The sequence below is a fragment of the Nonomuraea sp. NPDC049421 genome (genome assembly GCF_040677005.1).
In the GTDB taxonomy this organism is placed as follows: domain Bacteria; phylum Actinomycetota; class Actinomycetes; order Streptosporangiales; family Streptosporangiaceae; genus Nonomuraea; species Nonomuraea salmonea.
Map to the genome: position 1 here is coordinate 16,767 of NZ_JBFAQA010000035.1, position 92,798 is coordinate 109,564.

88 protein-coding genes are annotated in these 92,798 nt (G+C 71.2%); 40 read left to right on the forward strand and 48 right to left on the reverse strand.

The window, feature by feature from the left end; all coding sequences use genetic code 11:
• Positions 1 to 613 precede the first annotated feature (613 nt).
• Positions 614 to 820, forward strand: coding sequence for a hypothetical protein (locus tag AB0K18_RS41620; protein ID WP_364926265.1), 207 nt, complete (start codon positions 614 to 616; stop codon positions 818 to 820).
• A gap of 582 nt (positions 821 to 1,402) precedes the next feature.
• Here AB0K18_RS41620 and AB0K18_RS41625 read toward each other — a convergent pair.
• The 5 genes from AB0K18_RS41625 to AB0K18_RS41645 form a co-directional block, all read right to left on the reverse strand.
• Positions 1,403 to 1,567 carry a hypothetical protein gene (locus tag AB0K18_RS41625; RefSeq protein ID WP_345389710.1) on the reverse strand — a complete coding sequence of 55 codons (165 nt, stop codon included), beginning with the start codon at positions 1,565 to 1,567 and terminating at the stop codon, positions 1,403 to 1,405.
• Positions 1,568 to 1,644: 77 nt separating this feature from the next.
• Positions 1,645 to 1,914, reverse strand: coding sequence for a WhiB family transcriptional regulator (locus AB0K18_RS41630; protein ID WP_355426360.1), 270 nt, complete (start codon positions 1,912 to 1,914; stop codon positions 1,645 to 1,647).
• Between the two features lie 129 nt (positions 1,915 to 2,043).
• The gene (locus tag AB0K18_RS41635) at positions 2,044 to 2,307 is read right to left on the reverse strand and encodes a hypothetical protein (protein ID WP_345389716.1); all 264 of its coding nucleotides are present in this window, start codon (positions 2,305 to 2,307) and stop codon (positions 2,044 to 2,046) included.
• 113 nt (positions 2,308 to 2,420) lie between these two features.
• Positions 2,421 to 3,290 carry an acyl-CoA thioesterase II gene (locus tag AB0K18_RS41640; protein WP_364926266.1) on the reverse strand — a complete coding sequence of 290 codons (870 nt, stop codon included), beginning with the start codon at positions 3,288 to 3,290 and terminating at the stop codon, positions 2,421 to 2,423.
• A 126-nt stretch (positions 3,291 to 3,416) separates the two neighbouring features.
• On the reverse strand, positions 3,417 to 5,465 hold the full coding sequence (locus AB0K18_RS41645; RefSeq protein ID WP_364926267.1) for an ATP-dependent DNA helicase UvrD2: 2,049 nt from the start codon (positions 5,463 to 5,465) through the stop codon (positions 3,417 to 3,419).
• A gap of 189 nt (positions 5,466 to 5,654) precedes the next feature.
• On the opposite strand from AB0K18_RS41645, the gene AB0K18_RS41650 reads away from it, so the two are divergent.
• A complete protein-coding gene (locus tag AB0K18_RS41650) occupies positions 5,655 to 6,512 on the forward strand; it encodes an alpha/beta hydrolase (protein ID WP_364926269.1) in 858 nt (285 codons plus the stop codon).
• A 75-nt stretch (positions 6,513 to 6,587) separates the two neighbouring features.
• Entirely contained in the window at positions 6,588 to 6,836 is a 249-nt protein-coding gene (locus AB0K18_RS41655) for a mycoredoxin (protein ID WP_364926271.1), read from the forward strand.
• 3 nt (positions 6,837 to 6,839) lie between these two features.
• On the opposite strand, the gene nudC is transcribed toward AB0K18_RS41655, so the two are convergent.
• Positions 6,840 to 7,811 carry an NAD(+) diphosphatase gene (gene nudC / locus AB0K18_RS41660; protein WP_364926273.1) on the reverse strand — a complete coding sequence of 324 codons (972 nt, stop codon included), beginning with the start codon at positions 7,809 to 7,811 and terminating at the stop codon, positions 6,840 to 6,842.
• Between the two features lie 146 nt (positions 7,812 to 7,957).
• On the opposite strand from nudC, the gene AB0K18_RS41665 reads away from it, so the two are divergent.
• The 4 genes from AB0K18_RS41665 to AB0K18_RS41680 are packed head-to-tail and all read left to right on the forward strand — an operon-like array spanning position 7,958 to position 13,196.
• A complete protein-coding gene (locus AB0K18_RS41665) occupies positions 7,958 to 9,097 on the forward strand; it encodes a siderophore biosynthesis protein (protein ID WP_364926276.1) in 1,140 nt (379 codons plus the stop codon).
• Positions 9,094 to 10,593 (forward strand): IucA/IucC family protein, encoded by a 1,500-nt coding sequence (locus AB0K18_RS41670; RefSeq protein WP_364926278.1) that lies wholly within the window; start codon positions 9,094 to 9,096, stop codon positions 10,591 to 10,593. Before AB0K18_RS41665 ends, AB0K18_RS41670 begins: the two co-directional genes overlap by 4 nt.
• The gene (locus AB0K18_RS41675; protein ID WP_364926280.1) at positions 10,594 to 12,126 is read left to right on the forward strand and encodes an IucA/IucC family protein; all 1,533 of its coding nucleotides are present in this window, start codon (positions 10,594 to 10,596) and stop codon (positions 12,124 to 12,126) included. It abuts the gene before it with no gap.
• Entirely contained in the window at positions 12,123 to 13,196 is a 1,074-nt protein-coding gene (locus AB0K18_RS41680) for a type III PLP-dependent enzyme (RefSeq protein WP_364926282.1), read from the forward strand. Before AB0K18_RS41675 ends, AB0K18_RS41680 begins: the two co-directional genes overlap by 4 nt.
• Here AB0K18_RS41680 and AB0K18_RS41685 read toward each other — a convergent pair.
• The 11 genes from AB0K18_RS41685 to AB0K18_RS41735 form a co-directional block, all read right to left on the reverse strand.
• A complete protein-coding gene (locus tag AB0K18_RS41685) occupies positions 13,156 to 16,437 on the reverse strand; it encodes an ATP-dependent DNA helicase (protein ID WP_364926284.1) in 3,282 nt (1,093 codons plus the stop codon). The two genes, AB0K18_RS41680 and AB0K18_RS41685, sit on opposite strands and share 41 nt — an antisense overlap.
• A complete protein-coding gene (locus AB0K18_RS41690) occupies positions 16,431 to 19,700 on the reverse strand; it encodes an ATP-dependent DNA helicase (protein ID WP_364926287.1) in 3,270 nt (1,089 codons plus the stop codon). Before AB0K18_RS41690 ends, AB0K18_RS41685 begins: the two co-directional genes overlap by 7 nt.
• Positions 19,701 to 19,952: 252 nt before the next feature.
• Positions 19,953 to 22,700: a CDP-glycerol glycerophosphotransferase family protein gene (locus AB0K18_RS41695; protein ID WP_364926290.1), complete on the reverse strand. Its 2,748-nt coding sequence runs from the start codon at positions 22,698 to 22,700 to the stop codon at positions 19,953 to 19,955.
• A gap of 208 nt (positions 22,701 to 22,908) precedes the next feature.
• Positions 22,909 to 23,223, reverse strand: coding sequence for an MGMT family protein (locus AB0K18_RS41700; RefSeq protein ID WP_364926292.1), 315 nt, complete (start codon positions 23,221 to 23,223; stop codon positions 22,909 to 22,911).
• Positions 23,211 to 23,570, reverse strand: a complete 360-nt coding sequence (locus AB0K18_RS41705; RefSeq protein WP_364926295.1) for a hypothetical protein — start codon at positions 23,568 to 23,570, stop codon at positions 23,211 to 23,213. Before AB0K18_RS41705 ends, AB0K18_RS41700 begins: the two co-directional genes overlap by 13 nt.
• Before the next feature lie 57 nt (positions 23,571 to 23,627).
• On the reverse strand, positions 23,628 to 24,791 hold the full coding sequence (locus tag AB0K18_RS41710) for a S8 family serine peptidase (RefSeq protein ID WP_364926297.1): 1,164 nt from the start codon (positions 24,789 to 24,791) through the stop codon (positions 23,628 to 23,630).
• Complete coding sequence (locus AB0K18_RS41715; RefSeq protein WP_364926299.1) at positions 24,785 to 25,687, reverse strand: hypothetical protein; 903 nt, start codon at positions 25,685 to 25,687, stop codon at positions 24,785 to 24,787. Before AB0K18_RS41715 ends, AB0K18_RS41710 begins: the two co-directional genes overlap by 7 nt.
• A gap of 57 nt (positions 25,688 to 25,744) precedes the next feature.
• Positions 25,745 to 26,953 carry a S8 family serine peptidase gene (locus tag AB0K18_RS41720; RefSeq protein WP_364926301.1) on the reverse strand — a complete coding sequence of 403 codons (1,209 nt, stop codon included), beginning with the start codon at positions 26,951 to 26,953 and terminating at the stop codon, positions 25,745 to 25,747.
• Positions 26,947 to 27,669: a hypothetical protein gene (locus AB0K18_RS41725; protein ID WP_364926303.1), complete on the reverse strand. Its 723-nt coding sequence runs from the start codon at positions 27,667 to 27,669 to the stop codon at positions 26,947 to 26,949. The genes AB0K18_RS41720 and AB0K18_RS41725 overlap by 7 nt, the downstream gene beginning before the upstream one ends.
• 38 nt (positions 27,670 to 27,707) lie before the next feature.
• Positions 27,708 to 28,889, reverse strand: coding sequence for an adenylyltransferase/sulfurtransferase MoeZ (gene moeZ / locus AB0K18_RS41730; RefSeq protein WP_364926304.1), 1,182 nt, complete (start codon positions 28,887 to 28,889; stop codon positions 27,708 to 27,710).
• 44 nt (positions 28,890 to 28,933) lie between these two features.
• The gene (locus AB0K18_RS41735; RefSeq protein ID WP_364926306.1) at positions 28,934 to 29,833 is read right to left on the reverse strand and encodes an alpha/beta hydrolase; all 900 of its coding nucleotides are present in this window, start codon (positions 29,831 to 29,833) and stop codon (positions 28,934 to 28,936) included.
• A gap of 145 nt (positions 29,834 to 29,978) precedes the next feature.
• Here AB0K18_RS41735 and AB0K18_RS41740 point away from each other — a divergent pair, with 145 nt between their 5' ends.
• From AB0K18_RS41740 to AB0K18_RS41750, 3 genes are all read left to right on the forward strand, one after another.
• On the forward strand, positions 29,979 to 30,275 hold the full coding sequence (locus AB0K18_RS41740) for a hypothetical protein (protein ID WP_364926308.1): 297 nt from the start codon (positions 29,979 to 29,981) through the stop codon (positions 30,273 to 30,275).
• A gap of 803 nt (positions 30,276 to 31,078) precedes the next feature.
• Positions 31,079 to 31,441 carry a hypothetical protein gene (locus tag AB0K18_RS41745; protein ID WP_364926309.1) on the forward strand — a complete coding sequence of 121 codons (363 nt, stop codon included), beginning with the start codon at positions 31,079 to 31,081 and terminating at the stop codon, positions 31,439 to 31,441.
• A 473-nt stretch (positions 31,442 to 31,914) separates the two neighbouring features.
• Positions 31,915 to 32,217 carry a hypothetical protein gene (locus AB0K18_RS41750; protein ID WP_364926311.1) on the forward strand — a complete coding sequence of 101 codons (303 nt, stop codon included), beginning with the start codon at positions 31,915 to 31,917 and terminating at the stop codon, positions 32,215 to 32,217.
• A gap of 824 nt (positions 32,218 to 33,041) precedes the next feature.
• On the opposite strand, the gene AB0K18_RS41755 is transcribed toward AB0K18_RS41750, so the two are convergent.
• Both AB0K18_RS41755 and AB0K18_RS41760 read right to left on the reverse strand, forming a co-directional pair.
• The gene (locus tag AB0K18_RS41755; RefSeq protein ID WP_364926313.1) at positions 33,042 to 33,371 is read right to left on the reverse strand and encodes a hypothetical protein; all 330 of its coding nucleotides are present in this window, start codon (positions 33,369 to 33,371) and stop codon (positions 33,042 to 33,044) included.
• 863 nt (positions 33,372 to 34,234) lie between these two features.
• On the reverse strand, positions 34,235 to 35,386 hold the full coding sequence (locus AB0K18_RS41760) for a transposase (RefSeq protein WP_364926315.1): 1,152 nt from the start codon (positions 35,384 to 35,386) through the stop codon (positions 34,235 to 34,237).
• A gap of 46 nt (positions 35,387 to 35,432) precedes the next feature.
• On the opposite strand from AB0K18_RS41760, the gene AB0K18_RS41765 reads away from it, so the two are divergent.
• Positions 35,433 to 35,573: an Arc family DNA-binding protein gene (locus tag AB0K18_RS41765; protein ID WP_364926413.1), complete on the forward strand. Its 141-nt coding sequence runs from the start codon at positions 35,433 to 35,435 to the stop codon at positions 35,571 to 35,573.
• A gap of 79 nt (positions 35,574 to 35,652) precedes the next feature.
• Here AB0K18_RS41765 and lepB read toward each other — a convergent pair whose 3' ends face one another.
• Both lepB and AB0K18_RS41775 read right to left on the reverse strand, forming a co-directional pair.
• A complete protein-coding gene (gene lepB / locus AB0K18_RS41770; RefSeq protein WP_364926317.1) occupies positions 35,653 to 36,105 on the reverse strand; it encodes a signal peptidase I in 453 nt (150 codons plus the stop codon).
• A 50-nt stretch (positions 36,106 to 36,155) separates the two neighbouring features.
• Complete coding sequence (locus AB0K18_RS41775; RefSeq protein ID WP_364926319.1) at positions 36,156 to 37,046, reverse strand: Ku protein; 891 nt, start codon at positions 37,044 to 37,046, stop codon at positions 36,156 to 36,158.
• A gap of 59 nt (positions 37,047 to 37,105) precedes the next feature.
• On the opposite strand from AB0K18_RS41775, the gene ligD (AB0K18_RS41780) reads away from it, so the two are divergent.
• From ligD (AB0K18_RS41780) to AB0K18_RS41800, 5 genes are all read left to right on the forward strand, one after another.
• Positions 37,106 to 38,008: a non-homologous end-joining DNA ligase gene (ligD, locus tag AB0K18_RS41780; RefSeq protein ID WP_364926321.1), complete on the forward strand. Its 903-nt coding sequence runs from the start codon at positions 37,106 to 37,108 to the stop codon at positions 38,006 to 38,008.
• On the forward strand, positions 38,005 to 38,877 hold the full coding sequence (gene ligD, locus AB0K18_RS41785) for a non-homologous end-joining DNA ligase (RefSeq protein WP_364926323.1): 873 nt from the start codon (positions 38,005 to 38,007) through the stop codon (positions 38,875 to 38,877). Before ligD (AB0K18_RS41780) ends, ligD (AB0K18_RS41785) begins: the two co-directional genes overlap by 4 nt.
• A 44-nt stretch (positions 38,878 to 38,921) precedes the next feature.
• Entirely contained in the window at positions 38,922 to 39,128 is a 207-nt protein-coding gene (locus AB0K18_RS41790; RefSeq protein WP_364926325.1) for a hypothetical protein, read from the forward strand.
• Between the two features lie 123 nt (positions 39,129 to 39,251).
• Entirely contained in the window at positions 39,252 to 39,872 is a 621-nt protein-coding gene (locus AB0K18_RS41795) for a TetR/AcrR family transcriptional regulator (RefSeq protein WP_355426440.1), read from the forward strand.
• Between the two features lie 88 nt (positions 39,873 to 39,960).
• A complete protein-coding gene (locus AB0K18_RS41800) occupies positions 39,961 to 40,194 on the forward strand; it encodes a DUF3107 domain-containing protein (RefSeq protein WP_345389806.1) in 234 nt (77 codons plus the stop codon).
• Positions 40,195 to 41,175: 981 nt separating this feature from the next.
• On the opposite strand, the gene AB0K18_RS41805 is transcribed toward AB0K18_RS41800, so the two are convergent.
• Entirely contained in the window at positions 41,176 to 41,820 is a 645-nt protein-coding gene (locus tag AB0K18_RS41805; RefSeq protein ID WP_364926327.1) for a ferritin-like fold-containing protein, read from the reverse strand.
• Between the two features lie 351 nt (positions 41,821 to 42,171).
• Here AB0K18_RS41805 and AB0K18_RS41810 point away from each other — a divergent pair, with 351 nt between their 5' ends.
• From AB0K18_RS41810 to AB0K18_RS41820, 3 genes are all read left to right on the forward strand, one after another.
• Positions 42,172 to 44,169 carry a DEAD/DEAH box helicase gene (locus tag AB0K18_RS41810; protein ID WP_364926329.1) on the forward strand — a complete coding sequence of 666 codons (1,998 nt, stop codon included), beginning with the start codon at positions 42,172 to 42,174 and terminating at the stop codon, positions 44,167 to 44,169.
• A gap of 380 nt (positions 44,170 to 44,549) precedes the next feature.
• A complete protein-coding gene (locus AB0K18_RS41815) occupies positions 44,550 to 45,440 on the forward strand; it encodes an alpha/beta hydrolase (RefSeq protein WP_364926331.1) in 891 nt (296 codons plus the stop codon).
• A gap of 13 nt (positions 45,441 to 45,453) precedes the next feature.
• Positions 45,454 to 46,353: an oxygenase MpaB family protein gene (locus AB0K18_RS41820; protein WP_364926333.1), complete on the forward strand. Its 900-nt coding sequence runs from the start codon at positions 45,454 to 45,456 to the stop codon at positions 46,351 to 46,353.
• A gap of 9 nt (positions 46,354 to 46,362) precedes the next feature.
• On the opposite strand, the gene AB0K18_RS41825 is transcribed toward AB0K18_RS41820, so the two are convergent.
• The 3 genes from AB0K18_RS41825 to AB0K18_RS41835 all read right to left on the reverse strand — a co-directional run bounded on the left by AB0K18_RS41825 (position 46,363) and on the right by AB0K18_RS41835 (position 48,718).
• Complete coding sequence (locus AB0K18_RS41825; protein WP_364926335.1) at positions 46,363 to 47,202, reverse strand: PD-(D/E)XK nuclease family protein; 840 nt, start codon at positions 47,200 to 47,202, stop codon at positions 46,363 to 46,365.
• Positions 47,203 to 47,265: 63 nt separating this feature from the next.
• Complete coding sequence (locus AB0K18_RS41830; protein WP_364926337.1) at positions 47,266 to 47,982, reverse strand: MBL fold metallo-hydrolase; 717 nt, start codon at positions 47,980 to 47,982, stop codon at positions 47,266 to 47,268.
• A 52-nt stretch (positions 47,983 to 48,034) separates the two neighbouring features.
• The gene (locus AB0K18_RS41835) at positions 48,035 to 48,718 is read right to left on the reverse strand and encodes a DUF6758 family protein (protein WP_364926339.1); all 684 of its coding nucleotides are present in this window, start codon (positions 48,716 to 48,718) and stop codon (positions 48,035 to 48,037) included.
• Positions 48,719 to 48,735: 17 nt separating this feature from the next.
• On the opposite strand from AB0K18_RS41835, the gene AB0K18_RS41840 reads away from it, so the two are divergent.
• Positions 48,736 to 49,134: an NUDIX domain-containing protein gene (locus tag AB0K18_RS41840; RefSeq protein ID WP_364926340.1), complete on the forward strand. Its 399-nt coding sequence runs from the start codon at positions 48,736 to 48,738 to the stop codon at positions 49,132 to 49,134.
• Between the two features lie 4 nt (positions 49,135 to 49,138).
• Here the strand turns inward: AB0K18_RS41840 and AB0K18_RS41845 are convergent, their stop codons facing one another.
• Together AB0K18_RS41845 and AB0K18_RS41850 are read right to left on the reverse strand one after the other, a co-directional pair.
• A complete protein-coding gene (locus AB0K18_RS41845; RefSeq protein WP_364926342.1) occupies positions 49,139 to 52,186 on the reverse strand; it encodes a hypothetical protein in 3,048 nt (1,015 codons plus the stop codon).
• A gap of 174 nt (positions 52,187 to 52,360) precedes the next feature.
• Positions 52,361 to 53,332: a CPBP family intramembrane glutamic endopeptidase gene (locus AB0K18_RS41850; protein WP_364926344.1), complete on the reverse strand. Its 972-nt coding sequence runs from the start codon at positions 53,330 to 53,332 to the stop codon at positions 52,361 to 52,363.
• A 99-nt stretch (positions 53,333 to 53,431) separates the two neighbouring features.
• Here AB0K18_RS41850 and AB0K18_RS41855 point away from each other — a divergent pair, with 99 nt between their 5' ends.
• Together AB0K18_RS41855 and AB0K18_RS41860 are read left to right on the forward strand one after the other, a co-directional pair.
• The gene (locus AB0K18_RS41855; protein ID WP_364926346.1) at positions 53,432 to 54,148 is read left to right on the forward strand and encodes a hypothetical protein; all 717 of its coding nucleotides are present in this window, start codon (positions 53,432 to 53,434) and stop codon (positions 54,146 to 54,148) included.
• The gene (locus tag AB0K18_RS41860; RefSeq protein WP_364926347.1) at positions 54,145 to 54,690 is read left to right on the forward strand and encodes a DUF6529 family protein; all 546 of its coding nucleotides are present in this window, start codon (positions 54,145 to 54,147) and stop codon (positions 54,688 to 54,690) included. Before AB0K18_RS41855 ends, AB0K18_RS41860 begins: the two co-directional genes overlap by 4 nt.
• Here the strand turns inward: AB0K18_RS41860 and AB0K18_RS41865 are convergent.
• Positions 54,680 to 55,612: a CoA ester lyase gene (locus tag AB0K18_RS41865; RefSeq protein ID WP_364926349.1), complete on the reverse strand. Its 933-nt coding sequence runs from the start codon at positions 55,610 to 55,612 to the stop codon at positions 54,680 to 54,682. The two genes, AB0K18_RS41860 and AB0K18_RS41865, sit on opposite strands and share 11 nt — an antisense overlap.
• A gap of 46 nt (positions 55,613 to 55,658) precedes the next feature.
• On the opposite strand from AB0K18_RS41865, the gene AB0K18_RS41870 reads away from it, so the two are divergent.
• A complete protein-coding gene (locus AB0K18_RS41870; RefSeq protein WP_364926351.1) occupies positions 55,659 to 56,057 on the forward strand; it encodes a hypothetical protein in 399 nt (132 codons plus the stop codon).
• Positions 56,058 to 56,064: 7 nt separating this feature from the next.
• On the opposite strand, the gene AB0K18_RS41875 is transcribed toward AB0K18_RS41870, so the two are convergent.
• Entirely contained in the window at positions 56,065 to 57,012 is a 948-nt protein-coding gene (locus AB0K18_RS41875) for an EamA family transporter (protein ID WP_364926353.1), read from the reverse strand.
• A 96-nt stretch (positions 57,013 to 57,108) separates the two neighbouring features.
• Between AB0K18_RS41875 and AB0K18_RS41880 the strand changes: the two genes are divergently transcribed.
• From AB0K18_RS41880 to AB0K18_RS41890, 3 genes are all read left to right on the forward strand, one after another.
• Positions 57,109 to 58,320 (forward strand): CBS domain-containing protein, encoded by a 1,212-nt coding sequence (locus tag AB0K18_RS41880; RefSeq protein ID WP_364926354.1) that lies wholly within the window; start codon positions 57,109 to 57,111, stop codon positions 58,318 to 58,320.
• Entirely contained in the window at positions 58,310 to 58,834 is a 525-nt protein-coding gene (locus tag AB0K18_RS41885) for a DUF1003 domain-containing protein (RefSeq protein WP_364926356.1), read from the forward strand. The genes AB0K18_RS41880 and AB0K18_RS41885 overlap by 11 nt, the downstream gene beginning before the upstream one ends.
• A 154-nt stretch (positions 58,835 to 58,988) precedes the next feature.
• Positions 58,989 to 60,125 (forward strand): P-loop NTPase, encoded by a 1,137-nt coding sequence (locus AB0K18_RS41890; RefSeq protein WP_364371348.1) that lies wholly within the window; start codon positions 58,989 to 58,991, stop codon positions 60,123 to 60,125.
• Positions 60,126 to 60,194: 69 nt separating this feature from the next.
• Here AB0K18_RS41890 and AB0K18_RS41895 read toward each other — a convergent pair whose 3' ends face one another.
• From AB0K18_RS41895 to sigE, 4 genes are all read right to left on the reverse strand, one after another.
• A complete protein-coding gene (locus AB0K18_RS41895; RefSeq protein WP_364926357.1) occupies positions 60,195 to 60,560 on the reverse strand; it encodes a sec-independent translocase in 366 nt (121 codons plus the stop codon).
• A 336-nt stretch (positions 60,561 to 60,896) separates the two neighbouring features.
• Complete coding sequence (locus AB0K18_RS41900) at positions 60,897 to 62,837, reverse strand: trypsin-like peptidase domain-containing protein (protein ID WP_364926359.1); 1,941 nt, start codon at positions 62,835 to 62,837, stop codon at positions 60,897 to 60,899.
• A 166-nt stretch (positions 62,838 to 63,003) separates the two neighbouring features.
• Entirely contained in the window at positions 63,004 to 63,531 is a 528-nt protein-coding gene (locus AB0K18_RS41905) for a zf-HC2 domain-containing protein (protein WP_364926361.1), read from the reverse strand.
• Position 63,532: 1 nt separating this feature from the next.
• The gene (gene sigE, locus AB0K18_RS41910) at positions 63,533 to 64,165 is read right to left on the reverse strand and encodes an RNA polymerase sigma factor SigE (protein WP_355424401.1); all 633 of its coding nucleotides are present in this window, start codon (positions 64,163 to 64,165) and stop codon (positions 63,533 to 63,535) included.
• A 183-nt stretch (positions 64,166 to 64,348) separates the two neighbouring features.
• Between sigE and AB0K18_RS41915 the strand changes: the two genes are divergently transcribed.
• The gene (locus AB0K18_RS41915) at positions 64,349 to 64,987 is read left to right on the forward strand and encodes an O-methyltransferase (RefSeq protein WP_345389856.1); all 639 of its coding nucleotides are present in this window, start codon (positions 64,349 to 64,351) and stop codon (positions 64,985 to 64,987) included.
• 37 nt (positions 64,988 to 65,024) lie between these two features.
• Here the strand turns inward: AB0K18_RS41915 and AB0K18_RS41920 are convergent, their stop codons facing one another.
• On the reverse strand, positions 65,025 to 66,428 hold the full coding sequence (locus tag AB0K18_RS41920; RefSeq protein ID WP_364926364.1) for a leucyl aminopeptidase: 1,404 nt from the start codon (positions 66,426 to 66,428) through the stop codon (positions 65,025 to 65,027).
• Between the two features lie 79 nt (positions 66,429 to 66,507).
• Complete coding sequence (locus AB0K18_RS41925; protein WP_020545024.1) at positions 66,508 to 66,675, reverse strand: DUF3117 domain-containing protein; 168 nt, start codon at positions 66,673 to 66,675, stop codon at positions 66,508 to 66,510.
• A 159-nt stretch (positions 66,676 to 66,834) separates the two neighbouring features.
• Between AB0K18_RS41925 and AB0K18_RS41930 the strand changes: the two genes are divergently transcribed.
• The 3 genes from AB0K18_RS41930 (at position 66,835) to AB0K18_RS41940 (ending at position 69,197) form a co-directional block, all read left to right on the forward strand.
• Positions 66,835 to 67,632 (forward strand): PaaX family transcriptional regulator C-terminal domain-containing protein, encoded by a 798-nt coding sequence (locus AB0K18_RS41930; protein ID WP_364926365.1) that lies wholly within the window; start codon positions 66,835 to 66,837, stop codon positions 67,630 to 67,632.
• Entirely contained in the window at positions 67,629 to 68,405 is a 777-nt protein-coding gene (locus tag AB0K18_RS41935; RefSeq protein ID WP_364926367.1) for an enoyl-CoA hydratase-related protein, read from the forward strand. The genes AB0K18_RS41930 and AB0K18_RS41935 overlap by 4 nt, the downstream gene beginning before the upstream one ends.
• Positions 68,406 to 68,522: 117 nt before the next feature.
• Positions 68,523 to 69,197 carry a polysaccharide lyase family 8 super-sandwich domain-containing protein gene (locus AB0K18_RS41940; protein ID WP_364926369.1) on the forward strand — a complete coding sequence of 225 codons (675 nt, stop codon included), beginning with the start codon at positions 68,523 to 68,525 and terminating at the stop codon, positions 69,195 to 69,197.
• Here the strand turns inward: AB0K18_RS41940 and AB0K18_RS41945 are convergent.
• The 6 genes from AB0K18_RS41945 to AB0K18_RS41970 form a co-directional block, all read right to left on the reverse strand.
• On the reverse strand, positions 69,157 to 69,675 hold the full coding sequence (locus AB0K18_RS41945; RefSeq protein ID WP_364926415.1) for a DNA-3-methyladenine glycosylase I: 519 nt from the start codon (positions 69,673 to 69,675) through the stop codon (positions 69,157 to 69,159). The genes AB0K18_RS41940 and AB0K18_RS41945 overlap by 41 nt on opposite strands.
• Before the next feature lie 29 nt (positions 69,676 to 69,704).
• Positions 69,705 to 70,364, reverse strand: coding sequence for a hypothetical protein (locus AB0K18_RS41950; protein ID WP_364926371.1), 660 nt, complete (start codon positions 70,362 to 70,364; stop codon positions 69,705 to 69,707).
• 82 nt (positions 70,365 to 70,446) lie between these two features.
• On the reverse strand, positions 70,447 to 71,031 hold the full coding sequence (locus tag AB0K18_RS41955) for a TIGR00730 family Rossman fold protein (protein WP_364926373.1): 585 nt from the start codon (positions 71,029 to 71,031) through the stop codon (positions 70,447 to 70,449).
• 11 nt (positions 71,032 to 71,042) lie between these two features.
• Positions 71,043 to 71,840 carry a TIGR00730 family Rossman fold protein gene (locus AB0K18_RS41960; RefSeq protein WP_364926375.1) on the reverse strand — a complete coding sequence of 266 codons (798 nt, stop codon included), beginning with the start codon at positions 71,838 to 71,840 and terminating at the stop codon, positions 71,043 to 71,045.
• A 259-nt stretch (positions 71,841 to 72,099) separates the two neighbouring features.
• Entirely contained in the window at positions 72,100 to 73,155 is a 1,056-nt protein-coding gene (dapE, locus tag AB0K18_RS41965; RefSeq protein WP_364926377.1) for a succinyl-diaminopimelate desuccinylase, read from the reverse strand.
• The gene (locus tag AB0K18_RS41970; protein WP_364926379.1) at positions 73,155 to 73,988 is read right to left on the reverse strand and encodes a 2,3,4,5-tetrahydropyridine-2,6-dicarboxylate N-succinyltransferase; all 834 of its coding nucleotides are present in this window, start codon (positions 73,986 to 73,988) and stop codon (positions 73,155 to 73,157) included. Before AB0K18_RS41970 ends, dapE begins: the two co-directional genes overlap by 1 nt.
• Before the next feature lie 37 nt (positions 73,989 to 74,025).
• Here AB0K18_RS41970 and AB0K18_RS41975 point away from each other — a divergent pair, with 37 nt between their 5' ends.
• Complete coding sequence (locus AB0K18_RS41975; RefSeq protein WP_364926381.1) at positions 74,026 to 74,844, forward strand: hypothetical protein; 819 nt, start codon at positions 74,026 to 74,028, stop codon at positions 74,842 to 74,844.
• A gap of 4 nt (positions 74,845 to 74,848) precedes the next feature.
• Here the strand turns inward: AB0K18_RS41975 and AB0K18_RS41980 are convergent, their stop codons facing one another.
• The 3 genes from AB0K18_RS41980 to fdxA form a co-directional block, all read right to left on the reverse strand.
• Complete coding sequence (locus tag AB0K18_RS41980) at positions 74,849 to 75,505, reverse strand: DUF4178 domain-containing protein (protein ID WP_364926383.1); 657 nt, start codon at positions 75,503 to 75,505, stop codon at positions 74,849 to 74,851.
• A 94-nt stretch (positions 75,506 to 75,599) separates the two neighbouring features.
• Positions 75,600 to 76,670: a succinyldiaminopimelate transaminase gene (gene dapC, locus AB0K18_RS41985; RefSeq protein ID WP_364926385.1), complete on the reverse strand. Its 1,071-nt coding sequence runs from the start codon at positions 76,668 to 76,670 to the stop codon at positions 75,600 to 75,602.
• Positions 76,671 to 76,761: 91 nt separating this feature from the next.
• Complete coding sequence (gene fdxA, locus AB0K18_RS41990; RefSeq protein ID WP_106240826.1) at positions 76,762 to 77,088, reverse strand: ferredoxin; 327 nt, start codon at positions 77,086 to 77,088, stop codon at positions 76,762 to 76,764.
• Positions 77,089 to 77,441: 353 nt separating this feature from the next.
• Between fdxA and AB0K18_RS41995 the strand changes: the two genes are divergently transcribed.
• From AB0K18_RS41995 to AB0K18_RS42025, 7 genes are all read left to right on the forward strand, one after another.
• A complete protein-coding gene (locus AB0K18_RS41995) occupies positions 77,442 to 78,512 on the forward strand; it encodes an ABC transporter substrate-binding protein (RefSeq protein ID WP_364926387.1) in 1,071 nt (356 codons plus the stop codon).
• Between the two features lie 102 nt (positions 78,513 to 78,614).
• On the forward strand, positions 78,615 to 79,391 hold the full coding sequence (locus AB0K18_RS42000) for a methyltransferase domain-containing protein (protein WP_364926389.1): 777 nt from the start codon (positions 78,615 to 78,617) through the stop codon (positions 79,389 to 79,391).
• A gap of 112 nt (positions 79,392 to 79,503) precedes the next feature.
• Entirely contained in the window at positions 79,504 to 81,807 is a 2,304-nt protein-coding gene (locus AB0K18_RS42005) for a hypothetical protein (RefSeq protein ID WP_364926391.1), read from the forward strand.
• A gap of 4 nt (positions 81,808 to 81,811) precedes the next feature.
• Entirely contained in the window at positions 81,812 to 83,656 is a 1,845-nt protein-coding gene (locus AB0K18_RS42010) for a UvrD-helicase domain-containing protein (RefSeq protein WP_364926393.1), read from the forward strand.
• A gap of 48 nt (positions 83,657 to 83,704) precedes the next feature.
• Positions 83,705 to 85,549, forward strand: a complete 1,845-nt coding sequence (locus tag AB0K18_RS42015; RefSeq protein ID WP_364926395.1) for a sigma factor-like helix-turn-helix DNA-binding protein — start codon at positions 83,705 to 83,707, stop codon at positions 85,547 to 85,549.
• A 20-nt stretch (positions 85,550 to 85,569) separates the two neighbouring features.
• Entirely contained in the window at positions 85,570 to 86,316 is a 747-nt protein-coding gene (locus AB0K18_RS42020) for a hypothetical protein (RefSeq protein WP_364926397.1), read from the forward strand.
• Positions 86,317 to 86,424: 108 nt separating this feature from the next.
• On the forward strand, positions 86,425 to 88,926 hold the full coding sequence (locus tag AB0K18_RS42025; RefSeq protein ID WP_364926417.1) for a penicillin acylase family protein: 2,502 nt from the start codon (positions 86,425 to 86,427) through the stop codon (positions 88,924 to 88,926).
• Between the two features lie 134 nt (positions 88,927 to 89,060).
• On the opposite strand, the gene AB0K18_RS42030 is transcribed toward AB0K18_RS42025, so the two are convergent.
• Entirely contained in the window at positions 89,061 to 89,486 is a 426-nt protein-coding gene (locus AB0K18_RS42030) for a hypothetical protein (protein WP_364926399.1), read from the reverse strand.
• A 75-nt stretch (positions 89,487 to 89,561) separates the two neighbouring features.
• Here AB0K18_RS42030 and AB0K18_RS42035 point away from each other — a divergent pair, with 75 nt between their 5' ends.
• Positions 89,562 to 90,608 (forward strand): hypothetical protein, encoded by a 1,047-nt coding sequence (locus AB0K18_RS42035; protein ID WP_364926401.1) that lies wholly within the window; start codon positions 89,562 to 89,564, stop codon positions 90,606 to 90,608.
• A 99-nt stretch (positions 90,609 to 90,707) separates the two neighbouring features.
• On the opposite strand, the gene AB0K18_RS42040 is transcribed toward AB0K18_RS42035, so the two are convergent.
• The 3 genes from AB0K18_RS42040 to mshB are packed head-to-tail and all read right to left on the reverse strand — an operon-like array spanning position 90,708 to position 92,554.
• Positions 90,708 to 91,202: a flavin reductase family protein gene (locus tag AB0K18_RS42040; protein ID WP_364926403.1), complete on the reverse strand. Its 495-nt coding sequence runs from the start codon at positions 91,200 to 91,202 to the stop codon at positions 90,708 to 90,710.
• A 9-nt stretch (positions 91,203 to 91,211) separates the two neighbouring features.
• Entirely contained in the window at positions 91,212 to 91,637 is a 426-nt protein-coding gene (locus AB0K18_RS42045; RefSeq protein ID WP_364926405.1) for a DUF6113 family protein, read from the reverse strand.
• A gap of 11 nt (positions 91,638 to 91,648) precedes the next feature.
• Positions 91,649 to 92,554 (reverse strand): N-acetyl-1-D-myo-inositol-2-amino-2-deoxy-alpha-D-glucopyranoside deacetylase, encoded by a 906-nt coding sequence (mshB, locus tag AB0K18_RS42050; RefSeq protein ID WP_364926407.1) that lies wholly within the window; start codon positions 92,552 to 92,554, stop codon positions 91,649 to 91,651.
• Between the two features lie 149 nt (positions 92,555 to 92,703).
• Here mshB and AB0K18_RS42055 point away from each other — a divergent pair.
• Positions 92,704 to 92,798 (forward strand): helix-turn-helix domain-containing protein (locus tag AB0K18_RS42055; protein ID WP_364926419.1); only part of this gene is annotated, 95 nt, incomplete at its 3' end.

Below are 92,798 nucleotides of genomic sequence, written 5' to 3' on the forward strand. Positions count from 1 at the left end.
GAACTTGGCGCGGTGAACTTGGCGCGGTGAACTTGGCGCGGTGAACTTGGCGCGGTGAACTTGGCGCGGTGAACTTGGCGCGGTGAACTTGGCGCGGTGAACTTGGCGCGGCAAGCGTGACGCGATGAGCGTGCGCGACGAGCCAGGCGCGGTGAGCGTGGCGGGCTCCCTTCGGTGGCGTCCTCTCAGGCGGCGGCGCCCGCTGCGCTCCGCTCGGGCAGCGCTCCTCGGTCCGCGCCCTTCAGGCGAAGGCCCTCAACCGCATTCTGAGATCGGCGCCCTGACCTCGGCGCCCTGACCTCGCCGCCGGACCTCGCCGCCGGACCTCGGCGCCCGGACCTCGGCGCTGTGAGGGCGCAGTGGAATGGTCGCGCTGGAGTTGGCGTGGGGCGCCCCTTTGGGGTGCCTCTTGGTGGGGGCGCTTCGAGGTCTGTTGGCAAAGAGTCGTGGCTCAGGGCGGGGGGCTGGGGTGGTTGATTGCGGGGACACATCCCGTCATATGGGGCCGGGTTCAATGCCGTGTGCTTGCTGGGGTGAGGTGGGGTGGCTTGAGGAGTCATTACTCTGTGCAATCATACGAGGGCTAAAAGTTACTCTCCGTTGGGAGGCATCAATGCACCGTTCCGTGCGCCTGTTCGGCGCCGCTGTCCTCGCCGGCATGGGGTTGCTCGTGGGCGCTCCTGCTGCGAACGCCGTCGTCGATCCGGTCGCTCTGCTCGATTGCGTGACGGCCGGGGTCGGCGAGGTCACCACCATCGTCGATCCGGCGGCTCCGGGGCTTCCCGCTGAGCTTCCCCTGGTGGGTTGCACTGCTCCTTGAGCTCAGGTGGCCGGGCCGGGAGTTCGGTGAGCGGGCATGGCAGTGAGCGATTAGCGGTTGTAAATCGTCCGTCGTCGTGAGTGGTTGCGGTGGCTGACGGCGACGGCTACTGTGATCGGCCGCCGATCGCTCCTTGCCATGGAGTTCGGGGTCGTGGTTCTGGTGCACGGGTTTCGTGCCGTGGTGATCGGTGGATGTGGTCGCCGATCGCCGTTGGGCTAGCGGTCGGTGGGGGTGCGGCGCTGTTTGGCTGCGGTGGGCGGTTGAGGAATGGCCCTGCCATCGGAGATGCGCATACAGACAGACGCGTGGCGACGGACGCGTGGTGTGCACGGATCGGTCCGCCCTCAGCGGTGGCCCTGGGGGTTCGGCGGCGGTGGCAAGGACTTCGGTGACCGGTGTGGAGCGTGACCGGTGATGGTGGTGGGGTGGGTTGGGGGTCGGGCTCGGTGAATTGAGGGGTTGGGCACGGTGGTGGGGGTGTGGGCGGAAAGGGGAGAGCCGGGCGCTTGGCTGTGCGCCCGGCTCTCTCTATTCACAAGTTCCGGTGGGAGATCCTGCGCCGGCGGCAGGACCTGCCGGTCAGAACTCGCGGCTCAAAACCCTGCGGAGGCGCTCGTTCGCGCGCGTGACGCCGCGTCGCGCGCGCTGCACGCGCTGGGCGCGCAGGATGACGCGCTGCTCAGCGGCCTCACGGTGGAGGGTTTGTATTCGGTCATTCACCAGGTCATGGATGAGATCCGGCACTAGCAGACTCCTCGTCGGCTGGGTCCTCATGATCGTTTCTTCTCTCTTTCTGATGGTGCGGTGTCTCAGGCGGTGTCTCAGGCAGCGACCGGGTGCTTGCGGGGACGCCCGCGCGGACGCTTGCGGGGAACGATCGTTCCCCTGAGGATGAGCTCCCCGCCCCAGACGCCCCAGGGCTCCTCGCGCTCGAGCGCGCGCTCCAGGCAGGCCTTCTGGATCGGGCAGCCGCCGCAGAGTGCCTTGGCGAACTCGACGTCCTCCGGCGACTCGGCGAACCACAGGTCAGGGTCGGTACGACAGGGGATCTTGGCTTCGTCGATCAGGTCCATGATCGTCTTCGCCCCCATCTGCTTCTCCTTTGAATCGATCTTTTTGATCTTGGTCGGGCACCTCGTAGGTGGTCGGAGATCACGGACAAACAAGAAGGCCGCGGATCCTGTCTGTGGATCCGCGGCCTGGGGGCTGCTGTAAGCCGGTCAGGTTATGACCGGAGCATCCCGCCAGGGTTGCGGACCGCACAGTCCACCCTTGGTGAGCTGGTTGGCCGGCAGTTCGATACGTCCCGCATAGACAGGGGCACCTTCCGCGGCCACACCGGAGTGAGCTCGCGCGATGAAGGCGGCGGCCTGACGACGGGCAGACTTCTCCTGCCGGAGCTTGGCGGCACCGGCAAGCAGCACCACCGAGTCACGGCACGCGGAGGCGAACCACGGCGTGGCAGACATCTCGATGCTGATCACTGGGGTTCACCTCCACTCTTGGGATCGTCGGAGCTAGACCGTCCGACTCGCTTGACCAAGACCCTAAACCGGATTGCCGGGAAGGGGCAACATATTTTCTACCTGCGATTTCGTCACTTCGTCCGGCGGATCATGGCCTCTTGTACGACCGAGACCACGAGCTCTCCTGACGCGGTGAACATCTCGCCCCGGGCCAGTCCCCTGGCCCCGGCGGACCAGGGAGACTCCTGAGCATAGAGCAGCCAGTCGTCGGCCCTGAAGGGGGCGTGGAACCACATGGCGTGGTCGAGCGAGGCGCCCATGATGTCGGAGGCGCCCCACGCCATGCCGTGCGCGAGCAGGATGGTGTCGACGAGCGTGAAGTCGGAGGCGTACGCGGCCAGCACGACGTGCAGCAGCGGGTCGTCGGGCAGCTCGGCGTCGTAGCGGAACCACACGTTCGTCTGCGCGCTGCGCAGCGCCGGGTCGAGGTGCGCCTCCCAGGTGAGCGGCGAGGCGTAGCGGGCGTCGACGGGACGCGGGCGGGCTGCCCAGTCGCGCAGTTCGGGGTGGTCGCCGACGAGCTCGAACATGCGGTCCTGGAACGTCGGCAGCGTCTCGGGGTCGGGCACCTCGGGCAGCACCGACGCCTGGTGCGCGACGCCCTCCTCGGCGACGTGGAACGACGCCGACATCGTGAAGATCGCCTTGCCGTGCTGGACGGCGACGATGCGGCGGGTGGTGAACGAGCGTCCGTCGCGCAGCCGCTCGACGTTGTAGACGATCGGGATCGAGGGGTCGCCAGGACGGATGAAGTAGGCGTGCAGGGAGTGCACGTTGCGGTCCTTGGGCACGGTACGTCCGGCCGCCACCAGTGCCTGGGCCGCCACCTGACCGCCGAAGACCCGCTGGATGCGCTCCTCCGGGCTCCTGCCACGGAAGATGTCGAGCTCGATCTGCTCAAGGTCGAGCAGGTCCAGCAGCTCTTTCAGCGCCTCGTTCACGTGTCGTCCCCCTTGGATGTTCCGGTCCTGCGACAAGTGTGACGTGCCGCCCGTACCGGGGTGAAAGCCGGGCCCGGTTCCGCCGGAATGATGTCGTCTTTGCGTTGCGTCCCCGTTACGGCGGTGTCAGGAGGCGCGGCACAGGGCGAGGACGGCCTCGCCGTACCGGTCGATCTTGACCTTGCCGACGCCCGCGATCGCCAGCAGTTCCTGCTCGGTCGCCGGCGCCCGTTCCGCGATGGCCTGCAGCGTGACGTCGGTGAAGATGACGTACGGCGGGACCTTGGTCTCTTTGGCGGTGGCCGTGCGCCACGCCTTGAGGCGTTCGAGCAGCGCCTCGTCGTAGTCGGCGGGGCAGGTGGCGCAGCGGCCGAGCTTCTGCTCGGTCGCGGCGGTCAGCGTCTTGGCGCAGACCCGGCAGCTGACCGGCGCGGCCACCTGGCGGCGCTCGGCGCGGGCGGGCTGCGCCACGCGCGGCGCGGCGGGCGCGCGGCCGGTGAGGCCGTCGAGGAAGCGGGACGGCCGGCGGCTCTTGCGGCCACCCGGCGCCCTGGCCGCCGCCCACGAGATCGACAGGTGCTCCCTGGCGCGGGTGATGCCGACGTAGAGGAGCCGGCGTTCTTCCTCGATCTGCTCGGGACTCTCGGCGTAGATGATCGGCAGCATGCCGTCGGTGACGCCGACGAGGAAGACGGCGTCCCACTCCAGGCCCTTGGCGGCGTGGAGCGAGGCGAGGGTGACGCCCTCGACGGGCGGCGCGTGCTGCTCGGAGGCGCGGCGTTCGAGCTCGGTGACGAACGCCGGCAGGTCGGCGCCTTCGGCCGCCATGTCCTCGGCGAGGTCGGCCAGCGCCTTGAGCGACTCCCACTTCTCCCTGGCCTTGCCGCCGCCGGGCGGCGAGGGGGTCAGGCCGACGCCGCCCAGGATGTGGTGGACCTCGGAGGCCAGCGGCTCGCCCGCGGCGGAGCGGGCCGCGCCGCGCAGCAGCACGACCGCCTGGCGGACCTCGGGACGCTCGAAGAAGCGCTCGGCGCCGCGCAGCACGTAGGGGATCTCGGCCTTGGCCAGCGCCTCCTCGTACGCCTCCGACTGCGAGTTGACCCGGAACAGCACGGCGATCTCGCGCGACGGCACGCCCTTGTCGATGAGCCTCCTGATCGACCTGGCGACGTCGGCGGCCTCGGCCGGCTCGTCGTCGTATTCCTTGAAGGCGGGCTTGGGGCCGTCGGGGCGCTGCGCGACCAGCTCAAGGCGGTGGGGCGACTTGCCCTTGGCGATGACGAGGTTGGCGAGGTCGACGACCTGCGGGGTGGAGCGGTAGTCGCGGACGAGCTTGATGACGGCCGCGCCGGGGTGGTCGACGGAGAAGTTCGTGAGGTAGCGGGGGCTGGCGCCGGTGAAGGAGTAGATGGTCTGGTTGGGGTCGCCGACCACGCACAGGTCGTCGCGCCCGCCGAGCCAGGTGTCGAGCAGCAGCTTCTGCAACGGGTTGACGTCCTGGTACTCGTCGACCACGAAGTAGCGGTATTGCTGGCGGATCTGCGCCGCGACCTCCTGGTGCTCGGTCATCACGGCGGCGGTGAGCTCGAGGATCGTCTCGAAGTCGACCAGGTGGCGCTCGCGCCTGATCTGCTCGTACGCGTCGTAGACGTCGGCCAGCTCGGCCGGCGTGATCGGCGGGGTGCGGTGATATTTCGCCGCGGCCGCGACGTAGTCCTCAGGGCCGATCTGGGTGACCTTGGCCCACTCGACCTCGGAGGCGATGTCGCGCAGCTCGGCGCGCTCGACGTTCCTGCGCAGCCGGCGGCACGCCTCGCCGAGCACCGGCAGCTTCGACTCGATGACCGACGGCGCCGCGCCGCCGATGACGCGCGGCCAGAAGTAGGTGAGCTGGCGCAGCGCCGCGGCGTGGAACGTGCGGGCCTGAACACCGGGCGCGCCGAGCGCGCGCAGCCGCTGGCGCAGCTCGCCGGCCGCCCGAGTGGTGAATGTCACAGCCAGCACGCTCTGCGCGTCGATGACGCCGCTGCGGACCGCGTACGCGATGCGGTGGGTGATCGCCCTGGTCTTACCCGTCCCCGCACCTGCGAGCACGCACACCGGGCCGCGCACCGCCTCGGCGACGGCACGCTGCTCGGGGTCGAGCCCGATCAGTACGTCATCCGCGTTGTTCACCCCTGAATCCTCCCAGCCGCTGGCGGTGCCAGACTTTATTCTGGCAACATGCGCCCCGGCGTATGTTCATCGTCACCGAGATGCAAAAGGATGGTCTCTTCCCCCACAATGGGGCCGACCATGTGCTTGGGGGAAAGGAAGGCCGTGCGAACTGCGGTTTGCGTGAGCGCCCTCGCGCTCGCTGCCGTTGTGCTCACACCTGTCGCCGCGAGCGCCTCTGGCGATCCCACCCCGCTGCCGACGGTGCACAACCCCATCGACGCACAGGGGCTCGGCGGGTTATCGGTCGAGACCGTCCGCTACGGCTCGCATCAGCGCCAGAACATGGACGTGTGGTGGACGCCCGACGGCCAGCAGCGGCCCGGCGTCTTCCTCATCCACGGCGGCTGGTGGTCCAGCGGCGACAAGAAGTACATGAAGGAGATCGTCCGCGGCTACGCCGAGCTGGGCTACACGGTCTTCAACCTCAACTACCGGCTGTCCAGTGACGCGGCGTGGCCGGCGCAGCGCAGCGACGCGCTGGCGGCCATCGCGCTCGCGCGCAAGCACGCCGACAAGTGGGCGTTCGACCCGAAGAACTACGTGCTGGTCGGGTTCTCCGCGGGTGGGCACATCGCGGCGGCGGTCGGCACGTACGGTGACGGCATCAACGGGCTCAAGGGCGTGGTCGGGCTGTCGCCGATCATCTCGCCGCTGCGCGCGTACTCCGACGGGGCCAAGTCGCCCGACCCGAACAAGCGCAGGCTGCGTACGGCGGCGATCAAGCTGGCCGGCGGCTGCGCGCCCAAGGGCAAGTGCTCGCGGGTCTGGGCCAGCATGGAGGTGGCCTGGCACGCCAGCCGCAAGGACGCGCCGATGCTGACCGTCCACTCGAAGGACGAGTTCGTGCCGCCGGTGCAGAGCCAGCTGCTCAGGCAGATGCTCGGCCAGGTGGGCGTGCCCGTGACGGTGCTGACGGCGCCGGGCACCAACCATAGCTCGCCGCTCTATCGGGAGCCGGGCGTGGCGGAGCGGGTGCAGGCATGGATCGCGGAGCGCATCGGGTAGGAATCTGGGATTAAGCGGACGTCGCAGGTTGTTGCACGGATCGCTTGATTTCCTGACCTTGGAGGGATTCCCCAGATGGCGCTCACGGTCTACAGCACTACGTGGTGCGGCCCCTGCAAGCGGCTCAAGGCCCAGCTCACCCGCGAGGGCATCGCTTTCAAGGACGTCGACATCGAACGCGACCAGGCGGCCGCCGAGTTCGTGGAGAGCGTCAACAACGGCAACCAGGTGGTGCCGACCGTGGTCATCGAGACGGCCAAGGGGCGCGTCGTGCGGACGAACCCCTCGGCCATGGAGGTCAAGGCCCTGCTCGGAGCGGCCTGACGGTCACCAGTCGCCGATCAGCTCGCCGCCGTACCAGGTCTCGATCAGGCGGCGGGCGATCGACACGGGCGGCGGGAGGCGCAGCTCGCCGGAGTCGAGGGCGCGGAGCAGCTCTGTCCTCGAATACCAGTGCGCCTCGGCGATCTCGTCGGCGTCGGGGGTGAGCGTGGTCGTGGTGGCCTCGGCGAAGAAGCCGAGCATGAGGCTGCGCGGGAACGGCCAGGGCTGGCTGCCGAGATAGCGCGGGTTGGCGACGGTGATGCCGACCTCTTCCGCCACCTCGCGGATGACCGCCGCCTCCAGCGACTCCCCCGGCTCGACGAACCCGGCGAGGATCGACAGCCGCCCCTCGGGCCACTGCGGGCCGCGGGCCAGCAGGCAGCGGTCGTCGGGGTCGCGGATCAGCATGATGACGGCGGGATCGACCCGCGGGAAGTGCTGGCTGCCGTCGCTCGGGCAGACCCTGATGTGGCCGCCCGCCTGCATGGTCGTGCGGGTGCCGCAGCGCGGGCAGAACTCGTGGGTGGAGTGCCAGGCCTCCAGCGCCACGGCGTGCACGAGCAGGCCCGCGTCGCGGTCGCCGAGCAGCCCGCCCACCTGGCGCAGCCCGGCCGCGACAGGACGGCCCTCCGGCGTGTCGCGCAGCCCCATCGGGGTGGTGAGCCGGCCGTTGACGTCGCCGGCGGGCAGGCCCGGCAGCGGCGCGGCCACCGCGAAGTAGGCGACCCCCTCGTCGACGCCGAGCAGGTAGCGCGGCCCGGCCGGCGCCTCGGCCGGTGTGAACAGCACCGCGTGCACCTCGTCACCAGTGCGCCGCACCAGCGTGTGGCCGTTGTCGATCACCAGCACCCTGGTCGCCGGGTCGGACCACGCCTGCTCCAGCCACCCCTCGTCGGCACGCAGCAGCGAGGATCTGTCGGTGGTCCCCCGAGCGAGAAGCAGTGGTCCGATGAGCTTTTCTTCCGCGGTCCGCACTGGCCGCCCCCTCCCCAAGTCCTCTGTCATCCTATGACCCCGCAGTTAGCCGGCGATTACACAATCGGCACCCCGTGGTGATCTCTCTCGGGCTAAGATCGACGAGTTAGGTTAGCCTTACCTGATTCCTCGGGGGTGCCTTCGCGTTGCGGCTCTACCTGACCGCGCTCAAACCGACCGACTCCGTGACGGACGGCTTCCTGCCTGCGGCGCGGGCGCTCGGCTGCTCGGTGACGATCCTCACCGACCGCCCCGAGCAGCATCCGGACGCGGTGCGCTGCGACGTACGCGACCCCCGGGCCCTCATCGACGCGATCGAGCACCTGGGCAGGCCTGACGCCGTCTTCTCCAACTCCGACCACCTGCAGACCGAGACCGCGCTCGCCGCCGCCTACTTCGGGCTGCCGGGCAAGGACTGGCGGGCGTGCGCGGCGGCCAAGAACAAGTTCCTGATGCGGCGGGCGCTCGCGGCGGCCGGGGTCGAGGAGGTCTTCTCGCTGCGGCTGGGGCCCGGTGACCCGGTGCCCGAGCCGGTGCCGTACCCGGTGGTGGTGAAGCCGCGCGAGGGGGTGGCCAGCGAGGACGTCATGCTCGTGACGGACGATCTCGCCGCCGCCGTGGCCGGAGTCAGGAGGCGGCGGCCGGGTGAGGCGCTGGTGGTGGAGGAGTACCTCGAAGGGCCGGTGCGCACGCTGGAGACGCTCGGCGACGAGGGCGGGCCGCGCGTGCTCGGTGGGTTCGAGACGACGCTGGGGGCGCTGCCGTACTTCGTGGAGGAGCGGCTCGACTGGGCGGCGCCGGACGACTCCCACGCCCACGTGCTGGCCGCGCTGCGAGCGCTGGGCGTGGGGTTCGGGGCGTGCCACACCGAGTACGTGCTCACCCCCTCGGGCCCGCGGATCATCGAGGTGAACTACCGGCTGATCGGCGACCACTGTGACTTCCTGCTCGCCGACGTGCTCGGGGTGCCGCTGTTCGAGTGGATCCTGCGGGTGCACCTCGGCGAGCGCGTGCCCGGCGTCCCGGCCACCTCGGCGCACGCGAGCGCGGTCAGCGTCGTCGCCGACCGGCCGGGCGTGGTCAAGCAGGCGCCCGGCCACGAGTCCGTGACCGATGGCGGCGTACGCCTCTGGCACCGGCCGCTGCGCTCCGTCGGCGACGTCGTCACCCTCACCCGCACCAACCGCGACTACCTGGGCGTCGTACGGGCCGTCGGGCCCTCCAGGCAGGCGGTGGACGCGGCCGTCGCCGGGTTCCGCGCGGCCCGGCCGTGGGTGGTGGAATGAGCTCCAGGGAGGCGTACCTGGCCGCCCGCGTGCTCAACGCCCTGCTGCGCGAGGACTACGGCGGGCTCGCCGCCCGCGTCACCAGGACCAGGGACGGCGTCGGGCTGACGCTGGCCGACGGGCGGTGGGTGCGGCTGCGGCCGGGGCTGCTGTTCCAGGACTTCGAGGTGGCACAGGACGAGTCGCTGGGCCTTGAGCAGGTGCTGGAGACGCTGGCGGAGGTCGCCGATCCGGCCGACGCGGGTGGGGTGGCGGCGTTCTTCGAGGAGTGCCTGGCGGCGCTGGGTGCGCTGGAGCTGCACGACGAAGTCGCCCATGAGGTGCTGCGGTCGGGGCCGTCCTACGAGACGCTGGCCGCGTTCCTCGATCATCCGGTCTATCCGACGTCGCGGGCGCGGGTGGGGCTGTCGGAGGCGGAGCTGCGGGCGTACGCGCCGGAGTTCGGGCCCTCGTTCGAGCTGCGGTGGGCGGTGGTGCCGCGTGAGCTGCTCGCGCCCGGCTCGGCCGAGCCGCCCGCCGAGCTGCCCGCCGAGCTGCCCGCTGAGGTGGCGCCTTTCGCGGGCGAGGTACTGTTTCCCGTGCATCCGCTGGCGGTGCCCAAGGTGCGGCGGATCGACGGGGTACGGGTGCTGGACGCGGCGGCCGTCACCGTACGTCCCACCTTGTCCATGCGGACGGTCGAGGTCTCTCCCCGCCTGCACCTCAAGCTGCCCATCCCCGTCAGCACCCTCGGCGTCAGGAACCGGCGCTCGCTCAAGCCCGGCACGCTGGCCGACGGCGCCAGGGCGGAGCTGCTGCTGCGCGAGCTGGCCGGGCCGGACGTCGTCCTGGCCGACGAGCAGACCTACGCCGAGACCGGGGACGAGTACCTGGCCTGGATGGTCAGGCGGCTGCCCGAGGGGAAGATCGTGCCGGTGGCGGCGCTCAACGCGCCGGGCGTGCTCGCCGAGCTGGGCGACGTGCTGCCCGCCTACCTGCGGCTGCTGCTGCGCTGGAACGTCCGGCTGTTCGTACGGCACGGCGTCGCCTTGGAGGCGCACCAGCAGAACCTCGCCCTGCTCTTCGCCCCCGACGGCCGGATGCGGCTGCTGGTCAAGGACAACGACGGCCTGCTCGTCTCGCCGTCCCGGCTGCGGGCGAGCGGCGTCGAGGTGCCGGGCTTCGCCGACGAGCGCCTGCTGAACGACGACCCCCACGCGCTCGCCGACGTGTTCGTCACGATCACGCTGCACCTGGCCGCCGCGTCGGTGGTCTTCGGCGCGCTGCCGCACGCGGCGGCGGCGGCGCTGCTGCGCGACACGCTGGCCGAGGCGCTCGACGAGTACGGCGACGACCCCATGGCCAGGCTGCTGCGCGCGCGGACGCTCGACGCGGCCAGGCTGACCGGCAAGTCCATGGTCACCGCGGGGACGCTCGTGGCCAAGGAGCGGTCGGGCGCGCGCGACATCAACAAGTTCTACGGCACCAGCGGGCCCAACTACCTGAGGAGAGCTTGAATGCACGGACCGGCCATCGAGGCGCCCTGCGGCCCGGCCGAGGAGGCGACGCTGGCGGCCCTGCTGCGCTGCTGCGTGCGGGAGGTGGCCGGGCCGCGCGGGCTGGTCTGGCCGGCGCCGCCGTACGTGCTGCTGCGGGTGGCGGGGGTGCTGCTGCGGACGCGCACGCACGGGGGCGCGGCGCTGCGCTTCGACGGCCCGCCCGAGCGGCTGGAGTCCGGCGCCTGGCGGCCGCTGTCGAGCGACGAGCTGGTGACGCTGGTGGAGACCGAGCTCGGGGGCAGGAACGCCGAGTTCGCGGGCCAGGTGGCGGCCAGCAGGGCCGCGATGGAGACGATCCTGCGGGCCAGGGTCGAGGCGGTGCCGCCGGCCGACCCTTGGCTGGCCTCGGAGCAGGCCCTGGTGTACGGGCACCCGTTCCACCCCAGCCCCAAGGCGCGCGGCGGCGACGGCTGGCTGCGCTACGCGCCCGAGACGCACGCCGAGTTCCCCGTCAGGCTCCTGGGGGTGCGCGACGACGTGCTGGACGAGGGCGGCGACCCCTCGGTGCTGGACGCGCTGGGCGAGGCGCCGCCCGGTTACCGGGTGCTGCCCGCGCATCCGTGGCAGCTCGCATTGCTGCGTCCCGCGCTCGGTGACGAGCTGGTCGACCTCGGTCCCGGTCCCGTGGTGGCGCCCACGTCGTCGGTACGGACGGTGTACGCCCCTTCGCGCGAGGTCTGCCTGAAGTTCTCCCTGGATGTCAGGATCACCAACTGCGTGCGCAAGAACGCCTGGTACGAGCTGGCCGGCGCGGTCGAGCTCACCAGGCGGCTCGCGCCGATCTTCGACGCGGTGTCGGCGCGGCACCCGGGCACCCGCTGGCTGCCGGAGCCCGGCTACCGTTCCGCCGCGCTCGGCACCCGGCTGCGGGAGGGTCTCGGCGTGATCGTGCGGCACAGCCCGTGGGCGGCCTGCTCCCCCGGCGTCACCCCGGTCCTGGCCGCCTCCCTGGCCCTCGGCAAGCAGCCGCCCGATCCGCTGGGCTGGTGGCGGGCGTACGTGGGGGTGGTCGCGCCGCCCGTACTCGACCTGTACTTCACGCACGGCGTGGTGCTGGAACCCCACCTGCAGAACGTGCTGGTCGGCCTGGACGCGGACGGCACCCCCGTCGAGGCCGTCTTCCGCGACCTGGAGGGCGCCAAGCTCGTCGAGGGCCGCCACGACCTGGCCGGGCCGCACCCCGAGGTGGCCCGCGCGCTCACCTACGACGCCGAGCGCGGCTGGGCCCGCGTGGTCTACTGCCTGCTCGTCAACCACCTGACCGAGATCGCCGCGACGGTCGCCGGGCCCGACGACACCTTGCTGCGCGCGTTGTGGCGGGAGGCCCGCGACCTGTTCGCCCGGCAGGCGGACGCGCTGGGCCGGCCGCTCGGATTGTCGGACCTGCTCGCGGGCGCGCCGCTGCCGGCCAAGGCGAACCTGGGCGTGCGCTGGGCCAGGGCCGCCGACAGGACGGCCGGCTACGTGCCGATCGCGAACCCGCTCGCATGATCGCCCCGCGCGTCCAGGAGGCCGTCGTACGCCTCCCCGGGCTTCCCGCCTACGTCTATGACCTGCCGGCCCTGGACGCGCACGTCGCGGCCGTACGGCGGGCCCTGGGGGCCACTGAGCTGTACTACGCGGTCAAGGCCAACCCCGACGCCGGGCTGCTGCGGGTGCTGGCCGGCCACGTGAACGGGTTCGAGGTGTCGTCGGCCGGTGAGCACGCGCACGTCACCGGCCTGTTCCCGGGCATGCCGGTGGCGCTGGGCGGGCCCGGCAAGACCGACGCCGAGCTGCGGCTGCCGCACCACCGGCTGCACGTCGAGTCGCCGTACGAGCTGCGCCGCCTGCTGGACACGGGGCTGGAGGCCGACGTGCTGCTCAGGCTCAATCCCGGGCTGCCGGTCGAGGGGGCGGCGCTGACGATGAGCGGGCCGTTCGGGATGGACGCGGCGGGCGTGGCCGAGTGCCTGCCGCTGTTCACCGGCCGCGTACGGCTGCGCGGCCTGCACGCCCACCTGGCCAGCGGCCTCTCCGCGCCGCAGCTGCTCGGGCTGGCGGGGGCGCTGCTGGGCGACGGGGCGTACGAGGAGGTCAATCTCGGCGGCGGGATGGCGGTGTCGTACGCCTCGCCGGGCGAGCGGTTCGACTGGGCCGCGTACGGGGCGGGGCTGGACGCGCTGCGCCGGGGGCGGCTGCTGCGGGTCGAGCCGGGGCGGGCGCTGACCGCGTACTGCGGCTATTACGTGACCAGGGTGGTTGACGTGAAGCGGGTGCACGGGCAGGCGTACGCGGTGGTGCTGGGCGGCACCCACCACCTGCGGACGCCGGTCACGAAGGGGCACGACCAGCCGTTCGCGGTGCTGCCGACGGGCGCGGGGCCGGGGGTGACGGACGAGCCGGTCACGGTCGTCGGCCAGCTCTGCACCCCGAAAGACGTTTTCGCCCGAAATATCAGGACTTCAGTGCGGGTGGGAGACACCGTCATCTTCGCCATGGCGGGCGCCTACGCCTGGAACATCTCCCACCACGACTTCCTCATGCACCCGAAGCCCGCTTTCCACCATCTGACGTCCTGACCTTCTCGATGAGCGCGACCAGGCCGTCGGCGTCGAGCAGGTCGATCGGGCGTACGGTGCGGTTGTCGCGGACGTAGTGGAAGGCCGCGCCCACCTCATCGAGCGGCACCTCCGCGAGGTGCGCCCAGGCCAGCCGGTACGCCGCGAGCTGCACCGACGCCGCCCGCTGCGCCTTCTTGCCCCGGGGCGGCGCGCCGGTCTTCCAGTCGACGACCTCGTAGCCGCCCCCCGGCCGCTCGAAGACGGCGTCCATGCGCCCGCGCACCAGCCGGTCGGAGATCATCATCTCGAACGGGATCTCCAGGTCGATCGGCCGCCGGTCGGCCCATTCGCTCTCCTCGAAGCGCTCCTGCAGCTCCGCGAGGCGCACGTCGGCCTCCTCCGGCTCCTCGTCGAAGAGCTCGAAGTCGTCGATCAGCCGCTGCTGGTCCCACCGGGTCTCCAGCCACTTGTGGAACGAGGTGCCCCGCCTGGCCAGCGGCGCCGGCTTGACCGGCACGGGCCGGCGGATCCTGCGGGCCAGCTCGCGCGGGTCGGCGGCCAGCGTGACCAGCGACGACACGGTCAGCTTCTCCGGCAGCTCGACCGTGGTCGCGGGGCGGCGGCGATGCAGCTCGCGCTCGCGCAGCAGCAGGTCGGTGTCGCGTTCCCAGGCGCGCAGCCGCTCCTCCTCGTACGGCTTGAGCGCCTCGCCCTCCTCGTCGGCGAGCGTGCCCGCCAGGGCGTCCTCCACCAGGTGGGCGCCGTCGAGCACCGACTCGTAGCGCAGGCCCTCGGGCGTGACCGGCCAGGTGGCCTCGGCCGGCTCGGCGAGCAGCGGGTTGCCCGCGCCCTCGGCCGGCGCACCGGCCCAGACCGCGACCCGGTCGGCGGTATCGCGGATCTCCAGCAGGAAGTCGGACGGCTCCAGCGGCTTGGTGGCGGTGCCCCAGCGGTAGCCGGAGGCGATGAGGTGGTAGTGGGCGCGGGTCACCGCGACGTAGGCGAGCCTGCGCTCCTCCATCAGGTCGCGCTCGCGGCAGTGCTCGTCGAAGGCGGCCAGCTCCTCCTTGCTCAGCCCGCCCAGCCTGGGCAGGTCGGCCGCGTCGCCGCGCAGCGGGTAGGGCAGCTTGCGCGGATTCTCCGTCCAGCGGCTGTTCATCACCGGGGTGGCCGGGAAGATGCTGCCGGTCGCGATCGTGCCCTTCGAGCTGACCAGCTGCGACAGGCCAGGCACCACCACGACCGGCCACTCCAGCCCCTTGGACGCGTGGACGGTCATCAGCTTGACGCTGTTGCTCTCACCGACCCGGCCCGCCTCCAGCCCGAACTCCTCGCTCTCCGCCGCCTGCAGATAGGCCAGGAACGCCCCCAGCGTCGGGTCCTCCGCGTCGCCCGCGAACCTGGAGGCCGCGTCGATGAACGCGTCGAGGTCCGCCCGCGCCGCGAACGCCCCGGCCGTGCCGCTGCGCGCCGCCACCTCGATGTCGAGGCCCAGCCTGCGCTCGACCTCCGTGATGAGGTCGGGCAGCGGCTGCGCGGTGTGCGCCCGCAACTGGCGCAGCTCCTGCGCGAGCGCGACCAGCCTCGTGCGGGCCAGCGGCGAGAACGACTCAAGCCACTCCTCGCGATCGGGCAGCTCGTCGAGCGCGTCGACCAGGCTCCCCCGCTCCTCCGCCAGGTCGGCCACCACCTGGTCGAGCGGGTCGTCGGCGCGCCCGCTCTCACTCAGCTCGCGGGCCAGCGTCCGCGCGTGCTCGCCCAGCACCCGCAGGTCGGCGGGGCCGATGCGCCAGCGGGGGCCGGCCAGCAGCCGGGCCAGCGCGTCGCCGGCGGTGGCGTCGTACAGGACGCGCAGGGTGGCGACGATGTCGCTCACCTCGGGCACGGTCAGCAGGCCGCCGAGACCCACCACCTCGACCGGGATGTCGCGCTCCTCTAGCGCCCTGCGCAGCGCGGGGAACTGCGAGCGCTTGCGGGCGAGGATCGCGACGTCCTGAGGCTGGATCTGCAGCGTCTTCTTGCGCTCCTTCTCGCCCCACGGCAGGCCGTCGGGCGCCACCTCCTGGCCGAGCAGCTTCGCGATGCCGTCGGCGATCCACTTCGCCTCGTCCTCGGCCGTCTCGTGGAAGGCGCACGTGACCCGGCCCCGCTCCACCCGGTTGGGCCCCGGCACCAGCACCGGCACCTCGCGGGCCTCCATGCGCAGCGGCAGCTGCACGCGGGCGGCGACGTCGAGCACCCGGTCGCCGTTGCGGAAGCTCACGCTGAGCCGGCGCAGCTGCGCCTGGTCGCCCGTCGCGGTACGGAAGTCGCGGGGGAAGCGGCGCAGGTTGCCCGACGACGCGCCACGCCAGCCGTAGATCGACTGGCACGGGTCGCCCACGGCCGTCACCGGATGGCCGCCGCCGTAGAGCGAGCGCAGCAGCACGAGCTGGGCGTGGCTGGTGTCCTGGTATTCGTCGAGCAGCACCACCGCGTAGCGGGAGCGCTCGATCTCGCCGACCTCCTTGTGCCGGGAGGCGATCCTGGCCGCCAGCGACATCTGGTCGCCGTAGTCGATCACCTCGCGGGCGCGTTTGAGCCGCTCGTACGCCTCCACCAGCGGCAGCAGCTGCTCCCTCGCCGCCTGGACGCCGACCGGCCTGCGCTGCGCCAGCGTCGTACGGCCCGGGAGCGCGGCCAGCCGCTCGTCCAGCCACCGCCCCATCTCGCGGACCTCGCCGGGCGTGCGCAGATGCTCCGACAGCTCGCCGGCCAGCTCGAGCAGGGCAGCCGTGACCGAGGGCGGGCCCAGCTCGATCTTGTCCATCGGCCCGTCGTACATCGCCACCACCCGCGAGGCGAGCTGCCACGACACGGCCGGGGTGACCAGGCGCATCGTCGGCTCCAGCCCCTCGCGCAGCGCGTGGTCGGTGACCAGGCGGGCGGCGTAGGCGTGGTAGGTGGAGACGGTCGGCTCGTTGTCGAGCGCGCCCGGCTCGACCAGCCCCGCCTCGGCCAGGCCGTTGAGTCGCTCTCTGACGCGCGTGGCCAGCTCGGCGGCGGCCTTGCGGGTGAACGTCAGGCCCAGCACGTGTTCGGGCTTGACCAGGCCGTTGGCGACCAGCCAGACGACCCGGCCGGCCATGGTCTCGCTCTTGCCCGAGCCCGCGCCCGCCATCACCACCATGGGCTCAAGCGGCGCCTCGATGACCTCCGCCTGCTCGGGCGTGGGCGGCAGGATGCCGAGCTTGCCGGCGAGTTCGGCCGGGGTCAGCACACCTGCCCCCCGCCGTCGTTGACCGGGCAGCTCGCCCTGGCCGCGCACGTGCGGCAGCCGTCGTTGACCTTCGCCTGGAAGAACGGGCCCGACATGCCGATCGCGACCGTGTCGACGAGGTCTTTGGCCCAGCCGGGGTCCTTGTCGTCGGACAGCGGCTGCTGCTTCTGCTCGACCGCGTCGTGCTTGCCCGCCGCCTTGCCGAGCTGCACCAGCGCCGCGCCGCCCGGCTCGGTCATGCCGTGCCTGGCGAACGCGCCGAGCAGCGCCGCGAGCTGGTAGACGCCGAGCTGCGGATGGCGGTCGAGGTCGCCGGCCTTGGGCTTGGAGCCGCCGGTCTTGAGGTCGATGATCACCGCGCGGTTGTCGGAGTCGCGCTCGACGCGGTCGACCCTGCCCTTGATCTGCACGCCCTCCGACACCATCGCCGTGAACGCCTCCTCCAGGGCCACCAGCTCGCGCGGGTTCTCCTTGTGCCAGCGCAGGAACTTGCCGATCATCTGCTCGGCGACCTGGCGCTGCTTGCGGTTGTACCAGACGCCGCCGAAGTCGAGCTCGGTCCAGATCTGGTCGAGCCGGTCGCCCAGCAGGTCTTCGCTCGGCAGGTCGGTCGCCGCGAGCACCGCGAGAGCGTGGATGACGTTGCCGAGGCCCTGGGCCGTGCTGGTGCCGGCCGCGCCCACCGCGGTCTCCAGCAGCCAGCGCAGGCCGCACTTGGTGAAGCTCTCCACCGCCGACGGCGAGATGCTGACGACGTCGCCAGGCCAGCTCAGGGGGCGGTCGTCGGAGATGGGGGTGAGCGCGTACCAGTCGTTGGGGTGGGCACCCTGCACGCCCGCCGCGGCCAGCCTGGCGAGCTGCTGGGCGGCCTTGCGGCGCATCGTGCGGGGCTTGGTCGGGTCGGTGACCGCGCTGCGCAGGTCGGCCACCAGGGCCTGCATGTTGAGCCAGCGTGCGCGGTCGTCCATCGTGGCCGGCTCGACCCCGCCCGGCATCAGCTCCGTCAGGAACCTGGACGGCCGCTCGTCGGTGTCCTCGCCGCCCACCGCCGTCACCACCAGCCTGCGCCTCGCCCTGGTGACGGCGACGTAGAACAGCCTGCGCTCCTCCGCCAGCAGCTTCGAGGCCAGCGAGGCGGCGTTGGGCTCGGCCCCCTCGACCACCTCCACGAGGTCCTCCACGCCCAGCATGGAGCCGCGCAGCCGCAGGTCGGGCCAGACGCCCTCCTGGACGCCCGCCACCACCACGACGTCCCACTCCAAGCCCTTGGAGCGGTGGGCGGTCAGCACGCGTACGGCGTCGCCGTCGGGCGCCCGGTCGGCCAGCGTGTCGCCCGGGATCTCCTGGGCCGCGAGGTCGTCGATGAAGACTTCGGGGCCCGCCATCGGCATGCGGTCGACGAACCTCGCCGCGTGGTCGAACAGCGCCACCGCCGCGTCGAGGTCCCGGTCGGCCTGCGCCCCCCTCGCGCCGCCCCCTAGGCTCAGCTCGCTCCAGCGCTCGGCCAGGCCGCTGCCGTGCCAGATCGTCCACAGCAGGTCCTCGGCGGTGCCGCCCTGCGCGGCGGCTTCGCGGGCCGCGGCCAGCAGCTTGCCGACGCGTTCGGCCGGGAGCGCGACGTGGGGCTCCAGCCGGGTCAGCTCGCGCACGTCCTTGACGGCCGCGACCAGCAACTCACCGGACGACCGCGCCTTGAGCGGCCCCTCCGGCTCGGTGTCGTCGTCTGGCGGACCGCCCTGCGCGGTGGGAGCCTGCGCGGCACCCGCCCCCGTGGCAGCGGAGTCGATGGCGGCGGGCTCCGGCGCGGTGCTTTCCGACGGCGGCTCCTCGCCCGCTTCGGGCTCCGTCCCGGTGAGGGCGGTGACGGCCTCGTTCTCGGCGATCTTGAGTGCGCGGCGCAGGCGGCGTACGCCGATCATGTCGGTGCCGCCGAGCGGGCCCGTCAGCAGCTCCTCCGCCACCGCCTCGTCGAGCTGGGACGGATCGAGCGCCACCCGCAGCATCGTGAGCAGCGGCCGCACGCCCGGCTCCTGCGCGATCGGCACCTCGTCGCCGGCGATCATGGTCGGCACGCCGGCGTTGACCAGCGCCCGCCGCAGCAGCGGCACCTGCCGCCTGGCCGAGCGGACGAGCACGGCCATGCGGTGCCACGGCACGCCGTCGATCAGGTGGGCGCGGCGCAGCGTGTCGGCCACGATCGCGGCCTCCTGGCTGGTGCTGTCGGCCAGCAGCACGCGCACGTCGCCCGGGTCGGCGTCGGGCAGCGCCACCAGGTCGCGGTGCCCGTGGCGCTGGTCGTGCTCGGGCGCGGGCGCGACCGGCAGCTTGGCCGCCACCCGCCTGGACGCCTCCAGCAGCTCGGCGCCGCTCCTGCGGCACACCCGCAGCGCCACCACCGGCGCCTCGCGGCCGTCGAGCGACTTGAAGCGCTCGGGGAACTTCATGATGCCCTGGACGTCGGCACCCCTGAACCCGTAGATCGACTGGTCGGGGTCGCCGACCACCACGAGGTCGCGGCCGTCGCCCGCCAGGTGGGCGAGCAGCTGCTCCTGGGCAGGGTCGGTGTCCTGGTATTCGTCCACGAAGACCGCGTCGTGGGCGGCCCGCTCGCGCTCGCGCACCTCGGGCCGGTCGAGCAGCGCGCAGGCGGCGCCGATGAGCTCGGCGTAGTCGTAGGTCTCCTCGGGGGCGAGGTCGAAGCGGTCCTGGTAGCGCTCGGCGAACCGGCCGGCCGCCACCCAGTCGGAGCGCCCGTGGAGCCGGCCGAGCGCGACGAGGTGCTCGGGGTCGAGGCCGCGTTCGTACGCGCGTGCGAGGAAGTCGCGCAGCTCCTCGGCGAAGCCGCGGGTCTTGAGCGCCTCGCGCAGCGAGGCGGGCCAGCCCGGCGCGCCCTGCTCCAGCTCGCCGTGGAGCAGCCGGCGGATCTCCAGCAGCTGCTCGGGGCCGGTGAGCAGGCGCGGCGGCTCCTTGCCCGCCAGCACCGACTCGCGGCGCAGCAGCGCGTAGGCGTAGGAGTGGAAGGTCAGGGCGAGCGGGGTGCGGGTGGTGCGGCGCAGCCGGCCGGTGACGCGCCTGCGCAGCTCTTCCGCGGCCTTGCGGCTGAAGGTGAGGATGAGCACGCGCTCGGGGTCGAGGCCGCGCCGCTCGATGCGGTCGACCACGCTCTCGACGATGGTGGTGGTCTTGCCGGTGCCGGGACCTGCGAGAACGAGCAGCGGCCCGCCCTCGTGGCCGACCACGGAACGCTGGTGCTCATCGAGCACAGGAGGCACATCGGGCCCCCCGCTGCCTCGCCGCACCAACCGCCAGGTCTGAGCACTCACAGCACTAGATTCCACCAGACCACAGGGGTAGATCGTGCCGACTTGCCCGGTCTCCCTCAGCGATCCGCCTACGGTATCGAGGCAAATACCGGTTTTTCTCGTGACACGCCGGACGCGGTGTTCGCCGTCGGCGTCAACGCCACGCGCAAGAAGACGGCCCGGGGCCTGAGCCCCGGGCCGGACGCGGTCACGTCACGAGAAGAGGTGGTCGACCACGCGGGCCGTGGCCTTGCCGTCGTCGCGCGGGGCGAACGTGGCGCGGAAGGCGTCGTAGCGGTCGGCGTTGGCGGCGGCGACCGCGTCGATCGACCGCAGGGCATCCACGACGTCGGCCGAGGTCGACAGCACCGGTCCCGGCGCCTGCTCGGGCAGGTCGATGTAGAGGCCGCGCTTGTTGCCGTACTTGGCCCGGTCGTAGGCGTACAGGACGATCGGCTTGCCGGTGGCGGCGAAGTCGAACATGACCGAGGAGTAGTCGGTCACCAGCACGTCGGCCACCAGCAGCAGATCCGCGATGTCCGGATATGTCGTGACGTCGCGGGCGATGTCAGGGACGGCGGGCATGGCCTGCATCGGGTGGGCGCGTACGAGGATCTCGTGGTCGGCGCCCAGCGCCTCGCGGGCCTTGGCGAGGTCGAGCTTGACCATCGCGTTCTTGCGGTCGTAGTCGCGGTAGGTCGGCGCGTACAGCACCACCCGCTTGCCCTCGGCCAGCCCGAGCCGCGCCCGCACCGCCGCCGCGCGCTCCTCGCGGTCGGGCGAGTTGAGCACGTCGTTGCGCGGCAGCCCGCTCTCCAGGACCTCGCCCTTGTAGCCGAACGCCTTGCGCAGCACCTGGGTGGCCCAGGGCGACTGCGACAGCAGCAGGTCCCAGCCACGCACCTCGGCCGCCTGGCGGAGCCAGATCGGCGGCCTCGGGTCGCGCTTCATGTGGGCCTGGTCGCCGCCGATGAGCTTGGCGGGCGTGCCGTGCCAGGTCTGGACGACCACCTGGTCCTCGCGGGCGCGGAACCAGGCGGGCAGGAACGCGTTGGTGATGATGTGGCGCGACCTCGCCAGCGCCTCGTGGTGCTCGCGGCTGCCGGCCCGGATGACCTTGGCCGGGCCCGGCGGCACGAAAGCGCCGTCCTTGACGATCCAGACGTGCTCGCGGTCGTCGCCCCTGCGCAACCGCTCCTCGTAGATGGCGCGCACGCTGTCGGCGTAGAGGCGGCCGTCGTTGACGACGTAGACGGTGCTCTCGCGCAGCGGCTCGGTGCGCTGGGCGGGGTAGAAGACGCGGCGCAGGACGTGGGTCCCGGCGACGCCGCGCTCTTCCGCCGGCCTGTCCTCCTCGACGGTGATCACCGGCACGTCGAAGCGGGTGGAGATCATCCGGTAGACGTGGCCGCCGAGCGTGCGCGGCTCCTCGTCGAGGCCGGGCAGCGCGGCGTGGTCCATGCGCAGCGGGACGATCTCGCCCGACGGGTGGCGCAGCGACATGTTCCAGGTGCCGGAGGAGAGCGGCACGGCCTCGCCGAACCTGTCCATCGTGTCGGGCTCGACGCGTACGGAGAAGTCGGCGCCGGAGCGCTCCATCGGCAGCAGATAGGACAGCCCCGACCGGTGGCGCAGGGTCAGCGTGCGGGGGCCGGCGGCGTCGGGGTAGTGGCCGCGCAGGACGAGCGCGGGGCCGTCCCAGACCGCCGAGGTGATGACCGGGCGGATGCGGTGGGCGGAGACCACGACGCGGTCGCGGCGGTCGCCCAGCACGGTGATCTCGCGGTCGCCCACGGGCGTGCGGACCTCGGCCGCGTCGGCCAGCATGACGGGGGCCGCGGGGTCGCCCTTGGGCTCGACCCACAGGCGCCGGCCGTCCTTCTCCTGCGTCAGCGCGGGCACCGCGAGCCCGACCACGACCTGCGTGCCGTCGCCGGACGGCGTGAAGTCGGCGGCGATGCGGTGGCCGCCGAGCCTGGCGTGGCCCTTCGTGACCTGGCGGCCGGGCAGGAAGATCTTCAGCTCGAGTCGCTCGCCGTCGAGCCGCACGCCGGTCAGCTCGGCCCTGTTGGGCTGGAGCACGACCTGCAGCGCGCGGTCGGAGGTCCAGACGGGACGCACCCACCAGCCCGGCTTGAGCTTGAGCCCGGCGGGCCGCTCGGGCCGGCCGATGGAGGAGCCGCGCAGCAGGCCGGTGGCCCGCGCGCCACGGCTCCAGAACACGATCTCGGCCCGCCACGTGGTGGCGTCGGGCACGCCGGGACGGTGGCGCATGCGCCGCCGCACCCCGTGGACCATGCCGCGCACGGCTCCGCGCCAGCGCAGCGGCCAGGGGCTCAGCTCGGCGGTGAAGCCGGACCAGTCGTAGTTGCAGCCCGGCTCGCGCGCGCCGTGGGTGGCCTCGGGGGCGAGGACCCTGCGGGTGCGCATGCGGATGGGCGGCAGCCAGCGCGGGCCGCGCAGCACCACGGTCGCCCAGTTGAACCTGCGGCTGCGCACCGACAGGCCGGCCAGGTAGGCGAAGCCGCTGACCCGCAGCTTGCCGTCGGCCCAGACGATGTCGTCGATGTGGGTGACCGGCACCAGGTCGGCGCGGCGCAGGCGGTAGAGGTCGGGGGGCAGCTCGTCGCGGAAGGGCAGGTCGGCGTACCAGCGCAGGCCCTTGCGGATGCGCTTGGACGGCTCGGCCGCCGCGGTGACCACCTTGAGCAGCGTCTCGCCCTCGACGAGCTCGTCGTCGGAACGGGTCTCGATGAGGTGGACGATGACGCGGCGCGCCACCGGCAGGTCGCGTTTGACCTGCGCGTCGACGCCCGCGAGGTAGGGGCGTACGAGGTCGAGCATCTCACGCCGCCGCGCCGCGCCGCGCTTGACCGCGAGGTCGATGCGTCCCCCGAGGGGACCGCTCAGCACCTCGCTGTCGAACGCCGCGTCGCGGCCGCCTGGGCCGGCCGCTCGCATGACCGCTTCGAGAGGCTCGCCACGATCGCAGAGATCCTGGACAGCCTTCAGGCGGTCGGCGAGCGAATCGCCGCCCTGGCTTCGGGCTGTGACGCCGGTGGCCATAGGGGAGGCACCGCCTTTCGGGCCGCCATCACTGTTCAGCCCATGGTAATGGGAGTCACATGTCACGAAATCGCCTGTTCGGCGAAAGTGCAGGTCAGGTGGGTTACTGAAAATCGGCTGAACGCCCGTCCCAGCGGGCCAGGCGCATGTCCACGCGTTCGCCGCGCAGCGGGGTGCCTTCGTCGCGCCAGTGGGCCAGGCAGCGTTGCACGTGGTCAGGGGCCGCGCCGGAGCCGTCGGCGTGGACGACGCGCCACCACGGGACGCCGCCGCCCCAGGTGGACATGACCTTGCCGACCTGGCGTGGACCGCCTTCGCCGAGATATTCGGCGATGTCGCCGTAGGACATGACCTTGCCGGGCGGGATGCGCTCGACGACGTCGAGCACCCGCTCGGCGAACGGGTTCACGGGCTCCACGCCGCCGGGCCCGCGTCGATGATCTCTTCGAACGTGCCGATCTCGACGGCGCTGCCGCCGGTGGCGACCTCGATCACGCCGTCGCGCAGTCCGTAGATTTCGCCGTCCTCGCCCACGAGCCGGGCGCCGAGCGCGGTGGACAGGCGCAGGAGCTGGGCCACCTGCCAGTCGGAGCCGGGCTCGCCGACGACCTCGCCCTGCCAGCGGGCCACGGTGTGCTTGGCGCCCGCGTGGCCTGCCACGATCTCGTCGGACCCGTGCAGCTCGAAACCGGCCGGCGCGATGGCCTTCGCCAGCTCGGCGAAGGCGAGTGGCGACTCACGCACCACTCGCAGCTCGTATCCCATGACGGGGGACCATAGCGGATCTTCTCCCGACTCGGAAACCTGTTCACGAACTCGCCGTTATGCCTGCTCCTTGCGTTGATTGAGGACGACGATCGCGCCGCAGAACATGACCAGCGCCACCAGCACCCCGCCCCCGTACAGCCACAGCCGGACCGGGTCGGGCCCCGGCCTGGTCGGGACGGGCGAGTCGGCGCCCTGGCCGAAGTGCTGCATGCCGGGCGTGACGCTGCGCTTGGCACCGACGAGCCGCTCGGCGGCGTTGATCGCGGCGGCGGCGTCGACCACGCCGAAGCCGGTCTCGTCGTCGTAGCCGGCCGCGGGCCGTCCCCTGGCGCTGGCCGCGAGGGCCTGCGCCACCTGCTCGGGCGCGAGGGCCGGGTAGCGCGCCTTTAGCAGCGCGGCCACGCCGGCCACGAGCGCGGCGGCCGAGCTGGTGCCCTCGGACAGCTCGTAGCCGCTGCCGCGCTTGACGACGGGCACGCCCACGCCGGGCGCGGACACCAGCACCGACAGGTTGTCGCTGCTGAACGTGGCCCGCCTGCCCTGCTTGTCGGTGGCGGCCACGCCGATGACGCCCGGGTAGCCGGCCGGGAAGCTCCAGTAGGAGGTGCCCTTCTCCTTGGCGTACACGGTCTGGCCGTCGTTGCCGACGGCGGCGACCAGGACGACGCCCTTGCTCAGCGCGTACGAGACGGCCTCGCGCTCGGATCTGAGCGGGCCGTACGAGCCGATGGACATGCTGACGACCTGGGCACCGTGGTCGGCGGCGTAGCGCAGGGCGCGGGCCAGCGGGCTCTGCGCGTTGGGCCGGCTCTGCTGGTCCTCTAGGGGCGGTATCGCGACGCCCGGCTCGTCGTCGATGACCATGGGCAGCGACAGGATGCGCGCGGACGGCGCGACCCCGATGAAGCCGTCGCCCTTGCCCGAGCCGGCGATCAGGGCGGCCATGGCGGTGCCGTGCCGGCCCGGCGGCAGGTCGCGCTGGACCGAGCCCGAGGTCATGTCGGGGCCTGAGGTGACGCGGCCCTTCAGCTCTTTGACGCCGGTGTCCACGGCGCTGTCCACGACGGCGACCGTGACGCCCTCGCCCTTGGTGACCGTCCACGCCTGCTCGACGTTGAGCGCGTCGAGCACCCATGCCTGCTGTTCCCTGACCGGGTCCGCGGCCGGAGCCGAGAAGGCGAGCACGGCGGCGGTCAGCGCGCGTACGACGGTCAGCACACGTTCCCCTGAGTGCAGGGCGGCACCGTGGGCGGGTCCGCGAGGAAGTAGGCGATCTGGTTGCCGATGGACTTGGCGGCCGGCCACAACTCGCTGTGCAGGATCTCCTCCGGCGGGATCGCGGCCCTGGTACGCCCGTCGGCGTAGCCGCCCGTCGAGAACACGATGTACGGGCCCGCGCCGACCCAGCTCGTCCGCTGGCGCTGGTCGGGCCCGAAGCGCTCGGTCACGGTGCCGGGGAAGGCGACCGGCAGCACGCCGACGCGGTCGTCCTGGGTGAGCTCCTCACCGGCCGACACGCGCGACTCCTCGTCCTTGAGCACGGCCACGCCGACCGTGAAGACGAAGGAGGCGGTCTGGTCGATGTACGTGGCCCGCAGCAGCGTCACGCAGCCGTGGCTCTGCAGCACGCCGGCCACGGAGGCGTCGACGCCCTTGCCGCACTCGGTCTCGGGTGCGATGCCGACGCGCCTGGCGTACTGCTGGGCGCGGTCGAGCCCGAGGTAGCGCACCTCTTCGGGGAAGACGCCGGTGGCGGGCCACGCCTGCCAGCGGCGGGCGATCTCCTCCTGCTGGTAGCGGCTCTGCTCGGCGGACGTCAGCGGGCGCGAGCGCGTCTCGGTGAACAGCCCGACGGTGCCGAGCAGGACGACGAGCGCCGAGACGGCGATGACGGCGCCGAGCAGCACCACAAAGGCGCGGCGATAGCGGACGCCCTGCTGGAGCTCGGCCTCTTCCGCGCGTTGCCTGGCCGCCGTGCGCTTGCGTGTGTCCGCCGCCGGCCACGAGCGCACGCGCGAGCGGCGGCCGGTTGTGGCGCCGAGCGGGTTCCTCCGCCCCTGTGTGGCGTCCCCCTCGGCGCGCGGTAGCCCTGTGGTCGACCTACGTGCCTTCACCACCGCCTCGTTCCCGCATTCGCGTCGATGTCTATTTCGTCCCCCTTGAGGGGCGGATCATGCGTCTTGCGACATGTGCGCCCGTCGTACGCGTCTGACCAGGATAAAGATGACGGCCAGCGAGGCCAGCGCGCCGAGGGCGGCGCCTGCGGCGATGGCCGCGTACACCGTGACGCGGCGCTCGTCCCTGACGACGACGTCGATGGGGCCCGCGCTGCCGCCGGCCAGCGGTCTCTCCGGGTCGTGCGCCTGGTCGCCGGCCGCGACCTCCGCGTGCTCCGCCAGCCTGGACGCCTCCTTCAGGGCCTTGGCGGCGTTGACGAGGCCGAAGCCGGTGGCGGTGTCGTAGCCGCCGGGCGGCAGGTCCTTGGCGCCCGCGGCGAGGGCGCGCGCGACGAGCGGCGGCGACATCTTCGGGTATTCCGCCTTGATCAGGGCGGCGACGCCGGACACCAGCGCGGTCGCCTGCGAGGTGCCCCTGCCGACCCAGTACTCGTCGCCGGGCCCCGCTCCCATGATGTCCACGCCGGGCGCGGCCACCAGCACCGAGGAGTTCCAGTTGGAGAACGCCGCCCGCCGCATCCGCCGGTCGGTCGCCCCCACCGAGACCACGCCGGGGAACGCCGCCGGATAGGAGTAGGGGGCGAAGTCGCCGCCCTTCTTCCTGTCGCCGTCGTTGCCCGCGGCGGCGACCAGCACGACGCCCTTGCCGATCGCGTAGCGCACGGCCGCCCGCTCCTCGCGGGTCGCCAGCTCCTTGGAGATCGACAGGTTGATCACGTCAGCCCCCTCGTCCACCGCGTAGCGGATGCCCCTGGCCACCACGTTCTCGAAACGCTCGGCCGAGTTGAACGTCAGGAAACCCGGCTCCTCGTCCTCCAGGATGACCCTTACTGACAGTACGTCCGCTTCGGGCGCCACGCCGATGATCCCCCGTTTTCCGTCCGGCCCGTGGCCGTGCCCGGCGATCAGCGACGCCATGTACGTGCCGTGCAGCCTGCTGGGAGCCGTCCCCGGCGGGTTCGCGCCCGCGGTGAAGTCCTTACCGACGCGTACCGACCCGGCCAGGTCGCGATGGTGCGGGTCCACGCCCGAGTCCAGCACGGCCACCGTCACCCCCGCGCCCTTGCTGGTACGCCACGCCTTCGTCAGCGCCAGCGTCTCGATGACCGCCCGCTGCCCGCCGCGTACGTCGTCGGCCCACAGCGGCCCCACCGGCACCAGGAGCACCGCGGCCAGCGCCACGACGGCGCCCTTCCTCAGCACCGCCACTCCCCTGACGCGCAGTCGGGCATGCCGGGCGTGCTCAGCCGGGTCAGCACCTGCTCGGAGATCTCGGTGGCGAAGGCGAAGATGGACGGCCGCGCCTCGCCGGCCGCCGCCGACGGCCGCCCGTCCACCTGGCCAGACGTGGTCAGCACCAGGTAGGGGCCGGCCTGGCGGACCGAACCCGCCTCGCGTACGCCGGGGGTGAACCGGTCGGCCAGCGTGGCCTGGAAGGAGACAGGACGCAGCCCCGGAGTGGGCTTGCCGGTGTCGGAGAAGGCGTCCCTGGCGCGTTCGGCGTGGGCCTCGTCGCGCAGCGCCACCACACCGATCGTGACGAGCACGCCGCGCAACGCGTCGACGTACGTGGCCCGCAGCACGCCCTTGCAGCCCGCCTGCCGCAGCGCCTTGACCGCGGCGGCGTCCACCGCGTCGCGGCCGCAGCCGGTGCGCGGCGAGATGCCGATCCTGGTGGCACGTTCCCGGCCGCCCTGCTCGGCGGAGTAGGGCAGCGTCTCAGGGAAGATGCGGCCCGCCGGCCAGGTGCGCCAGCGCCCGGCCACCTCCCGGTGGGCCGCCGCGCGCAACTCGGCCGCGGTGGGCCCACGGGTCAGCTCGGTGCCGGCCGCGCTGCCCGCCACCCCGGCGGCCACCGCGCAGATCAGCGTCAGCGCGGAGGCCACCACGAGGATCGGCCATGGACGGGCGGCATTCACGGCATCGACCTTAACCGGGAGGTCCCGGCGGAAACCCCTTAATAGCTGGGCAGGCTCGGGTCGACCGTCTTCACCCAGCTCAGCACGCCGCCGCCCACGTGAACGGCGTCGGAGAAACCGGCGTTCTTGACGACCGCGAGCGCCTCCGCCGAGCGCGCGCCCGACTTGCAGTGAAGCACGATCTTCTTGTCCTGGGGCAGCTTCTCCAGGGCCGAGCCGTTGAGGAACTCGCCCTTCGGGATCAGCGTGGCGCCGGGGATGTTGACGATCTCGTACTCGTTGGGCTCGCGGACGTCGACGACGTAGATGTTCTCGCCGCGGTCCATCATGCCCTTGAGCTCCTGCGCCGTGATCGTCGAGCCGGTGGCCGCCTCGGCGGCCTCGTCGGAGATCGCGCCGCAGAACGCCTCGTAGTCGTCGAGGAGCTGCGTCTGCGTCGGGTTCTTGCCGCACAGCACGCACTCGGGGTCCTTGCGGACCTTGACGTCGCGGTACTTCATCTCAAGGGCGTCGTAGATCATCAGCCGGCCGACCAGCGGGTCGCCGATGCCGGTCAGCAGCTTGATGGCCTCGTTGACCTGGATGGAGCCGATCGACGCGCACAGCACGCCGAGCACGCCGCCCTCGGCGCACGACGGCACCATGCCGGGAGGCGGGGGCTCGGGGTAGAGGCAGCGGTAGCAGGGCCCGTGCTCGGCCCAGAAGACGCTCGCCTGACCGTCGAAGCGGTAGATCGAACCCCACACGTACGGCTTGCCGAGCAGCACCGCGGCGTCGTTGACCATGTAACGCGTGGCGAAGTTGTCGGTGCCGTCGACGATCAGGTCGTAGCCGGAGAAGATCTCCATCACGTTGTCGACGGACAGCGTCGTGTTGTGGATGACGACGTCGACCAGCGGGTTGATCTCGCGGACGGTAGCGGCGGCGCTCTCGGCCTTCAGCTTGCCCACGTCGGACTGGCCGTGGATGATCTGGCGCTGCAGGTTGGACTCATCGACCACGTCGAAGTCGATGATGCCGAGGGTGCCGACGCCCGCCGCCGCGAGGTACATCAGCGCGGGCGAGCCCAGGCCCCCGGCGCCCACACACAGCACCTTGGCGTTCTTCAGCCGCTTCTGCCCCGCCATGCCCACATCGGGAATGATCAGGTGACGTGAGTAGCGGCGCACTTCGTCGACGGTCAGCTCTTCGGCCGGCTCGACCAGCGGTGGCAACGACACTTTCTACGCTCCCGTTTTAAAGGGGACCCATCTCACTGTGAAACCTAGCCGGGCAGTGGGGCATTCCCCAATCGCGTCTCACCGATCAGACGGCGTGCCTCCGCCGCGACGACCCGCGGCGTCTCCATCATCGCCACGTGGCCGGCCGTCGGCAGCAGCACCAGTCTGACCTGCCGGAACGTACGGTACGCCTTCCTCGCCATGGCCGGGCGCACCAGGCGGTCGTGGCGTCCGTGGACGATCAGCGTCGGCGCCTCGACCTTGGCCGCCTGCCGCCACAGGTTGTCCGCACCCCAGCGGAAGTACTCGGTGACGATGCCGCGCGCCGAACCTACGACGGCCTCGCCCGCGTACGGCAGGTCGTCGCGCCTGCGCTGCTCCTCTATGGCGTCGCGCAGGCGGATCGGGTGGCACGCGCCCGTGTCGGCCCAGACCATCGCCATGGAGGCGGTGATGCGCTGCTCGACCGGCACCAGCCGGAGTCTGTCGGCCACCCACTCCCCCAGCCGGGGTATCGCCGCGGCGGCCACCCGCACGGGGCCGTAGCGCGGCAGCAGGTCGGGCAGGGCCGGGGAGACGAGCGTGAGCGTACGGACCAGCTCGGGGCGCGCGGCGGCGACCCTGACGGCGATCGCGCCGCCCATCGAGTTGCCGAACAGGTGCGCGGGGCCCGTGTGCTCCAGCAGCTCGATTACGGCCTTGGAGTGCGCCGCCACCGAGTAGTCGCCGTCCGGGGGCGCCGGCGAGAAACCTGCTCCAGGCAGGTCGATGGCGTGCCCGGTGACGGTGTCCTTGAGCTCGTCCATCAGGTCGGTCCAGTTGGTCGCCGATCCGGCCAGGCCGTGCACGAACACCGCCTGGTCCGCGGGGCCTTGACGGGTGGACCGGACGTGCACCGAGCCGATCATCCTTCCCGGCCAGTGCGGGACCGGCTCCGCGGTCATGACTGCTCCTCCTCGTTCCTCGAACGTCTCTTCCCCTGCTTCTCACGATAACCATCGCTTGTTGGAGGGGTCTGGATTCCGTACAGCGAGGTTATTTTCATGATTTTCCTGGACAGATGGGCCGGAAAGGACAGGGGGTACGCCCATGCTCACCACCCGCATCGCCGCACTACTCGCCGCCACGCTGTGCGCGGGGGCGGCCTGCGCCGTTCCGGCGCACGCGTCCGACCGCTCAGGATGCACGTATCGAGTCGTACGAGTGAAGACGCACCTCAACGTCCGCGCCTGGCCGAACGGCCGCATCCTGGACAAGCTCTACCCAGGCGACCGTACGTGGGGCCCGTGCAGGAAGACGGGCTCCTGGCGCCACATCCGCGGCACGGACATCGGCCGCAAGGGCTACGCCTACGGCCACTACCTGAAAAAACTCGGCAGACGCTGACCCCCGGCCCCCCACCTCCCCGAACGGAGAGGACCCCACACGAGCACCGCCCCTGAACGAAGGTGGCGCCCCACTCCCATGCCTTGCCGCCCACCCCGATCCGGACTTATCGGGATATTTCGCGCTATAGATCTCTAAGCGATCTCTTGGCAGCCCAAGCTTCCGGCAAAAGCCGCCGTTCGCCGTTTATGGCGCACACGCTCGGAAAGCATCACGGTACCCAGCGTGACACCTACGCCACTCACCGTTAACGGCGAGTGGCGGTCGGGTGTCGCGCACGGGGACCACGTAGAGCGGCAGACATCTCCGGGGGACATCCCTCACACCACGATGGCCGCCGCCGCGCCCGCACGACGCTCGAAATTGCGAGCAGCCGCGCACGCATCACCTCAATCGGTGCATCCGGCCGGCCTCAGCACAATGAGCGGCATTTATCGGGCCCGGCGTCGCGGCTTTTCTCGCGCTCGCGGAAATTCATCTCCGCGCGCGAGAACGCCGCATGCGTACGACATCGCGAATGGCAACTCGGGCGCGGCCGACAGCCCGTGAGCCGCCCATTGCCACCTGCGGTCTCGGCTCGATATGCCGTCGAATCGGACATATCATCTCATTTCATTTGATAATTATGTAATGCGAGCAATAAGATTGTTAATGCAGAGCAAAATGGGGTCGTCGCCGTTTGCCCGTCCATCGGCACGGAAATGACATTCGACGGATGAGCCTTCAGCAGCCGTCCAAGATCTGTTTCCGGTAATTAGGAAACGGCCGAGAACGGGGCAATCGATCCTTTAGGGGGAAACACAATGCCCAAGCTCAAGAGTGTTATCGCAGGCCTCGCCATCAGCACGGCGGTGACCGGCGGCATGGTGGGCGTGGGCGCGGCCACGTCCGCCGCCAACGCCACCACGCAGGTCAGCAACGGCACGTCCGTCCTCATGGACGACGGCTGGGGCTGGGGCTGGGGCCACCGTCGTCACCACAACCGTCACCACCAGCGCTGCAACAGGCACCACGGCGGCTGGGGCGGCGGCTGGGGCGGCTGGGGCTGGGGCCACCGGCGCCACCGCGGCGAGATCTGCGTCGTCGTCCACAACGACAACGTGAACGACAACGGCCCCCGCCACCGCCACCACCACCACGACCACAACAACAACCGCACCTGGTAGTGAATGACCGTGCTTTGATGGCGCAAGGAGTTCTCGGGGACGGCCCGCGTTTCACGCGCGGTTCGGCCTGAGGTCCGTTTCTCCTCGTCTCCACGGCAATTCTGGCGAGGGCTCTCCCGGCATCCACCGGGAGGCCCTCGCTGCGTCATTTCCCGGCCGCACCAGCGGCCGGGATCTCGTACGTCCAGCCACTGACGATGTTCGTACGCCCCTTCCATCCCCGTGCATTCTCCTGCGCCCTCCGCATCCCCCTCCCTTTCACCGCCCCCCTGACCCTGACCGGCGCCATACGCATGCACAGCACGCCTTTCTCCAGTGCTCCATGGGCCCTGCCAAGTCATGAGAAGCACTGGACTCGGAAAAGAGCGGACAATGTCCGTTTCTTCTGCTTTCGCCGGGAAATATCCATGGTGCGGATGAATTGCTAGCTATATCCGCGAACGGGGCAATCGATCCTTTAGGGGGAAACCGCAATGCCCAAGCTCAAGAGTGTTATCGCCGGCCTCGCCATGAGCACCGCTCTCACGGGCGGTGTGGTCAGCGTAGGGGCGGCCACCACCAGCGCGAGCGCCAACGCCGCGACCCAGATCAGCACCGGCACCTCCGTCCTGGCCGGACACGGCTGCGGCTGGCGTCCCCGCCGCTGCGGCTGGGGCTGGAAGCCCTGGAAGAGGTGGGGCCACCGGCACCACGGTGTCGGCCGGGTCCGCGTCGTCATCGTCAACCGGAACTACAACCGCAACGACAACCACGACCGGCACGACCGTCGGTGGTGACCCTCGGCTGACGAGTCCGCCCATGCGATGAACTCAAGCCGTAGCTAAGGGAGTGCCCGTATTCACCGGGAGGCGCCCACCGCCCTCGACACCGAGGGCAGTGGCCATCCCACCGAATACGGGCACTCCTCATCCCCACAGCACTGTCACCCCACCACGAACCCCTCCCTCGACCGGCACCCCACCGGCGCGCCCTCCCCCAGCCGGCACCTCACCCGCACATCCCCACCCCGGCAACCCCGCCCTGGGCCGCCCGTCCCCGCCCAGCACAGCTCCTGGGACACCACCCAGCACGACCGTCAGCCCGGCGCCCGACCCACAGCACAGCCCTGTCCACAGCACAGACCCACCCCAGGAGTCGCCCAGCGCAGTCCGCACCGAGGAACGCTCTTCACCGCTCCACCCATGCCGCTCCAAGGGCCGAGCATTCAGCGCTCGGCCTTGTCCACCGCTCTCCTACCTTGAGCCCGACCCCGTGCTCCCAGCCGCCGATCCCCCTGCCACAGCATGCGGCGACCGATCCCCTGGGCAGCCATGAGTGGCCGGCGATCGAGCCGCAGGATCTCGCCACCACTGGAAGCGGCCTCAACGCCCCGCGACCAGCACAAAACCGTGCAGGCACAGGCCCGCACAGCTGGAGGCTCATCAGAGCCGGGTCATTTCCCACGCGACCACGAAATCAGCACAACACCGAAACGCCCACCAACATGAAACCCGCCGGAAACGAGAAAGCGAGGGCTCCCCGGCGCTGCCGGGAGAGCCCTCACTTTGATTCCCGTGGAGACGAGGAAATCCAATTCCTACGCCATTGTCACACGGTCAGATCAACGCTCCGTCGCCTCAGCGGCCGCAGGCGGCTGGACACGGCGGTCGTGGTGGTGGTGGTCGCGGTGCTCGCGGTTGCGGTTGACGTTGCGGTTGTGGATCCTGACCTTCACCCTCAGACGGTGGTGGTGGTGACGACGGTGTCCCCAGCCCCAGCCGCAGCGACGCCAGGCCCAGCCGCCGCAGCCGGCGAGAACCGAGTTGCCGGTGCTGATCTGCGTGGCCGCGTCGGCGCTCGCCGAAGTGGTGGCGGCGCCGGCGCTGACCACGCCGCCGGTCAGCGCAGTGCTGATGGCGAGGCCCGCGATAACACTCTTGAGCTTGGGCATTGCGTTTTCCCCCTAAAGGATCGATTGCCCCGTTCTCGACGTCTCCGGATTACCCGGAAACATGTCTTGGACGCCTGCTGAAGAGTCATCCACGAAGTGTCATTTCCGGCGGATGAGCGGGCAAACAGAAGCGCCTCCATTTTGCTCTGCATTAAGAATCTTATTGCTTGCATTAAACTCCTATCAAATGAAATAACGCGAATTAAGCTGATATGTCCCTTTGAGCAACGCCCGGGGGCAGGCGGCGACGGTACGGGGCAAGCCCCCAGGGCGCGCAGGGCAGCGAGCACGCTCCGACAAGGCCGTAAGGGCCCTGGAGCGGATGCGGGAAGCACCGTCCGCCAGGCGACGTCTACAGGGGCGAGGAGCGCCGCCCAGGCAGCACCTGCGAGGGCCGCGGATTCTGTCCAGAGAGGGAGTGGCCACCATGCGATGGCGGTGCCGCACGAAAGCGCACCGGGTCGGCCGGGCAGCGGGGCACGCCGTGAGACCGGTCACGCCGTGTGACCGGCCACGCCGGGCGGCCGGTCACGCCGTGTGACCGGCCACGCCGGGCGGCCGGTCACGCCGGGCGGCCGGTCACGCCGGGCGGCCGGTCACGCCGGGCGGCCGGTCACGCCGGGCGGCCCGGCGGGGAGGCCGTGAGGTCGGTTACCGGCGGGCGGCCGGCTATTGCTGCGCCGGTGGGTCGATCTTGGTGACGACGCCTTCCACATCGGTGACCCCGATGGTTCCGCCGCCACCACCACCACCCAGGAGAGTCCATGTATTGACGCGCTCCCCGGCCTGAAGGCCGGGGATTCAGCCCGTGCCGCGTGTGCGGCACCTCTGTGGCTTCCTGTTTCACCGGGTCCTGCCCTCCGCTAGGCGGCGGGTCTTACGGTCCCTCCGCAGGCGTTTCGCCTCTCCGCCCGTCCGGCGGCGAGGATGTTGTTGGCGGCGTTGACGTCCCGGTCGTGGACCGTCCCGCAGGGGCAGGTCCACGACCGGACGTTCAGCGGCATGGACTCGGCGACCGTCCCGCATGCCGAGCAGAGTTTGCTGCTGGGGAACCAGCGGTCGATCTTCACCAGGGTGCGGCCGTACCGGGCGGCCTTGTACTCCAGCATGGTCACGAACGCCGACCATCCGGCGTCGTGCACGGACTTGGCCAGCCGGGTGCGGGCCAAGCCCTTCACGCACAGGTCCTCCACCATCACCGCTTGGTTGTCACGGATGATCTGCGTGGAGAGCTTGTGCGCGAAGTCCCGGCGCGCGTCGGCCACCCGAGCGTGGGCGCGGGCCACCTTGACCACGGCCTTGGCGCGGTTGTTCGACCCTGCCGTCTTGCGGGACAGGGCCTGCTGCGCCTTACGCAACCGGCGTTCGGCGCGGCGCAGAAACCGGGGGTTGCCGACCTTCCGGCCGTCCGACAGCACCGCGAAATGCGTCAGCCCGAGATCGATCCCGACCTCGGCGGCCGTCTGCGGCAGCGGCTGCTCGGCGGCCTCGACCACGAACGAGGCGAAGTAGCGGCCCGCCGCGTCCTTGACCACCGTCACGCTGGAGGGCTCGGACGGCAGGCGGCGCGACCAGCGCACCGTGACGTCGCCGATCTTCGGCAGGCGCAGCTTCCCGCCCGCCGTGACCTGGAAGCGGGCGTTGCGGGTGAAGCGGATCGCCTGCCGGTTGTCCTTGCGGGACCGCAACCGGGGCGGGGCGAGCTTCGGCCCTTTCCGCTTGCCGGACACCGAGGCGAAGAAGTTGCGGTAGGCGGTGTTCAGGTCGGCCAGCGCCTGCTGGAGCACGACCGCCGACACCTCGCCCAGCCAGGACCGCTCCGGCGTCTTCTTCGCCTCGGTGATGATGCGCTTGGACAGTTCGCCGTCCGAGATGTACGGCAGACCGGCCGCGCGGGCTTGCTGCCGTGCGCGCAGCCCATCGTTGAACACCACCCTCGCGCACCCGAACGCTCGCGCCAGCGCGGTCTGCTGGCCCGGGGTCGGGTAGAGGCGGACGTTGTACCGGAGCTGCACGCTCCGATCATACCCAGCCTGACACTACAATGATGTCATAATCAGGATTACGCTCCGGCTTCCCGAGAACGTGCACGCCCAGGTGGCCGCCCGCGCCGAAACCGAGCGGCGATCCCTGAACTCCCAGATCGTGCACCTGCTTGAGACCGCGCTCACCACCGACCAGGCACACGGTGAATCACCTTGACGGCGATCCACCCCTCCCTGCCCCGCCACGCGGGACGACCCGCTTCACCCCCGGCCTGAAAGCCGGAGCACTGCGGGCATCAGCCGTAGCGGGAGTCCTTGGCGACGTGGCGGTGGTCGTTCATGATCCAGAGGCGACCCTGCGGTACACGGATGTCGAACTCCACGCGGGAGGAAGGGCGAATCGTCACATAGGGCTCTTCCAGCGGCTTGCCGTTCAGCTCCAGCAGCCCACCGGTGACGCAGCACTTCACCGTGCTCCCCGGTACGCCGATGACCCGCCCCACGCGCCGCTTACCCGCGACGGTGCCGGCCCAGCCTTCGGGCGTGCGGTAGATGATGATGTCGCCGGTCCGGGGCGCGTAGTCGTCGGCTTGGCTGACCGTCAGGAGCGACCCCATCCTGATCGTCGTTTCCATGGACTCACCCGGCATGGTGGCCCGGTAACCACCGAGGGCCACGTCGACGAGCGCGCAGCCGGAGACGGGCAGAAGCAACGCGAGGGACAGCGCGGATAAGCGTGTACGAATCACCAGGGGATTGTGCCCCAGGTGAGTCGGCCAAGGGCCTGGGATGCGCTGGTTCAGGCCGACTTGCGGGTCTTGCGCTTGGCCGGAGCCTTCTCCTCCTCCTTCGACTCCTTCTCCTTGGAGTCCTTCGACTTGCCGGACGCCTTCCTGGGCTTGGCGGAGGAGCCCTCGCGTTCCCGCTTGGCGGCCTCCACGCTGGCCCGCAGCGCCGCCATGAGGTCCACGGCGGGCTTGGCCTCCTCTTCCTCCTGGGCGGGGATGACCTCCTTGCCGGCCACCTTCGCCTCGATGACCTGCTGCAACGCCTCGCGGTAGGTGTCGTGGTACTCGCTCGGGTCGAAGTCCGACTCCATGGTGGCGATGAGGGACTCGGCCATCTTGAGCTCTTGGGGGCGTACCTCGATGTCCTCCTCGAGGAACGGGAAGTCGGGGACGCGGATCTCGTCCGGCCAGAGCATGGTCTCCAGGACGAAGACGCCGTCGCGGACCCGCAGCGTCGCCAGCGACTCGCGCTGGCGCAGGGCCACCTTGACGACGGCGACCTGCCCTGAGCTCTCCAGGGCGTTGCGCAGCAGCACGTACGGCTTCGCGCCCTGCGCGTCGGGCTCCAGGTAGTACGACTTGGCGAAGTAGATGGGGTCGATCTGCTCGACGGGCGCGAACTGCAGGACGTCGATCCTGCGCGAGCTGCTCAGCGGCAGGTCCTCGAAGTCCTCGTCGGTGAGCACCACCATCTCGCCGGTGGCCAGCTCGTAGCCCTTGGCGATGTCGGAGTAGGGCACCTCTTCGCCGTCCTGGGTGCAGACGCGCTTGTAGCGGATGCGGCCGCCGTCCTCGCGGTGGACCTGGTGGAAGCTGACGTCCTTCTGCTCGGTCGCGGAGTACAGCTTGACCGGGATCGTGACCAGACCGAAGGAGATCGCACCTTTCCAGATGCTGCGCATGGTCACTCCTCAGCTCTCAACGGCCCACCATGGGGCACATACCCGTCATGGGGCAAGCAATGCCATACCCGGTCGAACCGATGCTCGCCGTGCCCGGGGAGCTACCCTCCGATCGCGACCAGTACGGCCTGGAGGTCAAGTGGGACGGCATCCGCGCCCTCATCCACCTCGACGGCGGGGTACGGGTGACGGGGAGGCACGGAGCCGAGTACACCCGCCGCTATCCGGAAATATCTGGGTTCGGGATCAAGAACGCGGTGATCGACGGCGAGGTCGTGGCACTCGACCCGCGCGGCAGGCCCAGCTTCATCCGCCTCCAGCACCGCATGCACCTCACCGACCCAGAGCCGGCCGTGCTCAAGCGCTACCCCGTCACGTACCTGCCCTTCGACCTCCTCTACCTCGACGGCATGCCGCTGTTCGACCTGCCGTACCGCGACCGCAGAGCCCTGCTCGACGAGCTGGACGTCGGCGCTCCCCCCTACTTCCCCGGCGAATCCGACCTGCTCACCGCCACCTCTGAACAGGGGCTCGAAGGCGTGGTCGCCAAGCGACTCGACTCCCCCTACCGCCCCGGCGTCCGCTCCCCCTGGTGGGTCAAGGTCAAGAACCTCACCACCCGTGAGGTCGTCATCGGCGGCTGGAAGCCGGGCAAGGGGCGACGCGCGGGCGGGATCGGCTCGCTGCTCGTGGGGGTGTTCACGGAGCGGGGGCTGACGTACGTGGGGCACGTCGGCACCGGCTTCACCGAGCCCGTGCTGGACGACCTGTACGCGATGCTGCGCCCGCTGGAGGTGCCTCACAGCCCGTTCGCGAACCCGGTGCCGTGGCGAAATCGATGGGTTAGGCCCGATCTCGTAGGGGAGGTGGCCTACACGATGTGGACCGACGAACAGCGGTTGCGACACCCCGTGTGGCGTGGCCTGCGCCCCGACAAACTCCCCGCGGAGGTGACGCGATGAAGGTGCCGGTCAAAGTCGACGGGCGCGAGCTCACCCTGAGCAACCTGGACAAGGTCCTCTATCCCGACAACGGGTTCACGAAGGCCGAGATCATCGACTATTACAGCCGCATCGCCCCCGTCCTGCTGCCGCACCTCCAGGGCCGTCCCCTGACCGTCAAGCGCTTCCCCAACGGCGTGACGGGACAGTCCTTCTTCGAGAAGAACGCCCCCGACCACACCCCCGACTGGGTCAGGCGCGTCAACCTGCCCGCGCCCGGCAGCACCAAGAACCGCGAGACCATCGACTTCGCCGTCGTCGAGGACCTGCCCACCCTCGTCTACTACGCCAACCTCGCCGCACTCGAACTGCACGTCCCCCAATGGCGCGTGGACGACGACGGGGAGGCGCTGCCGCCCGACACGCTGGTGTTCGACCTCGACCCTGGCCCGCCCGCCACCATCGTCGAGTGCACGCGGGTGGCGCTCATGCTGCGCGAGGTGCTGAAGGCCGAGGGGCTCACCGCGCTGCCGAAGACCAGCGGCAGCAAGGGCATGCAGCTGTACGCGGACTGGGACTGCCGCGAGGAGCCGTCCGCGTACGCCAAGAGGCTGGCCCAGCTTCTGGAGAAGGAGCACCCCGACCAGGTCGTCAGCGTGATGACGAAGAAGGCGCGGCCCGGCAAGGTGTTCATCGACTGGTCGCAGAACAACCCGGCCAAGACCACCGTGGCGCCCTACTCGCTGCGGGCCAAGGACCGGCCGACCGTGTCGACGCCGCTCACCTGGAAAGAGGTGGAGGGCTGCGAACACCCCGACGACCTGGTGTTCACCGCGTCCGACGTACTCGCCAGAGTGGAGAAGCACGGCGACCTTTTCCGCCGGGCGTAGTCTGGTTTCCGTCCACACCGAGAAGGGGGCCGAAGATGTCGGAGATGGACATTCGCGGGAACGAGGGCCCGCACATCGACGAAGAGGAAGAGCTGTCGATCGAGACGCCTGAGGCCGACGCGATCGAGCAGCAGCGCGAGATGCTCCAGAGCGCCGGGCGGCTGCGCAGGGAGCTGCCGCTCGACGTCGACCCCGCCGACGGGGCCGACCAGGACCGCGTGGTGGAGCTCGACGACGACGACTACCGCTGAGCCCCGGCCCGGCGGCGGTGACCTGCGCGAAAGGGGTCGAAGACGGACGGCTGCGGCCGACGCCGGCGCCCGGCCGCACGTAGGATGTCCGCACAGTTCGCTGAGAGACCAATGGAGACCCGCGTGACAGCAACCCCGGATGCCAAGCCCCGGGGCACCCGGCTGCCCCGCCTGGCCCGACGCAGGCAGCTCCTGAGCGCCGCGCAGGAAGTGTTCGTGGAGAACGGCTATCACGCGGCCGCCATGGACGAGATCGCCGACCGGGCCGGGGTCAGCAAGCCCGTGCTCTACCAGCACTTCCCCGGCAAGCTCGAGCTCTATCTCGCGCTGCTCGACCTCCATGTCGACGACATGGTCAACCGCTGCCGCGAGGCGCTGGCCTCCACGCAGGAGAACAAACTGCGCGTGCAGGCCACGTTCAGCGCGTTCTTCGACTTCGTCTCCACCCAGGGCGAGGCGTTCCGGCTGGTCTTCGAGTCCGACCTGCGCAACGTCGCGCCGGTGCGGCAGCGGGTCGAACGGTCGCTGCAGGAGTGCGCGGAGATGGTCAGCGAGCTGATCCAGGAGGACACCGGGTGCACCAGCGACGAGGCCCATCTCCTCGGTGTGGGCCTGGTCGGCATGGCCGAGGTGAGCGCCCGTTACTGGGTCACCACCCACGGCTCCATCCCCAAGGACGCGGCCGAGCAGCTCATGGCCCGGCTCGCGTGGCGGGGCATCAGCGGTTTTCCGCGTACGGCATAACCCGTTCGCTGGGCGCGATCATTCGTCGTTTTCGGGGGGCCGACCGGCCACGATGAAAGTGAGCCAGCCCGTCATCTAGGGAGCCACCATGGAAGTCAAGATCGGCGTACGCTCCGTACACCGCGAACTCGTTGTCGAGACCGACCTCTCCGCCGACCAGGTGGAGCAGGAGATCAGAAACGCCCTGTCCGTCGATCGCGGCGGCGTGTTCGCCCTGACCGACGTCAAGGGCAGGCGAGTCGTGGTGCCGGTGGCCTCGCTCGGGTTCATCGAGATCGGGGAGGACGAGTCCCGCCCCGTCGGTTTCGGCGGCACGCTCTGAGTCTGTAGGCGAAGGGTACGGCCGCCCGAGCCGTACCCTTCCCCGACCTCCATCGCTCGCCGCTTCGCAGGCCACATGTGCCTGCCGCATCGGGCATGCCGGCAGGCAGGGTGCGTCCGATGCGCGTGACCGGCCGTAGGTCGGATTCGCCCAGGGCCGTCCTCTGCTCGTCCCGGCTCCCCCTCACGCAGACCGACGACCTCGGGCCACGGCACGATCGCGACGACCACGACGGTTGTCCGGCGCATGCGTGGGCGTCGGCCGAAGCAGCACACGGATGGGCCCTTCACCCGTCATGCGCAGGGCCTTCGTCTACCTGGTCACCGGGCGGCGGTCCGTACCGTTCAGCCCGGCCGCCGGAAGACGTCCGGTGGGGTCGGATCGGTTGCCGGGTGGTGGTCAGGTGCGGGGGGAGCGGCGGAAGAGGCAACCGCGGGGGCGGCGGGGGCGGGGGACACATGCCCGGCCCGGCTCCGCAGCCGGACAGGCCGCGCTCTCCCTTCGCAGCACAGCGCGGGATACCCAGCGGTTCGGCCCACATCTCGTCAAGGAACTGCCGTAGCGGCGCGAGGCCCTCATGTCGGCACGGTACAACCCTTCCGCGCCGCGTGCCGCCGGTTAGCGCAACCCCACCTCCCACAAGCCACCCAACCCTCCCGAAACCCCCCACCCGCCCAACCTCCACCACCCTTTCGACCCACTTCCTAGGGGGCGAGAAGGCCCGACCGGCCCCCGCCCCACGCCGCGGAGGGGAGCTGGCCGGTGAGCCGGGTGCACGCCAGGGACCGATCCTTGAAGTTCCGGACGGCCACGCGAACCACGGCACAGAGTGCGGGCGATCAGGCCGGAACCCCCACCCCGGGATTACGAGCGATCATGCGGAACCTCACCCAGAAGTGCGGGCGGTCACGCCGGAACCCGCACCCCCAAGTGCGGGCTGGGCGCCAGGGGCGGTGTCGCGGGGGGTGGTGGGGTGCGGGGTCAGATGCCTAGGGCGGCCATGCGTTTGTTGTGGGCCTCCGTAAGTTTGGCGAAGAGGCGGGAGATGTCGGCGTGTTCCTCGGCCTGCGACTCCATCAGCAGCAACGCCAGCTCGGGCCGCACCGAGGCCACCTGCTGGCCCTGGCTCAAAGCCTCGCCCACCAGGCGGCGGGCCCACAGGGCGAGGCGGCCGGCCGCCGTCGGGTCGGCGGCGATGCCGGCCCGCACCCCCTCCACCGCGAAGCGGGAACGTTCCTCGTCCACCAGGACCTCGTCGACCAGGGAGGCGATGGACGGGTCGAGGTGGCGGGCGGCCTCCCGGTAGAAGTCGAGCGCGATGCCCTCCCCCACGTATGTCTTGACCAGCGCCTGCAGCCAGTCGGCCGGCCGGGTCTGTGCGTGCCAGGCGTCCAGCGCGTCCACGAAAGGGGACATGGCGTCGTCGGGATCGGCCCCGAGCTCGGCCAGCCGGTCGCGCAGGAGGCGGAAGTGGGCGTACTCGGTGACGGCCAGCTCGCTGAGCGCCGCGCGGTCGGCCAGCGTGGGTGCCAGCGTGGCGGCGTCCTCGGTCATGCGGGCGTACGCACTGAGCTCCGCGTACGCCAGCACACCGAGCAGGTCGACGACTCCAGGAGACTCCTTCATGGAAGGCAGCGTACTTCGGCCAAATCTCGGGAACATACGCAAGCTCTGTCAGCGTTGTGGTATCGAGTACACTGCTCTGTGAAAGTGCGACCGCACTGTGTTAATTCGGGTTGATGACCCGATAACCCCCGATTCCCCGGGTGCGCGGTCGCTGATGACGCGAGAGGGCTGGCTCTACCGCGAGGACCCACGACACGGGGGCTGTTTTCCGCCCGTCGGTCCCGGCAGGCCCGCCTTCATTTGAGACTGAGGCAGGCCACGCTGACGACTTTCCGAGACCTCGGAGTCACACCAGAGATCGCCGATGCCCTCGAGACCGAGGGCATCGTCACACCGTTCCCCATCCAAGAGATGGCACTCCCGCTCGCACTGAGCGGCCAGGACCTGATCGGTCAGGCACGCACGGGCACGGGAAAGACCTACGCGTTCGGCATCGCGATGCTGCAGAGCATCGGCAAGCCGCGCAAGAACCGCAAGAAGCCCCGCGGGCTGGTCGTCGTACCGACCCGCGAGCTGGCCGTGCAGGTCAGCGAAGACCTCGTGACCGCCGCGGGCAAGCTCGGCTCCCGAGTTCTGACCGTGTACGGCGGCCGGGCGTACGAGCCGCAGATCGAGGCGCTCAAGGCAGGCGTCGACGTCATCGTCGGCACCCCGGGCCGGCTGCTCGACCTGGTCAAGCAGAAGCACCTCGACCTGAGCCAGGTCACCTCGCTCGTGCTCGACGAGGCCGACCGGATGCTCGACCTGGGCTTCCTGCCCGACATCGAGCGCATCTTCAAGCTCATCCCGGCGCAGCGGCAGACGATGCTGTTCTCGGCCACGATGCCGGGCGAGATCGTCGCGCTGTCGCGCAAATACCTCAACCGTCCGACGCACGTACGCGCCGAGCTGGAGAGCGGCGAGGGCGAGACCACGCCGCAGGTACGCCAGATCGTGTGGCGCACGCACCGGATGGACAAGATCGAGATCCTCTCCCGCCTGCTGCAGGCGGATGGCCGCGGGCTCACGATGGTCTTCTGCGAGACCAAGCGGGCCTGTGACATGGTCGCCGAGCAGCTCGACACGCGTGGTTTCGCGGTCGCGGCCGTCCACGGCGACCTCGGTCAGGGCCAGCGGGAGCAGGCGCTGCGGGCGTTCCGCAACGGCAAGATCGACGTGCTGGTCGCCACCGACGTGGCGGCGCGCGGCATCGACATCGACGACGTCACCCACGTGGTCAACTACGACTGCCCCACGGACGACAAGACCTACGTGCACCGCATCGGCCGCACCGGCCGGGCCGGGCGCACGGGCATCGCGGTCACGTTCGTGGAGTGGGAGGAGCTGACCCGCTGGAAGATGATCAACCAGATGCTCGGCCTGGAGTTCGCGGAGCCCGAGGAGACCTACTCGACCTCGCCGCACGTCTACTCCGAGCTCAACATCCCCGAGGGCACCAAGGGCGTGCTGCCGCACGCCAGCCGGTCGCGGGCGGGGCTGTCGGCCGAGCGCATCGAGGACCTCGGTGAGACCGGCCGGATCCGTACGCGTGGCGGGCGGCGCAGGGACGAGCGCGAGGAGCGTCCCGCCCGTACGCCGCGCCAGCGCCGCCGTACGCGCGGTGGCAAGGAGCTGGCAGAGACCGCATCCGTCGACAGGCCGGAGGTCGAGCCCGTGGACAGCCCCCCGAACAGCCGCGTGAACGACAACGCGGAGGAGACTCCGGCGATCTTCACGACGGACGAGATCGAGGCCGCTGGCGAGTCCAGGCGCGCACGTACGCGCAGGGGCGCCGCCTCCACGGCCATCGAGCAGGCGCTCGCCGACGCCCCCGAGGCGCCGGCCAGGCGCACCCGGGTCCGTCGCAGCGCCGCCGAGGCGGAGGAGGTGGCGGAGGCGCCCAAGCGCACCCGCGTACGCCGTCCCGCCGAGACGGCCGACGAGGAGGCGGAGGCGCCGGCGCGGCGCACGCGGGCCCGCAGGGTCGCCGCCGAGCCGGAGACCGTCGAGGCCGCCGCGCCGGTCGCCGAGCCGTCCGGGTCGCGTGAGGCTTCCCGGCAGGTCGCTCCCGCGAGCGAGCCGGTGCGGGAGCGCCCGCGCGAGGCTGCCCGCGAGCAGGTGCAGGAGCGCAGGGCCGCGCCCGAGTGGTCCGACCCCGAGCCGAGCTTCATGGCGACGCCGCCGGCCCCGGCCCCGCGCAAGGAGCCGGAGCGGATCATCCCGCCGAGCCCGTTCGCGGTGATCTTCCAGTCACCCGACCTGGCCACGGACGACGACGACATCGCGCCGTCGGCCGCCACCGAGCGCAAGCAGCAGCGCCGCCAGCCCCGTGGCGGCGGTGGCGGCGGCAACCGCCGCCGCGCCGGCTGACCCGCACGCACCGAGGAAGGCGCGCACCCCGCAGTGGGTGCGCGCCTTCCGCGCGTCCGGGCCCTCCGGCGGGAACGGGGTCATCCGGCGGCACGCCTTCGGCGCGTGCGGGGGCCCGAAGGGGCGCGTTCCGCGCGCCCGAGGGCGGCCAGGGAGGGCGTGTGCGGGGCTGTGGGGGACGCTGGCGTGTCCGGGTGCGGTCAGCGGTGGGTGGAGGGCTCTCAGGGCTGAGGCGGGCTGTGGGGGCGTTTCAGGAGCGGGTGCGGCGCTTTTCCTCTTAGCGGGGCGATCCGGGCATTCGGCGCAAGCGGTCAGGACTCGCACCGGCGTCGTCGGCATGCCGGTGTCGAGGCGCTGACCTCTGGGTATTGTTGCCCCACGTGAGTACGCCGCGATTCCTCGACCTGCCTCCTGGCGTTGCACCACAGAAGATCGAGACGCCACAGGGCACGTTCGCGGCCCTGGAGGCGGTGCCGGTCAGTGGTGTGGTTGAGCGCTGGCCCGCGCTCCTGGTCCCCGGGCTGACGGGCAGCAAGGAGGACTTCATCGCGGTCCTGATGACGCTGGCCCAGTCGGGCCGCCGGGTGGTGGCGATCGACCTGCGCGGCCAGTACGAGACCCCGGGCCCCGACGACCCGGCCGCCTACACGTGCGCGGCCCTGGGCGCCGACGTCGACGCGCTGGCCCAGGTGGTGGGTGACGGCGACCCGGTCCACCTGGTGGGCCACTCGTTCGGTGGCCTGGTGGCGCGGGAGGCGGTGATCGACGGGCGGACGAAGTTCGCCTCGTTCACGTTGATGAGCTCGGGCCCGGGCCCGATCGAGGGCAGGCGGGCCAACGCCGGCAGGAAGATCATGGAGGAGGCCCCCACGCTGGGCCTCGAACATGTCTGGCGCTCCAGGTTCGAGCCGGAGGCACTGGCCAACGACGTTCCCGACGACATCGTCGACTTCCTGCGCAAGCGGCTGCTGGCCAACTCCCCCGTCGGGCTGTCGCGCATGGCCGAGCAGGTGCTGACGACGCGCGACCGTACCGACGAGCTGCGCGAGATCGAGATCCCCACGCTGGTCCTGTACGGCGAGCACGACGACGGCTGGCCCCCCGACGCGCAGTCGGACATGGCGGCCCAGCTCGGCGCCGACTGCGTGGTCGTGCCTGGCGCGGTGCACTCCCCCGCCGTCGAGGCGCCGGAGACGACGGCGGCGGCGCTGGTGAGGTTCTGGAACGCGGCCGAGAAGCACTTTTTGGACACCAGGTCCAGCGCCGTGTAATCCTTCGTTCACTATGACCGACCTCGTCGTTCAGCCGCCCCAGAGCGCGACCTGGCAGGTGCATCTCGACCGGTCGATGTGGGTGGGCGGCGTACGCGGCCTGATGCTGCAGGCGCTGCACCCGCTGGCGATGCTCGGCGTCTGGCAGAACTCGGACTTCCAGGACGACCCGTTCGGCCGGCTGCGGCGCACGGCCGACTTCGTGGGGCGGGTGACGTTCGGCAGCCCTGAGGAGGCCGACGAGATCGGCCGCCGGGTGCGCGGCATCCACAGAACGCTGCGCATCCGCGATCCCGAGACGGGCAGGACGCACCGGGTGGACGATCCCGAGCTGCTGCTGTGGGTGCACTGCGCGGAGGTGTCGTCGTACCTGGAGGTGGCCAGGCGCGGCGGGCTCGGGCTCACCGAGCGGCAGGCCGACCGCTACCTGCGCGAGCAGCGCAGGAGCGCCAGGTACGTGGGGCTGCACCCCGAGGACGTGCCGGGCTCGTGCGCGGAGCTGGCGGCCTACTTCAAGCAGGTACGCCCTCAGCTGCGGGTGACGCCGGAGGCGGTGTCGGCCGTGCGGTTCCTGCTGTGGCCGAAGCTGCCGCGCGAGCTGCGCCTGCTGTCACCCGGCAAGCCGGTCTACTTCCCGTTCGGCGCGCTGTGCTACTACACGCTGCCCGACTGGGCCAGGCGGATGTACGGCCTGCTGCCCGAGGTGCCGCAGGCCACGGTGACGGCCGCGCTGAAGGCGTTCAGGCTGGGGCTGAACTCGCTGCCCGAGCCCGTGCACGACCTGGCCTTCATGCCCGCCACGCGCCACATGTTGCAGGGCGCGCGCGAACGCCTCGGCGCGGCGGGCTACGACGTCGGCAAGGGACTCAAGGGCCTCACCGACCCCCGCCGCTGGCCGAAGACCGCCGCCTGAAAGGCCCCGTCACTCGGCGAGGCCGTCCCAGGGCTGGCGATCAGGACCGGCCGCCTGGCCCTCGGGGCAGTGGCGGCGGAAGTCGCACCAGGAGCAGATGGGCCCGGGGTTGGGCGCGAACAGCTTGTCGACGTCGGCGGGCACCTGTGCGGGCCCGACTGGCTGCCGGTCGGCGGGCGCACGCCGGGCGCCCTGCGGCGTGGCGACGGCCTCGCGGTAGCGGTCGTCGGCCTCGGCGGCCTCCATGGCCATCTCTTCCGCGCGCGCGATGTGGCGGGCCAGCGACTCTTCGGTGTGGCGCCACTCGACGATCTCGCCCGTGGGCAGGTGGTGCAGCTCGACCGTGCGGCACGGGGTGCGCATCATGGTCGAGGCGGCCACGGCGTAGGTGGCCAGGGCCAGCGAGGAGCGGGCGTCGTCCTGGGTGAGCGGACGGCGGCCGGTCTTGTAGTCGACGACCACCAGCTCGTCACCGCGCCGGTCGAGCCGGTCGATGCGGCCGGACAGCGCGATGACCTTGGTCCGCGTGGCGACGGTGCGCTCGACGCCGACCGGGTCGTCCGAAGGATCCAGAGTCGCGACATATCCGGACACGAGGTCGCGGGCCCTGCCCAGCCACCGCCCCGACTGCTCGGCGTCCCTGAACCCCTCGGTGATCCACCCGTTGGTGAGCAGGACGGCGGCCGTCAGCGGCGTGCGGCGCTCGTACGGCTCGCGCCACCACCCCGCCAGCGCGTTGTGGACGCTCGCGCCCACACTGTTGTGCGCCCACGCCGGGCCCTTGGAGGGCTGCGGCCGGTCCAGATAGGTGAACCGGTAGCGGCGGCGGCAGTCGAGCCAGGTGTTCAACCGCGACGGCGTGCACGAATAGAGCCGCCGCGGCATCCCTTCGAGCGGAAGCTGCCCCTGCACCTAGTCGTCGCCCGGGCTGAGCGAGATGCCGGAGATCTTGGTGCCGTCGCTGAGCGGCCCCTCGCTCTCGGGCTCGGTGGTGCTCCTGGTCAGCGAGCCGGACACCCAGTCGTCGAAGTGCGGCTCAAGGTCGCCGACCGTGACCTCGTCACCGTGGACGGGCAGCACCCGCGTCTCGGCCGGCAGCGTGAACAGCCGCCCGCCGATCGAGGTGAGCTGGTCGGCCAGGGCGGGGTATTCGCCGCCGAGCTTGCCGGGGCCGTCGGCCTGCAGGGCCTTGCCGGTGAAGACGGCCTTGAGACCCTCGGAGTAGAGCGACACGCCGCCGGGCGTGACTCCGGGCGTCTCCATGACGTCGAGCTGGACGTCGGCCACCTCGAAGATGCCGTCGTCCTCCATGTCGATGTCGGGCCAGGTCTCCCGCCAGGTCTCCCGCCACAGGGGCTTGTCCTTGGGGTGCAGGGCCACCACGGCCTCGTCCCTGCTGGCCACCTCGATGGCCGCGGAGACGTGGTCGGGCAGGCCCGCCGTGCAGATGACGGCGAGCACTTCGCGCTCGCCCACCTGCTCCAGGATCTTCTCGGCGTCACGCGCCGCGTCGATGACGATGACCTCGTCGTCGTCACCCACGATCCACGTGTTGTTCTCGACCTTGTGCTCGGTGCCGTCGATCTCGACGACACCCTCGGTCACCACTCGCTCGATACGCGCTGTCACGCCTCCGAACTCTAGCCCGTCTGCCTGACAGAGCGAATCTCGATCGCGCGTCCTAATCCTCAAGTCTCGGAGAGAACGCCCCGAACGGCACATCCAGGTCGTGGTCACGGGCGTCGATCAGGGACAGCTCGGCGAGCGCGATCACGCATCCCGCGTCGGCCGGCCAGGCGATGGCCCACAGCCAGTTGCCCATGGCCTCGCCCGCGTACACGGCGCGGTCGTCCTGGCCGTCCACGCACCACAGCGCGGTGGGATGGCCGAGTACGGCGATCTTCGCGTTGGGCGGCCCCGCGTCGAACCCCTCGCCGGGGTCGGGCCCGTCGAGGCCGGCGAACCCCGCGCCGATGCCGACGCCCGGCTCCTCGGCCACGATGATCAGGTCGGCGGGTCCCTCCATCAGCGAGGGCCCGCTCAGCGCCACCAGGCTGGCGCGCCCTCCCGTACGCTGATCGCCCACCTCCCCGAACCCCGTCACCAGCCACCCGGCCGGCAACGGCCAGGGCAGCCACACGGGCACGACCGAGCTCTTGCGGATCGCCTCCAGCGCGGTGCTGGTCGGCGGCCACGGAGGCTGGTACGGCAGGACGTCGCCGTGCGTGTCGCATCGATACGCACTCGACCAGGCGCTCGGCCCGTGAAGCGGGCCAAAACACCGCGGGCAGGTTGGAGCCGCTCTCACAAGTACCCACGGTGCTTTCTCCGGTACGGCCCCGTCAAGACCGCTCCTCGTTATCACGTCGTAATCTTGGTCATGTGCGCGTAAATTGTGTCGGAGCGATCATTTTCGACGGCTCTGACCGGCTGCTGCTCGTCCAGCGCGGTCATCCGCCCGGCATGGGGATGTGGTCGATCCCCGGCGGCCGTCTGGAGCCTGGCGAGACGGACGAGGCGGGGCTGCGGCGCGAGGTGCTGGAGGAGACCGGGCTGCACGTGCGGGTGGGCCGCCTGGCCGGCACGGTGGAGCGGCCCGGGCCCGGCGGGGTCACGTACGTGATCCGCGACTATCTCGCGACCGCCGCCGGCGGCGTCGCCACTGCCGGTGACGACGCCGCGGACGTGCGCTGGTGCGGCCGCGCCGACCTGGCGCGGCTGCCGCTGACCGAGGGCCTGCTGGAGTCGCTGGCCGAGTGGGACGCGCTGCCCCGGCCCTGATCACCTACCTGCTTGACGTGAGGCTGGAGGTCCACAGGATCAGGTGGTCCGCGTCGTACGTCGTGGACCGCCCGAGCGCCACCACCTCCGTGCCCGCCACCGCCACCGCCGACAGCCACTGCGCGCCCTGACCGGCCAGCCGGTCCTTGGTGAGCTCCATGCGGCTCCAGGCCAGCCCGTCCTGGGACGTCCAGGCCGCGCTGTCGCCCTCGCCCTGCGTGCCGTGCCAGCCGACCGCCACCAGACCCTCGTCGGCCGCCGCGAGGTCGTAGACGCCGGCCGCGCGCTCGGCGGGCAGCCAGGTGGTCTGCCAGCTCTCGCCGTCGTCGTCGGAGACCGCCGCGAAGGCGCGGCGCGCGCCGTCGGCCGGCGCCGTGCCGATCGCGACGAGCTTGCCCTGGTGCACCACGATCCGCCGGAGCCCCGCGGAGGTGGCGCCGGGTGGCGCCGCGGGCTCGCGAGCCCGCCAGTTGAGTCCGTCTTCCGAGTGCCAGACCACGGCGTCCTCGCGGTCACCCGTCCCCTTGCCGCCGACCGCCACGAACCCGTCGCCGACCGCGACCACGTCGTGGACGCGGACGCCGGCGCCGCCCTGCGGCAGCTTCTCCGAGCGCGTGTACTTGCGCGTGTCGGGCGTGAACCACATCGCCGCGCCGGTCACGCCCGCCTGGTCGCGCGCCTCGCCGGCCACCACGTAACCCTTCTTGCCCGCGGTGACGACGTGGGTCTGCAGGAACGGGTCGTTCTGGGGGCGGGCCAGGTCGCCGGTGACGTCGACCCGCTTCCAGTTCTCGCCGTCCCGCGAGGTGACGAGGAGGGGGTCGGTGAGCGAGACGTTCGTCTGGGTGCCGCCGACGGCGAGCCAGCCGCGGGCGCCGTGCGCGACGTCCTCCAGCGTCTGCCTGCCGGGGCCGCCCAGGCTCATCGACTTCCAGCTCTGCCAGTTCCTGATCGTCCACAGGCCGGCGTCGCCCGAGGCCGAGCCGACCGCGACGTACCTGCCGTCGTACGCGGCCAGCGCGTTGGTCTCGCGGGCCATCCTGGTCAGGCCCTCGACGTCGCCGAGGCGTACCTGTGTGGCGGACCCGCGCTGCGGCGCGGCCATGAGCACGAGCTGGTTGTCCACGTCGGACGCCGCCCGGTCGCCGCCCGCGAACAGCGTGCCGCCCTCCGCGATCGTGAACCCGCGCAGCGTCGCCCCCGTCAGGTCGCCCAGCTCGGCCCGCTTGTCCCAGTCGCGCCCGTCGGCGCTGATCAGCACCGAGTAGCCACCGATGCCGGCCTGCGCGATGGCCGCCACGCCCGACGGGTACGCGATCAGCGACTCCACGCCGGTGCTCGCGGCGTCGAGCCCGCGGATGGAGCCGCACTGCGACCACTGCGCGCCGGTCGGCGAGCAGTAGACGCGGACGTCCCCCTCGACCGTCCGCCGCCGCGTCGGCACCAGCACGAACCGCTTGGGCAGCGCCGCCACCGTGCCCGCCCGTGGGTCGGCCGCCTCGGGAAGCTGGAAGCCGGTCGCCTGCCAGGCGCGACCGCCGTCGGCCGATCGGAGCACCCGCGATCCCTCGCCGTCCGCGGGTACTCCGATGGCCACGACCGTGTCGCCCTTGGCCACGACGGCCCTGAGCTCACGGACGCCTGGCTCGCTCAGCTCGGCGCGCTCCCAGGCGGCGCCGTCGGCCGAGCGCCACGCCGCCGGGGCCGTGCCGCCATTGAGGCCGCCGCCCGCGCCCCTGGTGCGGCCTACCGCGACGAAGCCGGACTTCGTGCGCGCGATGTCCGCGATCTGGTCGCCGTCCCTGAACGCGCCGAGGCGCGACGACGGCACGGCCGTCCAGCTGTAGCCGTCGGTGCTGGTCCACAGGCCGCGCTCGCCGGTGGCCTCGTCGCCGCCGCTGGCCAGCCAGCGGCCGTCGCCGCCGACGACCCGGCGTACGGTGGGGGTGGCCGAGGTGCCGTTGACCTGGCCGAGCTGCCAGCGCTTGCCGCCGTCGGGCGAGAACAGGAAGAGCGGGCGCGGGGTCGGGCTGGTCGTGTCGCTGCCGACCGCCACCACCGCCTTGCCCACCGAGGTCATGTCGTTGAGCTTCTGGTTGACGCCGTCGCCCGCGGCGGGGACGGTGAACAACTCGTCGCCCGACCGTCCCGTGCCCGCCTCCAGGCGCAGCGCGGGGGCCTCGTCGCCGGCCCACTGCCACACCAGCACGCCGGTGGCCACCAGCATGGCGGCGGCCACGGTGAGCACGACGGGGACGGCCCTGCTGCCCCTGCGCACCGGCCCCGCGCGGCGGATCGCGGACGGCGCCGGGCCTCTGTGGTGGCGTCCGCCCTGCGGGCGTGCGGGGCCGGCCGCGACCAGCAGGTCCGGCCGGGTGGGGCGGCCCGCCGGCGGGCGGCCCACCCGCCGCACCTCTTCCTCGCCGTTCTCCTGCTCGGGCGGGGTGTCGCGCGACGGGATCGGATAGACCAGCCGGTACGGCGGCGGCTCCCGGTCCGCACGAGCACCGGCCTCGACGGCGGAGAGCGGCGGACGGTCCTCCCCTCGCGTCTCCCCGCGTCCCTGGGCGGGAGCGTCCTGGGCGGGAGCATCCTGGGCGGGAGCGTCCTGAACGGGCGCGCCGGGGGCGGCGGCCAGCGGCTGGGTGACCTCACCCGGACGGCGCTCCTGGCCGGACTGCTCCCGGCCCGGGCGGCTCTCCTGGCCTGGCTGCTCCCTGCTGAGCGGGCCGCCGGCGACCAGTTTGTCCGGCCGGTTGACGATCCGGCGCGGCCGGCGGCGCGGCTCCACGTCGGGCTCGGCCGTCGGCGAGCTGTACGGCCGCCGTCCCTTGGGCGGCTCTGGCTCCTCGTCGGGGATGGGGGCGGCGAAGGGCGGCATGCCCCACGGAGAGGCCAGGGGCAGCCCTCTGGCCCGATCGTCGGTGGGACCGGGCGGCGAATGGCTGATCCTGGGCTCGTCGGCAGGCGGCTGGGGGTCGGACGATCCCTCGGTACGGGGCTCGTCGTCTTCCGGCGATCGCCGTGGCGGTTCGCTGGGGCCGGAGGCCACGCGCCGTACCTCCTAGTCGGACTAGTCGTACAGGTCGTTCCAGGCCGCTGTCGCGGACCGTTCCAGGGAGGTCCGGGCGGGAGCCCTCGCCGTCCCTGACAGCATCCAGACCAGCATGACTCAGCCGGAATAGCGAGACCTCTCTAGCGAGATTCCCCGCACCTTCCGCCCTATTTATTGCGAAATAGTGCTAATCGACCGCTTTTTGGCTAGATACATCACACCAAACGCATACACCCCGAGCTGCACCACGGTTCCCGCCAACGCCTGCCAGGGCACCGGCGTCTTCGCCTGATCCAGGGCGTCCTGGAGCTGCCCCGCGGCGGCGCTCATGCTGAAGGCGATGACGTTGTTGAGCACGTGCAGCGAGATCGCCGCCTCCAGCCCTCCGGTACGCACGCTCAGCCACCCCATGACCGCCCCGAACGCGAACACGTCGACCAGCCCGGCCCACGAATAGCCGTGCACCGAGGCGAACAGCACCGCCCCGATGAGGATCGACCAGACGGGGTTGCGCACGTGGGCGCCGACTGCCTGGATGAACCAGCCGCGGAACATGTACTCCTCGGCCGCCGCCTGGAAGGGCACCAGCAGCACGATCACGACGAGCAACGGCAGGAAGACGTCCCATCCGGCCCAGCCGAACAGCTCGGTGTCCAGGCCGGCCGAGGACAGCACGGCGTACTGGGCGAGCTGCCCGAGCACCATCGCGAGCAGCCCCAGCGCCGCGCAGCTCAGCAGCCACCTCCAGCGCAGCCGCCCGGCCACGGACGACAGCGTCCCGGGAGGGCGCCGCTGGACGAGCGCCGCCGTGCCGAGCACCAGCGGCAGCACGAGCGCGAGCCCGAGCAGCGTCATGGCCAGTCCGGTGGGCGTGCCCTTCGGCACTCCGTTCGGCAGGAACGGCTGCGGCAGGCCGAACAGGGCCGTCACGACCGAGAACGCGAGGACCACCACGACGTTGATGACCACGAACGCGACCGCCACGATGATCGTGCCGACGATCGCCTGCCACGGCCGCGTCGCGGGGTTCCTCGCCAGGTGGTCATAACGGGCCCCGCGCGGGATCGGCAGGAACCAGGACGGCTGCGGAGGCGGATACGGATAGCCGCCGTGCGGAAATTGGGGCCCTGGTTTCTCCTGCATCTCCCTATTCTGTCCGTCCCATGCGCAATAGTTCACAGACGGGGCCGGAATTTAGGCGGATGCTCAGAGCCATAGACATTTCGACCCTGGGAGCAGTCCATGTCGTCAAGGCTGGGACCTGTCATCACCCTCACGACGGGCGCGGTGCTCGCCGTGGGGCTGGGTGTCGCCAGCATCACCGCGGCACCGGCGGCGCAGGAGGCCGCCAATACGCGTACGAACACCGCCGCCGAGGCGCCCGCCACCGAAGCGAGCGCACCTGAGGAGAGCGCCGCCCCGGCGTCGCCCTCCCCCACGGCCACCGAGCCGAAGAAGATCGAGAAGGCCGACTACGGCGGCCGGGTCAAGGGCAACGGCGCCCTGATCGCCATCTCCATCAGGAACGGCAAGGCCGTCGGCTACTTCTGCGACGGCCGCACCGAAGCCTGGTTCAAGGGCTCGGGGACGGCCGGCGAGCTGCGGCTCAAGGGCGTCGCCAACGCCCGTTCCACGGTCAAGGCGGAGCTGGGCGGCGGACGGGCCGAGGGCACGGTCACGGTCGCCGGCAGGCGCTGGACCTTCGAGGCGCCCACCGTGGAGAAGCCGTCCGGCCTCTACCGGGCCACCGCCATCGTCAGGGGCGCGCGGTTCCGGGCCGGCTGGATCATGGTCAAGAACCCGGCCGGCGGCTACTACCAGGTCGGCGCCGCGTTCGCGGGCGAGGAGCAGCTCGACGTCCCCGATCTCGACAGCGCGCAGCCGACCGCGCCCATCACGGTCGAGGGCACGACCGTCCACCCCAAGGACGCCGACTCCTTCGTCGAGGAGATGCAATGACCGCCATCCCCCAGCGGCCCTCCCGCGGCCTGGCCTCGTTGCTGGTGCCGCTGCTCGCGGGCGGCCTCGTGGTGCTCGCGCTCGGCGTGTACGGCCGCGCGCACACGCCGACCGGTTTCGCGGTCGGCGTGGCCGGCTTCTCCGGCGCGCTGACGATGAAGGTGTGGCTGACGACGGGCGCGTTCGTGCTCGCGATCGTGCAGGTCGTCTCGGCGCTGTCGATGTGGGGCAGGCTCGGGGTCACCGTCCCGCCCGGCGTGCACCGCTGGTCGGGACGGCTGGCGTTCCTGCTCACGATCCCGGTCGCCTTCCACTGCCTGTACGCGCTCGGCCTGCAGTACGACGTGCCGAGGGTGCTCGCCCACTCGCTGCTCGGCTGCTTCTTCTACGGCCTGTTCACCGCGAAGATGCTGGCCCTGCCCAAGCAGGGCACGCCGGGCTGGACGCTGCCGGTCTTCGGCGGGCTGGCGTTCACGGCGCTGGTCGGGCTCTGGCTGACCTCGTCGTTCTGGTTCTTCACCGCCATCGGCATCAAGGTGTGAACCGTTTCGTCCTGCTCAACCCGGCCGCCCGCCCCTTGGCGGCCACGACGAGCGCCATCTTCCTGCTGGCCTCGTCGATCATCTCGTCGCCCAGCATGACCGCGCCGCGCTTCTCCACGGTGGTGTAGTGCTCGTACGCCTCCAGGATGAGCTCGGCGTGGTCATAGTCCTCCTGCGACGGCGAGAACACCTCGTTGGCCGCGTCGACCTGCGAGGGGTGCAGCACCCACTTGCCGTCGAAGCCCAGCGCCGCGGCGCGCATCGCGACCCTGCGGAAGCCATCGACGTCCTTGATCTGCAGGTAGGGGCCGTCGATGACCTGCAGGTCGTGCATCCTCGCGGCCATCAGCAGCCGCATGAGGATGTAGTGGTAGGCGTCGCCCTCGGCGTAGCCGGGCGGCTGCTCGCCGACGACCAGCGTGCGCATGTTGATGGAGGCCATGAAGTCCGCGGGGCCGAACACCAGTGTCTCCAGCCGCTTGGACGACCCGGCGATGGCGTCGGCGTTGACCAGGCCGCGGGCGTTCTCGATCTGCGCCTCGATGCCGATGCGGCCGACCTCGTACCCCATGGTCTTCTCGATCTGGGTGAGCAGCGTGTCGAGCCAGACGACCTCGGTGGAGTCCTGCACCTTGGGCAGCATGACGCAGTCGATGAACTCCCCCGCCCCCTCCACGACCTCGATCACGTCGCGGTAGGTCCACTGCGTGGTCAGGTCGTTGACCCTGACCACCCGCGTCTTGCCGGACCAGTCGCCCTCGCGCAGGGCCGCGACGATGTTGACCCGCGCCTCCTCCTTGGCGAGCGGGGCGACGGAGTCCTCCAGGTCGAGGAAGACCTCGTCCACGGGCAGGGTCTGGGCCTTCTCCAGGAACCGGGGGTTGCTGCCTGGCACGGCGAGCACCGAACGTCGTGAGCGCATGCGCTCAACCTACTCGCGGCCGCTCGCGGCGGTTACAGTCGTGCGTGTGAGCGAGCAGCCAATGAGCACCGTGCCGGCCGCGGCCGTCGAGGAGGGCGCGAAGAAGTCGGGCATTCTCTGGCTCGCCCTCGACCGTCCGCGCCTGGCCTGGCACGCCTGGCACGACGGCGCCGTCTACCTCGTCTCAGGCGGCGCCGAGCAGCAACTTCCCGGTCTGGAGTCGCTCGACCGGGTGCGGGTGACGCTGCGCAGCAAGGACAACGGGGCGCGCCTCGCCGAGTTCGAGGTGACGGTCGAGGCGGTCGATCAGGCCGCGGCGGACGACGCGGTGGCCGACGCGGTGGCGGTGCTCGCCAAAGAGCGGCTCAACGCCCGCGACACCGAGCACCTGGCCGAGCGCTGGGCCCGCGAGTCCACCGTCTGGCGCCTCACCCCGCAGCTCTGACCCCGTATCACGGGGTGACGGGCACCGGCTCTGGCTCCGGCCCGAGCTCCGGCTTGGTGGCCGCGGTGGCGGTCTGGGCGAGCAGCGCGCCCCCGATCACGATGAGCCCGCCCACGATCTGGAACGCGCCGAGCGTCTCCCCCACCAGCGCCCACGCCACGACGGCGCCGAAGATCACCTCCAGCGACGCCACGGTCGCGCCGACCGCGGCCGACAGCCGCCGCACGGCGTTCACCCCCAGGATGTACGCGACCACGGTGGCGACGACCACCATCCACAGGTACGCCCCCAGCACCGGCAGCGCGAACCCGCCCTCGGGAGATGCGGTGGCCGTGAAGGCGCTCCAGGGGATGTCCCACGGCCGGGCGAACGGGATCAGCACCACGGCCGCCCCCGTCATGCCCCACGCGATGAGGCCCAGGGGGTCGATCTCATCGCTGAAGCTATCGTTCATCAGGAAATATCCGGCGCAGCACGCCCCGGCCAGCAGGCCGAGCAGCAGGCCCAGCGCGTCCAGGCGCAGCCCCTGCCACGCCTCGACGACGATGCCGAGGCCCACGACCGCGACGACGGCGCCCACGTACGCGGCCCTCGCCAGGCGTACCTTGCGGATGACCCGCACCCACGCCACCACCATCACCGGCGCCATGAACTCCAGCAGCAGCGCGATCCCCACCGGCAGCCGGGTGATCGCCACGAAGTAGAGCGCCTGCACGCCGGCGACGGCCATGATCGCGTACAGGCCGACGAAGGGCAGCATCGAGCGCGGGATCCGCAGCGCGCGGGGCCGCAACAAGGCCAGCACGGCCACCAGCAGCAGCCCGGCGCCCGCCATGCGCGTCCACACCGCCTCGATCGGCGCCAGCCCGGCCGCGATGAGGTATTTCGCCATCGGCCCGGAGAACGCGAAACAGCACGAGCTCACGAACGCGAGCGCCAGTCCCGCATACCTCATCGCACACCACCTGCAGCGTAATCACCGTTTAGCAGGTTTGATACTGACACGTACAGCGTCCCGGGCGCAATGGAACCCCGCTGTTAGCCTGGCCACGTGAAGATCTTCGTGGCCCGCCTGCCGGGGACCCCGGTCTTCGACCCGGCGGGCGACCAGATCGGCCGCGTCAGGGACGTCGTGGTCGGACTGCGCATCGGCCGCCGGCCCACCGTCCACGGGTTCGTCGTGGAGGTGCAGCCGCGCCGCCGCGTCTTCCTGCCCGTCACCCGCCTGGTCCGCATCGAGGCCGGCTCCGTCGTCTTCACCGGGCGGCTCAACATGCGCAGGTTCGAGCAGCGCGCCACCGAGACGCTGGTCATCGGCGAGATGCTCGACCTCACCGTGACCGTCGAAGACCAGCCGATGACCGTCTACGACGTCGCCATGGAGGAGATCAAGCCGTCCGTCTGGGAGATCACCAAGGTCGCCGTCTACAGGCGCAGACGGCGCGACCCGCGCATCGTCGACTGGCAGGAGGTGTCCGGGTTCGACACGCTGCAGAAGGACCAGGGCGCGGCCGGGCTGATCGCCGCGTTCGAGTCGCTGCGCGCCGCCGACATGGCCAGCGCCCTGCACGACCTGCCCAGCAAGCGCCGGCTGGAGATCGCCCGCGCGCTCAACGACACGCGCCTCGCCGACGTGCTGGAGGAGCTGCCGCCCGACGACCAGATCGGCATCCTCAGCATCCTGGAGCCCGAGCGGGCCGCCGTCGTCCTGGAGGAGATGGGGCCCGACGACGCCGCCGACCTGCTGCACGACCTGCCCGACCAGCAGGCGGCCCAGCTCCTCGCGCTGATGGAGCCCGAGGAGGCGGCGCCGGTGCGGCGGCTGCTGACGTACCCGGAGACCAGCGCGGGCGGCGTGATGACCAGCGAGCCCGTCATCCTGCCGCCCACCTCCACCGTCGCGGAGGCGCTCGCCCACATCAGGCAGCAGGACCTCACGCCCGCCGTGGCCGCCCAGGTCTACGTCACCAGGCCACCGACCGAGACGCCGACGGGCACCTACCTGGGGGTCGCGCACTTCCAGCGGCTGCTGCGCGAGCCGCCGTCCACGCTGCTCGGCGGCGTGCTCGACCCCTCGATCGACCCGATCAAGCCGGAGTTCACGCTGCGCGAGGTCACCTACTACCTGGCCAACTACAACCTCGTCGCGGCGCCCGTCGTGGACGAGCTGGGCCACCTGGTCGGGGCCGTGACCGTGGACGACGTGCTCGACCACATGCTGCCCGAGGACTGGCGGGAGAGGGACGACGAGGATGACGACTGACCGGCTCGACCAGCCGCGGGCGCTGCGCCGTACGCTGCGGCCCCACTACGACCCCGAGGCGTTCGGGCGGCTGTCCGAGCGCATCGCCCGCTTTCTCGGCACCGCCCGGTTCATCGTCTACATGACGGTGTTCGTGTCGGTCTGGGTGCTGTGGAACGTGTTCGCGCCGCCGCACCTGAAGTTCGACCCGTACCCGTTCATCTTCCTCACGCTGATGCTCTCGCTGCAGGCGAGCTACGCCGCGCCGCTCATCCTGCTCGCCCAGAACCGCCAGGACGACCGCGACCGCATCCAGTACGAGCAGGACCGCGAGACCGCCGACCGCAACCAGGCCGAGATCGAATACCTGACGCGCGAGATCGCCGGGCTGCGCCTCGCCATCAACGACGTGGCCACCCGCGACTACCTGCGCGCCGAGATGGGCCGGCTGCTCGACGAGCTGAAGGACGCCGCCGCCGCGGGTCCCGGGGCCCCGCAGGACGGCCGTTCGTCGCGCACGGGGCACGCGGAGTAACCTTGAGACGCTGTTGCACAGACATCTAACAGTGCGGATTAACCCGGCGAGGCCGCTGGTTCATACCATGGAGGGGCATCCTCACCGGCGTCCCAGCGCCTGTCACACATAGACCGACTAAGGAGGGACGGCACTCCCTCGTGCCGAGACTTCGATGGCACCTACCCAGGAACTCGTGACGGCCGCGCTGTCCACCGTCATCGACCCCGAGATCCGTCGCCCGATCACGGACCTCGACATGGTCAAGAACATCGAGATCGCTCCCGACGGCTCGGTGCGCGTAGGCGTCTACCTCACGGTGGCCGGCTGCCCGATGAAGGACACCATCAGCCGCGACGTCACCGCCGCCGTCGCCAAGGTCGACGGCGTGACCGGCGTGCAGATCGAGCTCGACGTGATGAGCGCCGAGCAGCGCAAGACCCTGCAGACCAAGCTCAGGGGCGACCGCGGGCCCGAGAAGGAGATCCCGTTCAACCAGCCGGGCTCGCTCACCCGCGTCTTCGCGGTGGCCAGCGGCAAGGGCGGGGTCGGCAAGTCCTCGGTCACGGTCAACCTCGCCGCCGCCATGGCCTCCAACGGGCTCAAGGTCGGCATCGTCGACGCCGACATCTACGGCCACAGCATCCCGCGCATGCTGGGCGCCGCCGAGCGGCCCACCAAGGTCGAAGACATGATCATGCCGCCGGTGGCCCACGACATCAAGGTCATCTCGGTCGGCATGTTCAAGCCGCCGGGCAACACGCCGGTCGTCTGGCGCGGCCCCATGCTCGACCGGGCGCTGCACCAGTTCCTCGCCGACGTCTACTGGGGCGACCTCGACGTCCTCCTGCTCGACCTGCCGCCCGGCACCGGCGACATCGCCATCTCGGTCGCCCAGCGGCTGCCGGGCGCCGAGATCCTCGTCGTCACCACGCCCCAGATGGCCGCCGCCGAGGTCGCCGAGCGGGCCGGCTCCATCGCGGCGCAGACCCACCAGCAGATCGCCGGCGTCATCGAGAACATGGCGTGGCTGCCCTGCCCCCACTGCGACGAGCGCATCGCCGTCTTCGGCGAGGGCGGCGGCCAGACCGTCGCCGACGCGCTCACCCGCACGCTCGGCGCGCGCGTGCCGCTGCTCGGTCAGGTGCCCATCGACATGCGGCTGCGCGAGGGCGGCGACGAGGGCAAGCCGCTCGTGCTCACCGACCCCGACTCGCCGGCCGCGGCCGAGCTGCGCACGATCGCCGACGGGCTGAGCAAGCGCTCCTCCAGCCTCAAGGGCATGCAGCTGGGCCTCGCCCCGCGCCGCTGACCCCGCACCTACATCGGGCCCGCTCCCAGGTTGCTCTGGGCGGGCCCGATGCGCGTCTGTGGGGGTCTGTCAGGTCGCTTCCGAATCGTACGGGGGGATCTCGCCGAAGCCCAGCTCATCGACCGGCTCCGGCGTGTACGTGGCCGCCGCCGGCTCCAGCTCCTTCGGCTTGTCCTGGTTGTTCCAGTCGTCCTCGAGGTCGTCGAGGAGATGCTTGCGGACGAAGTTGCGCGGGTTGAGGTCGGCCGGGTCGAAGTTCTGGAACTCCGGGCCCAGGCCGGCGCGCAGGTCGTCACGCGCGCTGTTGGCCATCCGGCGCAGGTTGCGCAGGGTCTTGCCCGCCTGCGCGGCGGCCTGCGGCAGTTTTTCGGGACCGAAGACGAGCAGCGCGATCACGATCAGCGCTCCGATCTCCATCCACCCGAGTCCGAACACCGTGAGCTCCTACCGCAGTCCAACCTCTCCGAGGACAACCCCGGCCTATCCACAGACTAAGGGCTCCCAGCCGTGCCCGAGTCGCCCCCCCCCAGCCACAAATCCCCCAGCCCGCGGAAAGATCACCACACCCAGCACGAACACCCACGCGCCGAGATCGCCATCAGCGAATGTGGGCAGGGCCGCGCGTGACGCCCGGATGGGACGGCGAGACCGACGCCGCTCTTCACCCCTGAAGGCCCTCACCCCTGATCACCCCCAAAAAGCGGAACGGGGTGCTGAGGGCGTCGGTCGCGGTTGTCCTCCGCCCGACGCCCTTGCTCCGTCAGCGCGCTGTCAGGAGGGTGTGGGGGCGGGTTCGTCGTCCGCCACGACGGTCAGGGTCGCGGTGCGGTCCTGACCGTCGCGCTGGTACTTGACCTTGATCTTGGAGCCGGGCTCCTTGCTGCGGATCAGGGCGATGAGCTCGTTGCCGTCCTGGAGGGTGAGGCCGTCGATCTCCAGGATCACGTCGCCGGCCTTGAGACCGGCCTTGTCGGCGGGGCCGCCCGGGGTGACCGGCTGCTGGCCGGCCGCCGGTTCGGTGGCGATCTTGACACCCTGGCCCCTGAAGTCCTTCTCCAGGACGATGCCGATCTTCGGACGCTTGGCCTTGCCGGTGGTGATCAGCTCTTCCGCCACCCGCCGCGTCTGGTTGACCGGGATCGCGAAGCCCAGCCCGATGCTGCCGCTCTGGCTGGTCATCGACCGGCCCAGAGTGGCGATCGCGGAGTTGACCCCGACGACCTCGCCCTTGCCGTTCACCAGCGGACCGCCGGAGTTGCCCGGGTTGATGGCGGCGTCGGTCTGGATGGCGCTGATGTACGCCGGCTCCTCGCTGCTGGTGCCGGTGTCGTCACCGGCGATGACCGGCCGGTTGAGCGAGCTGACGATGCCGGTCGTGACCGTGCCGGTCAGGCCGAGCGGCGAGCCGATCGCGATGACGGGGTCGCCGACGACGACCTGGTCGGAGTTGCCGAGCGTGATCTCCGGCGTCCCGAACGTCTCCTCAGGCTTGACCACCGCCAGGTCGGAGCCCGGGTCGCGGCCGACGATACGGGCCGTGGTGGTCTTGCGGTTGTTGAACATGATCCGGATCTCGCCGCCCTGCGCGGCCAGCGAGACGACGTGGTTGTTGGTGACCACGTAGCCGTTCTTGATGAGGAAGCCGGAGCCCGAGGCGCCCTCGGTGTTGCTGCCGTTGCCGACCTCCAGCGAGACCACGCTGGGCAGCACCCGGGCGGCCACCCCTGCGACGGAGTCGGGCGCGCGGTTGGTCGCGCCGGTGGGCAGCGGGCCGAGGCTGTAGGAGGGGTCGTTGGCGCTGCTGCTGGGCCGGGTGAGCAGGTAGGTGCCGACGCTGCCGAGCAGGGACGCCACCAGCGCGATGACCAAAGCCATGGCGATCAGGAACCCGGTGCGCGGGCGGCCCGCGGCGCTCCCGTCCTTGCCGCCGGGCGGTGGCGGCGCCCAGCCGGGGCCCATGCCCATGGCCTGACGCGGAGGCGGCGGCTGGGGCGGCCCGCCGTAGGAGTCGCCGTACGCACCGCCGCGCGGCCGCCCGTAACCCGGGCCTTCGCCGGACGACCCGAACGGCGGCCCCTCGTACGAGCGGGCGCCCCCGTCGGGCGAGCCGAAGAACGGGCTGTCATAGGCCCGCGTGTCCCCGCTGGGCGGTCCGAAGGACGGCCCGGAGGAGGGCCCACCGGAACCGGGCGGCCCGAAGGAGGGGCCGGAGGAGTCGGGTGGCCCGAAGGAGGGGCCGCTGGAAGGGCCGGAGGAGTTGGGTGGGCCGAAGGAGGGGCCGCTGGAGGGCCCGGAAGAGTCCGGTGGGCCGAAGGAGGGGCCGCTGGAGGGCCCGGAAGAGTCCGGTGGGCCGAAGGACGGGCCTTCGTGGGAGCGGGTCTCCGCGTCGGGCCGTCCGTAGACGGGGCCGTCGTAGGAGCGGGAGTCGGCGTCAGGGCGGCCGTAGGCAGGGCCTTCGTGGGAACGGTCCGGGGGGCCGAACGACGGCGCGCCGTACTGCGGCCCCGTGCCCTGCGGCCCTGCTCCGCCGTACGGCGGCGAGCCGGAGCCCCCGGGGCGGCCCGACGGGTCGCCCCACGACGAGCCGAAGGATGCGGGCGGCTCCGACCGCTGCTCGGACCGGTCGTCCGCGGGCAGGAAGTCAGGCCGCCCCGGTGGCTCGGGGGAGTCCGACGGTGTGCGTCCTTCTGCGGACCGCGTCTCGTCGGTCATCTAAGTCTCACCACTCCTTGGCTCGGCCACCGCAAATCCGGGCTCTTGCGGCATACGAGTGATCTAAAGCTTTTGTCAGGACTTGCCTGTGACAATTCCCGAACCCAGATCGTATGCCCGCTCCGCCGCCGACTACGCCAACCGATTGCCCCCGGCATTGCCGAGGTCAGGGTGTGGCGGTAGCGGGGGCGTTCGTAGGCGTAGTACGGGCCTGCTGCTGGAACAGTTCAACAGGCGGAGCCGGGTTGTTCTGCCCGACTCCGCTCACGGCGAAGAAGGTGCCGAGCGCCACGGCCGCCGAGACCACGCCGACCGCGACATAGGTGTTGCGCCGCCTACTGCCACGGCCAGGCCCCGCAGCCCCGCCACCGGCGTCGCGGCGCGGCCGGTTGTCGAGCGGGGCGATGGTGTGCGGCCCCGGAATGGGCACTCCCCCGAACGTACGCGTGGGGAAAGGGCGCTCCCTCGGCGGCAACGGCCCGCCCGGCTCCGCCATGCGGAGCAGGGACATCGTCAGGTCGGCCGGCATCGCCGGCGTCTCGAGCGAGCGCAGGCGGGACTTGAGCGCCCGCACCGACTCGACCTCGCGACGACAGTCAGCACAGAAAGTCAGATGAGCCAGCGCACGCTCGCGCTCGGTGTGGCTGAGCTCTCCGTCGACGAGCGCGGATGCGCGTTCTCCCAGATGAGCCATGTCAGATTTCCTCCCCACGGATCACGGTCGGGGGGAGTTGAGAATTACGGGGGGCTCGATGGTCGAGAGCCTCCCGCAACTGCGCCCGGCCACGGTGAATACGGCTTCGGACCGTACCCAGCTTGACGCCGAGCGTGGCCGCGATCTCCTCGTAGGACAGGCCCTCGATGTCACACAGCACGATCGCGGCCCGGAACTCGGGGGCGAGCGCGTCGAGGGCGGCTTGGATGTCGGGCTCCAGGTGGGCGTCGTCGAACGCCTGTGCCGGGGACGGCTCACGACCGCGCAGCCGCTCGGCGGCGTCGTCGGCCAGCCCCTCGAACCTGATGCGCTGCTTGCGCCGCGCCATGTCGAGGAACAGGTTGGTCGTGATCCGGTGCAGCCACCCCTCGAACGTGCCGGGGGTGTAACTCGACAGCGACCTGAAGACCCTGACGAAGACCTCCTGCGTGAGGTCTTCTGCGTCATGGACATTGCCGGTCAGCCGGTACGCCAGCCGATACACGCGTGCGGAGTGAGTCCGCACCACTTCCTCCCAGCTGGGAGGCGTCCAGTCGGACGACACCGGAGCATCGGTCTGGTGGTCGCTCTCGTCCACCAGAACTCCTCTCTCTGGGACCACCGCTACCGCCATAGTGCCTGGTTTCGTCCCTTCGTGCGCACTGCCTGCCTTCCGGACCGGCAAAGCCCGTTTAAACCTGCAACGCCTCGGGACCCTCCTGAGTTCCCGTCCCGGCGTGTCTCCCCTAGGCTGCGATCGGTGCCAATCACGCGTATACCTCGCGACCAATCGCACGAAAGTGGGGGGAGGAGGCCGATGACCACTCCGGTGGAGGCCACTCTGGCCTATGCGGAGCAGTTCCATCATGAGGATGAGATCCTGCACGCGGCGCGGCAGCGCGGGCTGGAGATGGGTGCCACACCCATCCTTCCCGGCGGCGGTGCCGCCCTGTGCTTTCTCACGACCGTCGTCAACGCCAAGTCGGTGGTGGAGATCGGCACGGGTTGCGGCGTGTCGGGATTGTGGCTGCTGCGCGGCATGCGTACGGACGGCACTTTGACGAGCGTCGACGTGGAGCCCGAGCATCAGCGGCTGGCCCGGCAGGCGTTCACGGAGGCCGGGTTCTCCGGCAGCAGGGTGCGGCTCATCTCGGGCCGTGCGCTCGACGTGCTGCCGCGGTTGTCGGACGGCGGCTATGACATGGTGTTCGCCGACGGCGCCAAGCAGGAATACGCCGACTATCTCGCCGAGGCGGTCCGGTTGTTGCGCGTGGGCGGCATCGTGGCGTTCGACAACATGTTGTGGCACCACCGCGTGGCCGACCCGACGCAGCGCGACACCGACACGGTGGCGCTGCGCGAGGTCGGCAAGCTGGTGCAGTCGGACGAGCGGCTGCGCTCTGTGCTCATGCCGCTCGGCGACGGCCTGCTGGCCGCGGTGAAGATCTCCGGCTGACCCACCGGCCCCACGCGGGGGCCGGTGGGCGAAGCGGTCAGCCCTTGGTGAGCCACTCCACCAGGAGGCGGACGCCGAAGCCCGTGGCGCCCTTGGTGAGCGTGCCCTCGTCGACCGTGCTGCGCCCGACGCCGGCGACGTCGAGGTGCGCCCACGGCCGCTTGCCCGCGAACTCCCGCAGGAACAGCGCCGCCGTGATCGACCCGCCGCCGTAGGTGGAGCCGGACTCGACGTTGGCGAGGTCGGCGATCGGCGACCTGAGCGCGGGCGCGTAGTCCTCGACCAGCGGCATCCGCCACAGCTTGTCGTCGGCCGCCTGGCCCGCGGAGACGAGCCGCTCGGCCAGCGTGTCGTCGGAGGAGTAGACGGCGCCGTAGTGGCGGCCGAGCGCGACCGTGATGGCCCCGGTGAGCGTGGCGATGTCGATCACCTCGTCGGGGTCGAGCACGGCGTCGGCGTAGGCGAGCGCGTCGGCCAGCACGAGCCGGCCTTCGGCGTCGGTGTTGAGCACCTCGACCGTACGGCCGCCGTAGTGCTTGATCACGTCGCTGGGCCGCTGGGCGGTGCCGGACGGCATGTTCTCGGCGGCGGCGACCAGACCCGTGACGCGTACGGGGGCCTTGAGCTCGGCCAGCGCCTTGAGCACGGCGATAACGACCGCGCCGCCCGCCATGTCGGTCTTCTGGGTCTTCATGTTGTCGGTCGGCTTGAGCGACAGCCCGCCCGAGTCGAACGTGATGCCCTTGCCCACCAGCACGACGTGCCGCTCGACCGGCTCGTCGGGGGTGTAGGTGAGCTTGATGAGCCGGGGCGGGCTGGCCGAGCCCTGCCCGACGGCGAGGATGCCGCCGAACCCGTCGGCCTTCAGCCGCTCCTCGTCCCAGACCTCGACCGGCACGCCGCTCTCCTGGGCCTGCTCAGCAAGCCAGGCGGGGTTCTTCACCGAGGACGGCGTGTTGGCGAGGTCGCGGGCGAACGCGACGGCCCGCGCGACGGTCTCGGCGCGCCGCACCTGGCCCTCGTCGGCCCCGGCGAACACCAGCGTGCCGACCGCCTTCTTGCCGGCCTTGCCGATCCTGAACGTGTAGGCCGCCAGCAGCGCCGCCTCGGCGAACGGCGTCAGATCACCCGCGGGCGGCACCACGGTCAGCGTGTCCCTGCCCTTGGCCTTCCTGGTCAGCGCGGCGGCGGCGGTGCGCAGGGCGCGCGGTGAGCCGTCGCCGACGCCGTACAGCAGGACCCGGCCCACGCCGCCGGACCGAGCCACCGGCACCTCGACGATCTCGCCCGCCTCGCCCTTGGCGTCGTAGTGGGCGAGCAGGCCGGCGGCCGGCAGCGGCAGCTCGACCGAGGGGCTGAGGTCGGAGTCATAGGGGACGGCCAGCAACTCGGCGTCGTCGGGAACCTCGGTGACCACCGACGTAGTGGTCTCAATGGGCACGAACTACTCCTCAAACGTCAGCGACCCTGGCGTCGTGGGTACGCCAGGGTCGTGGAACAAAGTGATCTCCGGGGAGCGCTCAGCCGACGACGTTCTTCAACGCCTCGCCGAGCGCCTTGGCCTCGTCGGCGGAGATCTCCACGACGAGCCGGCCGCCACCCTCCAGGGGGACCCGCATGACAATGCCGCGCCCTTCCTTGGTGACCTCGAGCGGACCATCGCCGGTCCGCGGCTTCATCGCCGCCATGCGTGCATCCCTTCCTGCCTTGGGCTCCCGCGGCCCGCGATTTCCGACCTCCCGAGGGGGTGGTCGGCGCATTCACGTCTTCTGTGATGTCCTATTCTCCCGCATCGAGAGCGCTCATGGGTAACGATCTCCTCCCAGAATGCGTTGTCGAGGCAGGCGATGACGTCCAAACTGGACTTCGTGCACGCTCGCGCCGCTCTGTTCGACGTCTACGGTGACCACCTGCGTTCACGCGGCGGACAGGCGTCCGTCGCCGCTCTCGTGCGTCTCATGAAACCCCTGGAAATAGCCGCTCCCGCCGTACGTACGGCGGTTTCGAGAATGGTGCGACAGGGCTGGCTCCAGCCGGTGCGGCTGCCGCAGGGCGCGGGCTACGGGCTGACGCCGAAGTGCGTCAGGCGACTGGACGAGGCGGCGCTGAGAATTTACCGAGCCGGAACGCTGACCTGGCACGGCCGCTGGCACCTGATCGTCTTCGAACCGGTCAAGGAACGGCAGCGCAGGGAGCGGCTGAAGGCGGACCTGACGTTCCTCGGCTACGCCTCGCTCTCGGAGACGACGTGGATCGGTCCGCGCTCCTCGATCGAGCTGGACAACCTGCTGGAGGGCGAAGGGGTGCGGGCCGACAGGTTCGACGCGGCGCTGGAGGGCGACCCGCGCGAGCTGGTGGCCAGGGCATGGGATCTGGACGCCATCGGCGAGGCGTACGAGCACTGGCTGGCCGAGGCTGCCACGCTGATCAGCACGCTGCCGGAGAAGGCGCCGCCCGACCGGGTGTTCGCGACGCGGAGCCGGCTGGTGCACGGGTGGCGCAACTTCCTGTTCCGCGATCCCGGCCTGCCGCCCGAGCTGCTGCCCGCGGGCTGGCCGGGCGAGAAGGCGCGGGCCTTCTTCGAGCAGGAGGCCGCCAGGCTGCTGCCCGCAGCCGCCGCGTTCGTCGACAGGGAGTTGTTGTGATCCGCTATGACGTGGCCGACGCCGTCGCCACCATCATGCTCGACCGGCCCGAGGCGATGAACTCGCTGACCGCCGAGACCAAGCAGGCGCTGCACGACGCGCTACGCAAGGCCGCGCACGACCGCGGGGTGCGCGCGGTGCTGCTGACCGGCTCCGGCCGGGCCTTCTGCGCGGGCCAGGACCTGCGCGAGCACGCCGACAACCTGGAGGCGGGCCGCGGGCTGGCCAACACCGTGCGGGCGCACTACAACCCGATCGTCGAGCTGATCAGCACGATGCCCAAGCCGGTGGTGGCCGCCGTCAACGGGGTGGCGGCGGGTGCGGGCGCGTCGCTGGCGTTCGCGTGCGACCTGCGGGTGGCGTCGGAGCGGGCGAAGTTCGCGCTGGCGTTCGCGGGGATCGGGCTCGCGCCCGACTCGGGCGCGTCGTGGACGTTGCAGCGCCTGGTGGGTCAGGGGCGCGCGGCCGAGCTGATGCTGCTGGGCGAGCCGCTCGACGCGGCCCGCGCCCTGGAGCTCGGCCTGGTGACCCGCGTCGTGCCGGCGGAGGACGTCATGAAGACCGCCACGGAACTGGCCGTACGCCTCGCGCAGGGCCCCACGCTGGCCTACGGCGCCACCAAGCGGGCGCTGGCCTACGCCGCCACCCACGCGCTGGCCGACTCGCTGGCCATGGAGGCCGACCTCCAGGACCAGTGCGTCGCCACCCAGGACCACCTCAACGCCACCCGCGCCTTCCTCGCCAAGGAGCAGCCGACGTTCAACGCGGAGTGACCTCCCCTGGGGGAAGCCGGACCTCATGCACGCGCCCGACTTCGACGCTCTCCGCGCGAGCGCCCTGGAGCTGCTGACCGGCGGCGAGCTGGACGCCGGTGATCCGGTCCACGCCCGGTGGACGAGGGCGACGGCTTCTACCGCGACGGGTCGTTCGTCCAGCACGGCTGCGTGGCCTACACGGGCTCCTACGGCCTCTCAATGCTCATCGCGGTCTCGGAGACCATCGCGCTCCTGCACGGCTCTCCCTGGGCGATCACGGACCCGGGACGGCGGGTCGTGCTGGGCGCGGTGGAGCGGTCTTTCGCGCCGTTCGTCCACGACGGGCGGCTGATGGACACCGTACGCGGGCGCGCGGGCACCAGGCAGGCGTTCTCCGACGAGGTGGCGGGGCACGCGGCGACCGGGGCGGTGCTGCTGCCGGCCGAGTGCGCGCGGGAGCCGTACAGGAGCCGGTTCCGCGCGCTCGCCAAGGGCTGCCGGCGCGACATCGACACGGGCGACGACACCGCGGGCGCCTTCGAGCCCGTCACGCGCCGCTACGTCCGCATCTGGCTGGACCACGGCACCGACCACGAGGACGCCTCCTACGCCTACGTCCTGCTGCCGAACGCCGCACGCTCCGCGCCGAAGCGCCCGTCCGCACGGGTGCTCGCCAACACTGGTGAGCTGCAGGCGGTGCGGCCCGGCGTGCGGCCGGTGATCAGGGTGGCGCTCGGCGGGCCGCTCGGGCGCGGTCACGCGGCGGGGCTCACCACGTACGCGCGACGCAGTCCTCGAGATGATCGTTGACCAGCCCGATCGCCTGCATGAGCGCGTAGGCGGTGGTCGGGCCGACGAACTTGAAGCCGTGCTTCTTGAGCTCCTTGGCCAGCGCCTTCGAACCCGGCGTGACGGCCGGCACGTCGGCCATCGTGCGCGGCGCCGGCGCGTCGGGGTCGGCGTGCCGCCACACCAGCTCCGACAGGCCGTCGGGCAGGTCGAGCGCGGCCCTGGCGTTGGCGACGGCCGCCTCGATCTTGGCGCGGTTGCGGATGATGCCGGCGTCGCCGAGCAGCCGCTCGACGTCCTCCTCCGTGTACGCCGCCACCTTCGCGATGGAGAAGCCGTCGAACGCGGCGCGGAAGTTCTCCCGCTTGCGCAGGATCGTCAGCCACGACAACCCCGACTGGAACGCCTCGAGCGAGACCCGCTCGAAGACCGCGTCGTCGCCCTTGAGCGGGCGGCCCCACTCCTTGTCGTGGTAGGCGAGGTACATCGGGTCGGACATGCCCGCCCAGGTGCAGCGGATCGGCTCTGTCACTTGCGCTGCTCATCCTCCTGGCCGTTGAGCGAGGCCCGCACGGAGGGGTCCTCCTGCTCCCCGGCGTCCTTCTCGTCGGCCTTCTCTGCTTCTTCTGCCTGCTCTTCGCCGGCCTTGTCCTCGGGGTCCTCGGGGTCCTCGGGGTCCTTGGGCTCCTTCTCGGCCTCGGGCAGCCGCCACTCCGGGTTCTCTGGCGGGCCGGTCAGGCCGGCCTCGCCGTCCCAGGACACCGAGGCACCGCTGGAGGTCACCGGGTCGCCCGACTCCGACAGCTCGCGGGACTCGGCGGGAGCCTCGGGCTCGTGCTCGGTGCGCGGGCCTGAACCGGGCGCGGCGTAGACCTCCTGCCGCGCGTACAGCCGGTTGGACAGCAGCTCGGAGACCCGCTGCTCCAGCACGGCGATGCGGGTGTCACGCGCGCTGATCGCCGTCGCGGCGCGGCGCAGCGTCTCATCGACGCTCTGCGTGTGATAGCCGACCAGGTTGACCGGCAGATGGAGCGCCATGAAGTCGACCGCCGAGAGCTGCCCCGCCTCAGGGAGGTCGAGCGGCGGCACATCGGGCGGGAACTCGGTCAGCTCACCGCCCTTGCCCAGGGAGACCAGGACCACGCAGACCAGGATCGCGATGGCGGCGATGGCGAGTATGACCAGCACATTGGCATCGTACTCATAGCATCGGGGCACGAGGTCCCGCACATGCCGCGACCGGTGCGTCTCCGGGCGGCGGGAACGCCGGTCAGCCGGACGCCTCGCCCAGCTCGGCGACGCTCGGCCTGACCGGTTGCGTACGGGCCTCCAGGTGGGCGAACGCCTCCTCGACCGTCGAGGTCCAGGAGATGGCGTCGAAGACGTCGGGACGGGTGAAGCCCTCGTCGTACATGCGCTCGACGAGCGTCTTCAAAGGGTCGTACAGGCCGAAGGGGTCGAGCAGCACCAGCGGGCGGTCGTGGATGCCGAGCACCCGCGCGCTCCAGATCTCGAACAGCTCCTCCAGCGTGCCGATGCCGCCGGGCAGCACCAGGAACGCGTCGGAGCGGTCGTCCATGACGCCCTTGCGCTCGCGCATGCCGTCGGTCACCACCAGCTCGTCCGACTCCTCGTCGGCCACCTCCATGTCGACCAGGACCTGCGGGATCACGCCGATCGTCCGGCCGCCCGCGGCGCGGGCGGCCGAGGTGACGGCGCCCATGCAGGACACCGAGCCACCACCGCTCACCAGCGTGTGACCCCGCCGGGCCAGCTCGGTGCCCACCTGGGCGGCCAGGTCGATGTATTTGGCGTCGATGGTCAGGCTGGAGGCGCAGTAGACGCAGATGTTCACGCTGAAAGAGCCTATTGCGGCTCCGCCGTCTGGACCGATGCCGCCTCGATCTCCTCCTGGCGCTGCCGGGAGCGGGCGTGGTCGGACTCGACGATGATGCGGACCGCCTCGTCGGGATCGTCGGTGACGGTGATCAGGTCGAGGTCCTGGGCGGCGATCTTGCCGGTGCCCAGCAGCGTGCCCTTGATCCAGTCGATCAGCCCGCCCCAATATTCGCTGCCGAGCAGCACGACGGGGAAGGAGGTGACCTTGTGGGTCTGCACCAGCGTGAGCGCCTCGAACAGCTCGTCGAGCGTGCCGAAGCCGCCGGGCAGCGTGATGAAGCCGCAGGAGTATTTGACGAACATCGTCTTGCGGACGAAGAAGTAGCGGAACTCGATGCCGAGATCGACGTAGTCGTTCATGCGCTGCTCGAAGGGCAGCTCGATGCCGAGCCCCACGGACACCGCGCCGTCGACCTCGCTCGCGCCCCGGTTGGCCGACTCCATGACGCCGGGCCCGCCGCCGGTGATCACCGCGTAGCCGGCCTCGGCCAGCTTGCGGCCGAGCGTGCGGCCCAGCGCGTATTCGGGCGAGTCGGGGGCGGTGCGGGCCGAGCCGAAGACCGTGACGGCCGGGGGCAGCTCGGCGAGCTGGCCGAAGCCCTCCACGAACTCCGCCTGGATGCGCAGGACCCGCCACGGGTCCATGTGCACCCAGTCGGACGGCCCCTGGCGGGCGAGCAGCCGCTGGTCGTGGGTGGAGCTGGGGACGAGGCTGCCACGGACGAAGGCCTGGCCCTGTCGGCGTTCTCGACGGATCTTTTCCATGCGGATCACGCTAGCCCTTCTCGCGGGGTGGCCGGTTCCAGGAACCGCGTCACCGCCCCCTGGAGGTCTCCAGCCTGCATGCCGCAGGCGTAACCGCAGGTGGCGGGGGTGAGAAACCGTTCTGAAAAAACTTGGAAGAAGCAGGGAACCAGATTTCGGCTCCCCCGCGTCTAATCGGCGAGGGTGCTGCTCGGGACTGAAAGTGGTCTTCCCCGCCAAATGGCCGGCGAGGAAGGCCACTTTCATGTGTGGGCCCCTTCTAGGCGGACAGCCAGTCGAGCATCGCCCGCTCGCTCTCGACGATCTTCTGCAGCGACACGTACTCGCCCTGCTGGTGTGCCAGGTTCGGGTCACCAGGGCCGTAGTTGACGGCCGGGACGCCGAGCGCGGAGAAGCGGGCCACGTCGGTCCAGCCCAGCTTGGCGCGCGGGGTGCCGCCGACCGCCGCCGTGAAGGCCGCCGCCACCGGGTGCGTGAGCCCGGGACGGGCCGCCGGCGCCGCGTCCGTCAGGCTCACCGCGAAACCGTCGAAGACCTCGCGTACGTGCTGCTCCGCCTCCTCGATCGACAGGTCGGGCGCGAAGCGGTAGTTGACGCTCACCACGCACAGGTCGGGGATGACGTTGCCGGCCACGCCGCCGCGCACGCCCACCGCGTTGAGCCCCTCGTGGTATTCGAGCCCGTCGACCACCGGCCGGCGCGGCTCGTACGCGTTGAGCCTGGCCAGCACCGGCTCGATGCCGTGGATGGCGTTGACCCCGAACCACGAGCGCGCGCTGTGCGCCCGCTTGCCCGTCACCGTGACGTCGGCGCGCAGCGTGCCCTGGCAGCCGCCCTCGATGACGCCGTCGGTGGGCTCCATCAGCACCGCGAAGTCGGCCGCCAGCCAGTCGGCGTGCTCGCGCGCGACCCTGGTCAGGCCGTTGCGCTCGGCCTCGATCTCCTCGCAGTCGTAGAAGACGTAGGTGACGTCGCGGCCGGGCGCGGGCAGGGCGGCGGCCAGCTTGAGCGCGACGGCCACGCCCGCCTTCATGTCGGTGGTGCCGCAGCCGTAGAGCAGGTCGCCCTCCACCCGGCTCGGCAGGTTGCCGGCGACGGGGACGGTGTCGAGGTGGCCCGCGATCAGCACCCGCTCGGAGCGGCCCTGCTCGGTGCGGGCCACGACGGTCTCGCCCGACCGGGTCACCTTGAGGTGCGGCAGCGCGGCCAGTGCCCGCTCGACCTCGTCGGCCAGCGCCTTCTCGCCGCCGCTGACGGACTCGATGTCCACGATCGCGGCGGTCAGCTCGCGTACGTCCTGGGTCAGGTCAAGCATCAGGTGTTCACCCCGTGTTCGCGCAGCACCTCGTTGAGCGCCGCCTTGTCGTGCCTGCTCCCCGGCTCGAGGCGCTTGAGCACCAGCACGCACGGCAGGCCGAACGTGCCGCCGGGGAACTCCTTCTGCCGCGTGCCGCCCACCGCCACGCACCACGGCGGGATCGCGCCGCGGGCCAGCTCCTCGCCGGTCTCGACGTCGATGACCGGGATCGACGCGGAGAGGATCGTTCCCGCGCCGACGACCGCGCCCTCGCCCACCCTGGCGCCCTCGACGATCATCGCCCTGCTGCCGATGAGCGCGCCGTCCTCGACGACCACGGGCACCGCGTTCGGCGGCTCCAGCACGCCGCCGATGCCGACGCCGCCCGACAGGTGGACGTTCCTGCCGATCTGGGCGCACGAGCCGACCGTGGCCCACGTGTCGACCATGGTGCCGGCGTCGACGTACGCGCCGATGTTCGTGAACGACGGCATCAGCACCACGCCCGGCGCGAGGTAGGAGCCCCATCGGGCGATCGCGCCCGGCACCACCCGCACGCCCTCCAGCGAGCTCTTGAGCGGATGCCGGTCATGGTGGTGGAAGTCGCCCACCTGCGAGCGCGTCATGCCGAGCACCTTGAAGCTGAGCAGGATCGCGCGTTTGGCCCGCTCGTCCACCACGACCTCGTCGTCCACCACCCGCGCGACCCTGGCCTCGCCCTTGTCGAGCAGGTCGACCGCGCTCACCACGAGATGCCGGGCCTCGGCGTCGGCGGGTGTCAGCTCCGCCCTGCGCTCCCACAGCTCGTCCACCACGGCGGGCAGCGGTGACGACGTACGCACGTTGCTCATGGCCTGGGAGCTTATCCGGCCGGGTAGGTTTCTCAGCGTGCGCCCGCGCTTCTCCCGTGCTGTCATCACCATCGCGATCATCGTCGTCGTGCTGGCCGTCGGCGTGTCCCTCGGCCTCTACCACCTGCTGAAGCGCACGCCGCGGCTGGCGGTGCAGGAGGATCCGTTCTGCGTGGTCAAGACGCCTGAGGGGGTGCTGACCCTCGATCCCGAGCAGGCGCAGATCTCCGCGACGATCGCGGCCGTGGCGGCGCGGCGCAGGCTGCCCGAGCGGGCGGTGGTCATCGCGTACGCGACCGCGCTGCAGGAGTCGAAGCTGCTCAACCTCACCTACGGCGACCGCGACTCGCTGGGGGTGTTCCAGCAGCGCCCTTCGATGGGCTGGGGCACGAAGAAGCAGCTGATGGACCCGGTCTACGCCACGAACAAGTTCTTCGCCGAGCTGGTCAAGGTGAAGAACTACCGGAAGATCCCGCTGGCCGACGCGGCGCAGGCGGTGCAGCGGTCGGCGGGCGGCTACGCGTACGCGCCGCACGAGGGCGACGCGAAGATCCTCGCCGCCGCCTTCACCGGCCGGGTGCCGCAGGCCGTGCACTGCTGGTATCCGGCGAAGAAGACCCCGGCGCCGAAGCCCCGCACCGACGCCGCGCGCAAGCAGCTCGCCAAGGCGCTCGGCAGCACCGCGATCACCACGAAGCGGCGCGGCTGGCTGATGGCGGCCTGGTCGGTGGCGCACGCCGAGAAGTACGCGCTCACCAAGGTCGGCTACAACGGCGCCACCTGGCTCAACGACATCGAGACCGACGGCTGGCAGCAGGGCGGCGCGGCGGGCGCCCGCCGCGTGGAGCTGGCGTGAGCGGTCATGAGGCGCGGCGGACGATCGAGATCGAGCCGGGCGGCAGCGGCTGGGCGTAGGCGGCGGTCCACGAGCGGCCCTGGATGCGCTCGAACGACAGCAGCCGGCCGTCGGAGGCGCGGTAGTCGGCGAAGTCGAGCAGCCCGCGATCGGGGTTGCCGGTGTCGCCCTCGCTCCTGAACGCGGCCGTGCCCCGCTCGATGGGGAAGAACTCCACGCCCTCCATGATCAGCATGCTCTTGGCCGGCACCATGCCCTGGGTCGGCACATCGTTCCAGAGCTGCACCTCAAGATGGGGCGGGTTGCCCGGGCGCACCTCGACCGAGAGCCACTGCAGCCGCCGCGAACCGTCGCGCAGCAGGAACTCCACCCACTGCTGGCCCTGACAGGAGACGTGCATGGCGCCGAGCACGCGCGCGGGTGACCCGTGCACCTCGATCCGGTCGCCGACCTGGATCGTGCGAGGGTCGGTGTAGTCGGTGCCGGCACGGCCAGGGGCGCTGACCGGCGCCGCCAGCGGGGCCTCGACGGAGGCGACCTCGGCCGGTGTGGCGCTGGAGCGGCCCCTCCTGTCTTGCCGCAAGGTGGCCCAGAAGGCACCCAGCAGCAGCAGGACGGTGGCGATGCTCAGCCCGAGAACGACCATGGAGGTCACGCTCATCGATCAGCTCGCTCCACTCGCGGTCTGCCTCGGCATAAGCCCTTATCAATTTATGTGCGCGAACCCGGCTCCGCCGGGGCTTTGCCGGGTGATCCTACTGGAGGCGGCGCACCGCCGCACCGATCCGCTCATCGGTCGCCGTGAGCGCCACACGGATGTGCCGCCCACCTGCCGATCCGTAGAATTCGCCGGGAGCGACCAAAATCCCGATTTCGGAAAGCTTGCCGACCTGATCCCAGGCGCTCTGGCCGTTGGTGGCCCAGAAGTACAGCCCGGCCGTCGAGTGGTCGATGCTCCAGCCGGCCTTCTCCAGCGCGGGCCGCAGCAGCGCCCGGCGCCCGGCGTAGCGCTCGCGCTGCAGGTCGGCGTGCTGATCGTCGCCGAGCGCGACGGTCATCGCGGCCTGTACGGGCTGCGGCATCAGCATGCCGGCGTGCTTGCGGATCTCCAGCAGCCGCTTGACCAGGGCGGGGTCACCGGTCACGAACCCGGCGCGGTAGCCAGCCAGGTTGGAGCGCTTGGAGAGCGAGTGGACGGCGAGCAGCCCCTCGTGGGAGCCGCCGCAGACGTCGGGGTGCAGGATCGAGACCGGCCGCTCCTCCCAGCCCAGCTCGATGTAGCACTCGTCGGAGGCCACGATCGCGCCGCGCTCGCGGGCCCAGGCGACGACCTTGCGCAGGTGCTCGGCGGGCAGCACCCGGCCCGTGGGGTTGCCCGGCGAGTTGACCCAGATGAGGTCGACCCGCTCGGGGCCGAGCGCGAGCGTGCTGTCGGAGGCGGTGCCCGCGGCTCCCGCGAGCCTGGCGCCCACGTCGTAGGTGGGGTAGGCCAGCTCGGGGAAGACCACCTTGCGCGCGCCCAGGTAGGTGGGCAGCCAGGCGACGAACTCCTTGGAGCCGATCAGCGGCAGCACGTCGCGCTGGTCGACGGTGACGCCGTGGCGGCGCGCCAGCCACCCGGCCGCGGCCTCGCGCAGCGCCTTGGTGCCGTGGGTGAGCGGATAGCCGGGGCTGTCGGCGGCCCCGGTCAGCGCGTCCTGGACGAGCTGCGGCACGGGATCGACGGGGGTGCCGACCGACAGGTCGACGATGCCGTCGGGGTGTGCCAGCGCGCGCTCCTTGTAGGGCTCCAGCCGGTCCCAGGGGAAGTCAGGCAGGTTGTTCACGGTTCTCCAGGGTGTTGCGGGCTGTCGCTGGAGCGCACGCGTACGGAGCGCATCCCGCAGGATGCGCCCGTGCACGTCGGGCGGACGATCGTCAGTGATCCTCGCCCTGCGGCGGCAGGGCGGCCACCACCGGGTGATCCTTTTCGATCTTGCCCACCTTCGAGGCGCCACCGGGCGAGCCCAGGTCCTCGAAGAAGTCCACGTTCGCCTTGTAGAAGTCCTTCCACTGCTCGGGAAGGTCGTCCTCATAGAAAATCGCCTCGACGGGGCACACTGGCTCGCACGCGCCGCAGTCCACGCACTCGTCGGGGTGGATGTAAAGCATGCGCTCGCCCTCGTAGATGCAATCGACGGGGCACTCCTCGATGCACGCCTTGTCCAGGACGTCCACGCAAGGCTGCGCGATGACGTAGGTCACCTCGAGCTCCTTCTTCTCCGCACCATGGCATGACTCTGACCGCGGTTTGCTACGCCCTAGTATTGCCGTGCTTGCTCGCTGGCCGAAACGGAGGGTGGCAAACTCGTGGCCGCACGCCTCGTCATCGCCATCACAAGTCAGGATATAGGCGCCCGGATCACTACCCGAAGGCGCGTGCCTGGCGGGTTTCGGGACACGGTGGGCATCCTCGTGTCGTGGGCGGACGGAATTCTCAAGATCCGCAAAAGGGATGGCACGGAGGTGGAGATCCCCGAGGAGACGCTGGTGGCCGCGAAGGTCGTACCGGCCGCGCCTCCTCGACCTGGGAGGATGTAGCGGCAAGTATTCAATCTGTGACCGTACGTACCTGCGCCGCCGCAGCAGCCATCCTCGCCAGCGCCGGATGCGGCGCGTCGTCCACCGACACCGCCACCACCGAAGCCGAGAACCTGCCGCCCGTCAACGCCAAGGCCAGCTCGCTCAAGTCGGGCTTCGGCACGATGGAGCGGCTCGTCGAGGCCGCCCAGCAGGAGGGCGAGCTCAACGTCATCGCCCTGCCCCGCGAATGGGTGAACTTCGGCGAGATCATCGACACCTTCGCCGACAAGTACGACATCAAGATCAACGAACTCGAGCCCGCCGCCAGCAGCAAGCGCGAACTCGACGTCGCCACCCAGCTCAAGCCCGACGTCTTCGACCTGACCATGGACATGGCGGTCTACGGGGCCGCGAAGTTCGCGCCGTACAAGGTGCAGGGGTGGCAGGACCTGCCCGACCACGTCAAGGACCCGTCCGGCGCCTGGTACGCCGCCTACGGCGGTTACATGTCGATCGGGTACGACCCGCGCGCGGTCAAGCCGCCCGCCTCCTTCGCCGACCTGCTCAAGCCCGGCTACCGCGTCGCGCTCGACGGCGACCCGCTGCGCTCGTCGGCGGCGTTCGGCGGGGTGATGGCCGCGTCCATGAGCTCGGGCGCGCCGCGGCCCGAGCAGGGCGTGGAGCTGTTCGCCAAGCTCAAGCAGGCCGGCCGGCTGACCGACGTGGCCAAGGCCAACGTGGTCGTCGCCTGGGACCACCTCAACGCCGCGCGCAGCGCCGAGCAGGCCGACGCGTGGAAGGTGACCATCCCCAAGGGCGCCGCGCTCGGCGGCTACCACGTGCAGGCCGTCAACAAGGCGGCGCCGCATCCGGCCGCGGCCCGGCTGTGGCAGGAGTTCCTGTTCTCCGACGAGGGCCAGAACCTGCTCCAGAAGGGCTACGCCCGCCCGGCGCGCGGCGAGGCGATGCTCATGAAGGGCACGCTCGACACCGAGCAGGCCCAGAAACTGCCGAAGGCGCCCGGTCCGCCGGTGCTCATGACGATTCCGCAGGCAGATGCGGCGAAGGCGTATCTCAAGCGGGAATGGACGAAGAGTGTGGGATGAGTCCCATGTGACTTGATATGTCGTAGGGACAATCAGGCTCTAAAGTGAACGGACAGCACGGCCACGGGGGCCCGATGTCTGATCGAATGTGAGCTGATCGTCTTGCGATACGACACACCGAGCCTGGAGCGGTGGAACAGTCGCGCCTACGACAGCAGCTTCGGCTACGTCTCCACGCAGGGCGCGCCACTGGTCGACCTGCTCGATCCGCGGCCCTGCGAGCGCGTGCTCGACCTGGGCTGCGGCACCGGGGTGCTGACCGCCCAGATCGCCTTCAGGGGCGCCGACGTGCTCGGCATCGACGGCTCCCCCGCGATGATCGAGAAGGCGCTGGCGCAGTATCCTGGCATCAACTTCATCATCGGCGACGGGCACGACTTCACCGTCGTGGACAAGTACGACGCGGTCTTCTCCAACGCCGCGCTGCACTGGATGAACCGCGACCCCCGCGCCGTCATCGCCAACGTCCGCGAGGCGCTCACGCCTGGCGGACGTTTCGTCGCGGAGATGGGCGGCGCGGGCAACTGCGCCGAGCTGACCACCGCGATGCTGACCGCCTGGCGCGAATACGGCCTGCGCGAACCCGAGCTGCCGTGGTACTTTCCCACGCCTGCCGAGTACGCGCACCACCTCGAGCAAGAGGGGTTCGTCGTCAGGCTGCTGGAATACTTCGACCGGCCCACACCCCTCGACGAGTGCCCCGGCGGCGCCGCCGACTGGGTCCGCACATTCGCCGCGTCGGTGCTCGAAGGGCTTCCCCCCACCATCGTGGAGCCCCTGCTCCGGCGCGTGAACGAACTGGCGGCCCCCGCACTCCGCAGGGAGACTGGCTGGATGGCCGACTACGTGCGTCTACGCTTTGCCGCTGTTCGGCGTTGATGCGTAGAGCATGATGCGTAGGGCTGTTTTGCCGGACTATGGTCTGTTCCGTGGGCGGCGAGATTATGGCTGCACCGCTGCGGCGGCGTGAGGGGCTGGTGAACGGAACGGGATGAACTTCTGCCTGAGCGACCTCGTACCACCGTTGAGGTGGAGCGACGCGTCGACGATCACGCTACTCACCGGGCAGCCGGACCTGCCGGACGCGTGGTGGCGCAGCCTGCCCATGCCGCGCGTCCTCACGGCGATCGGCCCCGAGTCGCTGGGCGAGCTGCTGACGGAGATCGCCCTGGAGCACTGGCCCGCCGCGGCCATCGGTGACGTCCTGCCCGCGCTGCACGTGCTGGACCCCGAGGAGGCCGACGAGCCCGCCGTCGCCATCGCGCTCGACCGGACCGGCTCGTGGGCGGGGCTGCTCGCGCTGACCAGCCGCGAGCTGGTCGACCAGCCGTTCATCCAGGCGCGGCCGGTGCTCAACACGCTGTTCTCCGCCGTCCTGGTACGCCTCGCGCCCGCCAGGCTCGTCGCCGGCGAGGCCGCTGAGCCCGCGGCTGCGGCGCCCGTACCGGCCGTGGCGCCGCTCCCCGTGCCGGACGTCGAGTCCCCCGCTCCTGAGGCCGCTGAGGGCGCCGAGCGGGTCCTGGACGCCGACGACGAGCCGGTCATCGACGCGCCCCCCGAGCCCGAGCCCGAGCCGGTGCTGGACGCCGCCGACGAGCCCGCCCCCGAGCCGGCCGCCGAAGAGGCGGAGGCCCAGGAGGATGCCCTGCAGGAGGCTCGCGCGGAGAGCCCCGCCGAGGAGGCGGCCCCCGACGCCGAGGTCCCCCACGCCGAGGTCCCCCACGCTGAGGTCTCCGACGCTGAGGTCTCCGACGCCGAGGCATCTGACGGCGAGGCATTCGACGGCGAGGCGGCGCACGACGGCGACGAGGCTGCCGACGCCGAGGCGGTGCACGCGGCCGAGGCGGCCGCTGAGGAGGAGCACGCGCTCGACGCCGAGCCCGCCCCCGAGCCCGCCCCCGAGCCCGCCCCCGAGCCCGCCCGCGAGGCCGCCCCGGAGGCCGGCGGCGGCGCCGAGGCCGCCGACGCTGAGGCGGCCCACCAGGCGGAGGCGCTCGCCGAGCACGAGGAGACGGACGGCGAGCCGGAGGTTCCCTCCGACGTCCAGCCCGGGTCCGAGGCGGCGGCCGCAGGACATGCGGGCTACGAGTTCACCCCCGAGGACGAGCACGGGGACGAGCACGACGAGGACGAGCACGGGGACGAGCACAGGGACGGGCACAGGGACGGGCAGGGCCGGCCCGGCGGGCAGGAGCTGCCGCAGCTCATCGAGGCCGCGTTCGCCGGTCTCGACGACAAGAGCTGGGCGGTGGCCCAGAACCGGGTGTTCACCGACGAGCCGTCGGCGGTGGACCAGCTCGCCAAGCTCTTCGCCGTCCCCCCTGCCGAGATCGTCTCCACGGAGATGGAGCTGCGCGCCCGGCTGGACCGGTGGCTGGCCAGCGACGAGGCGGCCCCGTACCGGGCGCATCTGGACGAGCTGGTCAGGACGCTGGGCCCGGACGCCCCCAAGGAGCAGGTGGTCGGCGCGGCCGACTGGCACCAGGTGGAGATCCAGGCGCTGGAGGTCCCTGCGTGGCAGGTGGTGCTGACCACGCTGGCGCCCCCGCCACCACCGCCCCCGCCGGTGCCCGAACCTCCGGCGGAGCCGCTGCCGAGGCGGAAGGCGCCGCGCCAGCAGCAGCCGTATCCGCAGCCGCCGGTGGAGCTGGTGCAGTCGGCGTTCGGCCCGGTGCACATGACGCCGGCGCCGCCGCCGGGGCCGCCGCAGTTCCAGGCGTTCACCCCGGTGGTCCAGCCGGCGAGCGAGGCGAACGGCGGCGAGGCGGACAAGCCGTACCAGCCGCTGAAGGACGTCTCGCAGACGCGGCGCTGCTTCCGCCAGCCGGACGGCCGCTGGTGGCTGCGCATCGACGTGACGGCCGAGCAGATGGCCGGGGGCGAGTGCGCGCTGCCGACCGGGTTCGCCTCCTACCTGGGGCTGTCGCCGGGCGAGAGCAGGACGGTCAGGAGCGCGGCGGGCGAGCTGACGATGACCTGGCACGGCCGGCCCGTGCTGGAGTCGATCGAGCGGCTGCTGGTGGACGTGGGAGCCCGCGAGGGCGGGCACCTGTTCCTGACGCTGTCGGACGAGGGCGTGCTGCGGGCCAGGCATCTGCCGGTGGCCGCCCAAGGAGCCGAGAAGATCACCAAGGCGCTCCGGCTGGTCGGGTACACGGCTCCCGGAGGCACCAAGGAGCAGGCCGCCAGGGTGATCGCGACCCGCATCGGCATGCCGGGCCCCGTCGCTCTGCCCGACCTGCTCGACAAGCTCCGCGAGCGCGGGGACCGCGACCTGCTCGAACTGCTGGACTGAGCCGGTGCCGCGGCTCGCGATCGGCCCTGAGTTTCCCAGGGAGCTCAGCGCACTGGCCCAGCCGGTGCGCAGGGACGCCGTGGTCGCGCTGCGCCGGTTCCTGCTGAACGTGTCGGGCGCGCCGCATCCCGAGCGGGTGCGGGGCGCCAGGGACCCGAGGGTGGCCACCCTGCGCCTGGCGCCGGGCCATCGCGGGGTGGTGGTGCGGCAGCGGGACGTCTACTGGCTGCGTACGGTCCTGCCCGACCCCGAAGCCTGGTCGTACGCCCGCCGCCACCGCTACGGCGTCAACCCGGTGATCGGCGTCGTCGAGGAGTGGGACGCCGAGGCCCTGGAGCGGGTGGAGCCCGCGTTACGCCGCTCGGTGCGGCCGTCGCGGCTGTTCGACGCGATCTGCGACGGCGACCTGCTGGGCCTGGGTCTGGACGGGGTCGCGCTGCCGCTGTTCCGGCTGATCACCACCGAGGCGGACGTGGCCGCGCTCGAGCCGCTGCTGCCGCCCACCCAGTACGCCCCGCTGGCGGTGCTGGCGAGGGGCGGCACCATGGCGGAGGCGTGGCGCGAGCTGGACGCCTGGCGGGCCTCGGCCGACGACGCGGGCCCGATCGACACCGACGACCTGTACGCGGCCCTGCGGCGCAGCCCCGACCGCGCGGTGTTCGTGTCCGACAAGGTGGCGCTCGACCGGGTGCTCGCGGCGCCCGGGTGGTGCACGTTCCTGCGTCCCGCGCAGCACCGGCTGGCGAAGGCGGCGCGGTACGACCACCCGGTGCTGGTGATCGGCGGCGCGGGTACGGGAAAGACGGTGATCGCCCTGCACAGGGCGGCCCACCTGGCGCTGCGCGGCGCGGGCCCCGTGCTGCTGGTGACGTTCTCGCAGAGCCTGGCCGAGGAGCTGTCGGCCCGGCTGGACCTGCTGATCGAGGACGAGGTGGTGCGCAAGCGGGTCGAGGTGGACAACGCCGAGCGGCTGGCGGTGCGCATCGTGGCCGCCGCGGAGGGACGGCGTCCCGCGCTGGTGGGGCCGGGCGCGCGGTCGCTGGCCCAGCTCACGGACGAGGCGCTGCGGGTGCTGTCGATCGCCACGGGCGATCTCCTGGACGACGTGGATCCGGCGCTCAAGCCGTACCGTCATGTGGTGGTGGACGAGGCGCAGGACGTCAGCCCGGCGCAGTGGCGGCTGCTGCGCGCGGTGGTGCCGCGGGCGCGCGACGACCTGTTCATCGTGGGCGATCCGCACCAGCGGGTGACCGACACGCGGGTGGCGCTCGGCGCCGTCGGCATCCCCGCCGACCAGCACCTGCTCGGGGTCTCCTACCGGCTGCCGCAGGAGCTGCTGTCCTTCGTCGTACGGCTGCGCGGCGGCGGCCCCTCCCCCGGGCTCGTCAAGGGCGTGACCGACATGTACGACTACAGTGCGACGCATCACGGCGAGCGCCCGGTCGTCAGGGCGTACGACTCGGAGGAGGCGGAGCTGGCCGGCCTGCGCGCCACGGTCGAGTCGTGGCTGACGGACGGCGTCTCACCGGCCGAGATCGCCGTGGGGGCCAGGAACCAGCGGCTGGTCCGCGCGGCCAAGGAGACGCTCGACGGGCTGGACGTGCGGGCGTTGACGTTCCAGCATCTGAAGGGGCTGGAGTTCGAGCGGGTGGCGCTGATCGGCGTGGCCGAGGGCATCGTTCCCGAACCGCCCCCGCAAAGTCCGCCGCAGGAGCCGGCGCCCGATCCGTACGCGCGGGCTCGTGCGCTGCAACGCGAACGGAGCATACTGTTCGTCGCCTGCACCCGTGCCCGTTCGATGCTCTATATCTCGCATTCCGGAAGAGGAAGCCCGTTTCTACCCCTCTGATCACATAGTCTGAACTGCGGATATATTCCCATTGCCGGTTGGACCTCAATGAACCTCAGCCTGAGCGACCTCGCTCCACCCCTGCGCTGGACCTCTCCTGGTCAGATCGCGCCGATCGTGGAGGAGCCCCAGCTGCCCGAGGCCTGGTGGCAGGCGATCCCGCTCGACCGCGCGTGCGCCATCGTCGGCACGCAGACCGTGGCGGGCCACCTGGCCGACCTCGCCGTGGCCTGCTGGGGGCATCTCATGCTCGGCGACATCCTGCCCCTGCTGCGTTTCTCCGACCCCGCCGAGGCCGAGCGGTCGCCGGAGACGCTGGGCAAGGACGTGGTGCAGAAGCTGTTCACCGGCGTGTTCGACCGGCTGCTCGAGCCCGTGCCCGAGACCGTCCCCGCGCCCTCACGTCCCGACAAGCCCCTGCCCGACCTGATCGACGAGCTGTTCGGCGGCCTCGACGACCGCCAGCGGGCCATCGCCCGCGACCGCCTGTACGCCACCCGCAGGGCCACCCTCGACGAGCTGGCCCAGCGCTTCTCGGTCACCCGCGAGCGCATCAGGCAGATCGAGCGCGACCTGCGCGAGCATGTGGACGCCTGGCTGGCCAAGCCCGAGACCGCCGCCCTGGCCGCCCACGTCGTGTGGCTGCGCGGGCGGCTGGGCTCCGCCGTGCCGGCCGACGACCTCCAGGCGGCCGTGCCGTGGCACGGGACCGAGCTGCGCTCGCTGGGCATCCCGGCCTGGCGCTTCATCCGTACGCTGCTGACCGGCTACGAGCAGTCCGACGGCTGGCTGGTCGCGGGCGGCGCCGACGACCTGCGGGAGAAGACCCGCCAGCTGTTCGCCGACGGGCCACGCCCGCTGCCCGAGGCCATCGCCATGGTGGCGCAGCTCGGCGTGCGCGAGGACGTCGCCGAGCGGTGGATCCTCGCGGTGCCGCAGCTGCGGGTGCTCGGCCAGCACGTGGTGCCGTGGCCGCGCAGCATCAACGAGAAGGCCGAGGCGGTGCTCGCGGTGGCCGGTACGCCGCTGTCGCCCGAGGAGATCCAGGAGCGCATCGGCGAGGACTACAGCCTGGTCGGCATCCGCAACCAGCTCACCGCCGACGATCGCTTCCGCCGGGTCGACCGCAACAAGTACGGGCTGACGCGGTGGGGCGGCGACGAGTACCTCGGCATCAGGGAGATGATCGCCAGGGAGATCGAGCGGGCCGGCGGTGAGGCGTCGGTGAGCACGATCGTGGCCAACCTGACCTCCCGCTACGACGTCAGCGAGAGCTCGGTGCGCGCGTACTCGGGCGGGCCCGGGTTCGAGCGGACGCAGCGGGGCTGGATCAGGGTGGCGGGCACCGCTCCCGGCGGCGAGTCGGAGCCGTACCAGCCGCGTAAGGACGTCTCGGAGACGCGGCGCAGCTTCCGCTCCCGCGACGGCCGCTGGTGGCACCGGGTGGACATCAACGCCGAGCACCTGCGCGGTTCCGGCTCGCCGCTGCCGACCGGGTTCGCGGCCTACCTCGGGATGGCGCCTGGCGGGCAGCTCACGGCCTCCGCGCCGTCCGGCGACGTGGTGATCAGCTGGCACAACCAGCCCACCATGGGGTCGATCAGGAACGTGCTCGCCGAGTACAAGGCGAGCGAGGGCGACCACGTGTTCCTGACCGTCTCCGACGGCGGCGAGCTGCTGACCCGCTACCTGCCCGCCGCCCCTCCCGGGATGCCGCCCGTCAACCGGGCGCTCTACCTGCTCGGCTACACCGCTCCGGTCAGCTCCGAGCTGGAGGGCCTGCGGCTCATCGGCGCCAGGATCGGGCTGTCGGACATGGCGGGCCGCGAAGAGGTGGTGGCCAGGCTGCGCGAGCGCGGCGACAGGGACATCCTCGGTTTCCTGGGCGCGTGACGCCGGGCTAAGCTCGGGTGATGGTGCGGATCTACGACACGCGCGCCGGGCAGGTCGAGGAGATCGCCGCCGGGCGGGCGCTGCGGCTGTACACGTGCGGGCTTGACGCCGCTCGCCGGGCACACGTGGGCGATCTGCGCACCTTCCTGGTGTCCGACCTGATCAGGCGGGCGCTGGAACGGCGCAGGGTGCGGGTCGTGGCGGCCCGTGACGCCGTCCACGACGAAGACGCCTTCCGCGCCGACGCCGCCACGCTCAACCTGCGGCCGGCGGAGCACGTGTCCGAGGCGGGCGAGCCGATCCCCCGGATCGACCTCGGTGTCGGCGGCGCCGTTCCCCGCGGGGACGTGCACTGGATGCACACCGAGGGCGTGCGGTTCGACGGCGACGCCCCGCTGCTCCCCGACGTGGCCGACGCCGGGCTCGATCCGCTCGCCGTGCGGATGGCGTTCCTGGAGTGCCACTACCGGCGGCCGGTCGAGCTGACGTGGGACACGCTGCGGGCCGCCGACGGCAGGGTGCGGCGGTGGCGGGCCGGGGTGGCCGAGTGGTCGGAGTCGGTCAGCGCGCCCATGGCCACCGCGTACGCCGAACGCGCCGAGTCGGCCTTCGACGACGACCTCGACACGCCCGCCGCCCTGCGGGTGCTGGACGAGCTGGAGGGCGACGCGTCGGTGGCGCCGGGGGCGAAGTTCGAGACGTTCCTGCACCTCGACTCCCTCCTGGGGCTCGACCTGTCGAGCGACATCGGCAAGATCCGGACCTGAGGCTCCGACCTGCTGCTTCGTGGACTCCGGGTCTGAGGAGTGATCGCGAACTGCCAAACTTGATGCCAGTTCGGCATGAAGGAGGTGGCGGTGAGGCCCTTTGCGTGGATGCCGTGGCCCTTGCGGTGGTTCGTTCGGGTGTTGATCGTTCTGCTGGCGCTGGCGGTGGTGCTGGCGGGGGTTCTCGTCTACACGGTGCGCAGGTCGTTCCCGCAAGTGGACGGGTCGTTACGGCTGCCCGGCCTGTCAGGAAGTGTGGAGATTTATCGCGATAAATCAGGAATTCCGCACATCTACGCTGACACCGCCGCCGACCTCTTCATGGCCCAGGGCTTCGTGCACGCCCAGGACCGCTTCTACGAGATGGACTTCCGCCGCCACCTGACCGCCGGCCGCCTGTCGGAGGTCTACGGCGCCGCCACCCTCGACAACGACAAGGCCCTGCGGACCATGGGCTGGCGCCGGGTCGCCGAACAGGAGCTGCCCGAGCTGGCCCAGGAGACCCGCGACTTCCTGGCCGCGTACGCGAAGGGCGTCAACGCCTGGCTGGCCGCCAACCCCAACGCCTCCGACCGCAGCCTGGAGTACTCACTGCTCAAGCTCCAGGGCAGCGGCGGCAAGCCGGAGAAGTGGACCCCCGTCGACTCGCTGGCCTGGCTGAAGGCCATGGCGTGGGACCTGCGCTCCAACATGGAGGACGAGATCGACCGCGCGCTGGCGCTGACCAAGCTGCCCAGGGAGCGGGTCGAGCAGCTCTACCCCGGCTACCCGTTCGACCGGCACGCGCCGATCGTCAACGAGGGCGGCATCCGTCAGGGCCGTTTCGAGCAGCGTCCTCCCCAGCAGGGCCCGCAGCAGCGGACTCGGGCCGCCAGGGCGCTGACGCAGGCCGCCAAGACGTTGTCGGACGTGCCCGAGACGATGAGCGCGGCCGACCGCGCGGGCATCGGGTCGAACTCGTGGGTCGTCTCCGGCGAGTACACCGCGGGCGGCAAGCCGCTGCTCGCCAACGACCCGCACCTCGCGCCGAACATGCCGTCGGTGTGGTACCAGACCGGGCTGCACTGCAGGAAGGTGAGCGAGGAGTGCCCGTACGACGTGACGGGGTTCACCTTCTCCGGCGTGCCCGGCGTGATCATCGGGCACACGGACAAGATCGCGTGGGGGTTCACGAACCTGGGGCCCGACGTCGCCGACCTCTTCCTTGAGCAGGTGGAGGGCGACGCGTACGTCTACAAGGGGCAGCAGCTGCCGCTGGACGTCCGCGAGGAGAAGATCAAGGTGGCCGGCGGGCCGACGGTCACGCTGACCGTCAGGAGCACCGTGCACGGGCCGCTGATCAACGACGTCATGGCGGGGGCCGAACCGAGCGGCGAGGCCAACGCGGTGGCGCTGCAGTGGACGGCGCTGACCCCAGGGCGGACGGCCGACGCCGTCTTCGCGCTGAACAGGGCGAAGGACTGGGACGAGTTCAAGGCGGCGGCGGCGTTGTTCGAGGTGCCCGCCCAGAACCTGATTTATGCCGACACGTCGGGGAAGATCGGGTATCAGGCGCCGGGGCGCATCCCCGTACGCGAGAACGGCGACGGCACCTGGCCCGTGCCCGGCTGGACCGGCGAGTACGACTGGAAGCCCGCCCCCATCCCGTACGACCAGCTCCCCAGCATCGAGAACCCGGCCGACGGCTTCATCGTCACCGCCAACAACGCCGTCATCGACCCCGGCCGCTACCAGCCCCTGCTCACCCAGGACTGGGCCTACGGCTACCGCTCGGAGCGCATCAGGACCCTCATCCGCGACGCGATCAAGAAGGGGCCCATCGACGCGGCCGACATGGCCCGCATCCAGCAGGACACCGCCAACGGCTTCGCCGAGACGCTGGTGCCGGCCCTGGAGCGGGTGGACCTGGCCGGTCCCGCCGTCCAGGCCAGGGAGCTGCTGACGTCATGGGACGGCTCCCAGACCGCAGGCTCGGCGCCCGCCGCGTACTTCAACGCGGTCTGGCGCCACCTGCTCATGCTCACCTTCAACGACGACCTCCCCGAGGGGGCCAGGCCGACCGGCGGCGACCGGTGGTACGAGGTGGTCAGGCGGCTGCTCGACGCGCCCGACGACCCGTACTGGGACGACGTCACCACCAAGGGCTACACCGAGACCCGCGACGACATCCTGCGCCTGGCGATGGCCTCCGCGCACCAGGAGCTCGCCGACCGGCTCGGCGAGGACGTCAAGAAGTGGCGGTGGGGCGATCTGCACACGCTGGAGCTGGTCAACGGCTCGCTCGGCACCTCGGGCATCGAGCCGGTGGAGGCGCTGTTCAACCGGGGGCCGCTGAGCGTCGCCGGCGGCAAGGACGCGGTGAACGCGACAGGTTGGAACGTTCAGAGCGGGTACGAGATCACCGCCGTGCCGTCGATGCGGATGATCGTCGACCTGTCCGACCTGGACAGGTCCCAGTGGATCAACCTCACGGGGGCGTCGGGGCACGCGTACCACGAGAACTACTGGGACCAGGCGGCGGCCTGGGCCCGCGGCGACCTGCAGCCGATGCTCTCCTCTCCGGCCGCCGTGAAGAAGGCCGCCACCCACACGCTCAAGCTGAACCCCTGACCGGCTGGGCGGTGCGGGGCCCACGCTTTCGCACCGCCCAGCTTGACAGGCCGGTCGCGGACGCCTCGTACCGGAATGGCCGAATTTCCGCTGAGCTGGCGCTCCAATTAAGCGGCGGCCTTGACAAGGCCTCGTCAACCCACGCTGCCTTTTCTCCTGCGCCACCACACCGCATTACGCGGATAACCACCGTCATCGAGCCCGGCCAAGCGCTCGAAAACGTTGTACGACGCCTGATGTCCGCACACCATCACCGACATCAGCATCGACACCAAATAGAGCGGCAACATCGGCAGGCCGACGCACCAGGCCCACTGCGTGGCATGTCGTCCCTCGTGCAGGATGAGCCGCTCGCTTAGTGCGTTCCTCCTGGTCAGGACCACGTTTCCGACGGTGAACGCGCCCGCGACAGGGAAACGGCAACGGTAGCCGAAGGCCAGGATGAGCCCGTCAGGGCCAGGTTCCCTGGTCGCGCCGCCCATGACGGCGATCAGCAATCCGAGTGGCGTAGAAAGATTCACATAGTTCGCCACTCGCCGGAACCGGAAGCGCCTGTCCATGCGTCTCAGTCTTGACCAAGGTTGACAAGTCGGACCAACGATCCCCGTCCTGAAATCTCCCACAAGAGCAGGATTATGAGATTCTCCATCCTGGGCGCGCTGCTCGGCACCGTCGCACTGGCAGGAGCCGGCGGAGTCGCGATCACCCAGACATCGTCGTCCGAACCCCTACGAGCCACTGACCACTCCTCCCACGCGCGTGTGGCCTTAGCCGCGGACCCCACGACCTCACCGCCCCCCTCGGACCCCGCGACGTCGCCGCCCGCGTCGCCGCCGCCCGCCGAGACCCTCACCCCTACCCCGACTCCGACGGAGAGCCCCACGATCGGGGACTACACCGCGGAGACGTCGGTGGTCAAGAGGAGGGGCGTTTCCTACCTGAACGTCTCGATCACCCATGAGGGCGCAGCCTTCTTCAATGTCAAGCAGCGGGTGTGCAAGCGACGGTCGTGCAAGACGGCCGCCGTCGACCTGATCGTGGTCGGCGGTGAGGCCAGCGCCAGGGCGCGGCTGGGCTGGGGCACGTACAGGAAGCGCGGGGACGCCGCCGCCATCGTGGCGCCGCTGCCGACCGTCACCGTACGCGAGACCGTCACGGTGACCGAGCCGGGCCCGACGGTGACCGTCACCTGCCAGCCGTACGTGCCGACCGTCGAACCCACCGTCGAACCCACGGTCGAACCCACGGTCGAACCCACCGGGACCCTTCCGCCGACCGACACGACCGCCCCGTCGGATCCGCCCACCACGGAGCCGACGCCGACGGAGACGACGGCACCGACGGAGACCCCGGCGGACCCGCCCACGGACACACCGACCGACACGCCAACGGACACACCGACGGACACACCGACGCCTTCCGTCCCTGTCCTCCCGACCGAGACGCCCACCGACGTGCCGACGGACACACCGACGGACACACCGACGGACGCGATCCCGACTTGTCCCCCGCCGTCGGAGCCTCCCACGGACGAGCCGACGGAGGAGCCCACGGGCGCCCCGACCCCTACGGAGACCTCGACCGAGACCCCGACCGAGACCCCGACCGAGACCCCGACCGAGACCCCGACTGAGACCACCCCGGCCGACCCGTCCCAGACGGCGACCACTCCGGCTCAGTAACGGATCCGTCCCGGCGCTTCAGCACCGGGACGACAGCTCACATGACCGGGCCAGGCCAAGCGCCTGGCCCGTCTCATGCCCCGGGCCATGGGAAAGCCGTCACAGGGACTTGTAGCGGCCTTCGTGGTACAGGAGGGGCGCCCCCTCCGCGGGGGTGTCGATGGCGGTGACGCCGCCCACCACGATCGAGTGGTCCCCGCCGTCGTGCACCGCCGTGGTGGCGCACTCCAGCGTGGCGAGGGCGTCGTCGAACAGCGCCACGCCCGACTCGCCCCGACGATGCGGCCAGGTGGCGAGCTGCCCGTTGAGCGGCCTGCCGCGGTGGGCGAAGAAGCGGGAGGCGTCCTCCATGGAGGCCGGCAGCACGGAGACGCCCCACACCCCTGACTTCAGCACCGCGTCGTGGAAGCGCGCGACCTTCTCCGCGCAGAACAGCACGAGCAGGGGGTCGAGGGAGACGGAGGTGAAGGAGTTGATCGTCATCGCGTGATCGACGTCGCCGAGCCTGGTCGTCACGATCGCGACTCCGGTGGCGAAGCGGCCTACGACCTTACGGTACGTTGCAGGGTCTATGTGCCGCTCTATGGAATGCACTCAGCTACTTTATGCCTCTACGTCTGGTTCTTTAACGGGGTACCCACGCAAAAGCCACGAGCCCCCTCCCGATGAGGGCGAAAGCAGGTAAGCGGCGACAAGGCTCACCAAACCGCCGTACAGGTAGACATAGCCCGCAGTGCCCGCGGCGATCACCAGGTCGCCCGACCCCATCTCCAGCGTGAACGGCATGGTCACCAGCAGCCACCCGAGCGCCGTCACCATGGCCCCGAGCCGCGCGCTCATCATCTTGCCCGCGCCCAGGCACACCCCGAACAGCGCCACCACCCAGATCACGGCGGCGAAGGGCACCGGCCCGACCTGCCACTCGGGATGCGTGAACCCGCCCACGACGGCCATGACGACGCCGAGCACGAACAGCATGCCGTAGGCGGCCCCGCCCAGCGCCGACTCGGCCTGGCTGCGATGTTCCATGTCGAACGAGGTTAGTGGATGCCCGCGAAGAGATCGTTCTCGCGGGTGTGCGGCTCACCGAGGCCACCGGCGTCGACGGGCGGACCGGGCACCGACGGGCCCGGCACGCCCATGGCCAGCGTGAAGTGCTCGACGCCGAGCACCTCCTGGCCGATGTCGTTCGAGAGCGCGTACCAGGGCGGCCTGACGGTGATCTGGGTGGCGTGGGCGCGCATGGCCTCGATCTTGTTGCCGATCCAGGGACGCGCGTCGATCTCGGTGGTGACGTCCTCGTCGGCGCAGCCGTACGGCATGTCATCGACGTCCTCGATGAGGAAACCCGTGTCGGCCTCGCGCAGTGCCTCGGTGCCGCGCCGCATGATCGACCTGGGCACGGCCGTGTGGTAGAACTTCGCGATCTGCCACGGCTCGCCCTCGCCGTAGCCGGCCTTCGCCGCCAGCTCGAACGCCCTGCGCGAGACCCGGTGGGCCTGGATGTGGTCGGGGTGGCCGTAGAAGCCGTTGTCGTCGTAGGTGACCAGGACCTGGGGGCGTACCTCGCGGATGACCTTGACCAGCTCGCCCGCCGCCTCGTCGAGGTCGGCGCGCCAGAACGCCCTCGGGTGGTCGTTGGAGGCGACGCCCATCATGCCCGAGTCGCGCCACCGGCCCGGTTCGCCCAGGAAGCGGTGGTCCTCCACGCCGAGCGCCTGGCAGGCGGCGGCCAGCTCGCCGACGCGGTAGGGCCCGAGCGCGTCGTCGCGATCGGCGGCCAGGTGCGCGAGGTCGCCGGGGATGATCTCCCCCTCCTCGCCGAGCGTGCAGGTCACCAGCGTCACGTGGGCGCCCTCGGCGACGTATTTCGCCATGGTGGCGCCGGTGCCGATCGACTCGTCGTCCGGATGGGCGTGCACGAGCAGCAGCCGTCGGTCAGTCATCAGATACCTCCGTGGAAGCCCCCGCCTTCAGGCGGGGGAGGAATCGGACCCCTGCGGAGCAGGACAGGGGCAGCCGGTTCGCTGTCAGGTGAACCGGCATATCGAACACACATGCGACTGTTGGCTGATCGTTCGGTAGCGTTTGAGGCGTGGCGCAGATCGTGAAGCGGGCCTACAAGTACCGCTTCTACCCGACCCCCGAGCAGGCCGGCGAGCTTGCCCGGACGTTCGGCTGCGTCCGTCT

Coding starts and splice junctions, on each gene's coding strand:
- AB0K18_RS41620 (WP_364926265.1), top strand. CDS start 614: ATGCACCGTTCCGTGCGCCTGTTCGGCGCCGCTGTCCTCGCCGGCATG.
- AB0K18_RS41630 (WP_355426360.1), bottom strand. CDS start 1,914: ATGGGGGCGAAGACGATCATGGACCTGATCGACGAAGCCAAGATCCCC.
- AB0K18_RS41655 (WP_364926271.1), top strand. CDS start 6,588: ATGGCGCTCACGGTCTACAGCACTACGTGGTGCGGCCCCTGCAAGCGG.
- AB0K18_RS41670 (WP_364926278.1), top strand. CDS start 9,094: ATGAGCTCCAGGGAGGCGTACCTGGCCGCCCGCGTGCTCAACGCCCTG.
- AB0K18_RS41675 (WP_364926280.1), top strand. CDS start 10,594: ATGCACGGACCGGCCATCGAGGCGCCCTGCGGCCCGGCCGAGGAGGCG.
- AB0K18_RS41680 (WP_364926282.1), top strand. CDS start 12,123: ATGATCGCCCCGCGCGTCCAGGAGGCCGTCGTACGCCTCCCCGGGCTT.
- AB0K18_RS41695 (WP_364926290.1), bottom strand. CDS start 22,700: ATGCGAGCGGCCGGCCCAGGCGGCCGCGACGCGGCGTTCGACAGCGAG.
- AB0K18_RS41705 (WP_364926295.1), bottom strand. CDS start 23,570: ATGGGATACGAGCTGCGAGTGGTGCGTGAGTCGCCACTCGCCTTCGCC.
- AB0K18_RS41735 (WP_364926306.1), bottom strand. CDS start 29,833: ATGACCGCGGAGCCGGTCCCGCACTGGCCGGGAAGGATGATCGGCTCG.
- AB0K18_RS41740 (WP_364926308.1), top strand. CDS start 29,979: ATGCTCACCACCCGCATCGCCGCACTACTCGCCGCCACGCTGTGCGCG.
- AB0K18_RS41745 (WP_364926309.1), top strand. CDS start 31,079: ATGCCCAAGCTCAAGAGTGTTATCGCAGGCCTCGCCATCAGCACGGCG.
- AB0K18_RS41750 (WP_364926311.1), top strand. CDS start 31,915: ATGCCCAAGCTCAAGAGTGTTATCGCCGGCCTCGCCATGAGCACCGCT.
- AB0K18_RS41755 (WP_364926313.1), bottom strand. CDS start 33,371: ATGCCCAAGCTCAAGAGTGTTATCGCGGGCCTCGCCATCAGCACTGCG.
- AB0K18_RS41775 (WP_364926319.1), bottom strand. CDS start 37,046: ATGCGCAGCATCTGGAAAGGTGCGATCTCCTTCGGTCTGGTCACGATC.
- ligD (WP_364926321.1), top strand. CDS start 37,106: ATGCCATACCCGGTCGAACCGATGCTCGCCGTGCCCGGGGAGCTACCC.
- ligD (WP_364926323.1), top strand. CDS start 38,005: ATGAAGGTGCCGGTCAAAGTCGACGGGCGCGAGCTCACCCTGAGCAAC.
- AB0K18_RS41790 (WP_364926325.1), top strand. CDS start 38,922: ATGGACATTCGCGGGAACGAGGGCCCGCACATCGACGAAGAGGAAGAG.
- AB0K18_RS41800 (WP_345389806.1), top strand. CDS start 39,961: ATGGAAGTCAAGATCGGCGTACGCTCCGTACACCGCGAACTCGTTGTC.
- AB0K18_RS41805 (WP_364926327.1), bottom strand. CDS start 41,820: ATGAAGGAGTCTCCTGGAGTCGTCGACCTGCTCGGTGTGCTGGCGTAC.
- AB0K18_RS41810 (WP_364926329.1), top strand. CDS start 42,172: ATGGCACTCCCGCTCGCACTGAGCGGCCAGGACCTGATCGGTCAGGCA.
- AB0K18_RS41820 (WP_364926333.1), top strand. CDS start 45,454: ATGACCGACCTCGTCGTTCAGCCGCCCCAGAGCGCGACCTGGCAGGTG.
- AB0K18_RS41850 (WP_364926344.1), bottom strand. CDS start 53,332: ATGCAGGAGAAACCAGGGCCCCAATTTCCGCACGGCGGCTATCCGTAT.
- AB0K18_RS41855 (WP_364926346.1), top strand. CDS start 53,432: ATGTCGTCAAGGCTGGGACCTGTCATCACCCTCACGACGGGCGCGGTG.
- AB0K18_RS41860 (WP_364926347.1), top strand. CDS start 54,145: ATGACCGCCATCCCCCAGCGGCCCTCCCGCGGCCTGGCCTCGTTGCTG.
- AB0K18_RS41865 (WP_364926349.1), bottom strand. CDS start 55,612: ATGCGCTCACGACGTTCGGTGCTCGCCGTGCCAGGCAGCAACCCCCGG.
- AB0K18_RS41875 (WP_364926353.1), bottom strand. CDS start 57,012: ATGAGGTATGCGGGACTGGCGCTCGCGTTCGTGAGCTCGTGCTGTTTC.
- AB0K18_RS41885 (WP_364926356.1), top strand. CDS start 58,310: ATGACGACTGACCGGCTCGACCAGCCGCGGGCGCTGCGCCGTACGCTG.
- AB0K18_RS41890 (WP_364371348.1), top strand. CDS start 58,989: ATGGCACCTACCCAGGAACTCGTGACGGCCGCGCTGTCCACCGTCATC.
- AB0K18_RS41900 (WP_364926359.1), bottom strand. CDS start 62,837: ATGACCGACGAGACGCGGTCCGCAGAAGGACGCACACCGTCGGACTCC.
- AB0K18_RS41905 (WP_364926361.1), bottom strand. CDS start 63,531: ATGGCTCATCTGGGAGAACGCGCATCCGCGCTCGTCGACGGAGAGCTC.
- sigE (WP_355424401.1), bottom strand. CDS start 64,165: ATGGCGGTAGCGGTGGTCCCAGAGAGAGGAGTTCTGGTGGACGAGAGC.
- AB0K18_RS41915 (WP_345389856.1), top strand. CDS start 64,349: ATGACCACTCCGGTGGAGGCCACTCTGGCCTATGCGGAGCAGTTCCAT.
- AB0K18_RS41925 (WP_020545024.1), bottom strand. CDS start 66,675: ATGGCGGCGATGAAGCCGCGGACCGGCGATGGTCCGCTCGAGGTCACC.
- AB0K18_RS41930 (WP_364926365.1), top strand. CDS start 66,835: ATGACGTCCAAACTGGACTTCGTGCACGCTCGCGCCGCTCTGTTCGAC.
- AB0K18_RS41945 (WP_364926415.1), bottom strand. CDS start 69,675: ATGTCCGACCCGATGTACCTCGCCTACCACGACAAGGAGTGGGGCCGC.
- AB0K18_RS41960 (WP_364926375.1), bottom strand. CDS start 71,840: ATGGAAAAGATCCGTCGAGAACGCCGACAGGGCCAGGCCTTCGTCCGT.
- dapE (WP_364926377.1), bottom strand. CDS start 73,155: ATGCTTGACCTGACCCAGGACGTACGCGAGCTGACCGCCGCGATCGTG.
- AB0K18_RS41970 (WP_364926379.1), bottom strand. CDS start 73,988: ATGAGCAACGTGCGTACGTCGTCACCGCTGCCCGCCGTGGTGGACGAG.
- AB0K18_RS41980 (WP_364926383.1), bottom strand. CDS start 75,505: ATGAGCGTGACCTCCATGGTCGTTCTCGGGCTGAGCATCGCCACCGTC.
- AB0K18_RS42005 (WP_364926391.1), top strand. CDS start 79,504: ATGAACTTCTGCCTGAGCGACCTCGTACCACCGTTGAGGTGGAGCGAC.
- AB0K18_RS42015 (WP_364926395.1), top strand. CDS start 83,705: ATGAACCTCAGCCTGAGCGACCTCGCTCCACCCCTGCGCTGGACCTCT.
- AB0K18_RS42020 (WP_364926397.1), top strand. CDS start 85,570: ATGGTGCGGATCTACGACACGCGCGCCGGGCAGGTCGAGGAGATCGCC.
- AB0K18_RS42025 (WP_364926417.1), top strand. CDS start 86,425: ATGCCGTGGCCCTTGCGGTGGTTCGTTCGGGTGTTGATCGTTCTGCTG.
- AB0K18_RS42030 (WP_364926399.1), bottom strand. CDS start 89,486: ATGGACAGGCGCTTCCGGTTCCGGCGAGTGGCGAACTATGTGAATCTT.
- AB0K18_RS42035 (WP_364926401.1), top strand. CDS start 89,562: ATGAGATTCTCCATCCTGGGCGCGCTGCTCGGCACCGTCGCACTGGCA.
- AB0K18_RS42045 (WP_364926405.1), bottom strand. CDS start 91,637: ATGGAACATCGCAGCCAGGCCGAGTCGGCGCTGGGCGGGGCCGCCTAC.
- mshB (WP_364926407.1), bottom strand. CDS start 92,554: ATGACTGACCGACGGCTGCTGCTCGTGCACGCCCATCCGGACGACGAG.